General features: G+C 54.9%; 112 protein-coding genes, 2 tRNA genes and 1 pseudogene (2 of these 115 cut by a window edge). 85 read left to right on the top strand and 30 right to left on the bottom strand.

Going from position 1 to position 113,780, the window contains the following annotated elements; all coding sequences use genetic code 11:
- A protein-coding gene (locus tag V6N04_RS04320; RefSeq protein WP_371168902.1) for a hypothetical protein crosses the window boundary here: on the top strand, positions 1–787 show its 3' portion. 89 nt of this gene lie to the left of the window's left edge; the window shows 787 of its 876 coding nt (coding positions 90–876); its start codon lies off the left edge, out of view; its stop codon occupies positions 785–787.
- A 24-nt stretch (positions 788–811) separates the two neighbouring features.
- On the opposite strand, the gene V6N04_RS04315 is transcribed toward V6N04_RS04320, so the two are convergent.
- The 3 genes from V6N04_RS04315 to cobA all read right to left on the bottom strand — a co-directional run bounded on the left by V6N04_RS04315 (position 812) and on the right by cobA (position 4,274).
- The gene (locus V6N04_RS04315) at positions 812–2,044 is read right to left on the bottom strand and encodes an MFS transporter (RefSeq protein WP_371168901.1); all 1,233 of its coding nucleotides are present in this window, start codon (positions 2,042–2,044) and stop codon (positions 812–814) included.
- A 77-nt stretch (positions 2,045–2,121) separates the two neighbouring features.
- The gene (locus V6N04_RS04310; protein ID WP_371168900.1) at positions 2,122–3,405 is read right to left on the bottom strand and encodes a cobyrinic acid a,c-diamide synthase CobB; all 1,284 of its coding nucleotides are present in this window, start codon (positions 3,403–3,405) and stop codon (positions 2,122–2,124) included.
- Positions 3,405–4,274 (bottom strand): uroporphyrinogen-III C-methyltransferase, encoded by an 870-nt coding sequence (gene cobA, locus V6N04_RS04305; protein ID WP_371168899.1) that lies wholly within the window; start codon positions 4,272–4,274, stop codon positions 3,405–3,407. The genes V6N04_RS04310 and cobA overlap by 1 nt, the downstream gene beginning before the upstream one ends.
- 97 nt (positions 4,275–4,371) lie before the next feature.
- Here cobA and V6N04_RS04300 point away from each other — a divergent pair, with 97 nt between their 5' ends.
- The 9 genes from V6N04_RS04300 to pgi all read left to right on the top strand — a co-directional run bounded on the left by V6N04_RS04300 (position 4,372) and on the right by pgi (position 13,117).
- Positions 4,372–5,424 carry a cobalt-precorrin-5B (C(1))-methyltransferase gene (locus tag V6N04_RS04300; RefSeq protein WP_371169165.1) on the top strand — a complete coding sequence of 351 codons (1,053 nt, stop codon included), beginning with the start codon at positions 4,372–4,374 and terminating at the stop codon, positions 5,422–5,424.
- Positions 5,421–6,152 (top strand): precorrin-6A/cobalt-precorrin-6A reductase, encoded by a 732-nt coding sequence (locus tag V6N04_RS04295; protein WP_371168898.1) that lies wholly within the window; start codon positions 5,421–5,423, stop codon positions 6,150–6,152. The genes V6N04_RS04300 and V6N04_RS04295 overlap by 4 nt, the downstream gene beginning before the upstream one ends.
- A complete protein-coding gene (locus V6N04_RS04290) occupies positions 6,128–6,766 on the top strand; it encodes a DNA-3-methyladenine glycosylase family protein (protein WP_371168897.1) in 639 nt (212 codons plus the stop codon). The genes V6N04_RS04295 and V6N04_RS04290 overlap by 25 nt, the downstream gene beginning before the upstream one ends.
- Positions 6,766–7,449, top strand: a complete 684-nt coding sequence (locus tag V6N04_RS04285; protein WP_371168896.1) for an alpha/beta hydrolase — start codon at positions 6,766–6,768, stop codon at positions 7,447–7,449. The genes V6N04_RS04290 and V6N04_RS04285 overlap by 1 nt, the downstream gene beginning before the upstream one ends.
- Positions 7,450–7,617: 168 nt before the next feature.
- A complete protein-coding gene (locus tag V6N04_RS04280) occupies positions 7,618–8,202 on the top strand; it encodes an HNH endonuclease (RefSeq protein ID WP_371168895.1) in 585 nt (194 codons plus the stop codon).
- 59 nt (positions 8,203–8,261) lie between these two features.
- The gene (speB, locus tag V6N04_RS04275) at positions 8,262–9,212 is read left to right on the top strand and encodes an agmatinase (RefSeq protein ID WP_371168894.1); all 951 of its coding nucleotides are present in this window, start codon (positions 8,262–8,264) and stop codon (positions 9,210–9,212) included.
- 113 nt (positions 9,213–9,325) lie between these two features.
- Positions 9,326–10,780: a glucose-6-phosphate dehydrogenase gene (zwf, locus tag V6N04_RS04270; RefSeq protein ID WP_371168893.1), complete on the top strand. Its 1,455-nt coding sequence runs from the start codon at positions 9,326–9,328 to the stop codon at positions 10,778–10,780.
- The gene (gene pgl, locus V6N04_RS04265; RefSeq protein ID WP_371168892.1) at positions 10,777–11,451 is read left to right on the top strand and encodes a 6-phosphogluconolactonase; all 675 of its coding nucleotides are present in this window, start codon (positions 10,777–10,779) and stop codon (positions 11,449–11,451) included. Before zwf ends, pgl begins: the two co-directional genes overlap by 4 nt.
- A gap of 37 nt (positions 11,452–11,488) precedes the next feature.
- On the top strand, positions 11,489–13,117 hold the full coding sequence (gene pgi / locus V6N04_RS04260) for a glucose-6-phosphate isomerase (protein ID WP_371168891.1): 1,629 nt from the start codon (positions 11,489–11,491) through the stop codon (positions 13,115–13,117).
- Between the two features lie 15 nt (positions 13,118–13,132).
- On the opposite strand, the gene V6N04_RS04255 is transcribed toward pgi, so the two are convergent.
- Together V6N04_RS04255 and V6N04_RS04250 are read right to left on the bottom strand one after the other, a co-directional pair.
- On the bottom strand, positions 13,133–14,104 hold the full coding sequence (locus V6N04_RS04255; RefSeq protein ID WP_371168890.1) for an alpha/beta fold hydrolase: 972 nt from the start codon (positions 14,102–14,104) through the stop codon (positions 13,133–13,135).
- A 27-nt stretch (positions 14,105–14,131) separates the two neighbouring features.
- Positions 14,132–14,422 carry an SCP2 sterol-binding domain-containing protein gene (locus tag V6N04_RS04250; protein WP_371168889.1) on the bottom strand — a complete coding sequence of 97 codons (291 nt, stop codon included), beginning with the start codon at positions 14,420–14,422 and terminating at the stop codon, positions 14,132–14,134.
- Between the two features lie 186 nt (positions 14,423–14,608).
- Here V6N04_RS04250 and V6N04_RS04245 point away from each other — a divergent pair, with 186 nt between their 5' ends.
- From V6N04_RS04245 to V6N04_RS04225, 5 genes are all read left to right on the top strand, one after another.
- Positions 14,609–15,211 carry a tetratricopeptide repeat protein gene (locus V6N04_RS04245; RefSeq protein WP_371168888.1) on the top strand — a complete coding sequence of 201 codons (603 nt, stop codon included), beginning with the start codon at positions 14,609–14,611 and terminating at the stop codon, positions 15,209–15,211.
- Between the two features lie 53 nt (positions 15,212–15,264).
- Positions 15,265–18,102 carry a helicase-related protein gene (locus tag V6N04_RS04240; RefSeq protein ID WP_371168887.1) on the top strand — a complete coding sequence of 946 codons (2,838 nt, stop codon included), beginning with the start codon at positions 15,265–15,267 and terminating at the stop codon, positions 18,100–18,102.
- Between the two features lie 75 nt (positions 18,103–18,177).
- Entirely contained in the window at positions 18,178–18,552 is a 375-nt protein-coding gene (locus V6N04_RS04235; protein WP_371169164.1) for an RNA-binding S4 domain-containing protein, read from the top strand.
- Positions 18,553–18,601: 49 nt separating this feature from the next.
- Entirely contained in the window at positions 18,602–18,937 is a 336-nt protein-coding gene (gene fdxA / locus V6N04_RS04230; protein WP_371168886.1) for a ferredoxin FdxA, read from the top strand.
- A gap of 297 nt (positions 18,938–19,234) precedes the next feature.
- Positions 19,235–19,747, top strand: a complete 513-nt coding sequence (locus V6N04_RS04225) for a CarD family transcriptional regulator (protein WP_371168885.1) — start codon at positions 19,235–19,237, stop codon at positions 19,745–19,747.
- 56 nt (positions 19,748–19,803) lie between these two features.
- On the opposite strand, the gene cobS is transcribed toward V6N04_RS04225, so the two are convergent.
- Entirely contained in the window at positions 19,804–20,592 is a 789-nt protein-coding gene (gene cobS / locus V6N04_RS04220) for an adenosylcobinamide-GDP ribazoletransferase (RefSeq protein ID WP_371168884.1), read from the bottom strand.
- 80 nt (positions 20,593–20,672) lie between these two features.
- Between cobS and cobT the strand changes: the two genes are divergently transcribed.
- On the top strand, positions 20,673–21,692 hold the full coding sequence (gene cobT, locus V6N04_RS04215; RefSeq protein WP_371168883.1) for a nicotinate-nucleotide--dimethylbenzimidazole phosphoribosyltransferase: 1,020 nt from the start codon (positions 20,673–20,675) through the stop codon (positions 21,690–21,692).
- 6 nt (positions 21,693–21,698) lie between these two features.
- Here cobT and V6N04_RS04210 read toward each other — a convergent pair whose 3' ends face one another.
- Entirely contained in the window at positions 21,699–22,211 is a 513-nt protein-coding gene (locus V6N04_RS04210) for a class I SAM-dependent methyltransferase (protein WP_371168882.1), read from the bottom strand.
- Between the two features lie 70 nt (positions 22,212–22,281).
- Positions 22,282–22,743, bottom strand: a complete 462-nt coding sequence (locus V6N04_RS04205) for an Lrp/AsnC family transcriptional regulator (RefSeq protein WP_371168881.1) — start codon at positions 22,741–22,743, stop codon at positions 22,282–22,284.
- Between the two features lie 142 nt (positions 22,744–22,885).
- Between V6N04_RS04205 and hppD the strand changes: the two genes are divergently transcribed.
- Positions 22,886–23,983 (top strand): 4-hydroxyphenylpyruvate dioxygenase, encoded by a 1,098-nt coding sequence (gene hppD / locus V6N04_RS04200; protein WP_371168880.1) that lies wholly within the window; start codon positions 22,886–22,888, stop codon positions 23,981–23,983.
- A 54-nt stretch (positions 23,984–24,037) separates the two neighbouring features.
- Here hppD and V6N04_RS04195 read toward each other — a convergent pair whose 3' ends face one another.
- Positions 24,038–26,821, bottom strand: coding sequence for a hypothetical protein (locus V6N04_RS04195; protein ID WP_371168879.1), 2,784 nt, complete (start codon positions 26,819–26,821; stop codon positions 24,038–24,040).
- A gap of 188 nt (positions 26,822–27,009) precedes the next feature.
- Here V6N04_RS04195 and V6N04_RS04190 point away from each other — a divergent pair, with 188 nt between their 5' ends.
- Both V6N04_RS04190 and V6N04_RS04185 read left to right on the top strand, forming a co-directional pair.
- A complete protein-coding gene (locus tag V6N04_RS04190; RefSeq protein WP_371168878.1) occupies positions 27,010–27,708 on the top strand; it encodes an SIMPL domain-containing protein in 699 nt (232 codons plus the stop codon).
- 42 nt (positions 27,709–27,750) lie between these two features.
- Positions 27,751–28,320 carry a hypothetical protein gene (locus V6N04_RS04185; protein WP_371168877.1) on the top strand — a complete coding sequence of 190 codons (570 nt, stop codon included), beginning with the start codon at positions 27,751–27,753 and terminating at the stop codon, positions 28,318–28,320.
- Between the two features lie 48 nt (positions 28,321–28,368).
- On the opposite strand, the gene V6N04_RS04180 is transcribed toward V6N04_RS04185, so the two are convergent.
- Positions 28,369–29,661, bottom strand: coding sequence for an O-acetylhomoserine aminocarboxypropyltransferase/cysteine synthase family protein (locus tag V6N04_RS04180; protein ID WP_371168876.1), 1,293 nt, complete (start codon positions 29,659–29,661; stop codon positions 28,369–28,371).
- Positions 29,662–29,840: 179 nt separating this feature from the next.
- Here V6N04_RS04180 and V6N04_RS04175 point away from each other — a divergent pair, with 179 nt between their 5' ends.
- The 15 genes from V6N04_RS04175 to V6N04_RS04105 all read left to right on the top strand — a co-directional run bounded on the left by V6N04_RS04175 (position 29,841) and on the right by V6N04_RS04105 (position 44,535).
- Positions 29,841–30,254 carry a VOC family protein gene (locus V6N04_RS04175; protein ID WP_371168875.1) on the top strand — a complete coding sequence of 138 codons (414 nt, stop codon included), beginning with the start codon at positions 29,841–29,843 and terminating at the stop codon, positions 30,252–30,254.
- 80 nt (positions 30,255–30,334) lie between these two features.
- Positions 30,335–31,012 carry a response regulator gene (locus tag V6N04_RS04170; protein WP_371168874.1) on the top strand — a complete coding sequence of 226 codons (678 nt, stop codon included), beginning with the start codon at positions 30,335–30,337 and terminating at the stop codon, positions 31,010–31,012.
- Positions 30,999–32,360: a HAMP domain-containing sensor histidine kinase gene (locus tag V6N04_RS04165; RefSeq protein ID WP_371168873.1), complete on the top strand. Its 1,362-nt coding sequence runs from the start codon at positions 30,999–31,001 to the stop codon at positions 32,358–32,360. The genes V6N04_RS04170 and V6N04_RS04165 overlap by 14 nt, the downstream gene beginning before the upstream one ends.
- An 83-nt stretch (positions 32,361–32,443) precedes the next feature.
- Positions 32,444–33,097 (top strand): YfdX family protein, encoded by a 654-nt coding sequence (locus V6N04_RS04160; RefSeq protein ID WP_371168872.1) that lies wholly within the window; start codon positions 32,444–32,446, stop codon positions 33,095–33,097.
- Between the two features lie 116 nt (positions 33,098–33,213).
- Positions 33,214–34,200: an AAA family ATPase gene (locus V6N04_RS04155; RefSeq protein WP_371168871.1), complete on the top strand. Its 987-nt coding sequence runs from the start codon at positions 33,214–33,216 to the stop codon at positions 34,198–34,200.
- Between the two features lie 10 nt (positions 34,201–34,210).
- Positions 34,211–35,116, top strand: coding sequence for a DUF58 domain-containing protein (locus tag V6N04_RS04150; RefSeq protein ID WP_371168870.1), 906 nt, complete (start codon positions 34,211–34,213; stop codon positions 35,114–35,116).
- Entirely contained in the window at positions 35,113–35,571 is a 459-nt protein-coding gene (locus V6N04_RS04145) for a DUF4381 domain-containing protein (RefSeq protein ID WP_371168869.1), read from the top strand. Before V6N04_RS04150 ends, V6N04_RS04145 begins: the two co-directional genes overlap by 4 nt.
- Positions 35,568–36,569: a vWA domain-containing protein gene (locus V6N04_RS04140; RefSeq protein WP_371168868.1), complete on the top strand. Its 1,002-nt coding sequence runs from the start codon at positions 35,568–35,570 to the stop codon at positions 36,567–36,569. The genes V6N04_RS04145 and V6N04_RS04140 overlap by 4 nt, the downstream gene beginning before the upstream one ends.
- 1 nt (position 36,570) lies before the next feature.
- A complete protein-coding gene (locus V6N04_RS04135) occupies positions 36,571–38,640 on the top strand; it encodes a VWA domain-containing protein (RefSeq protein ID WP_371168867.1) in 2,070 nt (689 codons plus the stop codon).
- A gap of 14 nt (positions 38,641–38,654) precedes the next feature.
- Positions 38,655–40,385 carry a BatD family protein gene (locus V6N04_RS04130; RefSeq protein WP_371168866.1) on the top strand — a complete coding sequence of 577 codons (1,731 nt, stop codon included), beginning with the start codon at positions 38,655–38,657 and terminating at the stop codon, positions 40,383–40,385.
- Between the two features lie 23 nt (positions 40,386–40,408).
- Positions 40,409–40,915, top strand: coding sequence for an HdeD family acid-resistance protein (locus V6N04_RS04125; RefSeq protein WP_371168865.1), 507 nt, complete (start codon positions 40,409–40,411; stop codon positions 40,913–40,915).
- A 106-nt stretch (positions 40,916–41,021) separates the two neighbouring features.
- Positions 41,022–41,294 (top strand): YrhK family protein, encoded by a 273-nt coding sequence (locus V6N04_RS04120; RefSeq protein WP_371168864.1) that lies wholly within the window; start codon positions 41,022–41,024, stop codon positions 41,292–41,294.
- A gap of 135 nt (positions 41,295–41,429) precedes the next feature.
- Positions 41,430–42,860, top strand: a complete 1,431-nt coding sequence (gene cls, locus V6N04_RS04115; protein ID WP_371168863.1) for a cardiolipin synthase — start codon at positions 41,430–41,432, stop codon at positions 42,858–42,860.
- A 25-nt stretch (positions 42,861–42,885) separates the two neighbouring features.
- Positions 42,886–44,052: a mechanosensitive ion channel family protein gene (locus tag V6N04_RS04110; protein ID WP_371168862.1), complete on the top strand. Its 1,167-nt coding sequence runs from the start codon at positions 42,886–42,888 to the stop codon at positions 44,050–44,052.
- 129 nt (positions 44,053–44,181) lie between these two features.
- Complete coding sequence (locus V6N04_RS04105; RefSeq protein ID WP_371168861.1) at positions 44,182–44,535, top strand: hypothetical protein; 354 nt, start codon at positions 44,182–44,184, stop codon at positions 44,533–44,535.
- 34 nt (positions 44,536–44,569) lie between these two features.
- Here the strand turns inward: V6N04_RS04105 and V6N04_RS04100 are convergent, their stop codons facing one another.
- Positions 44,570–45,583: a hypothetical protein gene (locus V6N04_RS04100; protein ID WP_371168860.1), complete on the bottom strand. Its 1,014-nt coding sequence runs from the start codon at positions 45,581–45,583 to the stop codon at positions 44,570–44,572.
- Positions 45,584–45,725: 142 nt separating this feature from the next.
- On the opposite strand from V6N04_RS04100, the gene V6N04_RS04095 reads away from it, so the two are divergent.
- Positions 45,726–46,163, top strand: a complete 438-nt coding sequence (locus V6N04_RS04095) for a hypothetical protein (RefSeq protein WP_371168859.1) — start codon at positions 45,726–45,728, stop codon at positions 46,161–46,163.
- Between the two features lie 5 nt (positions 46,164–46,168).
- Here V6N04_RS04095 and V6N04_RS04090 read toward each other — a convergent pair whose 3' ends face one another.
- The 4 genes from V6N04_RS04090 to V6N04_RS04075 form a co-directional block, all read right to left on the bottom strand.
- Positions 46,169–46,663, bottom strand: a complete 495-nt coding sequence (locus V6N04_RS04090) for a flavin reductase family protein (protein ID WP_371168858.1) — start codon at positions 46,661–46,663, stop codon at positions 46,169–46,171.
- A gap of 115 nt (positions 46,664–46,778) precedes the next feature.
- Positions 46,779–47,837: a YeeE/YedE family protein gene (locus V6N04_RS04085; protein WP_371168857.1), complete on the bottom strand. Its 1,059-nt coding sequence runs from the start codon at positions 47,835–47,837 to the stop codon at positions 46,779–46,781.
- Between the two features lie 91 nt (positions 47,838–47,928).
- On the bottom strand, positions 47,929–48,294 hold the full coding sequence (locus V6N04_RS04080) for an ArsR/SmtB family transcription factor (RefSeq protein ID WP_371168856.1): 366 nt from the start codon (positions 48,292–48,294) through the stop codon (positions 47,929–47,931).
- A gap of 116 nt (positions 48,295–48,410) precedes the next feature.
- On the bottom strand, positions 48,411–48,821 hold the full coding sequence (locus V6N04_RS04075; protein WP_371168855.1) for a thioredoxin family protein: 411 nt from the start codon (positions 48,819–48,821) through the stop codon (positions 48,411–48,413).
- An 84-nt stretch (positions 48,822–48,905) separates the two neighbouring features.
- On the opposite strand from V6N04_RS04075, the gene V6N04_RS04070 reads away from it, so the two are divergent.
- From V6N04_RS04070 to V6N04_RS03995, 16 genes are all read left to right on the top strand, one after another.
- Positions 48,906–49,643, top strand: coding sequence for a cytochrome c biogenesis CcdA family protein (locus tag V6N04_RS04070; RefSeq protein WP_371168854.1), 738 nt, complete (start codon positions 48,906–48,908; stop codon positions 49,641–49,643).
- Between the two features lie 143 nt (positions 49,644–49,786).
- Positions 49,787–50,257 (top strand): sulfur oxidation c-type cytochrome SoxX, encoded by a 471-nt coding sequence (gene soxX / locus V6N04_RS04065; protein WP_371168853.1) that lies wholly within the window; start codon positions 49,787–49,789, stop codon positions 50,255–50,257.
- A gap of 53 nt (positions 50,258–50,310) precedes the next feature.
- Complete coding sequence (gene soxY, locus V6N04_RS04060; RefSeq protein ID WP_371168852.1) at positions 50,311–50,727, top strand: thiosulfate oxidation carrier protein SoxY; 417 nt, start codon at positions 50,311–50,313, stop codon at positions 50,725–50,727.
- 79 nt (positions 50,728–50,806) lie between these two features.
- Positions 50,807–51,136: a thiosulfate oxidation carrier complex protein SoxZ gene (gene soxZ / locus V6N04_RS04055; RefSeq protein ID WP_371168851.1), complete on the top strand. Its 330-nt coding sequence runs from the start codon at positions 50,807–50,809 to the stop codon at positions 51,134–51,136.
- A 26-nt stretch (positions 51,137–51,162) separates the two neighbouring features.
- Entirely contained in the window at positions 51,163–52,014 is an 852-nt protein-coding gene (gene soxA / locus V6N04_RS04050; protein ID WP_371168850.1) for a sulfur oxidation c-type cytochrome SoxA, read from the top strand.
- Between the two features lie 107 nt (positions 52,015–52,121).
- The gene (gene soxB, locus V6N04_RS04045; RefSeq protein ID WP_371168849.1) at positions 52,122–53,819 is read left to right on the top strand and encodes a thiosulfohydrolase SoxB; all 1,698 of its coding nucleotides are present in this window, start codon (positions 52,122–52,124) and stop codon (positions 53,817–53,819) included.
- A gap of 94 nt (positions 53,820–53,913) precedes the next feature.
- Positions 53,914–55,194 (top strand): sulfite dehydrogenase, encoded by a 1,281-nt coding sequence (gene soxC, locus V6N04_RS04040; protein WP_371168848.1) that lies wholly within the window; start codon positions 53,914–53,916, stop codon positions 55,192–55,194.
- A complete protein-coding gene (locus tag V6N04_RS04035; RefSeq protein ID WP_371168847.1) occupies positions 55,178–56,212 on the top strand; it encodes a c-type cytochrome in 1,035 nt (344 codons plus the stop codon). Before soxC ends, V6N04_RS04035 begins: the two co-directional genes overlap by 17 nt.
- A gap of 81 nt (positions 56,213–56,293) precedes the next feature.
- Complete coding sequence (locus tag V6N04_RS04030; protein ID WP_371168846.1) at positions 56,294–56,881, top strand: thioredoxin family protein; 588 nt, start codon at positions 56,294–56,296, stop codon at positions 56,879–56,881.
- Positions 56,882–57,061: 180 nt separating this feature from the next.
- The gene (locus V6N04_RS04025; protein WP_371168845.1) at positions 57,062–57,520 is read left to right on the top strand and encodes a DUF302 domain-containing protein; all 459 of its coding nucleotides are present in this window, start codon (positions 57,062–57,064) and stop codon (positions 57,518–57,520) included.
- Between the two features lie 42 nt (positions 57,521–57,562).
- Entirely contained in the window at positions 57,563–57,997 is a 435-nt protein-coding gene (locus V6N04_RS04020; RefSeq protein ID WP_371168844.1) for a YeeE/YedE family protein, read from the top strand.
- A gap of 12 nt (positions 57,998–58,009) precedes the next feature.
- Positions 58,010–58,453, top strand: coding sequence for a DUF6691 family protein (locus V6N04_RS04015; RefSeq protein ID WP_371168843.1), 444 nt, complete (start codon positions 58,010–58,012; stop codon positions 58,451–58,453).
- A 44-nt stretch (positions 58,454–58,497) separates the two neighbouring features.
- Positions 58,498–59,385, top strand: a complete 888-nt coding sequence (locus tag V6N04_RS04010; RefSeq protein WP_371168842.1) for an MBL fold metallo-hydrolase — start codon at positions 58,498–58,500, stop codon at positions 59,383–59,385.
- A gap of 12 nt (positions 59,386–59,397) precedes the next feature.
- Positions 59,398–59,724, top strand: coding sequence for a protein tyrosine phosphatase family protein (locus V6N04_RS04005; RefSeq protein ID WP_371168841.1), 327 nt, complete (start codon positions 59,398–59,400; stop codon positions 59,722–59,724).
- Positions 59,725–59,892: 168 nt separating this feature from the next.
- On the top strand, positions 59,893–60,660 hold the full coding sequence (locus tag V6N04_RS04000) for an SDR family NAD(P)-dependent oxidoreductase (protein WP_371168840.1): 768 nt from the start codon (positions 59,893–59,895) through the stop codon (positions 60,658–60,660).
- Positions 60,661–60,792: 132 nt separating this feature from the next.
- Positions 60,793–63,387, top strand: coding sequence for a DUF3857 domain-containing transglutaminase family protein (locus tag V6N04_RS03995; RefSeq protein WP_371168839.1), 2,595 nt, complete (start codon positions 60,793–60,795; stop codon positions 63,385–63,387).
- A gap of 143 nt (positions 63,388–63,530) precedes the next feature.
- Here the strand turns inward: V6N04_RS03995 and V6N04_RS03990 are convergent, their stop codons facing one another.
- Positions 63,531–64,559, bottom strand: a complete 1,029-nt coding sequence (locus tag V6N04_RS03990; RefSeq protein WP_371168838.1) for a LacI family DNA-binding transcriptional regulator — start codon at positions 64,557–64,559, stop codon at positions 63,531–63,533.
- A 100-nt stretch (positions 64,560–64,659) separates the two neighbouring features.
- Here V6N04_RS03990 and V6N04_RS03985 point away from each other — a divergent pair, with 100 nt between their 5' ends.
- From V6N04_RS03985 to V6N04_RS03945, 9 genes are all read left to right on the top strand, one after another.
- Positions 64,660–66,171, top strand: a complete 1,512-nt coding sequence (locus tag V6N04_RS03985) for a tripartite tricarboxylate transporter permease (protein WP_371168837.1) — start codon at positions 64,660–64,662, stop codon at positions 66,169–66,171.
- Positions 66,168–66,638: a tripartite tricarboxylate transporter TctB family protein gene (locus V6N04_RS03980; protein ID WP_371168836.1), complete on the top strand. Its 471-nt coding sequence runs from the start codon at positions 66,168–66,170 to the stop codon at positions 66,636–66,638. Before V6N04_RS03985 ends, V6N04_RS03980 begins: the two co-directional genes overlap by 4 nt.
- Before the next feature lie 39 nt (positions 66,639–66,677).
- Complete coding sequence (locus tag V6N04_RS03975) at positions 66,678–67,646, top strand: tripartite tricarboxylate transporter substrate binding protein (RefSeq protein WP_371168835.1); 969 nt, start codon at positions 66,678–66,680, stop codon at positions 67,644–67,646.
- 74 nt (positions 67,647–67,720) lie between these two features.
- Positions 67,721–69,124, top strand: a complete 1,404-nt coding sequence (gene sauS / locus V6N04_RS03970) for an acylating sulfoacetaldehyde dehydrogenase (protein WP_371168834.1) — start codon at positions 67,721–67,723, stop codon at positions 69,122–69,124.
- Positions 69,121–70,614 (top strand): AMP-binding protein, encoded by a 1,494-nt coding sequence (locus tag V6N04_RS03965; RefSeq protein ID WP_371168833.1) that lies wholly within the window; start codon positions 69,121–69,123, stop codon positions 70,612–70,614. Before sauS ends, V6N04_RS03965 begins: the two co-directional genes overlap by 4 nt.
- A 744-nt stretch (positions 70,615–71,358) precedes the next feature.
- On the top strand, positions 71,359–72,744 hold the full coding sequence (locus V6N04_RS03960; protein WP_371168832.1) for an IS1182 family transposase: 1,386 nt from the start codon (positions 71,359–71,361) through the stop codon (positions 72,742–72,744).
- 362 nt (positions 72,745–73,106) lie between these two features.
- A complete protein-coding gene (locus V6N04_RS03955; protein ID WP_371168831.1) occupies positions 73,107–73,763 on the top strand; it encodes an ABC transporter ATP-binding protein in 657 nt (218 codons plus the stop codon).
- Positions 73,760–76,147 carry an FtsX-like permease family protein gene (locus tag V6N04_RS03950; protein ID WP_371168830.1) on the top strand — a complete coding sequence of 796 codons (2,388 nt, stop codon included), beginning with the start codon at positions 73,760–73,762 and terminating at the stop codon, positions 76,145–76,147. The genes V6N04_RS03955 and V6N04_RS03950 overlap by 4 nt, the downstream gene beginning before the upstream one ends.
- Positions 76,137–77,177 (top strand): lipocalin-like domain-containing protein, encoded by a 1,041-nt coding sequence (locus tag V6N04_RS03945; protein ID WP_371168829.1) that lies wholly within the window; start codon positions 76,137–76,139, stop codon positions 77,175–77,177. Before V6N04_RS03950 ends, V6N04_RS03945 begins: the two co-directional genes overlap by 11 nt.
- A gap of 211 nt (positions 77,178–77,388) precedes the next feature.
- Here the strand turns inward: V6N04_RS03945 and V6N04_RS03940 are convergent, their stop codons facing one another.
- The 6 genes from V6N04_RS03940 to V6N04_RS03915 form a co-directional block, all read right to left on the bottom strand.
- Positions 77,389–77,985 (bottom strand): site-specific integrase, encoded by a 597-nt coding sequence (locus V6N04_RS03940; protein WP_371168828.1) that lies wholly within the window; start codon positions 77,983–77,985, stop codon positions 77,389–77,391.
- The gene (locus tag V6N04_RS03935; protein ID WP_371168827.1) at positions 77,982–78,470 is read right to left on the bottom strand and encodes a hypothetical protein; all 489 of its coding nucleotides are present in this window, start codon (positions 78,468–78,470) and stop codon (positions 77,982–77,984) included. Before V6N04_RS03935 ends, V6N04_RS03940 begins: the two co-directional genes overlap by 4 nt.
- A complete protein-coding gene (locus tag V6N04_RS03930) occupies positions 78,454–78,945 on the bottom strand; it encodes a hypothetical protein (RefSeq protein ID WP_371168826.1) in 492 nt (163 codons plus the stop codon). The genes V6N04_RS03935 and V6N04_RS03930 overlap by 17 nt, the downstream gene beginning before the upstream one ends.
- Before the next feature lie 24 nt (positions 78,946–78,969).
- Positions 78,970–79,212: a hypothetical protein gene (locus V6N04_RS03925; RefSeq protein WP_371168825.1), complete on the bottom strand. Its 243-nt coding sequence runs from the start codon at positions 79,210–79,212 to the stop codon at positions 78,970–78,972.
- A 320-nt stretch (positions 79,213–79,532) separates the two neighbouring features.
- Positions 79,533–79,607: transfer RNA gene (locus V6N04_RS03920), tRNA-Asn, on the bottom strand.
- 58 nt (positions 79,608–79,665) lie between these two features.
- Positions 79,666–80,589 carry an MBL fold metallo-hydrolase gene (locus tag V6N04_RS03915; RefSeq protein WP_371168824.1) on the bottom strand — a complete coding sequence of 308 codons (924 nt, stop codon included), beginning with the start codon at positions 80,587–80,589 and terminating at the stop codon, positions 79,666–79,668.
- 86 nt (positions 80,590–80,675) lie between these two features.
- Here V6N04_RS03915 and V6N04_RS03910 point away from each other — a divergent pair, with 86 nt between their 5' ends.
- Positions 80,676–82,019 (top strand): ATP-binding protein, encoded by a 1,344-nt coding sequence (locus V6N04_RS03910; RefSeq protein ID WP_371168823.1) that lies wholly within the window; start codon positions 80,676–80,678, stop codon positions 82,017–82,019.
- Between the two features lie 91 nt (positions 82,020–82,110).
- On the top strand, positions 82,111–82,866 hold the full coding sequence (locus V6N04_RS03905; RefSeq protein WP_371168822.1) for a class II aldolase and adducin N-terminal domain-containing protein: 756 nt from the start codon (positions 82,111–82,113) through the stop codon (positions 82,864–82,866).
- Positions 82,867–82,949: 83 nt separating this feature from the next.
- On the opposite strand, the gene V6N04_RS03900 is transcribed toward V6N04_RS03905, so the two are convergent.
- Complete coding sequence (locus V6N04_RS03900) at positions 82,950–83,483, bottom strand: cytochrome b (RefSeq protein ID WP_371168821.1); 534 nt, start codon at positions 83,481–83,483, stop codon at positions 82,950–82,952.
- 134 nt (positions 83,484–83,617) lie between these two features.
- Here V6N04_RS03900 and V6N04_RS03895 point away from each other — a divergent pair, with 134 nt between their 5' ends.
- Positions 83,618–84,499: a LysR family transcriptional regulator gene (locus V6N04_RS03895; RefSeq protein WP_371168820.1), complete on the top strand. Its 882-nt coding sequence runs from the start codon at positions 83,618–83,620 to the stop codon at positions 84,497–84,499.
- Between the two features lie 170 nt (positions 84,500–84,669).
- Here V6N04_RS03895 and V6N04_RS03890 read toward each other — a convergent pair whose 3' ends face one another.
- A complete protein-coding gene (locus V6N04_RS03890) occupies positions 84,670–85,710 on the bottom strand; it encodes a methyltransferase domain-containing protein (RefSeq protein WP_371168819.1) in 1,041 nt (346 codons plus the stop codon).
- Between the two features lie 298 nt (positions 85,711–86,008).
- On the opposite strand from V6N04_RS03890, the gene V6N04_RS03885 reads away from it, so the two are divergent.
- The 6 genes from V6N04_RS03885 to V6N04_RS03860 are packed head-to-tail and all read left to right on the top strand — an operon-like array spanning position 86,009 to position 92,815.
- A complete protein-coding gene (locus V6N04_RS03885; RefSeq protein WP_371168818.1) occupies positions 86,009–87,316 on the top strand; it encodes a hypothetical protein in 1,308 nt (435 codons plus the stop codon).
- Entirely contained in the window at positions 87,309–89,252 is a 1,944-nt protein-coding gene (locus V6N04_RS03880; protein ID WP_371168817.1) for a hypothetical protein, read from the top strand. Before V6N04_RS03885 ends, V6N04_RS03880 begins: the two co-directional genes overlap by 8 nt.
- Positions 89,245–91,482, top strand: a complete 2,238-nt coding sequence (locus tag V6N04_RS03875) for a hypothetical protein (RefSeq protein ID WP_371168816.1) — start codon at positions 89,245–89,247, stop codon at positions 91,480–91,482. The genes V6N04_RS03880 and V6N04_RS03875 overlap by 8 nt, the downstream gene beginning before the upstream one ends.
- Positions 91,457–91,942 (top strand): hypothetical protein, encoded by a 486-nt coding sequence (locus V6N04_RS03870; RefSeq protein ID WP_371168815.1) that lies wholly within the window; start codon positions 91,457–91,459, stop codon positions 91,940–91,942. The genes V6N04_RS03875 and V6N04_RS03870 overlap by 26 nt, the downstream gene beginning before the upstream one ends.
- Positions 91,935–92,357, top strand: a complete 423-nt coding sequence (locus V6N04_RS03865; protein WP_371168814.1) for a hypothetical protein — start codon at positions 91,935–91,937, stop codon at positions 92,355–92,357. Before V6N04_RS03870 ends, V6N04_RS03865 begins: the two co-directional genes overlap by 8 nt.
- The gene (locus V6N04_RS03860) at positions 92,342–92,815 is read left to right on the top strand and encodes a hypothetical protein (RefSeq protein WP_371168813.1); all 474 of its coding nucleotides are present in this window, start codon (positions 92,342–92,344) and stop codon (positions 92,813–92,815) included. Before V6N04_RS03865 ends, V6N04_RS03860 begins: the two co-directional genes overlap by 16 nt.
- 426 nt (positions 92,816–93,241) lie before the next feature.
- Here V6N04_RS03860 and V6N04_RS03855 read toward each other — a convergent pair whose 3' ends face one another.
- A complete protein-coding gene (locus V6N04_RS03855) occupies positions 93,242–94,198 on the bottom strand; it encodes a hypothetical protein (RefSeq protein ID WP_371168812.1) in 957 nt (318 codons plus the stop codon).
- On the bottom strand, positions 94,195–95,481 hold the full coding sequence (locus V6N04_RS03850; protein ID WP_371168811.1) for a hypothetical protein: 1,287 nt from the start codon (positions 95,479–95,481) through the stop codon (positions 94,195–94,197). The genes V6N04_RS03855 and V6N04_RS03850 overlap by 4 nt, the downstream gene beginning before the upstream one ends.
- 583 nt (positions 95,482–96,064) lie before the next feature.
- Between V6N04_RS03850 and V6N04_RS03845 the strand changes: the two genes are divergently transcribed.
- Positions 96,065–97,486: a pentapeptide repeat-containing protein gene (locus tag V6N04_RS03845; protein WP_371168810.1), complete on the top strand. Its 1,422-nt coding sequence runs from the start codon at positions 96,065–96,067 to the stop codon at positions 97,484–97,486.
- Positions 97,487–97,534: 48 nt separating this feature from the next.
- Positions 97,535–98,649, top strand: a protein-coding gene (locus tag V6N04_RS03840) for an IS3 family transposase (RefSeq protein WP_371168809.1) whose coding sequence is annotated in 2 segments (ribosomal slippage) — positions 97,535–97,784 and positions 97,784–98,649 — 1,116 coding nt in all. Because the reading frame shifts where the segments join, the coding sequence is not laid out codon by codon here.
- 283 nt (positions 98,650–98,932) lie between these two features.
- Here the strand turns inward: V6N04_RS03840 and V6N04_RS03835 are convergent.
- A complete protein-coding gene (locus V6N04_RS03835; protein WP_371168808.1) occupies positions 98,933–99,196 on the bottom strand; it encodes a helix-turn-helix domain-containing protein in 264 nt (87 codons plus the stop codon).
- 166 nt (positions 99,197–99,362) lie between these two features.
- On the opposite strand from V6N04_RS03835, the gene V6N04_RS03830 reads away from it, so the two are divergent.
- The 10 genes from V6N04_RS03830 to V6N04_RS03785 all read left to right on the top strand — a co-directional run bounded on the left by V6N04_RS03830 (position 99,363) and on the right by V6N04_RS03785 (position 106,193).
- Positions 99,363–100,082 carry an AAA family ATPase gene (locus V6N04_RS03830; RefSeq protein ID WP_371168807.1) on the top strand — a complete coding sequence of 240 codons (720 nt, stop codon included), beginning with the start codon at positions 99,363–99,365 and terminating at the stop codon, positions 100,080–100,082.
- Positions 100,079–100,660, top strand: a complete 582-nt coding sequence (locus V6N04_RS03825; RefSeq protein WP_371168806.1) for a hypothetical protein — start codon at positions 100,079–100,081, stop codon at positions 100,658–100,660. Before V6N04_RS03830 ends, V6N04_RS03825 begins: the two co-directional genes overlap by 4 nt.
- The gene (locus V6N04_RS03820) at positions 100,657–101,187 is read left to right on the top strand and encodes an RNA 2'-phosphotransferase (RefSeq protein ID WP_371168805.1); all 531 of its coding nucleotides are present in this window, start codon (positions 100,657–100,659) and stop codon (positions 101,185–101,187) included. The genes V6N04_RS03825 and V6N04_RS03820 overlap by 4 nt, the downstream gene beginning before the upstream one ends.
- The gene (locus V6N04_RS03815; protein WP_371168804.1) at positions 101,187–101,372 is read left to right on the top strand and encodes a hypothetical protein; all 186 of its coding nucleotides are present in this window, start codon (positions 101,187–101,189) and stop codon (positions 101,370–101,372) included. The genes V6N04_RS03820 and V6N04_RS03815 overlap by 1 nt, the downstream gene beginning before the upstream one ends.
- 72 nt (positions 101,373–101,444) lie before the next feature.
- On the top strand, positions 101,445–101,621 hold the full coding sequence (locus tag V6N04_RS03810) for a helix-turn-helix domain-containing protein (protein ID WP_371169163.1): 177 nt from the start codon (positions 101,445–101,447) through the stop codon (positions 101,619–101,621).
- Positions 101,622–101,817: 196 nt separating this feature from the next.
- The gene (locus V6N04_RS03805) at positions 101,818–102,042 is read left to right on the top strand and encodes a helix-turn-helix domain-containing protein (protein WP_371168803.1); all 225 of its coding nucleotides are present in this window, start codon (positions 101,818–101,820) and stop codon (positions 102,040–102,042) included.
- Between the two features lie 154 nt (positions 102,043–102,196).
- On the top strand, positions 102,197–103,786 hold the full coding sequence (istA, locus tag V6N04_RS03800) for an IS21 family transposase (protein ID WP_371168802.1): 1,590 nt from the start codon (positions 102,197–102,199) through the stop codon (positions 103,784–103,786).
- Positions 103,779–104,495 (top strand): IS21-like element helper ATPase IstB, encoded by a 717-nt coding sequence (gene istB / locus V6N04_RS03795; protein WP_371168801.1) that lies wholly within the window; start codon positions 103,779–103,781, stop codon positions 104,493–104,495. Before istA ends, istB begins: the two co-directional genes overlap by 8 nt.
- 73 nt (positions 104,496–104,568) lie before the next feature.
- The gene (locus tag V6N04_RS03790) at positions 104,569–106,050 is read left to right on the top strand and encodes an ATP-dependent DNA helicase (protein WP_371168800.1); all 1,482 of its coding nucleotides are present in this window, start codon (positions 104,569–104,571) and stop codon (positions 106,048–106,050) included.
- A gap of 66 nt (positions 106,051–106,116) precedes the next feature.
- Positions 106,117–106,193 (top strand) — tRNA-Ile (locus V6N04_RS03785).
- 258 nt (positions 106,194–106,451) lie between these two features.
- On the opposite strand, the pseudogene V6N04_RS03780 reads toward V6N04_RS03785, so the two are convergent.
- The 3 genes and pseudogenes from V6N04_RS03780 to V6N04_RS03770 form a co-directional block, all read right to left on the bottom strand.
- Positions 106,452–106,616, bottom strand: a pseudogene (locus tag V6N04_RS03780) (transposase domain-containing protein); the annotation flags it as partial.
- The gene (gene tnpA / locus V6N04_RS03775) at positions 106,577–106,936 is read right to left on the bottom strand and encodes an IS66-like element accessory protein TnpA (protein ID WP_371168799.1); all 360 of its coding nucleotides are present in this window, start codon (positions 106,934–106,936) and stop codon (positions 106,577–106,579) included. The pseudogene V6N04_RS03780 and the gene tnpA, both read right to left, overlap by 40 nt.
- 39 nt (positions 106,937–106,975) lie before the next feature.
- On the bottom strand, positions 106,976–107,323 hold the full coding sequence (locus V6N04_RS03770) for a hypothetical protein (RefSeq protein ID WP_371168798.1): 348 nt from the start codon (positions 107,321–107,323) through the stop codon (positions 106,976–106,978).
- 506 nt (positions 107,324–107,829) lie between these two features.
- Between V6N04_RS03770 and V6N04_RS03765 the strand changes: the two genes are divergently transcribed.
- The 4 genes in view from V6N04_RS03765 to pglX are tightly spaced (at most 5 nt apart) and all read left to right on the top strand, a layout consistent with a single transcriptional unit that may run on beyond the window.
- Positions 107,830–108,438, top strand: coding sequence for a DUF1819 family protein (locus V6N04_RS03765; protein ID WP_371168797.1), 609 nt, complete (start codon positions 107,830–107,832; stop codon positions 108,436–108,438).
- A gap of 2 nt (positions 108,439–108,440) precedes the next feature.
- On the top strand, positions 108,441–109,043 hold the full coding sequence (locus tag V6N04_RS03760) for a DUF1788 domain-containing protein (RefSeq protein ID WP_371168796.1): 603 nt from the start codon (positions 108,441–108,443) through the stop codon (positions 109,041–109,043).
- Between the two features lie 5 nt (positions 109,044–109,048).
- Positions 109,049–112,603: a BREX system P-loop protein BrxC gene (brxC, locus tag V6N04_RS03755; protein ID WP_371168795.1), complete on the top strand. Its 3,555-nt coding sequence runs from the start codon at positions 109,049–109,051 to the stop codon at positions 112,601–112,603.
- Positions 112,603–113,780, top strand: partial view of a BREX-1 system adenine-specific DNA-methyltransferase PglX gene (gene pglX / locus V6N04_RS03750; RefSeq protein WP_371168794.1) — the 5' end (the start) only. Its footprint extends 2,314 nt past the window's final position; only the first 1,178 of its 3,492 coding nucleotides appear in the window; the start codon lies at positions 112,603–112,605; the stop codon falls past the right edge of the window. Before brxC ends, pglX begins: the two co-directional genes overlap by 1 nt.

Here is a 113,780-nt window from a genome sequence, read left to right as displayed (position 1 = left end):
GTATGAAACGATGGCCCATGTTGCCCTTGTTTCCGCGCATCTCAGGCGCATAAATCGATCGAACGTCGGCAGCTCTGACGCCCTATTCCCGGTGATATCTGCACTGGACCGGGTAACGGGACGACCACAATTGGACAACGCAATGGTTGCTGCGAACCTTCGCCACAACCTGCCGGCCATATTAGGCGATCTGGACCGCATTGCGCCGCTGTTTGGCTGTCGTACGGATAAGCAGGCGATTGTTGGTGGAACGGCTAAGCCACTGGCCGTCTCAGATACCTTAACCGGACAAGCGGTGGATAGGTTAAAGCGTGCATCGCCGGTCGTAATCGGTGCATCAGTTGCGGTGGTATTGGCACTGATCATCGGTGCTGGGCTGGCCTTCCATTGGGGGCTGAGGGATCGGACAACTCGTCTGGTATGCCGCACACCTTTATTGATGTCGCGCGGCGCACAGTGCACGATCACCAACATTCTGGACATCAACCGTTCCGGCATGAAGGTTGAGGTCGCGCCTGAACACGCCGAACGGATGTGGTTTGACTTGTTTTTTTGTGGGCACAACACCAGGGGACAAGTGAAGTGGACAAATGCCTATTTCGCGGGCATCCAGTTTAAGTCGAAGATCTCGCCGCAAATGTTGAAGGACGTGATCGCAAAGAGCCGCACAACGCTAGAGGATAGCGGCTTGGCATCCAACGTGACCCCGTGCTTTTCGCACGGCTGCCATGAAACCTGTCCGCGACACCAAGCAACGGCGATCTCCGAAGGACAGCACAAGGATTGATCGCAGCAAGCTGGCTGGGGCGGGTTAGGCTTCTTCGGGACGCAAGGTCAGCCAAATCAGCGAAGCCCCTGCCAGAGCCAAAAACGGGACCATTGCCAAGTTGACGGCACTCCAGCCTTCAACGGCTGTACCGCCCGAGCAATTCATCAATCCGCCTGACGCAAGCGAAGCGACGGTGACGCAGCCAAAGACAATCATGTCGTTCATGCCCTGTACACGTCCACGCTCTTCGGGTGCGTGTGCGCCTGCCAACATGCTGGTGGCACCAATAAAACCAAAATTCCAACCAAGTCCCAGCAAGATCAGGGCGATGAAGAAGTTCTCCAGCTCGACGCCTTGCAATGCAACGACGCCCGCCATCCCAAGGATCAACAGACCCAGCGCGATGATCTTGCGGACCCCAAACCGGGCGATCAGGTGGCCCGTAAAAAAGCTGGGTACAAACATCGCCAAAACATGGGCCGTCACAACATTGCCCGCCATGTCCGTCTCGAACCCGCAGCCAACCACCGCCAACGGAGTTGAGGTCATAACCAAGTTCATCAGTGCGTAGGAGACCATTCCGCAAATGATTGCCACTACGATCACCGGATCACGCAACAGCTCTCGGCGGGTGCGCCCCCGGGGGGCGTCCTTGTGCAGGGGCACTGGCTTGGGGATATCCAAAGCCAAAAACAGGAACGATCCCAAGACGTTGATCGCAATGATTACAAGGTAAGCGCCCAGAAAGGGAACCACCATCATATCGTTGGTCAGGTTGAAAAGTTGTGGGCCAATCACGGCAGCTGCTAACCCGCCCGCCATAACATAAGAAATCGCTTTGGGACGGAACGCGTCGGACGCCGTGTCTGCCGCGGCAAACCGCAAGAACCCTTGCGCAGATTGGTAAAGTCCCAGCAAAAAAGACCCGAACAGGAAGATACCAAAATCTGCTTGCGCCAGTGCGTAGGCGCAAATAGCAGCGCCAACAGACCCGCCTGTCGTGCCCAGCCAGAAGCCAACGCGACGGCCATAAGTTTGCATCACCCAGCTGACCGGGTTGGCAAAGACCATTGACCCGGCGACCATCAACGAAATGGGCAATGTCGCCCAGCATAGGTTCGACGCCAGAGACTGCCCCGCAAGGCCCGCCATGGTGAAGATCATCGGCATTTGCGATCCCAAAATCGCCTGAGCCAATACTAAAACGGTCACATTGCGCTTTGCACGGGCATCATCAGCTTGGGCCGGTTCTATGGGGCGGGTCGCGTCACTCATGCGCATATGCGTATCTATGCCGCTTTGGTTTGACCAGTGCGAAATTGTACCGATACGAGAGGCATGTGGTCGCGATATCAGGCCCGGTCGATCAAATGCGTGAAACTGCCAGAAACATTGCTATTGATAAGGCCCATGGGCGCAAGCGGGTTGCCCTCGGCATCATGTGCCTGAAAAAGCGGCGTGCCTTCGGCCAGCAGAGTGGAGGCGTAGTGAAATTCATGCGCGCGCCACGCTCCGGGAAAGGGGCCATTGTCTGCATGCACCGACCGATACCCAAGGTGGAGTTTGCGTTTGGCGAAACTGGTTTCAAGCGCAAGTAGGCCGAGCATCTCGTGGCGTTTTCCGTCCTTATCGGTGATCGCGCGACCAAGCGTCATGTATCCGCCGCATTCCCCGTAAATGGGGCAGTTGGCGGCGCGCATCCCTGCTTTGAACGCGTCGGCAGCGGCCAGCTTTTCGGCATGCAGTTCGGGATACCCACCGGGCAGAAAGATGAAGTCCGCGCGCGGGTCGGGCGCTTCGTCGGCTAGGGGCGAGAAGGGCACGACCTCTGCCCCATCGTCTTGCCAATCTGCAAGGATGTGAGGATAGGCAAAGGCGAAAGCCTTGTCTGACGCCACGGCGATGCGTTGTCCAGGCGCTTTCAGACGCCGGGCTGGGCTGTCTGTCTGGGCGACCGGTCCGCTCAGCGCGATTAGAGCATCTAGGTCAATCGCTGCTTCCACCGCATCGGCCACGCGCTCCAAATAGGCCTGTAGATCGGGATGTTCGCCTGCCTGAACCAACCCCAAGTGGCGCGACGGATGCTCCATCCCTGTCTGCCGATACACAGCCCCCAACACCGGGATCAGGCTGTCTTGCAGCGCCGCACGTAGCATCGCTTCGTGACGAGGGCTGCCGACATTGTTCAGGATCACGCCGGCAACCTGCACATCGGGGTCGTGCATCGCAAACCCATTGACGATTGGGGCGATTGAATGTGCCAATCGTGCGCAATCCAGCACCAGAATAACGGGCAGACGCAGTATACGCGCAAGGTCCGCTGACGCGCCGCGCCCATCTGGCGGTGCACCGTCAAACAGCCCCATAGCGCCTTCGATCAGCAGCAGTTCAGCGCCATCATTGGCCAGCCTCTGAACTCGGTCCTGGGACATCGCCCAGGCATCTAGGTTGGGGCATTCGCGTCCGCAGGCCGCGGCGTGAAAGCGGGGGTCAATGTAGTCGGGGCCGGACTTGGCGCCGCTCACATCAACTCCTCTGCGCGCCAAGGCGCGCAAAAGCCCCAATATCAGGGTGGTTTTTCCGCTGCCCGAGGACGGGGCGGATAGGATCAGACCCGATTGTTTGGACGATGCCATTACCGATCCTCGGCAGGGCGACCCCGGCCAAGTGGATCGGTGTCGCGCGGCTCCATCCCGGCGGCTAACGCCTGCCAGTCCAACGCTTGACGCATCAAAACGGCACGACCGACGCAGATGATCGCCGGGGCACCAAGCCCCTCGCGCGCGGCATCCTCAACGCAAGTGCCAAGGGTGGTTTCCAGCACGCGTTGCTCGGGTGTGGTCGCGTTCGAGGTGATGGCGACAGGCTCGTCGGTTGGCCGCCCAGCCTCAATCAGAGACGTTCGAATGCGGTCCAGGTGCTTCATGCCCATATAGATCACGATAACCTGAGAGCCGCGCGCGATCGCCTGCCAATCAAGCGACCCCGTGGCGTTGCCCGACTGATCATGGCCGGTGACAAAGGTCACGGATTGGTTCACATCACGGTGTGTTACGGGAATGCCCGCATAGGCCAGCCCGCCAATCCCAGCCGAGATGCCAGGAATGATGCGGATCGGGACGCCATGTTGCACAAGCGTCTGGCCTTCTTCGCCACCACGCCCGAACACGAACGGATCTCCACCCTTCAGGCGCAGCACTTTCTTGCCCTCGCGCGCCAGATCGACCAGGCGAAGCGAGATGTCGCGCTGTTTGGCCGAAGGCTTGCCGCCGCGTTTGCCGGCATAGATCACCTCGGCCTCGGGACGTGACCACGATAGGATTTCGGGCGACACCAAGGCATCATGCACGATCACATCCGCCTGCGACAACGCGTTGACCGCGTGGATCGTCAAAAGACCCGGATCGCCGGGGCCTGCACCACACAGCCAGACCCAGCCGGGCTGCATCTCTGGCCAGTTGGTGCCGGGCAATTTGGGTGGCGTATATGTCTGCGAGTCGCTCATGCGCCCCTTATGCACCGCGCACGCGTCGGCGAAAAGCGCTCTTGCGACCTCAATCGGTGGATTGGCGGCGCGCGCGCCTCAGCCTATAGTCGGCGCGATGAACAGTGATTTGCCCCCCAAACTGCGCCGTGGCTGGACCACAGGCGCTTGCGCGACCGCCGCTGTGAAAGCCGCGTTGCACGGCCTATGGGGGCGGGGTGTACCGGGGGAGGTGACCATCACTTTGCCGAAGGGTGAGACGCCGATATTCGCTGTCGAGGAACAAGCCACAGGCGATAACTGGTCCGAAGCCGCAATCATCAAGGACGCCGGTGACGACCCGGATGTCACGCATGGCGCTTTGATCCGTGCACATGTCGCCGATGCGGCCAGCGGGCAGGGCATTCGCTTTCTTGCAGGCGAGGGCGTGGGCACCGTCACAAAGCCCGGCCTTCCAATCCCAGTCGGAGAACCTGCGATCAACCCCGTACCGCGTCAGATGATGAAGTGGGTGATCCATGAGACGGCGGAGGCTTTTGGACAAAGCACCGATGTCGACATCACCATTTCCGTACGGGACGGCGAGGCGCTGGCCCAAAAGACGTGGAACCCGCGTCTTGGCATCAAAGGGGGCCTGTCGATCCTTGGCACAACCGGCATCGTGCGTCCGTTTTCCTGTGCGGCGTGGATCGCCTCGATCCATCGTGGCATCGACGTGGCCCGGGCCGAGGGTTTGACCCATGTGGCGGGCTGCACAGGCGCCACGTCCGAGCGCACCGTACAGGCGCTTTATGGCCTATCGGATGGTGCAATGCTTGATATGGGGGATTTTGTTGGGGGAGTGTTGAAGTATCTGGCTCGCCATCCGGTAGAGCACGCGACGATTGGCGGTGGGATTGGGAAACTGACCAAACTGGCCCAAGGCGCGCGTGATCTGCACTCTGGCCGCAGTCAGGTGAATTTTGACACACTGGCCGATTGGTTGGGGGACCCTGACGTGAAATCTATGAACACCGCCCTGCAAGCATATGAAAAACATGGAAATACCATGGCTAAGCTTATCGCTTCGAAAGCTCGTGATGAGGCCGCCAAGATGCTAAGAGACGCCGATGTCACCTTGGACATCGTGATGATAGACCGAAAGGGCGCGGTCATCGCGCGCGCCGATTGAAGACGCTTTTGCTTGCGGGAACGTCCGACGCACAGGCATTGGCTGGTTTGATGGCCAACGAGGGTGTCGACGCTGTTGCGTCTTTGGCAGGTGTTACTGATGCGCCGCGAGGGTTGCCGATCAAGACCCGCCGTGGTGGCTTTGGCGGTGAGGATGCACAAGAACGTTTCCTGAAAGATGGGGAATTTGATGCCGTTGTCGATGCAACCCATCCGTTTGCAACACAGATTTCGAACCGCAGTCTAACCATCGCCGAGCGTCTGGGCCTTCCGTATCTGCGCCTGTTGCGCCCCGCATGGCAGCCGCAAGATGGTGACCTTTGGCGCAGCGGCGCAACCGAAAAAGACATCGTGAAGATGATCCCCAAGGGCGCGCGGGTATTTTTGGCAACCGGCGCGCAGTCCATCGGCCAATGGTCGGGCTTGGCGAAGGGGCGCACGCTGTTTTGTCGGCGGGTGGACCGAACAGACGACCCCTTTCCCTATGAAGGCGGGTGGATCATTGGCCAGCCGCCCTTTGTGTTGGCCTATGAGATGCGGCTTCTCAAGACCTACGCAATTGACTGGGTTGTGTCCAAGAACTCTGGCGGTCCGACGCGGGCCAAGCTTGATGCCGCCCGTGCATTGAATATCCCGGTGGCGTTGCAGGAGCGGCCCGAACGCCTTGATTGCGATCACGTTGAAACCCCAAAGGATGCGTTGGCTTGGCTGAAAAAACTGAGCGCCTGATCGAAGGTGCAGCGTGTCTGAACGAGGGTGCATACTGGTTGTGCGAAGCCGAACCGCGGTTCCAGCCTGTCGTAGATGCGATTGATGAAATCCCGTTGCGTCTTCGTGACGATGGGTTCGAAGCCTTGATTTTCGCCATTGTTGGCCAGCAGGTCTCGACCGCGTCGGCAGCGGCAATTTGGGCGCGGGTCGAAGGGGCAGGGATGGTTACGCCCAAGGCTGTGATGCAGGCCTCGCATCAAGATTTGGCTGATCTTGGCCTGTCGCGCCCGAAAATCCGCTATGCTTTTGCGCTGGCGGAGGCTGGGATCGACTACCCGGCGTTGCGTAATTTACCATCGGATGAGGTGATCAAAACCCTAACCGCTGTGCCCGGCATCGGACTATGGACAGCTGAGATATACGCGCTGTTTGCGCTCGCCCGTGCCGACATCTTTCCGGCGGGCGATCTTGCCCTGCAAGAGGCCGCGAAACTGCTGTTTGATCTACCAGAACGACCGAAGGACAAAGCTATGCGCGCGATGGCTGCTGACTGGTCCCCGTGGAGAGGCGTTGCGGCCCGGTTGCTCTGGGCCTATTACCGTCTGGAAAAGCAACGGGAAGGGATCCGCTGATGGACCGGATATTGGATGTGAAACGGCGCGAGGCCGCTTCGGGCGAAACAAACTCGGTGGTGGTGTTCCTGCATGGCTACGGCGCCAATGGCGATGACCTGTTGGGGCTCTCCGACCCCTTGTCCGAACACTTGCCAGACACCACATTCATCGCGCCCGATGCACCCGAGAAATGCGCGGGCAATCCCGGCGGGTTCCAGTGGTTCCCGATCCCATGGCTTGATGGATCATCCGAAGAAGACAGCATGATTGGCGCCAACCAGGCCGCCAGCGACATCGATGCTTTCTTGGATCAAGTGCTTGAGGACGAAGGCATAAACCCGGAGCAGCTTATCGTGTTCGGGTTCTCGCAAGGGACCATGATGGCACTGCGTGTGCTGCCGCGCCGCGACGATCCGATTGCCGGTATCGTTGCATTTTCTGGCCGCATGCTGGAGCCGGATCAGTTTGCGGATCACATCAAATCAAAACCGCCGGTTCTTTTGGTGCATGGCGATCAGGACGACATGGTGCCGCCCGGGCACTTCTCGGAAAGTGGTGAAATCCTTCAGGCCAATGGGTTTGAAACCTACGGCTTCATAATGAAGGGCACAGGCCATGGTATCGCGATGGATGGTCTGTCTGTCGCGCTCAGCTTTATTCAGGACCGGTTGGGCATTGAGCCCAAAGAACAGCCCAAATAAGCATCTGTCACACCGCTGATACATCCAAACGTTACCCGTTTCCCGACCCCAGATCATGGGGCTTGTCAGGTTGGCTCACCTATATATAGTCGACCTTGAAGCATGGGGCGGGCGTCCCCGCCCCGATAAGCCGCAAAGCGGCGTATACGGGCGAGGATTGTTTGGGCCATGGACGGAGACTTTAGAACGGATTTTGTGCGCGAAACGGGCGGGGTGAAGAACCACTCGGCCTTGGTGCTGAACGCGGACTACAGGCCGTTATCCTATTACCCCTTGTCACTTTGGCCGTGGCAGGAGGCGGTGAAGGCTGCGGTGTTGGACCGGGTCAATATCTTAGCCGAATATGACGAGGTTGTCCGAAGCCCATCGCTTGAAATTCGCATCCCGTCGGTCGTCGTTCTGAAAGACTATGTGAAACCCCAAAAGCGCGTGGCCTTTACGCGGTTCAACTTGTTCTTAAGGGACGAGTTTTGCTGTCAGTACTGCGGTGCAAAGGGCGATCTGACCTTTGACCATGTGGTCCCTCGTGCTGCTGGCGGGGTCACAAGCTGGGAGAATGTCGTCGCGGCCTGTCAGCGCTGCAATCTCAGAAAAGGCTCAAAGCCCTTGCGGTTTTCCGGCCTGTCGTTGCGCCGCCCACCTCGCCAGCCTGCCGCAGAAGAGCTGCGCAACACTGGGCGTAAATTCCCACCGGGGCACTTGCATGAAAGCTGGATGGACTTCCTTTATTGGGACGCCGAACTCGACGCATGACTGGACGTGACTGGGCAAGGATTGCACGCTAGCCCGCGGTGACACAGCAGGAGCCCAAAATGCCCGATCCTTTTTTTACGCCGATTTCAGGTTTTGACCTGCCGCGCTTCGCCGGTGTGCCAACGTTCATGCGCCTGCCATTTGTGGATTTTGACCACCCTCGATTTTCTGAAGTCCAGATCGGTCTGATTGGCGCCCCATGGGATGGCGGCACGACCAACCGGCCGGGGCCGCGCCACGGACCAAGACAGCTTCGCGATATGTCCACTATGATCCGCGCACAGAATGGGGCAACCGGCGTGCGCCCGTTCGAGGCCACAAATTGCGCAGACCTGGGGGATGTCGCGCCGAACCCGGCCGATGTGATGGACAGTTTGAAGCGGATGGAGGCTTTCTATGGCAAAGTTAAAACCGCAGGTGTCCGCCCGCTGACCGGTGGCGGTGATCATCTGTGTACCTTGCCAATCCTACGCGCGATGGCCAACGACGGCCCGCTGGGCATGATCCATTTCGATAGCCACACCGATCTGTTTCACTCGTATTTCGATGGCACGATGTACACGCACGGCACCCCATTCCGGCGCGCGGTTGAAGAGGGGCTGTTGGACCCCAAACGCGTCGTCATGATTGGCATTCGGGGCACCGCTTATGACAGTGAGGACCGGGATTTTGCCGAAAGCGTCGGCATTCGGGTGATTGCCATTGAAGAATTTCATAAGCGCGGCGTGTCAGATGTTATGGCTGAAGCGCGCGACATTGCCGGGGAAGGCGACACCTATGTCAGCTATGACATTGATTTCGTTGATCCTGCCTTCGCCCCGGGTACGGGCACGCCAGAGGTGGGCGGCCCGAATTCCTTTCAAGCCCTTGAGGTTGTGAGGGAATTGAAGGGCGTGAACATTGTTGGCGCCGATCTGGTCGAGGTATCGCCGCCCTTTGATGCAAGCGGTGCAACCGCCTATCTTGGCGCTTCGATCATGTTTGAGCTGTTGTGCGTGATGACGACATAATTCGCTGCGCCACTTTCGCTTGTGGTTGGGTCCATGAATGCTAGACTTTTGACGCGTGGGCGGATAGACACCGTGTCAGAACCCGTTAGCGCTAACAAGAGTTGGAGTAGCCCATGGTCTCGCGCGTCATTCCTGTTGATCCCTTCGATCTGGTGATTTTCGGAGGCACGGGCGATCTGGCCCGTCGTAAAATCCTGCCCGGCCTCTATCGCCGTTTTTTAGATGGGCAGATGCCCGAAGATGCCCGCATCATTGGCGCTGCGCGTGGCGAGATGGATACCGACGGATATCGTAAGTTCGTTGATGCCGCCGTGCGGGAGTTTGTTTCCGAAAAGAAATGTGATTCCAAGGTTTTGAAGGCGTTTCTTAAACGCCTTCACTTCGTTCAGCTGGACGCATTGGGGGATCAGGGTTGGCCTGATCTCAAGGCGCTATCTGATCATGAACGGGTACAGGCGTTCTATTTCTCAGTCGGGCCAAGCTTGTTTGGTGCGATTGCAGAACGGCTCCACAAATACGAAATCGCAGGCGCGGATGCGCGGATTGTGGTGGAAAAACCCTTCGGCCATGACGAGGCAACGGCGCGCGCGCTGAATGAAAGCTTGGCCAAGCATTTCGCGGAACATCAGATTTACCGGATCGACCACTATCTGGGAAAAGAGACCGTGCAGAACCTGATGGCTCTGCGTTTCGGAAACATGTTGTTCGAACCACTTTGGAATGCGCAGTACGTTGACCACATTCAAATCACGGTCGCTGAAACCGTCGGGGTCGAAGGGCGCGGCAGTTACTATGACAAGTCCGGCGCGATGCGCGACATGGTGCAAAACCACTTGATGCAGCTTTTGTGCCTGACTGCGATGGAACCACCGTCGAAGTTTGAACCCAACGCCGTGCGCGACGAAAAGCTCAAGATTATCCGTGCATTAGACCCGGTCTCGCCCGAAGATATCGTTCGCGGACAGTATCGTGGAAATGATGATGTTGTGTCCTACCTCGAAGATGCGGATGCAGATGCCAGCACGACCGAGAGCTTCGTGGCGATGAAGCTGCAGATCTCAAACTGGCGTTGGAATGGAACACCTTTCTACCTGCGCACAGGAAAACGTCTGCGTGATCGGATGTCCGAAATTGTAGTGCGTTTCAAAGAGCCACCGCATTCGATTTTCGAGGAAGACACCGGCCAAACTGCGAACGAGCTTTCGATCCGACTTCAGCCGAACGAAGGAATGGATCTGAAGGTTACGATTAAAGAGCCTGGCTTGGGTGGGATGCGTCTGATCGACGTGCCGCTTGATATGACCTTTGCCGATGCGTTGGGGGAAGAGGCAGCCGATAGTCCTGATGCCTATGAACGGCTAATTATGGACGTGATCCGTGGCAACCAGACGTTGTTCATGCGCGGAGACGAGGTCGAAGCGGCTTGGGCATGGACCGATCCCATTATCGAAGGATGGAAAGAGCGCCGCGATAAACCCGCGCTTTATGATCCTTTCTCGTCTGGGCCGGAAGAGGCGCTTATGCTTCTGCACAAAGATGGACGCCGCTGGAGGGAGATTCGCGAATGAAACTGGTCGAATATGCCGATCGTGACATGATGATGTTGGATTTGGCGGATAAGATTGCGTCGGAACTGTCATCTATGCTGGACCACGAAGATCGCGCATCTATCGCAGTGCCCGGTGGGACCACGCCGGGGCCTGTGTTTGACGCGCTGTCAGCGGTTGATCTGGATTGGGCGCGGGTGGATGTCATGTTGACGGATGAACGTTGGGTGCCCGAGGATAACCCTCGCTCAAACACGGCGCTTTTGAAAAACCGCCTGTTGGTGGACAAGGCCTCTGCTGCCAGTCTGGTCCCGCTCTATGGCGGTACGGACAGGCCTGAAGAAAGTCTTGATGCGCTCTCGGCCGGGGTAATGCAGGCGACGCCATTGTCGGTCGTGTTGCTTGGTATGGGCGAGGACATGCACACGGCCAGCCTGTTTCCGGGCGCCGACTTATTGACCGAAGGTCTGTCACATAGCGCCCCCGCGATTCTGCCGATGCGCGCACCGGGTGCGCCAGAGCCGCGCATCACGTTGACTGCGCCTGTGCTCAACGGGGCTATGTCAAAGCACCTTCTGATCATGGGGCAGGCCAAGCGTGCGGCCCTTGCGTCCGCGCTGGAGGCCGAAGATGCGTTCGACGCGCCGGTCAAGGCGGTTCTGGGTGACATGACCGTTCATTGGGCCGAGTAGATCCGTATTGGTCGACGTTGGGTTAGGGAATTTTGTTATGTTTCAAGAGCTAAAGGCGCATTGCGCGCAGACCAAAGATCGGCGCATTGCAGATCTGTTCAAAGATGAGACCCGAGCTGCACGGTATTCGACCCGCGCTGGTGAGGTGATCTTTGATTGGTCTAAGACCGGACTTGATGACGAAGCGGTTGAGCTTCTTTTTTCGGTAGCGCACGCTTCTGGGCTTGATAACAAGCGTGCGGCCATGTTCTCGGGTGAGAAAATCAATCTGACCGAGGATCGCGCGGTGTTGCATGTCGCTCTGCGCGCGGGCGGTGAGGCTGAGATTTTTGTAGACGGTGAGGACATCGTTCCCGGCGTTCACCATACACTGGCGCGGATGCGCGATTTTGCCTCGCGCCTTCGGGCAGGCTTGATCCGTGCGCCCGGCGGGGGGCGGTTTCGCGATGTGGTCAATATCGGGATCGGAGGCTCCGATCTTGGCCCTGCGATGGCCACACAAGCGATGTCGCCCTATCACGACGGGCCGCGCGTTCATTTCGTGTCCAACGTGGATGGGGCGCAGATCGCGGATGTGTTGGCAGGCCTGAACCCGGCCGAGACCTTGGTGATCGTTGCCTCAAAAACCTTCACCACCATTGAAACTATGACAAACGCTGCCACGGCGCGCGACTGGTTGGCACGCGAGGTTGGTCAAGACGCCGTTGGCCTTCATTTCGCGGCGCTTTCGTCGAATACCGAAAAAACGGCCGAGTGGGGCATCGCCGGTGAACGTGTCTTTGGGTTCGAGGATTGGGTTGGTGGGCGCTATTCCATGTGGGGTCCAATTGGACTGTCGCTGATGATTGCGATTGGTCCGGATCGGTTCGACCAGATGCTAGAGGGTGCGCGGGCGATGGATGCCCATTTCCGCACCGCCGAAGGTCGCGACAACATGCCCCTTATGCTGGCGCTTGTGGGGATATGGCACCGCCAGATTTGCGGCTATCCGACCCGCGCCGTTCTGCCTTACGAACAACGGCTGGCCCGCCTGCCTGCCTATCTTCAGCAATTGGAGATGGAGAGCAACGGCAAGCGCGTGGCCCTGGATGGCAGCACGTTGGACGTGGTGTCTGGCCCCGTGGTTTGGGGCGAGCCGGGGACCAATGGGCAGCATGCATTCTATCAGTTGATCCATCAGGGCACCGACATTATTCCGTGCGAATTCATGGTGGGCGCGTCTGGTCATGAGCCTGAACTGGAGCATCAGCATCGGCTGTTGATGGCCAATTGTCTGGCGCAGTCCCAGGCGCTTATGGTCGGGCGTTCGATGGACGTGGCGCGCGAGATGATGGCGGCCAAGGACTACACGGGTGATGAGCTGGAGCGTCAGGCCGCGCATCGGGTTTTCCCCGGCAATCGACCGTCGACCACACTGGTCTATCCGTTTCTAACCCCTGAAATACTTGGAAAAATCATCGCGCTCTACGAGCACCGCGTCTTTGTCGAGGGGGTGATCCTTGGGATTAATTCCTTCGACCAGTGGGGGGTGGAGCTTGGCAAGGAGCTTGCCGTCGCGCTGGAACCGGTGGTGTCCGGGCGCGAGGCGGGCGATGGGTTGGACGGTTCGACCCGTGCGTTGGTGGCACAACTGCAAGCGATGCAGAAAAGCCGAAAAGTGACGTAGCCAAAGCGAAGAGCGTCAGGCCACCGACCCGGCCTGCGCGGGTTGAGACAATGCCTCGATCGAGGCATAGACCCGCTCTCGGATTTCTGGTGCTTCCATCAGAACTTCGTGTTCAAGCCCGTCCAGAACTTCCAACCGTCCGTTCGGCCACCGGTCCATCAGCGCATGTATCGGGTCCATTTCGACGATGCGTTCGTTTGACCCAAGCAAAGTCACGGCAGGTACAGACGGGGCTGGCATCTGAGCCAACTCACGCATTTCAGTCAACGCAGCATAAAGCCAACCCATTGTTGGCCCGCCCAGCGTAAGTTCGGGGTGTGCGACGGCCTGCATTTGCATCGCTTTCCACATATCAATTTGCGTGGTCAGCATGTTGTCCTTGAAGGGTTCCGCCAGCACATAGGTTTGCCGCTTTGTGCCGGGCGCCAATGTCATTTTCAGCGGGGTTTGGTGCATCGCCCACGAACTGCCCCATGCCACCGGGCGGATAGCGGGTGACATCACAATCCCCCACATCGGACCCGAGAAACAAGCACCTGACACGTCCAACCCGTTGTGTAATGCACGCAATCCGATACAGCCGCCCATCGAATGACCCAACAGCGTGAAAGGTCGCGGCAGAGAAAGTTCCTGCGCCAGCGCGATCATCTCGGCCAGATCAAGCTGGTACTCATCAAAGTGGCCGACATGGCCCAGAACCCGCTCTTCGTCCGGACGGTCCGACAATCCCTGACCACGCCAGTCAATGCACAAGACGTCGAAGCCGCGCGCGGTCAATTCAGATGCGTTCAGGCCGTATTTCTCGACGTATTCCGTTCGACCGGGAAACAGCAATACCGTGCCATTCCCGATGCCGTTTTCTGGCGTATCCGCTTTGCGGGGCCAGTGCGCCACCCGTATGCGCACCCCATCCGACGTTGAACGCCAAACGGCACGCCCGCCGGGTGGGCCGTTCGCGATGTCGTTGAAAAGGGGTGCGTCTTGCATCGGGGCCTCCCGCATGGTTGTGCGTGTTTAGCCGAGAGCCGAGCCCAACTGCATGGCTAAACCCATATTGCCATCCACCGACAGCTTACCGGTCATGAAGGCGGTTGTTGGGTTCAATTCGCCCGACAGCATGTCCTGAAATACGTCAGCATCTGCGGTCAGCGTTACATCTGCGTCGTCGTCGCCTGCGCGCGCGCCGTCACCATCCACGATGATTGAGCCTTCGCCGTTCAGCACAAATTTTGCTGTGCCGCCGTCAAAGCCGCCTTCAATTTTCTCGTTCAGAGCGGTCACCGCCGCATTGATCACGTCACTCACGTGTCGTCCTCCATTTGCTGCCCAACATAGGCGTCATTATCAAAGGGATGCTAACGCAGTGTTGATAAAGGCGTAAATCGCTTTTCTTACAAGTGACGCATGGGAATTTGTTCTGGGCCGTTAAGTCTGGGCGGGTTCGCACGCAAAAGTGTCTGTGAACCCGTCCCGTAAGAGGTATTATTGGGTATGTTACGAGCATTTCTTATCGTGGGTTTGATTCTTGGCTTAAGCGAAGGTCTGCCGGGACGCGTACTCGCGCAGTCCACCACAGCACCAACCGTGCCAGAGGGCGGGAATTACCTTAGCTCGCCCCATAGTGACGAACTCGATAACCTTTTTACGCTTCTGGCAAACGCGGACGAGACGAACTGGAAGGCTTTGGAGGAGGAGATTTGGGACCTCTGGTCCCGATCAGGGTCCGATACGTTCGATCTCCTGCTGGCGCGTGGTCGCGACGCAATGGACGAGGGGGATCTCGACGCTGCGATCGAACACCTGACGGCTTTGACCGATCATGCCCCCGAATTTGCTGAAGGGTGGAATGCGCGCGCAACGGCGTTTTATCTGTCAGGGCAGCTTGGATTGTCTTTGGATGACATCGCGCGCACCCTGACGCTGGAGCCGCGTCATTTTGGTGCGTTATCAGGACTGGGGTTGATCCTTGAACAGCTTGGCGATCCTGATCGAGCGCTTCAGGCGTTTCAGTATTCCCTTGCTATACATCCGCAAAGCCCGCGCGTAAAAGAAGCCGTTAAGCGGCTTGAAACCGCGAGCGGACAGGATATCTGATCGGATAGGACGCGGTGTAAGCGTTCCCGAATGCAGGCGTGAAAGGGTGTAGCATGGTCTCGGACAGCGCGCGGGGTGGCCCGCGGATCACTGCCGTGCTTGGGCCCACCAACACTGGCAAAACCCACTATGCTTTAGAACGGATGCTGGGCTATCGCACAGGCGTCATCGGCCTGCCTTTGCGCCTTTTGGCACGCGAGGTGTACGACAAGCTCGTCGCCTTACGTGGCCCCAATGCGGTGGCTTTGGTCACCGGCGAGGAACGCATCGTGCCGGAGCGCGCCCAATATTGGGTCGCCACTGTCGAAGCGATGCCGCCCGGCCTGGGTTGTGAGTTCGTCGCCATTGATGAAATCCAGCTTTGCGCCGACCCAGAACGTGGACATGTGTTCACCGATCGCTTGCTTCATATGCGCGGCACGCAGGAAACGCTGTTCATGGGCTCTGACACCATGCGCAGCGCCATCGCCGGTTTGGTGCCGGATGTGCAGTTTCTGTATCGCGAGCGATTCTCTGAGCTTGTGCATTCGGGCTCGAAAAAACTCAGCCGGATGCCGGGTCGCTCCGCGATCGTCGGTTTCTCGGTCGATAACCTCTATGCCATCGCCGAGCTGATGCGCCGCCAGAAAGGTGGCGTTGCCGTTGTCATGGGCGCGCTCAGCCCGCGCACGCGCAACGCTCAGGTCGAGATGTACCAAAACGGCGAGGTCGACTACCTGATTGCCACCGACGCCATCGGGATGGGGTTGAACCTTGATATCGACCATGTCGCATTCTCGGCCTTGTCCAAGTTCGACGGGCGCCGGATGCGGCAACTGGCCCCGAACGAACTGGCGCAGATCGCCGGGCGGGCAGGGCGGTACATGAAACATGGCTCGTTCGGTGTGACAGGCGATGTTGCCCCCATGTCCGACGAAATGGCCGAGGCGATTACATCCCATTCCTTCACGCCGATCCGGAAGCTGTGTTGGCGGAACGCTGATCATGCGTTCGGCAATATTCAGGCACTTATCCGCTCACTTGAAATGCCGACTTTGAACGATTGGCTGACACGGGCGCGGGATGCGGATGATATGGTGGCCCTGAAGATGCTGGCTGAAGACGCAGAGGTCGTTGCGCGCGCCACAGACGGGCGGTCCGTGGCCCTGTTGTGGGACACCTGCCGCATGCCTGATTTTCGCGGCATCAGCCATGCAGAACACGCCGGTCTGATCACCAGCATTTTCAGTGATATCCATGAACATGGCCGTGTTCGCGCGGACTGGTTTGCCCGGCAAGTGAAACGTATCGACAGGACCGAAGGCGATATTGATACCCTTTCCAAACGCTTGGCCTACATTCGCACTTGGACATATGTGGCGCAGCGTCGCGACTGGTTAGACGATGTTGCCCATTGGCGCGGAGAGACTCGTGCTGTAGAAGATCGCCTGTCGGATGCGTTACACAGCGCCCTGACCAAAAGATTTGTTGATCGCCGCACATCTGTATTGCTGCGGCGGTTGAAGCAGAAGGAGAGCCTCGTGGCTGACGTGAATGACAAAGGTGAAGTGACGGTTGAAGGCCAATTTGTTGGCCGACTGGAGGGATTCCAGTTCAGTCAGGACACTGCCCAAAGCCCGGAAGAAGCGAAAACGCTTCGTGCGGCCAGCCTGAAAGCGCTCGCGCCGGAATTCCATCTGCGTGCAGATCGCTTCTATAACGCACCTGACACCGAACTTGATTTCACCGAGCAGGGTGGCCTGATGTGGGGCGAACTTGCCGTCGGCAAGCTGGTGAAAGGTGACGAGCTTCAAAAGCCGCGCGCGCATGCGTTTGTAGATGAAGAAGCAGGCGATGATGTGACTGAGAAGGTGACACGCCGTCTGCAACACTTTATCGACCGCAAGGTGCAGGCTTTGTTCGAACCACTGTCGAACATCGAAAAAGACGAAACACTGACCGGTTTGGCCCGTGGCTTCGGCTTCCGTATGATCGAAGCACTGGGGATCATCCCGCGCGATCAAGTTGCTCAAGAAGTGAAAGAGCTGGACCAAGATGCGCGCGCCGCATTACGTAAGCACGGTGTTCGGTTTGGCCAGTTCACCATCTTTATGCCGCTTCTTCTGAAACCCGCGCCGACGCGGCTACGACTCGTTTTGGACAGTCTTTTCAAAGACCTGTCAGAGTTTCCTGAATCGCCTCCGCCCGGTCTGGTGACCATTCCGGTCATCGAAGGTGTCGATCACAGCGCCTATATGCTGTCGGGCTATCGCCCTGCCGGCACCCGCGCGATCCGTATTGATATGCTGGAGCGTTTGGCCGACCAACTGCGCGCTGAAGACAGCCGTGGCGGGTTTGAGGCGAAAGCCGACATGCTGTCGATCACTGGTATGACGCTGGAGCAGTTCGCGGATCTGATGTCTGGTCTTGGCTATAAAGCCGCTAAGGACGAACGCGTTAAGGTGAAACAGATTGATCCTGCTGCTGCGCCCGAAGGTGAGGTCAAGGCAGAGGAAACACCCGCAGATACCTCGGCTGAAGAAGCGTCTGAAGAAACACCCGCTCCGGTCGAGGCTGTTGCCGAAGCTGAACCCGCTGTCGAGGCATCCGAACCGGCTGCGGAAGAAGCACCCGAAATGGAGGTCTTCTATACCTTCACTTGGGGTGGGTTCGCCCGCGCACGTGGTGGCAAACCTCGCGGCGACCAGGCACAAGGTGATCGACCGCGCGGCAAACAGGGTGGAAAACCGGGTGGCAAGCAAGGCGGTAAGCCGGGCAAACGTGGTCAGGGACCCCGCAAAGGTCCACGCGACAACAAGCCTAAGAGCTATCAGTCCGGTCCGAGGAAAGAAAAAGCCATTGATCCCGACAATCCTTTCGCGGCCTTGTTGGCGCTTAAGGAAAAGGGCTGATTGGCTAAGAACGATCAAACAGGGGGCGGTGACGCCGCCCCTTTGCCCACCGTACCGGACCCTCATGGCCCCAAAATGCGTGCCGACAAATGGTTGTGGCACGCGCGGTTCTTCAAAACTCGTGGGATTGCGACCAAGCTGATTTCGGCAGGCCACTTGCGGGTGAATAGCAACAAAGTCTCGAAACCGTCCCACAGCATCGGGGCAGGGGATGTGTTGACATTCCCGCAAGGAAAGCAGGTGCGGGTGATCCGCATATTGGCGCTTTCCACCCGGCGCGGACCTGCGCCCGAGGCGCAAGCGCTCTACGATGACCTTGATCCACCCACCCCGCGCGAGAATTCTGTTCCACCCGATATTGCACCAGCGCCAAAAACGGGTCGCAAAGGCCGTCCAACTAAGAAAGATCGTCGCAACATGCTTCTTTCGCGCAGAGGAATGCTTGAATGATGCTGCTGCCTGCAATATTGGGGGCGGTGAGCCAAAGTGAGGTGCCAACATGACCTATGTCGTTCAAGACAATTGCATCGCCTGCAAATACACCGACTGTGTCGAAGTGTGCCCCGTAGATTGTTTCTACGAGGGTGAGAACATGCTGGTGATCCACCCCGATGAATGCATTGATTGCGGCGTGTGCGAACCCGAATGTCCGGCCGATGCGATCCGTGCAGACACCGAGCCGGGCACCGAAAGCTGGGTTGAATTCAACCGCAAATACTCGGAGCTTTGGCCGGTGATTATCGAGCGCAAAGACCCCCTGCCAGACGCGGAAGAGCGTGATGGCGAAGAAGGAAAGATGGAAAAGTACTTCTCGGAAGCGCCTGCGGATCAGTGATTCGTTTGGGTGCGAGATACCGTGTAATACCGGTGTTATTTGACCGTCAGTCAGTTTCCTAACTGTCAGAAACAGAACAAGAAACACCCCTTGCCGCACTGCGGCGCTTTTAGGGGGATGAAATTTATGCTATGATAGTGGCGATAATGTTGGGGCAAGCATCACCGAAACAGGTGGAACGTACCGAAAAATGATATCGCACCGATGGGTAAGTTTTACCCTGCGGTGCTTTTGTCGCCCGGTCGTTCAGCATATCTCTGACCATGAAATGTAACAGTCACGCGAAGGATGCGTTATATGAGCAAGAAAAAGCTGGATTTCCGCCCGAACGAGTTTGTGGTCTATCCCGCCCATGGCGTTGGCAAGATCGTCTCGGTCGAAGAGCAGGAAGTCGCTGGGATCAATCTTGAGCTTTTCGTCATTGCGTTCGAAAAAGACAAGATGACGCTGCGGGTGCCCACGCATAAGGCAACCGAAGTTGGCATGCGCAGTCTTGCCAGTGCGGATGAAATCGCCCACGCGATGAAAACGCTCAAAGGCAAAGCCCGTGTGAAACGCGCCATGTGGTCGCGCCGGGCGCAGGAATACGAACAAAAGATCAACTCTGGCGATCTGATTGCGATTGCCGAGGTTGTCCGTGACCTGCACCGCACAGACGATCAGCGCGAGCAAAGCTATTCCGAGCGTCAGCTTTACGAAGCTGCGTTGGAGCGTTTGACCCGCGAAGTCGCGGCTGTGGGTGGTGGTGATGAACTGGCCGCTCAGGATAAGATCGGCGACGTATTGCAGTCGCGCGCTGCTGCGGCCTAACGCCAAGAAACTTTTCGTTTTACCGCCGTTCGGGACGTCCGAGCGGCGGTTTTTTGTTAGGCCAACAGAGCTGCAAAAACAGCGAGAGAAGCAATTTCAGTGACTTGCTGGCTCGCGCCAAGGATGTCTCCGGTCTGCCCACCGATCTTTTGCTTCGCAATGAATGCCAGCAGGATGACAGCTAACCCGATCCAGAAAACCAAAGCCACGACTGCGTAGGGCGTCAGAAACAGAGCTGCGAGCGCTGAAATGCCAAGCGCCAGGAACGCTGTATTGTGCGGGACTTGTCCGACCGATTTCGACAAGCCGCCATCGCGTGCATTTTTCATGAATGCCATCATCCAGACCATCGGCACACGGCTGACCAGTCCGGTGACGACGATGGCCCAGAACGCGCCATACGTTGGTAAGACAGCGGCTAGAGCTGTGGCCCGTAGCAGCAACGACAGAACCAAAGCGATTACCCCATAAGCCCCAATTCGGCTGTCCTTCATGATCTCTAACCGGCGGGTTTTGGTTGCGCCCCCCCACAATCCGTCAGCCGTATCTGCCAGCCCATCTTCGTGCATGGCGCCCGTGACCATCACTTGCGCGACCAACGCTAGAGCCGCCGCCCAAAGGGCAGGGGTTCCGCAGGCCAGAGCTGCGAATCCAACCATCGCAGATAGTATCGCTGGAATGAGACCAACAAGCGGCCAAGCCCAGGCTGCACGCGCGCCTCGTTGCATCGCCATTTTTGTGTCCACCCGTATGGGGAGACGCGTCAAAAGCCCAATCGCCGCAGGAATGTCCTGAGCGGCGGCAAGTGGCCCTACGCTACGATGTCCTGTGTCGTCTTTGGTCATATTTGGTCTTTTGCAGTCTGGTTTGGTGCTTGTCCCATGGGTAAAGAGGGTGGGAACGGGAATCAATCGGGAACGACGCCATGACCTCCATGCCATTCAAATCGCTTGCGGACTTCAAAGCCCTTTTGGCGGACGCACCAAACACGGATGGCACCGCACGTGCAGCGGCCGAGGAACGCAATGGCCAACTGACGAAACCACCCGGCGCGTTAGGGCGGCTTGAGGATCTGGCCATCTGGTATGGCGGCTGGCGCGGCACGGGTCGCCCGTCGATCAACGCTCCGCAAGTGATTGTCTTTGCGGGCAACCACGGTGTGACCGCTCAGGGCGTCTCGGCCTTTCCGGCGGAGGTGACCGAGCAAATGGTCCTGAACTTCCAGCATGGTGGCGCAGCGATTAACCAGCTATCGAAGACGTTCGGTGCAAAAATGGACGTCCACGCGCTTTCACTGGACACCCCCACCGCAGATTTCACCCAAGGCCCGGCAATGAGTGAAGCCGAGGTTGTAGACGCGCTTCTGACCGGTTGGAATGCGGTTGATGCGGATACCGACCTGTTGGTCACCGGCGAGATGGGCATCGGCAACACGACCTCTGCCGCCGCCATCGCCTATGCACTTTTCGGCGGTGAGGCTGCTGACTGGGTCGGACGCGGCACCGGTGTCGACGACGCAGGCGTGGCGCTAAAAGCGCGCGTTGTGTCTGAAGGGTTGGTTGCCAATCCGACCGCAAAATCGGATGGCGCAGAAGCGCTGCGTTGTCTGGGTGGTCGCGAGGTTGCCGGCATGGCAGGCGCCATTGCACGCGCACGTGTGGACGGCATTCCGGTGATCATCGACGGGTTCATTTGCTCGGCCGCTGCGGCTTGCTTGAACGCGATGTCACCCTCCGCTCTGGATCATGCAGTTGCAGGTCATGCATCCGCCGAGGCTGCGCATGGCAAAGTTTTGGACGCATTGGGCAAAGAGCCACTGTTGTCCTTGGGTATGCGTCTTGGCGAAGGGTCGGGCGCGGCCTTGGCTATTGGCATCCTGCAAGGTGCGGTAGCCTGCCACTCGGGTATGGCGACGTTCGCAGAGGCAGGTGTGTCTGACGCGTAACCCGGATCAGTCGCGCTGCACGAACAAATAGCCACGCTCACCATACTTGGTTGTCCAAGTGGCGCTGTGGTCAGAAATGACCTGTTCGAAATCGACAATGTTCGATGCTTCATCCGCGATTAACACCCAGCCGTTAGGCTCGACGTGATCAAGCAGCCTTGCAAGTAAGTCCTGCCGGGCGGCACGCGTTAACATGTGCAGGGTTCGGTCGATCAGGATCACGTCATACGTGTCCCCTGGGGCATAGCCCGTCAGGTCGGCGACGATGCCAGTTATGTCCAGATTTTCCTTCTGAGCCGCTGCCTCCAAATCTTGAATGCCATGAGGGGACAGGTCAACGCCGACGACACGGTGTCCAAGCCTTGCGATGAACAAGGCATCCCGACCTTGCCCACAGCCGACATCCAAGATGCACGCGTTGTCACGGTCAAACTGATTGAAGAACCGGACAAAGACGTCCGTCGGCGCACCAAGGGCGTCTGGGGTTTCGCTGTAGAGTGCATCGTAATTGTAAGCCATGACCTAGGCGATAATACATGCGGCGCCGAAAGCCTAAGTGAAATATTTCGTGATCATGGGTTTGGCGCGATCACCCGTGATCAGTTGGCAATGGTGCGTCTTGTTTGACGTGGTCCAACACGATCTGGCTTTGAACCCGTGCAACAGAGGGATGCGGCAACAGCACCTCGTGAATCAACACGTTTAGCGCGGCCAAATCAGTGCAATAGACCCGCATCAGATAATCTGCGTTGCCGGTCAGGGTCCAAACCGATGTGACCTCGGGCCGCAAGTCGACCAGACGCAGGAACGCGCGCGCAGCTTCAGGCGATTGGCTTTCCATCTGCACCTGTACAAAGGCCTGCACCTGCAACCCCAATCGCGCGGGGTCAAGGCGCGCGGTGTAAGAACGGATAAAGCCTTGCTCCTCTAGACGTTGGCGCCGCCGACCGGCCTGACTGGCAGACAGGTTCAATTGTTCGCCGAGCTCCTGCGCCGTCAGCTGTGCATTCTGTTGTAGGGCTTTCAGTAATCGTCGGTCAGTTGTGTCCATGTGCGTGATACCTGCGTAAACCGGAATTTTGTGCGTATATCACGCATGATTTTGCATTCAATATGTAAAGAACGCGCAGAAAAGTCGCAAGTAATGCCCGATACTAGCTCCATAACACGTGAACGAACAGGAGTGAGCCAATATGGGTCCGTTTCCACATGATGCCCCGCGCGCTGAAATCAGCGAAAAGAACCCCGCCGGAACCGACGGGTTTGAATTTGTCGAGTTTGCCCATCCAGAGCCGCAAGAGCTGCGTGATCTGTTCACCAAGATGGGGTTCGCGCACACCGCCAATCACAAGACCCGCAACATCGAGCTGTGGCAACAGGGCGATGTGACCTATCTGATCAATATCGAACCGGGCAGCCACGCTGCGAAGTTCATCGCAGAACACGGCCCTTGTGCGCCGTCGATGGGATGGCGGGTTGTTGATGCTGATCACGCGTTTGACCATGCTGTGAAAATGGGGGCCAAACCCTATGATGGCGACGGCAAGGCGATGGACGTGCCCGCGATCTACGGCATCGGCGACTCGCTGATCTATTTCATTGACCAGTATTTTGACACCAGCGCGTATAATGACGAGTTTGATTGGATATCCAACGCTCACCCGAAAGGTGTTGGCTTCTATTACCTCGATCACCTGACCCACAATGTGTTCAAGGGCAACATGGATGTGTGGTTCAAATTTTATGGTAACCTGTTCAATTTCGAAGAAATCCGCTTCTTTGATATTCAGGGCAAGCATAGCGGGTTGTTCAGCCGCGCGCTAACGTCGCCCTGCGGCAAAATCCGCATTCCGATCAATGAAGACCGTGGCGAGAAAGGTCAGATCGTGGCCTATCTTGAGAAATACAAAGGCGAAGGCATTCAGCACATCGCCGTTGGGACCGAGAACATCTACGCCTCGGTCGACGAGATTGCCGGTCGGGGTCTGAAATTCATGCCCGGCCCGAACGAGGCCTACTACGACATGTCCTATGATCGCGTGAAAGATCACGACGAGCCAAAAGATGAGATGATGAAACACGGCATCCTGATCGACGGCGAAGGCGTGGTGGGCGGCGGTGAGACCCGTATTCTGCTTCAGATTTTCTCAAAGACGGTGATTGGACCGATCTTTTTCGAGTTCATTCAGCGCAAAGGTGATGACGGGTTTGGTGAAGGCAACTTCAAAGCCCTGTTCGAAAGTATCGAACGTGAGCAGATTGAAAACGGAGAGCTGGGCGACGTTGCTTAAACTCGTTTCGGTCGAAACAAGATGTCCGGCGGCTTGATCGTCGGGCATCTTAGTTCAGCCGAATGGCAGAACCTCCAACGTGATGGTGCGCGAGCCCTTCTTATAGGTCAGCTTGGTTGATGAGATCGACAAGACCTTGCCGCCATCCAGTCGACTGCCGGCGCCTACTTTCACGTAACGCCCATTGGGCATACGTACCAGGGCGCGGCGTGCAGATGACGAGCCATAAATACCGATCAGGCTAACCTTGCGCAGATTGATGGCGTTCTTGATCGTTGCCTGTTTGGCAACCGAAGTGCGGGTCGGGATTTTCGGAACAACGGTTTGACGCGGAGAGGCCGCTGCGACCACGACCGAGCCATCTGACGCATCGCCACGCTCCAACGCACGGGCCACGATTTTGCCGAATCCATTGGGGCGGTGACGTGGTCCTATGGATGTATCAATCGCCAGTTTAGTGGGCGATACGAGTGCTGCCGTTGATGGGTTTCCGGCCTCAGAATTGTCCGCTTGAAGGGCGGCGGTGATCGCCGCTGCCTGTGCGACCGCGCGGGGCGTCGTAGGACGGTATCGGGGGCGAAGTGCTGCAAGTTCGACACGGGTGCGACCACCCAGTTGCAGTCTTTCATTGCCTTCAATTAGACCCTCAGGGCGGGCGCGGGGCCGAATTGTTGGCTGGCCGGGGGTGGTGGCGTCGGCAGTGTCTGCTGCGGCATCGGTCTCGACATCGGTGGCCGGTGCGTCGCCCGCCCGAGGGGCCGGAACCAACGGTGGTCGCCCTGCGAAAACAATCGCCCCGCCCGGCGTTAACGCGCCCTCGGGCGTTGCCTGTACGAAGCCATTACCATCAAGCGCGAATGTGGTGCCCAACGGCGGAGGGGCGATGGTATTGATGTCTTGGGCGACGCTCGTTGTCTGCACTGGGGCCGGCAGCGCGATGGCGTCCTGCGCGCCGCTGAGCGGGTCAATCGACGCAATATAAAGGTCATCCAGCCGAGCTGTCTCTGGGTCGGGCATCGGCTCGGGCGCGCGCTGCCAAATTCCGGTGGCTGCATACCGCGCGCGGGCCGCTTCTGGGGTCAGCGGATCGCTTCCAGTAGTGGACGGCGTGTCGTCTGCGGGGGGGGGCGCCACCTCGGGTTCACCATACAGATCGCCAATCGCTGCCTCGTCCAAATCGCTTTCCGTCTGGGTCGAGATCGCGGCTTCAAACGGATCCTGCTCTGAAGACGAAAACCATGCAGTCACATCGCCAAGGAAAAACCGAGACCAGACTGCGACGACGGCCATCAGCAAAAGCAGGCCCAGCACAAGATATAGGCCTAGAAATTTGGGTTTCCCACCAACGGTTTGGGACTGACGTGCACCAAACACGGTCAGAGTTTCCGCCTCGCGCGCACGCCGAGAGGGGGGTGTCCGTTCGCCGCTTGTTTGCGAGGGGGGCGGTGGTGCGATCGCCGTCGTGACGGAGTCGCTTTTGACGCCGCGTTGCGTGCTGTCTAGTGCTTTTGAACTCAATCCAGCATGTGCCGGCAGAGCGGCATGGTGATCGCTCGGGCGGTCCCTTCGTTGTCCGCCGATCTTTTTGGCCGCCTTGCGCCCCAAAGCTCCCGCGACATCCGCAGCCTTCTCCAGCCCGGCCGCGCCCTTCCGGGCCGCAGTTTTCAGGGACGCCTTGGAACCGGCCTTGCGCGCTTTCAATGCAGGGTCGTCGCCGAAGGCCACCGGTGCTGTCACAGGAACATGCACGGGCGTGGGTTTCGGCTCTGCTGCGGGGCTTTCAGGCTGGGTATCAGTTGATGTTTCGTCAGTGCGATCCAAACCGAACGAGATCCGGGGCGTGACGCTTACCTCGTCAACCGACGCATCCGCGCTTGCAGGATCATCGCTCGTTACGTCGGCGGCGGGCTGCACGGATTCGTTGTCCGCCGCAGAAATATCAGCCCGGCGGGATGAAAATGCAGGCAATTCAGGTTCATCAACCGCCGCCTCAAGCGGTGGCGGTGGCGGAGGCACAATGCCTGACACCTGATCGGGCAAGTCTTGGTCAGGGGCTATGTCGGCCGGGGCAGATGGCTGCGCGAGGTCAGGGGCGGTCGCCTGTGGCGCGGGCTCGGGCACTTCAGCGGCGCGTGATGGCGGCTTGGGTTTGGCATTGGGAACGGGCGCGGCAGGCGGCGGTGTGGGATCATCCAGCGTCAGCGGGAACGGCGCAAGATCGGGGCGCTTTGGCTTAGTTTCTTCTACGGGCGGGGAGGGCGGTTCAACCACCTGCGCTGGGATTATTGGCGGCTCTCCGGCGGGCAGCCCCAAGACATCTGGAACTGGCTCGGCGTCGCGTTCAACCACTGCGCCATCAGCGATGGGACCAAAAAACGCCTCGCCCACGAAGCTCCCGCTTGGGCGGGCCGCAAAGCTTACGGGGTTGAGCTTGTGTTCCAGAGCGAACGCCTGCGCCTCGTCCAGGGTTTCGCGGGCGACAACGGCCACGTGAACCATCCCGTCCTCGGCCGGGTCCGCCTGCCAATCGAAGACCAGATCGTCAGTCGCGTATGGCGTCAGCCCTTCCAACCCTTCGCGGATACGTGCTTCACGGGTGACCTCATCGGGGCCGGGCGCGGTCATACTGGTGAACAGCAGTTGGGATGGCGGGACGATCAGTTTGCACGAAAAACCGCCGCTTTCCAGATCTGCCGCCTTGCGTCGCAACAGATCCAGTCCGCTGGACAACTGGGGATGTTCTAGCGACACTTGCCCGACCAGCGCCCAGCCGCCTTTACCCCGGTGAATAAGACCGATGCCGTCGTGACTGAGATCAAGCGCAAAATTGGGCTTCATATCGTCTGTCGTCCTGTCGTAACCCCACCCGGAAAATGCCGGGACCCTTGTTCCATGCGAAGACAGTCCATTGACTGGACGCACGCCATTGAAACTACAGCAGGTTTTTGCCCATGGGAAGAGGGCGCCCCAATCAGGGGTTGCGGCTGGCGAAGAACAGCGCAAACTGCGCAAAACAGGAGATTAACATGCGGAAAACGATAGCGATTTTTGGATTGATGATGGCCGTGGTAAACCCTGCTTGGGCAGGTGACGCGTCACAAGGGCGGATAAGTGTCACAGGTGAAGGCATCGCACAGGTGGAACCTGACATGGCGCGGATCAGCCTTGGCGTGACAAAACAGGCCAAGGAAGCGGGTACGGCACTGAATGACGTGGCGGGCGTGGCGCAAGCCATTTTTGCGCGATTGACGGACGTGGGCGTCGAGGCGCGTGATATGCAGAGCTCTCAGGTCAATCTGTCGCCGCAATATGACTACGGCAATTCGGGTGGCCCGGCCAAACTGGTGGGCTTCACCGCCAACACGATGGTGTCCGTCCGGGTGCGCGATCTTGATCGGCTGGGCGAAATCATGTCCGCCGTCACTGCTGATGGGGCGAACCAGTTGAACGGCTTGCAGTTTGACCTGCAAAACCGCCGCCCGGCCGAGGACGCCGCCCGCGCCGATGCCGTGAAGGACGCGATGGCGCGCGCCACGGTGCTGGCGGATGCGGCAGGTGTATCATTGGGGCCGATCCTCTCGATCCAGGAAGGCGGCGCATCCCATCCGGGCCCCATTATGGGGCGTATGGCAATGGAAAGCATGAAAGCGGATATGCCTGTCGCGGCGGGGGAACTTGAGATCGGATCAAGCGTTACGGTTGTGTTTGAGTTAAATGAAAACTAATTAGGGTTTAGCACATGGACGATTTTTTATGGGATTGGATGATTGTCGGAAAGAGTTGTTGTTGCTTCGCCCCGAACTCAGAAACTTGTTAAGGGCTTCCTTCTCCTAAATATCTTGTATGTAGTTCCACATTTCTTTGGGTTATCATTTCTCAGAGCATTTGAAGTGGTTCCTGCCGTCGTTTTGTCGAAGATAAATCAGGACCCTCAGGGTGCCATCGCAGCGCAATACTACAAATCAATGGCGGTTTATGAGCTTGCGTTGACAGTGATTTTGATTTCGTCATGCACTTTTTTCTTTTTGGCGCTCGGGTTCATGCGAGAGATGTTGACTGTTGTTCTCGGACTCACTTGGGAGCGTGGATTTGGATTCGTATTTATTATTGGTTTAGCGTTTTTTCCTTTGGTGTCATTTAGCACGGTAAGATCGGTGATATCGGTGGATTCCGCCACGATTTATAAACTGGGTGGGCTTTGGGGGTCTGTGTTGATTCCGTATGTTCTGACACTGGCGTGCTTAGTGCTTAGTGTTGGGAATCTATTAGCTCCTGCCTTCTCACATCGAACGGAAGAATACGCTCTTGCAATGCGGCGTACTAAATCATCGAAATAATAAAGGCCGCCAAGTTGGCGGCCTTTGGTGCTTCTTGATGCGGTTTAATCAGACTGTCGCCGCACTCAACGCCTGATCCAGATCTGCGATGATGTCATCGGCATCTTCTGTCCCGATCGAGATGCGCACGACATTCGGGGCCGCGCCTGCCGCTTCCTGTTGCTCTGGCGACAATTGGCGGTGCGTGGTCGAGGCAGAGTGGATGATCAGCGAGCGGGTGTCGCCCAGATTGGCCACATGGCTGAACAGGTTCAGGCTGTCGACCAGCTTGACGCACGCGTCATAGCCGCCTTTGACGGCCACGGTGAACAGGGCACCTGCGCCTTTCGGACACACGGTGGCCACGCGGTGTTTGTAGGGCGAGCTGTCCAGCCCCGCATATGTCACGGCGTCCACCCGGTCGTCAGCTTCCAGCCAGTTCGCCACCTTCTCGGCGTTGGCAACGTGTTTGTCCATGCGCAACGACAGCGTTTCAATCCCCATCAGCGTGTAGTGCGCGGCTTGCGGGTTCATGGTCATGCCCAGATCACGCAGGCCAACGGCAATGCCGTGGAAGGTAAAGGCCATGGGGCCAAGCGCCTCGGCAAAGGTCAGACCGTGATAGGCGGGCTCGGGCTGGCTGAGCGACGGGAACTTGTCGGACGCCATCCAGTCGAATTTGCCGCTATCGACCACCACACCGCCGGTCACTGTCCCGTTGCCGGTCAGGTATTTGGTGGTGGAGTGCACAACCAGCGTCGCACCCAGTGTGATTGGGTTGCAAAGGTAGGGTGTGGCCGATGTGTTGTCGACGATCAGGGGGACGCCCGCCTTGTCCGAAATGGCCGCGATGGCGGGGATGTCGGTGATGTAGCCGCCGGGGTTTGCGATGGATTCGCAGAAGACCGCGCGCGTGTCGTCATCAATGGCGGCAGCGACGGCTGCTTCGTCATCGAAATCGACGAATTTGGTCGACCAGCCGAAACGCTTGATGGTTTGGCTAAGCTGCGTGACCGAGCCGCCATAAAGCCGCGTCGAAGCGACGATGTTCTTACCAGGGCCCATCAGCGGGAACAGCGCCATGATCTGGGCTGCGTGACCGGACGAACAACAAACCGCTCCCGCGCCACCTTCAAGCGCTGCAATACGGTTTTGCAATGCGGCAACTGTCGGATTGGTCAGGCGGGAATAGATGTAGCCGACTTCTTCCAGATTGAAGAGCCGCGCGGCGTGCTCGGCATCCTTAAAGACATATGCGGTGGTTTGATAAATCGGCACCTGACGGGCACCGGTGGCGGGGTCGGGCTCGGTCCCGGCATGGATTTGCAGCGTTTCAAAGGCCTGTTGGCGTTCTTCGGACATGGAATTCTCCCTCGTTTGGTTTGGGGGCAGGCTAGGCGAAAGGACGCGGCGCATCAACGGGGCAAGCGCGCGTGCCTCTCATCTGCTTCCTTGGTGGGACCATGTTTCAGCCGTGTGTTTCAGGTGGTCCTTTGTTCGCGATCTGATAAGTTTTGCAGAACCCTATTCTGGAGACTGCCATGCCGACCCCATTCCACCTTGCTTTGAATGTCACTGATTTGGCCGAGACGCGCGCGTTTTATGGCGATCTACTTGGTTGCGAAGAGGGGCGGTCGACGGACAGTTGGGTGGACTATGATTTCTTTGGTCACCAGCTGAGCCTTCACCTTGGGCAGCCTTTTGACACCGCCAATACGGGAAAAGTTGGTGCGCATATGGTGGCAATGCCACATTTCGGTGTGGTGCTGGCCTTTGATGACTGGCGTGCGCTGGCTGACCGGCTTGAGGAGGTGGGGACCGATTGGGTGATCCCTCCGACCGCGCGGTTCGAAGGCCAACCGGGCGAGCAGTGGACAATGTTTTTCCGCGACCCGTCCGGCAATCCGATTGAAATGAAGGGCTTTCGGGATATGGAGCAGGTGTTCGCCAGCTGACAGTCTAGCCGGGTGTGATTGGATACAAGCGATCCTATTGACCGCTTTCCCGATGGTAAAAAATACAATATCAAACGCTTATGAAAGTATTGCTGGCAGAAGATGATCCCAAATCGGCGGAGTACATTCGCAATGGTTTGGTCGAAAACGGGTATGTGGTCGACTGGGTCACAGACGGGCGCGAGGCGTTGACCTATTGCCTGTACAACCAAGTCGATCTTGCAATCATTGACCGAATGATGCCGGGGATGGACGGTCTGTCAGTGGTCAAGGCGCTACGGGCTTCAAACAGCGAGTTGCCGGTAATATTTCTGACAGCATTGTCGGATGTCGAGGATCGGGTGGATGGCCTGATGGCCGGGGGCGATGACTATATGGTCAAACCGTTCCATTTCTCAGAGCTGTTGGCGCGGATCACGGCGCTTGCGCGTCGCCCCAAGCAAACGGCACAGGAAACCGCGCTTAAGGTCCACGACTTGACCTTGAACCTGCTCAGTCGGACGGCGACGCGGCAGGGGCAGACGATCGAACTGCTGAACAAGGAGTTTGCGCTGCTCCAGCTTTTGATGGAAAGCCCGGGGCGGATCATCAGCCGGACGATGATACTGGAAATGGTATGGGATTTTACCTTCGATCCCGGCACAACTGTGGTCGAGACACATATCAGCAAGCTGCGGCAGAAGATTGACAAGCCGTTTGACGTGGCGCTGATCCATACGGTGCGCAATATGGGATACACGATCCGTGCGCCTCGGTAACCTGACAACCGGCCAACCGTTCAAGGTGGCACTGCGGGCATTACTGGTTTTCTTGCTGATTTACACCGTTGCAAGCGTCCTGCTGGTTCGCGCGGTGAAAGACACACTCAGCGTCGAGCTCAAGACCCAGACTGAGGCCGAAATCTTGCTGTTGAGCGAGATTTTTGAGGCGGAAGGAAAGGCTGGTTTGATTGCAACGCTGAATGAAATGGAACGCGCGATCAAACCGCCAGAGCGGGTGGCTGGATTGATCGACCAAAGCGGGTTTAGCCTGACCGGTCCGATCTCGGTATTGCCGGACTTTGTTGGTGTAACCGAACGCCAGATCACCGCGATGACCGGCGGAGCGATCAGCGGAAGCTACTTTCTGAATGTGCGAAAGCTTGATCGGATGTCGCTGATCGTGGGTCGCAACGGGGCGCCCGTTGATCGCGCAACTCAGCGGTTGATCATTGGTCTGGCTGTGGTCGGCCTGACAATCGGGGCCATCATCCTTGGTCTGGGACTTTGGGCCAGTCGCACGTCGCTGGCGCGCCTTGATGCGATGGATGCAGCCTTGCGTCGGGTTGCGGAAGGCGAAACCGATGCAAGGTTGCCGATTTTGTCGCGAAACGATCAGTTCGATCGGGTGTCCGTTCGGATGAACCATAAGCTCGACCGGCTGTCGCGACTGATGGGGGGGATGAAAGCCACGGCCTCTGCTATCGCACACGACTTGAAAACACCGCTGTCCCACACGCAAATCGCGCTGAACGAAGCGGCCGATGCGGTCGAAAGTGGCGGAGACCCACTGCCCAAGATCGAAGCTGCTCTGGGCGAGGTCGAAAACCTGAACTCTGTCTTCGACAGTATGTTACGGATCACCCGCATTCAGGCCAATCCGGACAAAAGCCGGTTCACGTCCGTTGACCTGCGCAAACTGGCCGAGGACGTTGTCGAGTTCATGCGACCCTTCGCCGATGAACAGCAGCAGGGCATTGTGTTACAGGCTGCGGATGTGCAGGTGCCGGGCGACGCGCCGATGATCAAGCAGGCTCTGGTCAATCTGGTCAAAAACGCGTCCGTACACGCAGGAACAGGCGCTCGGATCACTGTGGGCCTTGAAGGTCAGGGCGATCACATCTGCCTGAGCGTCGAGGACAATGGTCCCGGTATTCCTGAAGGGGACCGCGAGAAAGTGTTGGAGCCTTTCACACGCCTTGATCGTGCGCGCACCACACCCGGCAGCGGCCTAGGGCTGGCTTTGGTTCAGGCCGTGTGTGAACACCATAACGCAGACCTGAGCCTCTCGGATGCCCAGCCCGGCCTACGCGTCGCGATGTTTTTTCCAAAGTTCAAGAATATTTAAAGTTCGCCTCAAGCGTAGTTAATCCCGACCCTCTATCTCCTTTTCACTGGCGCAACAGGCGCGCCGCGACAAGGAGAATAATCGTGAAGATCAACTCGAAATTCATCACCGCAGTTGTTGCAACATCAATCGGGCTTGGGGCCATTGGACAAGTCGCTTTGGCCGACACTGGCACAAGCACAAATGCCACAACAGAAGTCACAAAAATGACGGCAGGCGAACTTGCCGTGCCCGCCATTGGCGTCACCTTGATGACCGACGTCCACAAGGCGCGTGTTGCGATGTTTGACGGTCAGATTGATGCCGCAAGCGCGGTTTTAGCACAGGCCACCAGCTATCTGGGTGATGATGCCGCCAAATTTGCGATCAAATTGCCCGGTGACAGTGGCTATGGCTTACCTGTTGATGGTGGTCTGAGCTTCGCCGAAGGTTTCACGCCCACACAGGACCACGCTGGCACGATTAATGCCGCTGGCGAACTCATGCAAAAAGGCGATCAAAACGCCGCGATTAAGATGATGACTGACGCCGGTATCAAACTGGCGATGAACGTCGTGGTGGTTCCCTATAAGTCGACCGTTGATGGCCTTGAAAAGGCCGTGGTCGATCTGGATGGGGGCGAAATCCATTCCGCCAACATGACGCTGAAGTCAATCGAAACCTCGCCCGAGGTTGTCAGCTATGCACCCGATGCACTGCCAAAACAGGGATATGCGCTGGACGAGATTTTCCAGTAAGCCGCCACTCACGGCCCGTCCCCGCGGGCACTACTCCAGTCCGCGGGGCATCCAAACATTTTGGCATGAACATGTCCCAGCAGGTTTATCCCAAAACGCTTAAGAAAGGCCCAATCATGAACCAACATGCTACCACCACGACCGCCGGTTCCAATGAACTGGTCACCTATCTGAAATCACACATGAACGCGCGCATTGTCGGGCAGGAACGGTTTGTCGATCGTCTGCTTTTGGCATTCTTCGCGGACGGCCATGTGCTTTTGGAGGGCGCGCCCGGTCTGGCCAAGACCAAAGCCGTCAATGCGCTTGCCGAGACCATCGATTGTGATGCTCGCCGCATCCAATTCACGCCTGACCTGTTGCCCAGCGACTTGACCGGAACCGACGTGTTTCGCCCCGAGCAAGGCACGTTTGAGTTTCAATCTGGCCCGCTGTTCCACAACCTGATCCTCGCGGACGAGATCAACCGCGCGCCCGCCAAGGTGCAGTCCGCCTTGCTGGAAGCGATGGCCGAACGCCAAGTGACTGTCGGCGGAACGACCTACAAACTGCCTGACCTGTTCATGGTGATGGCGACGCAAAACCCGATCGAGCAGGAGGGCACGTATCCGCTGCCAGAAGCGCAGCTTGACCGGTTCCTGTTGCATGTAAATATCGACTACCCAGCCCCCGAGGCTGAGCGCGAAATCCTACGGATCGTCCGGGGCGAAGCGGTGGGCGAGGCGTTAGCGCCTGAACGTATGGTGGCCCCAGACGAAGTATTTGCCGCCCGCCGCGCTGCCCTTGAAACCCATGCGTCGGATGCGCTGATAGAATATATCGTTCAGTTGATCCAAGCCACACGCAAGCCGGAAAACTATGGTGACGATCTGGCCCAGATGATCGCCTATGGGGCGTCCCCGCGCGCCACGCTGGCGTTGGATCGCTGCACGCGTGTTCATGCCTGGATGCGCGGGTCCGAATTCGCGACACCCGCCGATGTGCAGGCGGTCCTTCACAATGTTCTGCGCCACCGCGTGATCCTGAGCTTCGAGGCCGAAGCCGATGGCAAAACCGCCGACGGGTTTATCGATGCTTTGATTGATCGCGTGCCAGTCAGCTGAGGGCAGCACAATGCAAGGTATCACCACAACCTTGAACGAATTGGTTCGCGCACGTCCCCCGCGCGGCCTCACCGGCTTCGCGCCCTCTGGTCGGGTATCTACCCACCAATGGGGCGCGAACCGGTCGATTTTCCGCGGTCGCGGGATGGAGTTTGCGGAAAGTCGGGCCTATCAGCCGGGCGATGATGTGAAATCCATCGACTGGCGCGTCACCGCGCGTACCGGCCTGCCACATACCAAACTGTTTCAAGAAGAACGTGAGCGCCCGGTTCACATTCTGCTTGATCTGCGGTCGATGATGCAATTTGGCACGCGCGTGCGTTTCAAATCTCATCTCGCGGCCGAGGTCGCTGCGATGCTGTCCTGGGTTGGCCATGATGGCGGTGACCGCGTTGGTGGGTTGATCCTGACGCGCCAAGGCGTTTTGGATTTCCGTGCGGCCCGGACGCGTAAGGCCGTGCTGAGGTTTTTGGAGTCCGTTGCAGAGCAAACCGCGACCGATCTTGAGGCCGGTGACGAGGTCTCGCTGGCCAATGGGCTGCGCCGGTTGCGCAAATCCTGTCGCCCCGGCACGTTGGCCTTTGTCATTAGTGATTTCAATGATCTAGACGACAATGCTGCGAAAGAACTTCGGCGACTCTCAGGCACCGCCCATGTGACCAACATTCAAATCAGCGACCCGTTGGACGCGGCCTTGCCGTCGCAGGCGGGCCGGATCAGCGATGGTGATCTTGCGCTATCTCTGGGCTCGGTCACGAAGGCAGAGCTGCAAAACTACGCCGCCCAATTTGTGGCGCGGCGCTCGCGGCTCGACCGGATTTCACGTCAGAACGCAATGGCGATCCATCATCTGCAAACAAGCGATGATCCTGCGACGATCTTGCATCCCAAAGAACGTAAAAGGAGCGCCGCATGACCCTCGAACTTTCGCCGGAAATGCTCGCGCAGCTTGAAAAATTGCGCGACATCCATCTGCCCGAGCAGATTGGCTGGTGGCCACTGGCCCCCGGTTGGTGGATCTTGCTGGCTTCGACCTGTGCAGCGGTTCTTGCCGCTTTGGCGTGGAATATCCTGCGCAAACACACGACGCGCTATTTGGCCCTGCGTGAATTGGATCAGATCACGGATCAGGACCCAATCGCGTTCGCTACAAATCTGTCGGTGCTTTTGCGCCGTGTGGCGATCAGCAAGGATGCCTCGAATGGTCAGCTGAAAGACCAAAATTGGGTCTCGTTCCTGACAGAAACCGGCCTGTCCCCAGATTTGGCCACCCATCTGGCCGAGGCACCTTACGCACCTCTTGCCGAAAACGCCCCGCCAGCGTCCGCGCTGCGTGATGCCGCTGCCCAATGGATCAGGAGGCAAGCATGATTACGTTTCTTTGGCCTATTGCCTTCGTTCTGCTTCCGCTGCCATTTCTCGCCCGACCTATTCTGAAACCTGTCGATCCGGGTCTGGGTGGAGCCGTGAAAGTACCGTTCTTTGCCGCCCTGCGCGACCGTGTGGGGCAGGGTGCGACCCAACAGAAATCTCCGTTGTGGAAACTTCTGCTGGCCAGCCTGATCTGGGCGCTTCTGGTCACAGCCATCGCGCGCCCGGCCTATGTTGGGGACGAGGTGCCGTTGCCTGCTGAAGGGCGCGACATCATGATGGCCATCGACCTATCCGGCTCAATGGATGAACGTGACTTTGCCGTGAATGGCCGCGCTACCACGCGTCTCGGCGTGGTTAAAGACGCTGCTGATGCGTTTATCGAACGCCGCGACGGCGACCGGGTCGGTCTGGTCCTGTTCTCGGACCGCGCGTATCTACAAGCCCCTCTGACCTTCGACCGCGAGGTCGTGCGCGACCTGCTGGATCAAGCTCAGGTTGGTTTGACTGGTCAGAAAACCGCCATTGGCGATGCGATTGCTGTGTCGATGAAGCGCTTGAAAGACCGTCCTGAAGAAGGTCGCGTGCTGGTCTTGTTGACGGACGGAGCCAACAACGAAGGCGTCATGGATCCGATAAAGGCTGCCGAACTGGCCGAAGATCTTGGCATCCGTATCTACACAATTGGTGTCGGATCGGGCTACTCGCGCGACCTTGATGAGGGCACGTTACGTCAGATCGCCAGTACAACGGGTGGCGAGTATTTCCGCGCCACGGATGTTCAGGGCTTAGCCCAAATTTACCGCGCCATTGACCAGCTGGAACCCGTGTCAGGTGATCCGTTGCATGTGCGGCCCGAGGTGGCTCTTTACTACTGGCCCGCTGGGTTGGCGTTGGTATTGGCCGGGATCTTCGCACTCTTCACTGTGCTGCCCGGTTTGATGCACTACCTTCGCGCGGTATCCGCCGAAAAAGACAATCGCTCATTGGAGGTCTGATATGAACTTCGCTGATTTCCACTTTCTTCGGCCTGAATGGCTTTGGGCATTTGCCCCCGCGATCCTGTTGGGGTGGCTGGTGATGCGCAACCGAAATACAGGCGCGTCCGAGGGCTGGGCCAAGCTGATTGACAGTCACCTGCTGGCCCATCTTGCCATCAGCGGGACCGAGGCGAAACGATCTCGCGTTACTCCTGTTGTCGCCAGTTTGATGGTTGTGGCAACCGTTCTGGCGATGGCCGGTCCGACTTGGGAAGAAAACGAAGTGCCGTCTTTTGAAAGCGGTGAACCCGTTGTTGCGGTTCTAAGCCTTGCACAATCAATGAATTCTGACGACCTGACGCCCACGCGGCTGAAACGCTCGGTCCACAAGCTGCGCGATGTGTTGGGGCGCACCCAAGGCGATGAACGTGGATTGGTGATCTATTCGGACGCGCCATTTGTGGCTGCCCCGCTGACCAGTGATCCCAAAGTGATCGAACAGATGTTGCCCGAGCTTTCGACCAATTTGATGCCTGTTTTGGGCAACCGATTGGACCTAGCGATCACCGAGGCGCAAGACATGCTTGCGCGTGCGGGCGCGACACGTGGCGAGATCATCGTCATGGCCGACAATGCAGGAGACGACGCCGACGCCAGCATCGCGGCCGCCAGGGCAGCATATCGCGCCGGATACTCGGTCTCTGTGTTGGGTGCAGGCACCGAAGAGGGCGCGACGCTGCAAACCTCGGACGGGCGGGCCATTGCTTCACACAGTGGCGAGACTTTAGTGACGAAACTGTCCAAATCCGAATTGCAGGATATCGCGCAGGCCGGTGGTGGGGTGTTTTCCATGGTGACGCCGGGCAATGCCGATTTGGATCGCATTTTGCCCGACACCGGATTGGATCAAGTGTCAGCGGGCGATCAGCAGGATTTCAACGCGGATACGTGGGTCGACATGGGGTATTGGCTGTTGCTGATCCCCGCGCTGTTTGCACCGTTTGCCTTTCGTCGCGGACTGGTCTTTGCACTGGCTTTGATGGCGTCGGGCTTTGCCATGCAACCGAAGGCGGCGCAGGCCGGGATTTGGGACGATCTGTGGGCCACACCGAACCAACAAGGGCAGGCCGCGTTTGAGGCGGGCGCCTATCTAGATGCCGCAACCTTGTTTGAGGCACCAAACTGGCAGGCCACGGCGGCGTATCGGGCAGGCGATTATGCAACCGCGACCGAGGGGTTTGCGAATGACGATTATAACCTTGGCAACGCGCTGGCCAAATCTGGTCAGTTCGAAGCGGCGCTTGCTGCCTATGACAAGGCCCTGGTCGTTGATCCGGGCAATGAGGATGCGCAATTCAACCGTGATCTGATTGCAGATTTGCTGGAGCAACAAGAGCAGCAGGAGCAAGACCAACAGCAGGAACAACAGCAACAAGACCAACAGCAACAAGGTGGTGGTCAGGACCAAGAGCAGAATCAATCCTCGGGTGGTGATCAATCTCAGGACCAGCAGTCTGGAGGTGAGCAATCACAAGACCAGCAAAGTGGTGGAGAGCAGTCGCAGGACCAACAGTCCGAAGGCGAGCAATCGCAAGACCAGCAATCAGGCGATGATCCCTCTGATGCGCAGCAAGCGAGCGACGGTCAGCAGGGCGCGGAAGGTCAGCAAGACCAGCAGCAAGCTGGGCAACAAGACCAAGACGCTCAATCTGAAGCGGACCAAGCCGAAGCTGATGACACCGGCACGCAGGATGAGCAATCAGCAAGCGAACAAGCCAATGGCGAAGACGAAGCGCCACAGCCGGGTGTCGACGCATCTCAGGATGCGAATGGCGCTGAGGCTGGCCAGAACGACCCAAGCGCCGCAGAAGAGGGGGAAGAAGAAGGCTTGGCCGAAATGTTGTCTGACGCCCTGAGTGGCGGGTCCGATGATGAAGCGGGAGAAATGGTCGAGGGCTCAAGCCCCGGCGCAGAACCGCTGAACCAAGCGGTCGAGCAGCAACTGCGCCGCGTGCCGGATGACCCTTCAGGCCTTTTGCGCGCCCGTATTCGCCAACATTATGCCCGCCAAGTGGGTTCAGGCAGTTAAGCGAGGAGTTCGAAATGATACGTTTTGTGAAATCAACAATCGCGGCCACCACGCTAGCCGCCATCCTGACATCCGCCGTTTGGGCCGATGGGCTGACCGCACGCGTGAACACCAATCAGGTGGCAGAAGGCGATAGCTTTCAGTTGATCTTGTCGACAGAAGGGCAGGGCGCAGCCGCCCCCAATCTTGCGCCGCTTGATCAGGATTTCAACGTGCTTGGCACCTCACAATCCTCGCAAACCCAGATCATCAATGGGCAGATGTCCCAAAGCCTAAGCTGGATCGTGACATTGTCACCAAAAGCGCAAGGCACCGTGACGATCCCAAGCTTAAGTGCGGGAACTTTGACCAGCGATCCAGTTACGGTTCAGGTTGTCGATGCGGCGAGCTTGCCGAAACTGCAAGGGGCAAGCGGCATCAGCGTCAGCGCCAGTATCGAAGACGGCACGCATTACATGTTTCAGGAAGTGCCATTGACGGTACGGATCGAAACGTCGACACCCTTACAGCGCGCCGAGTTGATCGCGCCTAGCGGAGATTTCGAACTGAGCCAGACCGGGCAGGACCGGTCCTCTCAGATCAACCGAAATGGGCGCCCAGTGTCGGTGATCGAACGTGACTATCTGTTGCGCCCGCAAAGCGCCGGCCCGCTGACGATTGCGCCATTCACACTGCGCGGGACGCTTCCAGACCCGAGTGGGCAACGTGATCCGTTTGCAAACATGGGTTTTGGGTCATCGCGCATGCAGCAGATGATGGAGCAGATGGGGTTCGGACAGTCCCCGTTCGGTGACATGTTCAACCGCGGCAAGCCCTTTGCCGCGCGCAGTGATGCGATCCCGCTCGATGTTTTGGCCGGCCAGGCTGGCGGGGGCACGGACTGGTTTCTGCCCGCCAAAGCGGTCGAATTCCAAAGCCAGTGGGAGCCTGCCAACCCTACGTTTCGCGAAGGCGAGGCTGTGACCCGTCGCGTAAGCCTTTTGGCGCTTGGAGCGCGGCCCGAGCAGTTGCCCGACATCAGTTTTACCGAACCCGACGGCGCCCGCATTTACCTGGATGACACGTCGACCGACATGGTCGAAACCGCCGATGGCACCGTCGCCCGGCGCGATTTTCTTCTGTCCGTCGTGCCGACGCGCGGCGGAGAGATCACTTTGCCCGAGATTTCGGTCCAATGGCTGGACACACAAAGCGATCAATCGAAAACGGCGACCTTACCGGCTGTGACAATTCAGGCCGAAGGGACAATCCCACCTGCCGCTCCGGTGGTTCAGGATACACCGGAGCCTGACCCGGCCCCAGCGGCCGCAGAAACGTCAACAGATAACTCGAACTACGTGCTGATCGGGGGCGTAGGGCTTGCCCTGTTGGCGCTTTTGTTCGGCGGTGGTTTTTGGTACCGCAATCGAACCCGTGTGCGGGCGACAGAGACGGCTATATCTGCGCGGCCGGCCCAGAAAGAGCTGATGGCAGCGCTGCAAGATTGTGCCCGGAATGGCGATGCGATGGGCTTTTACAATCACCTTCTGGCGCTGCGTCAGATGTCTCATGACTGTGATGCCAAAGCGCTTGATGGGGCTATTCGAGAGATCGAGCAATTCGCTTTCTCTTCGAGTAATATTGGCACAGCACCCGATTTGATACAGCTGCTAAACAGCTTGACAAAAAGTAGAAAACGCGGTCCTCACAAGGGGCTAGGCGTGCGCGGACGCTCGGCCCTTCCGTCGCTTTACCCAACGCAATAGGGCCATCTGAAAAGGGGACAAAAATGAAAAGCTCTACTGGACTAGTACTCATCGGCGTGTTGGCCTTGGCTGGGGGCATACTGGCGCTGGTAAACCCATTTGCGGCCTCAATCTCGGTCGAAATATTCCTGGGTTGGCTGTTCTTGATCAGCGGCGCGTTCGGTCTTGCATCGGCCTTTCGTATGTCAGGTGATCGACTGTGGCCGTTCTTGTCGGCACTGGCGATGTTCGTCATCGGTGTGTTCATGATTGCCAACCCGTTGGCAGGGCTGATGGCCCTGACCGTGCTGATTGCGGTGGCCTTTCTGTTCTCGGGCGTTGTACGGCTTTTCATGGCGCGCGTCTTGCGAGACACCAGCGCGTTTTGGATGATCCTGTTTTCCGGCGCAGTTTCGATCTTGCTGGCAGGGATGATCTTTGCGGGCTACCCAAGCTCGTCTGAAAGCATTTTGGGCCTGTTCTTGGGGATCGAGCTGATCATGGCCGGTATCCCGATGATCCTGCTGGGCTTGAACCTGCGCAACGGCTGATCGCCCAGGCACCTTTTGCCCAAATACGACACTGAACCAACCAAAACCAAAACCTCTCCGCCATCGGGTCACGTGAACCGGTGGCGGTTTTTTAAAGGCAGAGACAATGAAACTGTTCAATCCCGACAATCACACCCGATCCGCCCAACATAAGAAGATTTATGCCCTATGCGAGCTGGCTTACACGATCGTCGACTTCTCGGCTGCTGCTTTGTTCGTTGTTGGCAGCATCCTGTTTTTCAGCGCGGCGACCACCTATGCCGGTACATGGTTGTTCCTTGTGGGGTCCGTGCTGTTCGGCTTGCGCCCCTCGATTAAGCTCTATCGAGAGTTCGCATATCTGCGGGTCGCCGACTACGACGATCTGGCCAAGGACTAGAGCGCGACTTGTCATAGAGTGGGCCGAAGGCCATCTGGCCTAGTTGTATTCGTCCGGGTCTTGCCTCGCGAGGGAAAACAGCGTTGTCTGGCGGCACAGACTTTCTAGGGATCCTCACTGACAGGAGTGTCGTGCATGACCATCATTCTTGCTTTCCACATCCTGTTGGTGCTGTCGTTCACAGTCCGCATTCTGTTGCGCGATGACCTGTCACCACCTGCTCGGCTTGCGTGGTTCGTGGTTCTGAATATCTTGCCGTATTTTGGCGCCGCCATCTATTTCTTGTTTGGCGAGGTTGATCTGGGCAATCGTGCGAACAAGCTGCACGATAGGATTTTCAGTGAAATCCGCACGCGGGCGGTGGCGTTCATGGGACGGCGTGGTGATGTTGCGCGATTGATCGACCCGCTCTATCAACCACCGTTCAACTATGCTGGATCAATCAACGGGTTTTATCCGGTTGACGGCAACCGGGCCGAGCTAATGGCCGACGCAGCCGAGACGCGCCAACGTCTTGTTGCGGATATTGATGCGGCTCGGGATCATGTCCACGTTCTTTATTACATCTGGCTTGACGACAACACAGGTACCGATGTGGCCGAGGCATTGATCCGGGCCGCAAGGCGCGGTGTGACGTGCCGTGCGATGGCGGATGGGTTGGGGTCGCGGGCGTTGGTGAAATCCGAGCTTTGGCAGCGGATGAAGGATGCAGGGGTTCAGATGGCAGTCGCCATGTCGTTGGACAACCCGATCCGCACCATTCTGACCAGCCGGCTTGATCTTCGCAATCACCGCAAAATCACCGTGATTGATGGACGTATCACTTACTGCGGCAGCCGCAACTCGGCGGATCCGGAGTTTCTGGTCAAGGCCAAATACGCGCCTTGGGTGGACATCATGTTGCGCTTCGAAGGTCCGGTGGTATCGCAAAACCAGCTGTTGTTCGCCAGCGATTGGATGCAGGCAACCGGCGAGATGCTGAATGATATCGATTTGGTCGCAGAGCCGGTCGAGGATGGATTTCCGGCATTGGTCATGGGCGATGGTCCGACCGAGCGGCGGGGGGCGACGCCTCAGCTTTTTGCAAATCTGATTGCATGTGCGCAATCTAAGTTGTGCCTCTCTACCCCGTATTTTGTACCTGACAGCACCGTGTTCGAAGCGCTCTGCGCAGCGGCCCATCGCGGCGTCGAAGTGTCTTTGATCTTTCCTGCGGTGAACGACAGTTGGGTCGTGGCTGCAGTCAGCCGGAGCTACTATCGCAAACTGCTTGAGGCAGGCTGCGTGATCCACGAGTTCAACGGCGGGCTTTTACACGCAAAGACGCTAACGATTGATGGCAAGATTAGCTTAATTGGTTCGTCAAACCTTGATCTGCGCAGTTTTGATCTGAACTATGAAAACAACATTCTGTTACAGGACAAAAGCACGACCGAGGCGATCTGTAAGCGGCAACAGGACTATGTCGCGCGCACCTCGATTGTCACGCTGACCGAGGTGTTGGCTTGGCCGTGGTACATGCGCATTTGGCACAACGTCATGGCGACCATTGGACCGGTTCTGTGATTGCGATATTGAACACGAGGGATAAATGAACGAACTCAGCAGTTTGGAGAAGACCCTGTCGGGTACGTTGGGCCATGCGCCGTTTGGTATCAGTTGGTCCGCTTATTTGTCAGCGGCGTCAATCATGCTGGTCGCTCTTGTGCTGGTCTGGATGATCCGGCCGGTGCTCGACCGGATTGCGAAACGACAGGCGCAAAAAACGGAGCGCCACCTGCGAAAGCGTTTGGTCGATGCGCTTGTGCCCCCGCTTAGGGTCATTCCGTTGATTGTTGGCGCCTATTTTGCACTGCACGTCCTAAACCTTAATGGATCAGGCTCGGTATTGGCTGGGTTGATTATGAAGACGGTGGTTGTTGCGGCTGTTTTCTGGGCAATTGCGCGTCTGTCGTCCAATACCGACCTTCTTTGGGATCGCATGAATCTCAATCTTGAGAAATCTGCGCAGCGCTGGCTGGGTTTTGCAGTTCAGTTCCTTGTGCTGGCCTGTGGCGCCGCGATTATTTTGCAAATGTGGAACATACCTGTGGCACCTTTGATTGGAAGCCTGGGTGTGTTTGGGATCGCCGTTGGACTTGCGGCCAAGGACTTGTTGTCGAACCTGATTTCCGGCGTGTTGATCATGACCGAAAAGCGGTTTGGCCCTGGTGAATGGATCAAGGTTGATGGGGTGGTTGAGGGCACGGTCGAACAGATCAATTTCCGATCGACCAAAATCAGGCGATTTGACCTTAGCCCGGTTTACGTCCCGAATTCGGCGCTGGCTGACAATGCAATGACCAACTTTTCACGCATGACGTATCGGCGGATCAATTGGATGGTGGGCTTGGAATATGGAACGCCCCCAGAGAAGTTGGAGCAAATTCGTGATGGTGTTGAACAATGGCTGCAAAACGACGACCGGATCTGCCAGCCCCCCGAGGCGTCGTTGTTCGTGCGCGTTGACAGTTTCGGTGAAAACTCAATCAATCTAATGATCTATTGCTTCACAAAAACAACAGTTTGGAGCGAATGGTTGAAGATCAAAGAAGAGTTTGCTTTGGCGATGATTCCGATTGTAAAGGGCGCAGGATCTGGATTTGCTTTCCCAACCCGCTCGGTCTTTTTGCATCAACTTGATCCACCCGAGATTATCAATCCGGGTGATGCTGGATCTGTCACAGCGAAAGCGGGTTCGGCATCCGAAAGCCGTTAAGTGTCTGCCAGATGACAGACATGGGCCCCGCGACGGGATAGGAATGGGGTGCTGAAAGTAAGACTAGCGCGCGAAGAACCCAACCTGTGCAGAGTGGCTGCACGGGTTTGACCTGAAGGGGCATTGCAAATGTTTCACAAATTGGACACAGACAACACGCGCGTACAGGCGTTTGAGGCCACCGGAACGATATTGGCGGGAGACGTCCATAAATTGTTTACCCATGGCGAAGCTGATTTGTCAGAGGGCACGCGGCTCAGCATCTTGATAGGTGCAGATTTTGACGGATACCTGTCTGAGCTGGCCAAGGGATTGGCAAAAGAACTCAAGCGCGCGGATCTCGCGGACGTAAAATGCGCGGTTATCTTGCCTGACGGCATGGTGCAAGAAGCCGCATTGGCGCATGTGACGACAGATGGGGAAGAGCTGCGAGCATTCGGTGTCTCGACCCGGCAAGCTGCGCAAGACTGGCTGGCGGACTGACCGCGGCACAGGTGCGGGACGCTTTGCCGGCGGCTTAACGCATCCAGAACCCTTCGCGCTTGATCCGGTTTCGGATCATCTGTTCGCGGCGGGGCAGGGCCGTCCGATCAAACATCGCGCGCACCTTCTGTCCACGTGACTGATAGATCATCCGTTTCATGGGATCATATTCTTTCAGGACCTTCTTGATCTTGTTAGGCGCGGCGGCGGTTTCGATCACTTCGATCACGCGATCATTTTCTCGGGCATAGGCCAGTGGAAGCACACGCCAGTGGCAGGTGACATCACCATCCAGCCCGTCCAATTCGGGACCAGGGCGCCCGCCGCCGAAACTTGAGACGACCAAAGGCAGCGCGATTTGGTCAAGCCATGGGAAAACCTCCTGACACACCAATGCGTCAGGCCGGTCGTCACGAATAGCAAGGGCGTATTCTTGGAACCGCTCACCGAAGGTTTTTGGGCAGGCGCCAAAAAACCAACCTGCATTGAAATACATATAGCGTTGCCAATATTCGTCGGGCTGGCTGAGATCGAGCGACGCGTCATAATCCAGCTCGAATTTGTCGTAGAGCGATTTCCAGGTCTCACCATAACCGGGGCCGTAAAGCTCTATCTTTGGCCACGTCCCTTCTCGTTTCATCGACGCAGAAGGGTGCTCAAAATCGAACGGCACCTCTGACAGCTTTCCGGCCACGACCGTGTCGGTGTCAAAGAATACGAAGGGTTCGCCATCGGGCATGGCCGCCAGGGCTTCGATCTTATTGCCATTGGGATAGCTATGCCCGAAATGTTGGTTCTCAAACGGTATGATTTCTGCGCCAAGCGCCTCTAGCGCGTCGCGGATATGGGGCTTGATCTGGGGATTATTGGGCCAATGTTCACTGGGCTGAGGTTCCGCGACCAGCAGACGCCCGGCAAATCCAGGATCGGAATGCCTGAGTGAGGCCGCAAAGAGAAGCGCCTCGTATGATAGCCGTCCCGCCTGCGCCACAATGACAATGTTGAAGGCAGGGCGTGATTTCGCCGATTTCGCGGGGGTCTTGGGCATCGGTGCTTTGCCTGTGCTGCTCGTTTCGGGCAGTATAGGCAGGAAGGGAGCGAGTCTGGAAGCATTTCGAACATCCTTTGGTCGCTTTGCGATCTGTGGTCGAATTCGACGGTTCTGCGCCCGAATGAAAAGGAACAGGTTTGTGCACCATTTGACAAGTTTTCGTGTGTCGAGGTTTTGCGCTTCAAGCGCCGTAGCCGCTTGCCTAGCATCGGGTGCGTTTGCTCAGAATTTCACCACCGCTGTCGAAGTACGTCCCATACTGGATGCCACCAAGGGAAATTGGGTGGCCGTGCGCGAATATGACGGCAAGGACCTTCTGTATTTCACCCATCTTCTGGCGTGGCGTTGCGGGCTTGATCAAATAAGCTATGCGCTGAATGGGGGCGATGAACGGGTGTTCGACGCTGAGCCATGCTACGAGAACGAACCTCAGCCCAACGCGATCAAGGTCGAAGACAAACTGCCCTATGTCTCGTTCGATCTAGGCTCCATTGATATGGTCACTGTGCGTGTGGTTTATGACGATGGGGCCCAAGCCACCAACAGCTATGAACGCGCTGACATCATGACGCCATAGAGGCGTTAACGTTCGGGACTGAAGCCGCCGAAATGCCCACCGTGAAAAGCCAACGGTGATCCTTCGTGCATAGTCACGCGCTGTACGCGGCCCAGAACGATTGAATGGTCTCCGCCATCGAATGTGTTCTCGGTCGTGCAATCAAATCGTGTCAGGCAAGGATTGATGTGGGGGACGCCGTGGCTGTCTATGGTTATGTCGATGCCGCTGAAATCTTCGCCTTGCCGGGCGAATTTGCGTGCCACCTCTAGCTGGTCGTCGCACAACAGATGGACCGCGAAGTTTTTGGCAGCAAGGAACCCATCGTGGCGGGCCGATACTTTGGCTGGGCACCAGAGGATCAACGGCGGATCCAGCGAAACCGAGGTAAAGCTGTTCACCGTCATCGCAAGCGGACCGCGATCCGTTGCTGTGGTCACGATGGCCACGCCAGTGGTGAACAATCCAAGAGCGGATCGGAATGCTCCGGCGTGATCGGGGCTAGGAGTGAAACTGTTCATGACCCGTCAGGCCCTCGTTGATCTGGTATGACCGATGGCACCTGTCCATGCTGTCTCGAGGGCGGACCCTATCGGGTTGGTCGGTGTGTGAAAAGGGGCAATGCGTTGCGTCAGATCATTCCGCGACGACAAAGCCAGAGATCAGTTGACGCAAACCTATGGCAGCCCCCGCGACGATCGCCAGAAAGGTGACCGGCGCGCCGTAGTAGAGGATCGCGAACGCTGACAGGCCTTGTCCGATCGAACAACCAAACGCGATCACAGCGCCGAATCCCATAATGGCAGCACCAGCCATTTGCCGTTTCAACTCGCGAGGGTCTTCGCAGGCTTCCCATCGGAAATGTCCTTTGAACAAGCTGCCGATAAATGCGCCAGCCAAAACGCCCACGACGCTGCCGACACCGAAGTTCAATTCTGTACCGGACGAGGTCATCAAATAGATCAGAGTGTCGCCAAGCGGGGCAGAGAAGGTGTGGCTTTCAACGGGGATTGCGGAAAATCCGTTGCCCAGAACCCATGCTGTGCCGCCCCAACCTATGACAATAGCAAGCCCCGCGACCGCGCCCCAAACGATGGTTGATGGGCTTTTGCGCAGGTCTTGGTTGAGCAGCATGGCCGTAACAAGGATGACGCCAATGATGACCCCAACAGCACCCGATGACAGCCCCACGATGTTTTCCAACGCAGCCGAGATCGAGGGCAGGGCGCTTGGGTCCGCGGGAGTTTCGGGAAACAGGGCGACCCTGAGCGCTGCCAACGGGCCCGAGATTGCCACATATGCGGCCAGCCCCATAACCATCACAATGACAAAGGCACGTAAATCGCCGCCGCCCAGACGCGCCAGTGCGCCGAAGCCGCAATTGCCGGACAAGGCCATTCCATAACCGAACAGTAGGCCACCAATGATTGAGGCGAGCGGGTTCCATTCGAGGCGAAGGTAAAGCGCGTCATCGGCGGGCAACAGGCCCGAACCGATCAGCATGTGCGTGCCGATCATGGCGACACCGATGGCGATGCCCCACATGCGAAGCCGCAACGACGAACCGGCATACAGCGTGTCTTCGATTGCGCCCAGCGTGCAAAAACGTCCCAGCCTCGCGGCCAGACCCAGCATCACGCCACCGACAAGCCCGATCAGCGCGGCAAGATTGGCGTCCGAGATCCAGTCATACATGAGTTATCCACCCCATATCATTGATAAACCGTAAAAAATCTTTTTTACGGATACCCCATCTGGCCCGGCCGACTGCTTGATCTAAGCGGTTCTACTCCGCCGCTTTTTGCGTATCCGCAGGTGTGTCGACCGAACAAAACAACTCGTAAATCACTTCAAGAATACGGCGCGGGCGGTCGTCCGTCAGCGAATAGTAGATCGTTTTACCATCGCGGCGCGGGGTCACGAGCCCTTCCAGTCGCAACCGCGCGAGCTGTTGGGACACCGCCGCTTGGCGGGCGTGCAGCAAATGCTCAAGCTCGGTGACCGACTTTTCGCCGGTGACGAGGTGACACAGGATCATCAGCCGCCCTTCGTGGCTGATCGCCTTCAAAAGGGTCGAGGCGTCGCAGGCGCTGGTCATCATCTTGTCCAGCTCGTCGCGTGTCATGTCCTCGCGGATGACCGGCAGTGCCATGGTGTCACTCTCTTTTCTTGGTCGCTACACCGACTGTTTATCGGTGCAGGTCTCGGTTTGCAATCTGAGCCCCGGGCCGCTCACGAACCTGTGCACCCTTGCCACACGGGCATAGATCAATTCACAGCGGTCTCGGGCAAGGTCGTCGCGGTCGGGCGTTCATAGCTTGTTTCTTCGATCAGCATTCTCTCCAGCAGGCCCCAGAAGAAGTCCTCGCCCGGGTAGCCTTGCAGCCGCGCCACTTCAGCGCCGTCCTCTATCAGCAGAAAGGTGGGGGTGTAGACCACAGGGTGCTTCACCGAAAACCCCAGTGCTCCGGCATCGCCCGCGCGCACATCATGCAATTGTACCTTGCGCATCGGGGCAAACTTCCCCTCGGGCGTTTTGGGGTAGATGGCGCCAAGCTCTTGGTCCCATTTCAAGCACCACGGACAGCCCGGTTCCTCGACCATGACCAATTCCGCGGCGGCCAAGGGTGTCGCGAATAGGCTTATGGTAAGGGCAGTGATTGCGGCAAGCAGGCGCATTATTCGGGGCCTTGGCTAAGAAAGGTTGACCTTTGTTTCAATACAACACTTAATTTGAATATGTCCTGAGTTCAAGGAGAGCCGATGCTCGACATCTCATTCGCTGGCGCGGCCCTTGCGGGGCTTTTGTCATTTTTCACGCCCTGCATTCTGCCGATGGTGCCGTTTTACCTGTGCTATATGGCCGGGATCTCGATGGGAGAGCTAACGGGCGAAGGCAAGATCAGCGCTGGTGCGCAGAAACGCTTGGTGGTTTCCGCCATCGCCTTCGCCTTGGGTGTCACAACGATATTTGTATTGCTGGGATTGGGCGCAACAGCGCTGGGTTCAACCTTTGCGCGCCATAAAGAGACGTTGAGCTATGTCGGCGCACTGATCTTGCTGGCCTTTGGCCTTCATTTCCTTGGCATCGTCAAGATCCCATTTCTCTATCGCGAGGCGCGGCTAGAAAGCTCGGCAGCGCCCAGCACGCTTGTTGGCGCATATCTGATGGGGCTGGCATTCGGCTTTGGTTGGACGCCCTGTGTGGGGCCAGCGCTGGCGTCAATTCTGATGATTGCGTCAGGTATGGGAGACCTCTGGCGGGGCGCGCTTTTGTTGGCGGTCTACGGCTTATCGATGACGTTGCCTTTTGTCATTGCGGCGCTGTTCGCCAGGCCGTTTCTGGCCTGGGCAGGACGCAACAGGAAATACCTGCCTTGGGTTGAGCGGGCGATGGGGGTGATGCTGATCTTGTTTGCGATCCTGATCGTCACCAACAGTGTAAATGCTATCGGGCAGTTCATGCTTGAGCAGATGCCGTGGCTTTCTAATTTCGGTTAAATTGAGCAAAGACAATTTCTTACTAGATGTAAGTGAAGTGAAGGTGGGGGTCGTGCATCCTCAATAATTCAAAAATTAGAATTTGTTGTTGCGGAATATACTTCGCGTGTTAGGTTATTCCCACAACGGTCAAGGGAGGTAACATGAAGCGGACAACGATCACGCTTACGGCGCTGCTTGCGGGGCTAGGAATGGCGAATGCCGAAACGGTAGCGCCTGCTAACGTCATGTATGAAGATGGGGCAGTTGCCCAGTCTTTGACAGGCGTTGCCGGCGATCCAGTGGAAGGCAAGAAAATTGCATCAACGAAGTCCATGGGTAACTGCATTGCCTGTCACGAAGTCACAGATTTGGCCGATGCGCCATTTCATGGCGAGGTCGGCCCGATCCTTGATGGCGCAGGCGACCGGTGGAGCGAAGCCGAGCTGCGCGGCATCGTGGCCAACGCCAAAATGACGTTCGAAGATTCGATGATGCCGTCTTTTTATAAGACGTCGGGTTTCATCCGGTTGGGCAAGGCCTATACCGGCAAGCCGCATGAGGGCGATGTCGCACCTCTGCTGTCAGCCCAGCAAATCGAAGATGTTGTCGCTTACCTGCAAACGCTGAAATAGACGCAGGTGGGTTGCAGGCCTTAATCTACAGGCCCAATTTACAGGAGACACAGATGAAATTCACACGACGTGAGGCTCTGGCACTCGGGCTCGGCGCAACCGCTGTGGCGATGTTGCCAATGCGCGCGGCAGCGGCTGCGGACGATGCGATTGCCGCCTTTACTGGCGGTGCTGAAGTTGGCGAGGGCGGGATCACCCTGAGCGCACCAGAGATCGCTGAAAACGGAAACACGGTGCCGATTTCGGTCGACGCGCCTGGCGCGATGTCAATCATGGTGATCGCGACGGGGAACCCGACACCGGGTGTTGCACAGTTCAACTTTGGCCCGGCTGCTGGCAGTCAAGCTGCTTCGACCCGGATGCGACTTGCGGGTACGCAGGACGTTGTGGCGATTGCCAAGCTGGCGGATGGCAGCTTTGTGCAAGACTCGTCCACCGTAAAGGTCACCATCGGCGGCTGCGGCGGCTAAGCGCGGAGCGATCCCAGCAAAAGTGGATACCAGTTTTGCGGTTCGGGATTGCGACCACAGGAAATAGGAGTTTGAAGACATGGCAAAAGGTGTAAAACCCCGCGTGAAAGTCCCCAAGACAGCCTCGGCTGGCGAAGTGGTGACGTTGAAAACCCTGATCAGCCACAAGATGGAATCAGGACAGCGCAAGGATAAAGAGGGCAACCTTATCCCTCGGTCGATTATCAATCGGTTCACATGCGAACTGAACGGTGTGTCGGTCTTGGACGTGGCGCTGGAACCTGCGATCTCGACCAACCCGTATTTTGAATTTGACGCGAAAGTCGAAGAAACCGGCGAGTTCAAGTTCACTTGGTACGACGATGATGGCTCGGTCTACGAGACGTCAAAGCCGATCACGGTCAGCTGAGATCAGCGTAAGGGAGGAAGAACATAATGAAGAAACTTCACGGCATTACAGCTATGATCGCGGTCTCGCTTTGCGGGGCAGGGATCGCCACGGCCGATGAAAACGCTGAGCTTATCATCAACGGCGAGACCGAGATTGTCACCCGCACCGAAGCCCCCGCGCATCTGTCCGATGTGATGGACGAGGTAATCTCGGGCTGGGTGTTCCGCTCGGATCTGACGCAAGAAATGCAGATGGATGATTTCGACAATCCGGGCATGCTGGGCGTAGAAAATGGCGCGGAAATCTGGGCCACAGTGGACGGGACCGAGGGAAAATCCTGCATGGATTGCCATGGCGAACCTGAAACAATGGCCGGTGTCAAAGCGACATACCCCAAATGGAACGAAGAGGCCGGTAAGGTCTTTACCATCCAGATGCAGGTCAATGATTGTCGCACCAAACGCATGGGCGCCGAAGCTTGGGGCTATGACAAGCCGCCCGCGATCGACGTGGAAGCCCTTTTGGCGTCTGTCTCGCGCGGAATGCCCGTCAATGTCGCAATTGACGGTCCCGGTCACGCAACGTGGGAGCAGGGTAAAGAGCTTTACTATTCGCGCACCGGTCAGTTGGAGCTGAGCTGTGCCAATTGTCATGAAGACAATTATGGCAACATGATCCGCGCCGATCATCTGAGCCAAGGCCAGATCAACGGGTTTCCGGTGTATCGTCTGAAAAACACCAAACTAAACGGTGCGCATTCGCGCTTTAAGGGCTGCGTGCGTGATACGCGTGCACATACCTACAAGCCGGGTTCGGATGAATTTGTCGCTCTGGAAATGTATGTTGCTTCACGCGGCAACGGTCTGTCTGTCGAAGGGCCTTCAGTCCGTAACTAAGTTAATGCCCCGTCCGGTTTGTGCCGGGCGGGGCTTTCTGCACCAAAACATATTCAATCAGACGCATGGGATAGATCATGCGCTGGGTTGAAAGCAAGGAAAAGCACATGATCTCTCGCCGCGAGTTTCTTCAGGTCTCTATGGCTGCTTCGGCTCTTTATGGGGCGTCTGGGTTTGGCAATTGGTCCAAATTGGCGGCACAACAGGCGCTGACGCAGGACGATCTGTTGAAGTTCGATACGTTCGGCAATGTGTCTTTGATCCACATCACGGATATTCATGCGCAGCTAATGCCGGTCTATTTCCGCGAACCCGAAATCAATATCGGTGTGGGCGCCGCGCGCGGGCAAGTGCCACATATCACCGGTGATGCCTTTCTCAAGACGTTCGGGATCGAACCGGGGTCTCCGGCGGCCTACGCAATGACGTATGAAGATTTTGCCGCCTTGGGTCAGGCCTATGGCCGGATGGGTGGCATGGATCGGGTGGCGACGGTGATCAATGCAATCCGATCTGAACGCCCAGATGCGCTGCTGCTGGACGGGGGCGACACGTGGCAAGGGTCTTACACCTGTCACCACACCGCTGGGCAAGATGTGATCAATGTCATGAATGCGTTGAAACCCGACGCGATGACCTTCCATTGGGAGTTCACGCTGGGCTCTGACCGGGTAAACGAAATTGTCGAGGGGCTGCCCTTCGCCGCCCTTGGCCAGAATATTTTCGATGCGGAATGGGACGAACCGGCTGAGCTGTTCAAACCCTATAAGTTCTTCGAGCGCGGCGGAGTGAAGATCGCTGTCATCGGTCAGGCCTTCCCTTACCTGCCCATCGCAAATCCACATTGGATGTTCCCCGAATACTCGTTTGGTCTACGCGAAGCGAATATGCAGTTGATGGTCGACGAGGTGCGCGCGAACGGGGCGGAGTTGGTCGTGCTTCTAAGCCATAACGGATTTGACGTGGACAAGAAGATGGCCGGGCAGGTGCAGGGGATTGATGTGATTTTGTCGGGCCACACCCATGATGCGGTGCCGGATCCCGTGCAGGTGGGCAATACGTTCATCATTGCCTCTGGTTCGAACGGAAAGTTCATCAGCCGTGTTGATCTGGACGTGCGAGACGGGCGGATGATGGGAATTCGGTCGAAACTGATCCCAATCTTTTCGGACGTGATTGCACCGGATGCCGAGGTTACAAAACTGATCGAAGAGCAACGCGCACCATTCAAATCTGAACTGGAAACCGTCGTTGGGAACACCGATACGCTGCTTTACCGTCGAGGCAATTTCAACGGATCTTGGGATGACCTGATCTGCGATGCGCTTTTGTCAGAACGCGACGCGCAAATTGCTATGTCGCCGGGCGTGCGTTGGGGGCCGTCAATCCTGCCGGGCCAGGACATCACGCGTGAAGACATCTGGAACGTGACCTCGATGTCATATGGTCAAGCCTACCGTACTGAAATGACGGGTGAATTCATCCACACGGTGCTGGAAGATGTGGCCGATAATCTGTTCAACCCTGACCCGTATTACCAACAAGGCGGAGACATGGTGCGTGTGGCCGGTATGGGTTACCGGATTGATATCAACAAGCCGCAAGGCAGCCGGATCACCGAGATGACCGACCTAAGCACAGGCGAGCTGATCGACCCAGCGCAGACCTATGTGGTGGCGGGATGGGCCTCTGTGAACGAAGGCACCGAAGGGCCGATGATCTGGGACGTGGTGGAAAGCCATATTGGCAAGCAGGACACCATTTCGCTTGAACCGAACGTGTTGGTCGATGTGATCGACAGCTAAATAAGCATTGCCGGACGTCGTAAGGGGTCCGGTTAAAAATTGCGCAAATACATGCACATAGACGAATATTGAGATGCAAGAGGAGAGAAGCCAGATGAGTGACCGCTCAGCAAAACATGGCACATCCCGGCGGGCCTTTTTGAAAGGCGCCGCAGCAACCGGAGCGGCCCTTGGAACCGCAGGTGCGGCGCGGGCGAATGGCGATCCGCTGATCACCGAAGTGCAGGATTGGGCCGCGGGTTTGGGCGAAGGTGTGGATGCCTCGCCTTATGGCATGCCCATTGAATACGAAAGCGACGTGGTCCGGCGCACGGTGGAGTGGTTGACGGCAGACCAAATCAGCTCGATCAACTTTACGCCAATTCATGCACTGGACGGGACGATCACGCCGCAAGGCGTCGCGTTTGAGCGTCACCACTCCGGAGCGATCTCCTTGCGGAAAGAGGATTATCGTTTGATGATCAATGGGTTGGTCGACACACCCTTGGTGTTTACCTATGCTGATCTGGAACGCTTTCCGCGCGAAACACGCACCTTTTTCCTGGAATGTGCCGCCAATTCCGGCATGGAATGGGCCGGTGCGCAACTGAATGGGTCGCAATACACCCACGGCATGATCCACAACATGGAATATACAGGTGTGTCGCTGCGAACCTTGCTGGAAGAGGCCGGGTTGGATGTCGCCGGTGATTTGAAGGACAAGTGGATTTATGTCGAGGGGGCGGACGCGTCTTCGAACGGACGCTCAATTCCGATGTCAAAGGCGCTGGACGATTGCATGGTCGCGTTCAAAGCCAACGGCGAGGCGCTTAGGATGGAGCATGGATACCCGGCGCGTCTGGTTGTCCCTGGATGGGAAGGCAATCTTTGGATCAAATGGCTTAGACGGATCGAGGTCATGGACCGCCCGGTGGAAAGCCGTGAAGAGACCTCGAAATACACCGATACGCTGGAAGATGGCACAAGCCGCAAATGGACATGGGTGATGGACGCGAAGTCCGTGGTCACCGCGCCAAGCCCACAGATGCCGATCACACATGGTCCGGGGCCTCTGGTGATCACTGGGCTGGCGTGGTCCGGTCGCGGGGCAATCACGGCTGTGGACGTGTCACTGGATGGTGGCGTCAGCTGGCAAGAGGCGCGTCTTGCGTTGCCTGTGCAGCCTATGGCGCTGACCCGGTTCTATCTGGATATTGATTGGGATGGCGAACCGATGTTCCTTCAATCCCGCGCCGTCGATAGCACCGGATATGTGCAGCCTACCAAGACGCAATTGCGTGCGGTCAGGGGGCTGAATTCGATCTATCACAACAACGCCATTCAAACCTGGCACGTGTCCGCAGGCGGAGAGGTTAACAATGTCGAAGTTTCCTAAACTGTTGATTGCCTCGGTCCTTGTGGCCTCGACCACGATGCCGGCGATGGCTGGAAAGCTTGGCTTGGGGCGCGCCGCCACCGCTGATGAGGTCGCGGCTTGGGATTTGGATGTGTTTCCCGACGGATCGAACCTGCCAGACGGGTCTGGCGATGTCATGACGGGCGAAGAGGTGTTTTCAGAGAACTGCGCCTCGTGCCATGGCGAGTTTGCGGAAGGTTCGGGAAACTGGCCCAAGCTGGCGGGTGGTGAAGACAGTCTGGCCGATGAAGACCCGTTGAAAACCGTGGGATCGTATTGGCCTTACGTGTCGACCACGTTCGACTATGTGCGCCGCTCGATGCCGTTTGGTGACGCGCAAAGCCTGTCGGATGACGATGTTTACGCGATCGTTGCCTATATCCTGTATTCCAACGACCTTGTGGACGATGATTTTATCCTGTCGAAAGAGACTTTCGCTGATGTCGCAATGCCCAATGCCGATGGATTTATCATCGATGATCGGGCGGCCACAGAATATGGCGTTTTCACCGACCGATGCATGACCGATTGCAAGCCCGGTGTGGTCGAAATCACGCGCGAGGTGGTGTTCAAGGGCGACCCGAACGCAGGAGCCAGCGCGGATGAGACCGCCAGCGCGGGGAACGGTGATGCGGTAGAGGCGCCAGAAGAGGTGGTCGCGGAGGTCGTCTTTGACGCAGAACTCGTCACCAAAGGCGAGAAAGTCTTTAAGAAATGCAAGGCCTGCCACAAGGTTGGCGATGGTGCAAAAAACGGAACGGGCCCGATGTTGACTGGTGTGTTCGGTCGCCAAGCGGGCATGGTCGAGGGGTTCAAATACTCCAAACCGATGAAGGTTGCCGCAGAAGGTGGGCTGGTCTGGGACACGGACAATCTGTCCGCCTATCTGGCCAACCCACGCAAGTATATGAAAGGCACCAAGATGTCGTTCTCGGGTTTGAAGAAAGACAAGGATGTTGCTGCGATTTTGGAATTCCTGAAATCGCACAGCCAATAAGCTGGCAGTGGAAGTTTGGTGCCAAACGGCGGATGTGGTAGGCTGACCCTGACCCGTTTACCGCAGTTATGGGAGGCGCAGATGCGTGTCTTTACTTTCCTTGTCGGGATGATGATTCTGCTTGCGACGTCCGTTGCCTCAGCTGGCGAGGTTGGCGATGACGGTCTGCATATACAGCCTTGGTTTACCGACAGCTTTCTGGAACTTCCCGATGATTTGGCCGAGGCCGGGGCCGAAGGCAAAGACCTGCTGGTCTTAATCGAACAAAAGGGGTGTCCATATTGTCGTGAGTTGCACGAGGTCAATTTCGCCCGCGATCAGATCGTAGATTATCTGCAAGAGCACTATCTGGTGATTCAGCTGAACTTGTTTGGCGCGCGCGAGGTGGTGGATTTCGACGGCGAAGCATTGGAAGAACGCGACCTTGCCGTCAAATGGGGCGTGAACTTCACCCCAACCGTGGTCATTTTTCCGTCCGATGCGCCAGACACAAGCACATCACGCGCAGCCGAGGCGTTTCGGATGCCCGGATATTTCAAGCCGTTTCACTTCCTGAAATCGCTGGAGTACGTGTCCTCTGACGCGTATCAAGAGCAGGTCTTCCAGCGCTATCTGCAAGACGTGTTCCACGAGATGGAAGCCAAGGGTGAAGAGCCCGACGTGTGGTAGGACTGGCGGCGTTATCGTGGTTAACGTAGGCGCAGGGCGGCACTCCGGGTGGTTGTAAAAATTCCAAAAAGCGAATATATGGATTGAAGCGTTTCAGATGCGTAAAAGACCTATGAAACGCTTTGCCTGAACCCTTGATGCTCGGGTGCAAATTGCCTGCGTTTGAATAAAGGACACGATATGCGCGCCTTTCTGAATACAACCTTGTTGGCGGCGCTATGCGCTGTGCCTGCGACGGCTGATACTCCGATAATGCACGAAAGCCCCCAAGCCATCACATACAGCTTTGATGGTGATTTTGACGATGCAACCTTTGCCGTCGAAACGGCCATTGTCGGACGGGGGTTGGTGATCGACTATGTCAGCCATGCAGGCGAGATGTTAGAGCGGACCCGCGCCGATATGGGGTCCGATGTGGTGCTGTTTGACGCAGCCGATATCTTCATGTTCTGCTCGGCGAAAACCAGCCGTGACATGATGGAGGCTGACCTGATGAACATCGCCTTCTGCCCATACGGTATTTTTGTTTACGACAAAGCAGGCGACGTGCAGATTGGGTATCGCAAATACCCTGAGGGGGCGATGCAGACTGTGCAGAAACTGCTTGATGACATCGTCAATGAAGCTGTGTCCGAGTGACATGGCGCCAGTAAGCGCCGATCCTAGATTAAAGAGGTCCCTATGATCGAAACAGAATTCACACCGATAGCCTCCGCCGCCGGAGGCGCGTTGATCGGCCTTGCCTCGGTCTTATTGATGTGGGTGCGCGGGAACGTGTTTGGCGCAACCGGGATACTTGCTGGATTCCTGCAACCCGGAAGTTCGACGGACTGGGCGTGGCGCGCCGCTGTGATCGCAGGCATGATGACAGGCCCGCTGGTCTATTTGGTGGCCACCGGAGGATTTCCTGCGATCGAAGTGCCTGTCTCGACCCTGTCGATGATCGTGGGCGGGATCATTGTGGGGGTCGGCGTGACCTATGGTTCGGGGTGCACCTCGGGACATGGGGTGTGCGGCATGGCGCGCTTTTCACCACGCTCGATAGTGGCAACGCTGACGTTCATGGCGGGGACGACGATTGTTGTCTTTCTGACCCGCCACGTCATTGGCTTGTAAGGGGTTGAGTGGATGAAACTTCTTTTGACATATCTTGCGGGTCTGATCTTTGGTCTTGGCATCTCGATCTCTGGGATGGCCAACCCGGCCAAAGTGCTGAATTTCTTCGACTTTGCGGGGCAGTGGGATCCAAGTCTTGCCTTCGTGATGGGGGCCGCCCTTTTGGTGACGGCGCCGGGATATCTGTTGGTGTTCAAGCGCGAAAAACCTATGTTTGCGGAACGTTTCATGCTTCCGGGCAAACATCTGATCGACCGCAAGCTTGTGCTGGGATCGTTCACCTTTGGCATCGGCTGGGGTCTGGCCGGGTTCTGCCCCGGCGCGTCTTTGCCTGTGCTAAGCACGCTTAACCCATCGGTCCTGATCTTCACGGCGTCGCTGATCACAGGTATGCTTCTGGCCCGCTGGATGATCGCCCAAACGGCGCGCAGGCACCAGATTGAACCGGCCAGCTGACACATAACGCGGGGAATTCCCGTTTCGACGAAAGAGGACATCTGATGACAAATCCGCCCCTCAATCTTGCCGTCAAACCCGTGGTGAAGGCCTTTTTTGACGCAGATTCCAACACGATCTCATATGTGGTGAAGGATCCCGCTTCGATCGCCTGCGCGGTGATCGACAGCGTTATGGACATCGACTATGCGGCCGGTCGGATCACCCATGATCATGCGGACCAGATGATCGCCTATATTCGCGATGAGGGTCTGGTTTTGGAGTGGCTGATCGAAACCCATGTCCATGCCGACCACTTGTCCGGCGCACCTTATATTCAGGGTAAGCTGGGCGGTCAGATCGGGATCGGCAGCAAAATCACCGAGGTTCAGGACGTTTTTGGTAAGGTCTTCAACGAGGGCACTGAGTTTCAGCGCGATGGCAGCCAGTTTGATCGCCTCTTTGAGGACGGAGATCGCTACAAGATCGGCACGATGGACGCGTTTGTGATGCATACGCCGGGTCACACGCCCGCCTGCATGGTTCATGTCATAGGCGACGCTGCCTTTGTCGGGGATACGCTCTTTATGCCCGATGGAGGCTCGGCGCGGGCAGATTTTCCCGGCGGCGATGCGGGCGAGCTTTATGACTCGATCCAAAAGGTGCTGGCACTCCCTGATGAAACCCGTCTATTCATGTGCCACGACTACGGCCCCAACGGGCGCGACATTCAGTGGGAAACCACGGTGAAGGATGAAAAGGCCCATAATATCCATGTGGGCGGGGGAAAGACGAAAGAGGAATTCGTGAAGTTTCGTACCGAACGCGATGCTCAGCTGGATATGCCGCGCCTGATCATTCCATCGCTTCAGGTGAACATGCGTGCGGGCGATATGCCGCCAGCGGATGAAGATGGAAAAACTTTCCTGAAAGTGCCCGTTAATACGCTCTGAAAGGCAGATGAAATGCAGATGAAGAAACTCGACGAACGGGTCACGGTTGCCCCTCAGATTACGGTGGCTGATATCCCGGCAATCAAGGCCGCTGGGTTCGCCGTGGTGATGTGCAATCGTCCTGATGGTGAGGAGCCGGGGCAGCCGAACTGGGCCGAGATCGAGGCCGCGGCACAAGCCGCCGGTTTGCAAACCTCGTTTCTGCCTATGGCCACGCGCGAAGATGCGTTGGCAGTCATCCCGGCCTGTCGACAGGTTGTGGAGGAGGCTCCGGGTCCGGTATTTGCGTATTGCCGGACCGGGACACGCTGCGAAATATTGTGGATGAACGCACAATAAGCGCTATCAGCTTGGCGTAAGTGGCTGCTCTCAAATGAGAATGAATGTTTGACTGTCTGGGTAAAGGCCTGCCTGTCGGGCGACGTAGCGTCACTTGACCAGCAACTCCAGATTTATTGAACGCTTGTACAATTCTTGCTACAGCACGCCCATAAAGGGAGGTCTGTCATGAAAATCACCAAAGATACCGTCGCAATTGTATCGGGCGGCGCGTCGGGGTTGGGCGGCGCTGTCGCGCGGGCTCTGGCCGATGCAGGGGCTCGGGTTGGTATTTTAGATCTGAGCGAAGAGGCCGGGCAGGCGATGGCCGATAAGATTGGCGGGGCGTTCGCCAAAGTCGATGTTTCCAACCCAAGTTCGGTGGCTGATGGCTTTGCGTCGATCCGCGAACAGCTTGGTCAGGAACGCATTCTGGTGAACTGCGCCGGGATCGCACCGGCCGCGAAAACCCAGTCGAAGGGCGTGGCGCATGACCCTGATATTTATATCAAAACCATTCATGTGAACCTGATCGGTACATTCAATTGTGCCACGCAATCCGCCGCGGGCATGGCGATGACTGCGCCCGTGACTGAGGATGGTGAACGTGGCGTGATTATCAACACAGCCTCGGTCGCGGCTTTTGACGGGCAGGTCGGACAACTGGCCTATGCGGCGTCTAAAGGCGGCGTTGTTGGGATGACCCTTCCTATGGCGCGCGACCTGATGCGCTATGGCATCCGTGTTATGACCATCGCCCCCGGCATCTTCCGCACCCCCATGCTGGAAGGATTGCCGCAAGAGGTGCAAGACAGCCTTGGCGCACAGGTCCCGTTCCCCTCGCGCTTGGGGGATCCGACGGAATTTGCGGCCATCGCCCGCCATATCGTCGAAAACAGTATGTTGAATGGCGAAGTGATCCGGCTGGACGGCGCGATCCGTATGGCGCCTCGGTAAGGGTTGCTCATAAGGTAGAAGCCGTCTGAAACCGGGGTTGTGCCGCCTGTATTGGCGGTAAGAACGCTGATCTCACTTGCAACCACAAGATGTCTTGGATAGTCGTTTGAAGACTATTGGAGCACTGTGTTGATGATCAGACTACTTTTATGTGTTTTTCTGTTGTGCCAAGCGGTTAGCACTCCGATTTTCGCACAGAATGTTGAAGACTATGTCTCGGTAAGTCCCGAAAGCGACTGGATCGAGGTTCATCAATCCGGGATGGAAAATTTTGAGCTGGCGGCGGATGACGACCGTGTCTACCGGCTGATCGACCAGCAGCGAAAGGTCACGGCGACTGAAGACGAGTATTATTACCGAGACGTAACTACGTTGTTAAGCAGCGACGCTGTGGATGACTATGGTTCCATCACGACGTCATTCAACCCCGCTTACGAAACTGTTGTTCTACACCATGTCCGAATTATTCGTCCATCCGGCGAAATTGTCGATGTGACTCAGCAGGGGGAGATGCAGCTATATCGTGTGGAAACCGACCGAGAGCAGTTGATCTATGATGGCCGGTTGGAGCTCGCCTTTCTGGTGCCGCAGCTAAAGCAGGGCGACACGTTAGACTATGCTTACACTAGCATCGGGCGCAATCCTGCGTTGGGGCCGCATTGGCAGCATTTTACGCGTCACGGATACGGTAGGCCCACTCAAAAACTGCATAAAAGGCTACTGGTCGGCGAAGGCACACCGATATTTATTGAAACACACAATGACGCACCAGAACCAGTCGTTAGGCAATTGGGCGAATTCATTGAATACAGCTGGGAGCAGCAGAATGTTCCCAGCCAAGTTCGCGAGGAGAATGTCCCAGATGGCTTCCGGTCGCTGAAACGTACCACGGCCACGAGCATCGAAAGCTGGAGCGAGGTTGGTGAGTTCTTTGCGCCTCTATATGATCCAACAGAGTTTCAAACACCGCAGATTGAAGCGATCGCGGACGACATCCGCGACGCAAATGTTGGGAACAAAAAGGCACAGCTCCGTGCCGCGTTAAACTATGTCCAAATGGAAGTGCGCTATACGGGGGTTCAGCTCGGAACCGGTGGATATGTTCCACGAAACCCATCACGGGTGCTGTTACGCGGGTTCGGTGATTGCAAAGATATGACTGTTTTGCTGACGTCGATCCTCTATGCGCTGGACATCGAGGCGACTCCGTTTCTAGTCGACATTGATATGCGCGGTGGCATTACCGACGACCGGCCCAGAATAGCGGCATTCGATCATGTGGTTGTGCGTGCTACGGTCGATGGCAAAAGCTATATTCTTGATCCGACCCGTGGCGAGCAGCTGGGCGACCTCGACCACGTCCAGCAAGGCAATTTCGAGAAGGGTGTCATCATTGCCCCCAACAGCCCTGGTATGATCGATGCCGTAATCAAACGACCTAAGTTTTTTGACGATATCGTCGATACGTTTGATTTCACCACGGATTCGAATGTGATCATGTTTACTTCCCAGTCGACCTATTCTGGGAACGCGGCGGACAATGTCTTTGGCTGGGTGAAACAGGATGGTGAATCTGCGGTCGAGAAAAGTTATTTCGACTACTTCAAGAAACTTTACCCGAGCATCGAAATTGTTAGCCCGCTCGAATTTGCCGTCGACAAAGAGAAAGCCATCGTCACTGTCACGACGCACTACAAATTGACAGACCCCTGGGTGCGGGATGAAGATGTTGGGGGGCGTGTCTTCTGGACAAGTCCGGACGACCTTTTGTCTAAGCTCCCAGACCTGAATGACGAGGAACGCGCATCTCCGCTGGCGATAACCCACCCTGTCAGATTTCGTCATCAGATACGTCTCATTACAGATAAATCTTGGGGATATGAGCGCAGGACCGTGACAAAACGGTCGCCGGCGTTCATCGTCAAGATGGTGGCGCGCGGAGTGCCCGGAACGGCCACCAAAACCTATACGTACGTAACCAAGTCTGACCGCATCATGCCGGGTGATTTGCCGCAGGCGCGTAAGGCACTGGAAGAGTTTGACGCCTTCGAATGGACGAGGGTTGAGGTCCCGGACACCAACCCGTTCTGGGCGACCCTTGGCATAGACAGCATGTCAGAACAGGACATTGAAACAGCCATTTCAGTGTATGTTGTGGCGTTGATTTTGGTGCAGCTTCTGGTCGTCAGCTACCGCCCGCAACAACCAAACCAAACCGAGATGAAGCATCAGATTCTCTACCCGGTTTCAACGAGCAAGTTCCTGATTATGTCGCTGGGAACTATGGGGATCTACACCGTCTACTGGTTTTGGCAAAACTGGAGGTGGTTGCGGGATGTTGGCGAACATGACGTTCGACCGTTTTGGCGTGGTTTTGTGTTTTCCAGTCTTTGGAACTTTAGTCTGTTTTCACGCATTGCCAAACAAGACCCTGCTGGAAGTGGGTCCATAGAAAGGCTTGCAATACCGTTGGCCGCTGCGGTCTTGCTCCTTGAGGCGGCTGACCAAGTGTTTCAAAGATCCGAGGATCTGCTTGGATTGTCATTTGTTGTCATGATTTTGTCTGTTCTGGCAGTCGTTCCCATTCAACGCGAGGTGTTGCGGAAGAACGAGGCAAACAGCAAGTGGATCGCGCGTAACTCGAGATTCGGGTGGAAGGCGATCACGGCGCTGATTTTCTGGCTGCCGACTACGGTTCTTGCAGTCATTGGTTCAGTCGCAACCTAGGTGCAGGTGTAGCTGAGATAGCGTGCGGGATATGCCTTGAGTTTGGTTGAAGCTTCTATTGGCCCTTTGCGATTTATTGTAGCAATTGCCAATTGAACATCGACGGGACGCTTGCACTTGCCCTTGTTGGGACCCAATTCGAGCTACCGGGTGTTGCGCCTACATGTATCGCGAACAATCAACTCGATATCACAGGTAACTCGTCGTTGCCCCGATAGCTCACCCGTAATTGAACGACTAAGATGCTCACCGGCGAGGCGGCCGATCTTGCGAGCGGGCAAACGAACGGTGGTTAAGCCGGGTTCCATTTCTTTGGAGCCTTTGAAATCTCCGATTCCAATTATGGATAGGTCTTCGGGAACTCGTAGATTGCAGCGTCTCGCGGCATATAGCACGCCCAAGGCCAAAACATCGTTTCCCCCCAATATGGCCGTTGGACGGTGCGCGCAGTCTAGCATTCTGAACGCCGCATCCTTTGCCTCTGCAATGCTGTACGGACTTTCGATATCCCATTGGGGCGCGATGGAAACGCCCGCTTTTGTCAAAACAGACTGAACACCTGCGCGCCTGTTGCGTGCGCGGTCGTTGTCGCTGGTTCGGGGAAATACGAGGCCAATTTCGCGGTGTCCGAGATCAACAAGATGCTCGGCGGCGAGCACACCCGCCATTGTGTTATCTGCACCTACACAGGAAAGGCGAGAGGCGTCGTTATAGCTCCAGATAGAAATCGCAGGGATGTTCTGACGCTCGATCAGGCTGTAAGTTTCTTCCGAGTGATCATGACCGATGAGAGCAAGCCCATCCACCCGATGCTCCAGAAACTTTCGTAATACTGCGTATTCCTGTTCCAGATCGTACCCGTGTGATGCGATGAGAATGGTAAACCCGTGCTCGCCCACGCTATCGGAAAAAGCTTGGATCACTTCGGCGAAAATGGCGTGGTCGATTGTCGGCACGACCAATCCAATCGTCCCACTTCGAATACCATGCATGGTTTGTGCCGCGCGATTGCGAATATAGCCGAGGTTGCGAACCGCTGCATCGATCCTCTTACGAGTCGCTGGATTGACCTGTTCGGGGTGATTGAAGCTTCGTGAGACGGTCGAGATGGATACCTTGGCACGTCTTGCCACTGCAAAAATATCAACTTTATTCTTAATTTTATCAACCATTTAGGCGCTATTTTCTGCCAGTTTATGAAAACATTTGCATTACTATTTTCATCACCTAACCTGAATAGTCAACTTAGGTCATGGGCATGGATAACCGATAATGGAATTCATCTACTACTTTGGTGACGTATTCACTCCGATCAACTTTGGCCTGCTATTGTTGGGCACTATCGGTGGACTAATCCTGGGTGCAACACCCGGGCTTTCACCGACCATGGCCGTAGCCCTGTTGATCCCATTCACGTTCCAACTTGAGGCAGCACAAGGCCTTATTTTGCTTGGTGCGGCTTACACGTCGACGGTCGCCGGGGGGGCGGTATCTGCGATTTTGCTCAAGATCCCGGGGGCTCCTGCCAACATCGCTACGACGCTTGACGGTCACACAATGGCTTTAAAAGGGGAGGGGGCGAAGGCGTTGCAACTGTCCTTCCTTTCGTCTGCGGTGGGCGGTGTGGTTGGCGTCCTGTTACTGATCTTCCTGACACCGGTATTGGCGCAATGGGCGTTGGCATTTGGACCGAGCCACCTGTTCTGGTTGGCGATCCTGGGTGTCACCGTCATTGGGTCGCTCGATTCAAATTCTGTGGTCAAGGGATTGCTGTCTGGCTGTATCGGGCTTTGGTTGGCCACGATCGGGTTTGACGACATTATGGGCGCGCAGCGGTTTATTTTTCACCCGTCTTTAGGGGGTGGGATTAACATCATTGCGGCGCTCATCGGTCTGTTCGCGATCCCCCAAGTCATCACAATGTTTGCCAAAGGTCGGAAAAACGATGGAGCCGAGGCGATCCAAGTGCAAAAGCACCCGATCAAGAAAGCGATATCTGACTTGCTGCGTTTCAAACGCGCAATGGGCATCGGTACGATTACTGGGTCTATCATTGGATTGATCCCGGGGGTTGGTGGCCAAATCGCTGGTCTGGTCGCCTATGACCAAACAAAAAAATTCAGTGCGGATCGTGATAAGTTTGGCACGGGGCATCCCGAAGGGCTGATCGCGGCAGAATCCGCAAACAACGCTATGGTTGGCCCATCTTTGGTACCGCTTCTTACCCTGTCTATCCCCGGATCCCCTACGGCGGCGGTGCTGTTGGGCGGCTTGCTGATCCACGGGATTTTTCCGGGAACCGACCTTTTTGACAATCACCCTGATGTGGCGTGGACCTTTATCAACTCGATGCTGATCGGGCAAATTCTGATGTGCATCTTTGGGCTTTATGTGGCGGGACTGGCCGCAAGAGTAGCACAGGTACCGCAATCCATGATGGCCGCAATTGTTCTTGGGTTGGCCGTCTTCGGAAGCTATTCCGTACAGTCCAGTATGGGCGATGTCTATGTCATGGCCTCGCTCGGGGTCATGATGTATTTTCTCGAACGGTTTGGGTTCTCAGCTGCGCCACTGGTCCTTGGCCTGATCCTAGGACCCATCGCAGAATCCAACTTTATCCAAGGCAGCATGATCGCAAATGCGACAGATGGCATGGGGCCCTATTTCCTGACCGGCACGCTGAACCTGTTTCTGATCGCGGTGGTGATCGCTTCGATCCTTTACTCTGGATACATGGAACTTAGAACGCGGCGCTATACCTCTAAAGAGGAGATTATGGGATGAGCACAGTTTCCTTACCACGGCTTCAACACATCATCGGCTCAGGCATTGTTGCAGCGGTCGGCGTATACGTCTGCTATATCAGCTACACCCAACAGCCGTCCGAGGCGTTTTTGTTCCCTCGCCTGATCGCTAGCGTTTTTGTGGTTCTGGCACTTTGGACATTTATCAAAGCCTGCTTGGGATGGACAAAAGTAGGCAACGGTATCTCGGCGACCCAGTTTAGGAACCTCGCGCCGGGCCTTGTCGTGACCCTGATCTACATATTCTGGGCCGCCAAAGGTCTGGGATTTTACACAGCGACCACAATCGCATTTTTCATCCTGCTTAGCCTCTATGATCCAGCTCCGCACACGGCGTTGAAATCATGGGTTAAGCGCATCATCACGACGGCCTGCTTCATGGCCGTAATGTACGGTCTCTTCGCAATACTGCTGAAAGTGTACACACCGCGAGAGATATTTTTCTGAACCGCAGCAGCGGCAGAACTCACCTTGGGAGGAACCAAAATGAAGAAACTACTAGCAGGGGCAGCGATTGCCCTGATGAGCCTGACAACAACGGCGTTCGCTGATGGGCACGCCAACTATCCTGAACGGCCGATTATGATGATGGTCAGTTACGGAGCAGGCGGCGCGACCGATTTCCAAGCCCGGATCGTGACCATGACCGCCGGCAATGAAGATGCGTTGGGCATGCCCATCGCAATCTTGAATAAACCCGGCGCTGGTGGCCGCGTTGGGTGGAACTGGCTCGCGGGTCAAGCAGAAGCTGATGGCTATACCCTTGGCGCTTACAACGTCCCTCATTTCATAGCGCAATCCATCAAGGGTGGTGTTGACTATAGCGCGGATTCTTTTGAACCCATCGCAAACTGGGGTGCAGACCCAGCGGTTCTAGTGGTTGGTAAAGACAGCGAATTTAACACGCTTCAAGATGTTATCGACTTTACCAAGGCCAATCCCGGCAAGCTGACAACGTCTGGCGCGGGTCTTTTTGTGGGCCACCACATTGCTGCACTACAGATGGAAAAAGCAGGCGATATGAAGATGGCCTATATCCCCACCAAAGGTGGTGGAGCTGCCGCGATGAAGGCCGTGATTGCAGGTGACGTTATGGCAGGCATCAACAACCTGTCTGACGCTTATCGCGCGGCCCAAGCCGGCAACGTCAAGATCCTTGCCGTCGCAGACTTGGAGCGTAACGAGTTTCTTCCAGACGTGCCGACCATGATGGAAAGCGGATTAGATGTAGACAATGCATCCGTGAATTTCCGCGGAGTGATGGTGCCAAAAGGTACGCCTCAGGGTGTCATCGATAAATTGGCCGCAACAGTGCCAGTGATGTTCGAGAACTCACGCGTTGTTGGCAAAATGAAAGCTGGCGGTTCACCAATGCACATCATGACCCGCGATGAAGTATTGGCCATGTGGGCCGCCCGTGAAGAGACGCTGAAAGAGCTGCTGGCCGGCCTTTAAAACACTCCCATTCAATCCGACCCTCTCCCGATTGGGGGAGGGGGTCACACCCTCGATACCAGGACATATCTCAAATGACACTCCATGATGATCTTGCAGAAGTCGAAGCCGTTGTCGCCAGCGCACGCGGCGCACAGGTTCGTTTCGAGGCGCAAGGCTCTCAGGCCCGTTATGATCGCGCCGCCCAAGCGGCCGCATGGGCGATCATGGAACCGACGCGCAACAGACAACTTGCTGAACTGGCGGTTGAGACAACCGGCCTTGGCAATGTTGCGGATAAGATCACCAAAAATCACCGCAAGACGTTGGGTCTGATGCGCGACATTGCGATTGCCAAAACATACGGCGTGATCAGCGACGATGCAGAAACCGGCATAACCGAAATTGCCCGTCCGATCGGGGTGATAGGCGCCGTTGTGCCGTCGACCAATCCGGCAGCAACCCCCGCCAACAACATCATCAACGCCCTGAAATGCGGTAATGCGATTGTGCTTTCTCCCTCACCAAAAGGTGTGGCCGCCTGCGAGGTTTTGCTGGGCTATATCCATGCCGAATTCGATAAGATCGGTGAAGACCGCGATTTGGTACAGATGGTGCCGGGGAAGGGAAGCAAAGAGAAAACTCAACGATTGCTTGAGATCAGCGATCTGATCGTCGTGACTGGGTCACAAAACAACGTCAAGCGGGCCTACACCTCAGGAACGCCCGCGCTTGCCGTGGGGGCTGGAAATGTCTCGGTGATCGTTGACGAGACATGCGACCTGACCGCAGCTGCCGAAAAAATCACGGCTTCAAAAACCTTTGACAACGCCACATCTTGCTCGTCTGAAAACTCGATTGTCGTTGTGGACGCGATCTATGATGACTTCGTTGCAGCGCTTGCAAAAGCAGGCGGCGCATTGATCAAAGACGAAGCCACAATCGTAAGTAAGCTTTGGCCTGACGGACATCTGAACAGATCCGTTATCGCGCAAGATGCCGACAAGATGTTACACGCATTGGGCATGGAAAATGAGGTGCCAGCGGATACCAAATTCCTTGCCGTCGAAACCAGCGGCATCGGCGAGAGCCATCCATTGTCTGGTGAAAAACTGTCCCGCGTTGCCGCGCTTTACCGCGTGCGTGATTTTAACGATGCCCTTAATATCGTCGGCGATATCATGGCGTTCCAAGGGGCGGGGCATTCCGTCGGCCTGCACTCTGCCGATCCTGATCGCGCTTTGCGCCTCGGCCTGACCCTCCCAACCTGCCGCGTCATCGTCAACCAAGCGCATACCTTTGCCACCGGAGGCTCCTTTACCAACGGAATGCCGTTCTCGCTGTCGATGGGCTGCGGCTCTTGGGGCGGGAACTCGATCGATGACAATGTGCATTGGAAGCATTTCATGCAAACAACCAAGATCATCCGAGAAATACCACCGCGCGAGCCAAAAGTTGAAGACATCTTTGCCGACTATTGGAAAGTCGCCGGTCGATGAAGTTAATTCCCAACACCCCACCGCAAGGTACTGTCCGCGACTGGCTCGATTTGCGCGCGCAAAGCGACTGTGTTGCCTTTGTTTTCACGGATGGCAGCCCGAATTTGACCTGGGCTCAATTGCGCAGCGACGCCCGACAGATTGCACGAACGCTTACAGCTCAAGGGATCGCCAAAGGTGAAAGCATCGCCATTTTACAGCCCAACAGTCGCGAAGGCGTATTGGCGTTTTATGGCGCGGTTTATGGCGGCTTTAGGGCCACGATGATCAACCTCGCCGCTGGCCGCGAGGCGATGGCCTATGCGCTTGATCATTGCGAGGCGCGTGTCGCGATGGTGCACGATAGTGTCGATGAGATATACGAAACGGTCCGACCGCAGCACATGATGCGTCTAACGTCGATTCGTGATGATGAGGGCATTGCGCTGCACGATGTAACGCCGTCTGATCACGCGCTGCTCATGTATACATCTGGCACCACAGGACGGCCCAAAGGCGTGGCTCACACGCAATCCAGCCTGCTGGCTGGGGGGTGGACCACAGCGATCGCCCACAAGCTTACGGATCAGGACCGCGCATTTTGCGTCCTGCCCATCTGCCACATCAACGGGCTTTGCGTGACGGTGATGGGGGCTTTGGTTTCCGGTGGTTCGGTCGCCATGGTCACAAAGTTTTCTGCAAGCCAGTTTTGGCCTCAAATCGGGGACACCAAAGCCACGTGGTTCTCGGTCGTGCCAACCATCATCTCGCACTTACTGCATGGCGATGGCAATCCAGACGCGAAAAGTAAGTCCCGGTTGCGCTTTGGTCGCTCCGCGTCCTCTGCCCTGGCACCTGACGTGCAAACGGCATTTGAAACACGTTTCGGAGTTCCCATTATCGAGACGATGGGACTAACAGAAACCGCCGCGCAAATCCTGTCCAACCCTCTGCCACCCGGCATCCGAAAAATCGGATCCCCCGGCATTGCCTACGGCAACGAGGTCACGATCTTGTCCCCCGAACTCAGCGAATGTGGCCCGGATGTCGAAGGTGAGATTGCCGTCCGGGGACCAAACGTGATGTTGGAATACCTCAAGAACCCCGAGGCGACAGTTGCCACATTCCACGAAGATTGGCTGCGCACCGGTGATCTGGGACGCAAAGATACCGACGGCTATTTGTTTGTTACTGGACGCCTGAAAGAGTTGATTATCAAAGGCGGCGAGAACATCGCACCACGCGAAATCGACGAGGCTTTGTACACCCACAGCGACGTCGTCGAAGCCGCCGCTTTCGCGCGCCCGTGTGCGACCTACGGCGAGCGGGTCGAAGCCGCCGTGCGGGTCTGCGAAGGATCTGCACTAACTGCACAGGATCTACAGGCTATTTGCATCGAAAAGTTGGGCAAGTTCAAAGCCCCTGATCACATTCATTTCCTGTCTGAATTGCCCAAGGGACCGTCTGGAAAGATACAGCGGTTAAAGCTTGCCGAGGTATTGAGCGTATAGTTTTTCCTACGTTGTGCCCTACCTTTTGACTGAGGAAACGATGTCCGCGCCGTCCAGTTTTCCTGGACGATGGTCGGTGGAATTGCTGCACGCAAGCTGACTCGGCAAATTTCTACCGGCTGTTCAGTTCGTAGTATTTGTTGAATTGGCCTTGTTGGTGATGCGTAGCCGATTTGCTCCGTATTCCAGTAGATGATAACAGCGGTGAGCAGATTTATGTGCCTAAGTGCGATCTGTCGTCACCAGCGAGAGCTCGATGTCTACAGATTTTGCGATCCCTGTGGAAAACTGCCACGTCTTACGCCGCCATTGATAAGCTGCGCCACGTTTGGACAGGTAAGGTTACGCGTTCGTAATCGTTCCGATCATCAATAAACGGATGGAACACCTTGTCTGAGGTGGTGGAACACTGCGATGCCGCAGTTAAAGACCAACTTCCTCATAAGATCTCGCATTTCAAATGCTTATGAGGAAGATTGGCTCCGGCGGTGAGGGCGGAGTTAACATATCTTAAGGTGCTGATATTGCTTTGATATTTTTGACGCCTTCGGCGAATGAACAGCGAATGTATGACTATTAAGTCATGACAGTTGGAAGATGATTTGCAAGGTGAAACCTGGAGTTTGATCCTGCTCAGTACGGATTTCCTCTGACCAACTCGAAGGGCGAATTCTGTTGAAAAACTCCTGTTGATTTGAGGTGTCGTCGCTGATTCAATTCCTTTGTTGGTTGGAGGATTTTGCGATGATGGGGCCGAGGCAGGAAGCACAGGCGGCGCTGTTTTATGAGTTCTCGCTGGATGATCACGTTCCGCAAGATCATCTGCTGCGGTCGATTGATCGGTTCGTCGACCTAGATGACATCCGCCAATATCTAGCCGACTTCTACAGCCATACAGGCCGTCCGTCGATTGATCCCGAACTGCTGATCCGCATGCTGTTAGTGAGCTATTGCTTCGGCATCCGGTCTGACCGGCGGTTATGTGAAGAGGTCCATTTGAACCTTGCCTATCGTTGGTTCTGTCGCCTTGATCTGCCCGCCCCTGTGCCCAATCACTCGACATTTTCCAAAAACCGTCACGGCCGCTTTCGGGAGAGCAAACTACTGAGGTATCTGTTCGAGAAGACTGTCGCACGATGCATCACAGATGGCTTGGTGAGCGGCCAACGGCTTGCCGCAGACGCCAGCTTGATTGAAGCCGACGCCAACAAACAAAACTCCACGCCAAAGGAAGATTGGGATCACAATACAATTGATCCAGAGGATGCACCGCGTGCGGTAAAGGAATATCTTGCCGTCTTGGATGACGCTGCTTTTGGCGCAGCGTCCACGGTAGAACCTAAGTTCACATCTCATTCTGACCCATCCAGCCAATGGACGGCTGCGCGCAAAGGGCCAGCATTCTTTAGCTATTCTACCAATTACCTGATCGACACCGACCACAGCGTCATCGTGGGCGTCGAAGGTACCAGATCAATCCGGCAGGCCGAAGTTGGCTCCGTGCGCACCATGTTGGATCGTATCAAAGAACAGCACGATATTGACCCAGAGCGCCTCATCGCAGACAGCGCTTACGGATCAGGGCCAATGCTGGGATGGCTCGTTGGCCGCAACATCAATCCCCATATTCCTGTATTGGACAAAGCGGGTCGGACAGACGGCACATGGAGCCGCACCGACTTCGAATGGGACCCCGAGAACAACCAATATATTTGCCCTGAAGGTGAGCCGCTCAAACAGTTCCGCCGAAACGATTCTGATCCTAATCGTGGCCCCAGCGGCAAGGGTGTCGCCAAGTATCAAGCGCTGAAACACACCTGCCAAGACTGCCCATCAAAGATGAAGTGCTGCCCCAAGGCCGACGCCCGTAAGATCACCCGTGAAGAACATGAAGACGCCCGTCAAGTTGCCCGCGAAATTGCCAAGACCAAACAATACAAAATCTCAATGCGACTGCGGAAGAAGGTAGAGATGCTCTTCGCTCACCTCAAACGCATTCTTGGGCTGGGAGGATTGCGGTTACGCGGACCATGCGGCACAAATGACGAATTCCTACTCGCCGCCACAGCCCAAAACCTCCGCAAATTAGCCAAGATCTTTCCTGCACCGCAGCAAACGTGCAAAGCCTGACAAGAAAGGCGCTCACACCGCCCTCAGAGCCCGACTTTCTGCATTCGCAACACGTTGTTTTTCCACAGAATCGGCGGAAAGGAGACGTTCGCTGCACGATTAGTCAATGTCGGCATTAAGGTTTAACAACGATCAATGTGACGGGATGCCAAGCCCCCGGGGTCGTTTCCACCCAGCCGAATTAAACTGCCGAGTTGGCATGAGCGCATTTCACCCTCGTAGGCGAACGTCGCAGGTGGAAGATCAAGGCTGATTATCCCTGAAAGGCTCATTCGCACATCACCCAAACGCCCCTGAGTTGATCGCAGTCTGTTCTTTTCCTTAGCGCTAGACCTGCTAAGTCTTAGCCAAGGGAGTAGGTCATGTTGTTGCAGGCGTCCAACGTCCAAAAATCGTTCTTATCAGCTGACGGCCCTGTTCGGATATTGCGGGGGGTTGATCTGTCGTTGGCTGGCGGACAGAGCCTCGCGCTTACAGGGGAATCCGGCAGTGGTAAGAGCACCTTGTTGCATATTATTGGCGGCTTGGACGTGCCAGATGATGGTGAAATCCTGATCAATGGCGCAGATATATCGGGGTTGAGTGATACAGGTCGCGCGGCCCTCAGGCGGGGTACCGTCGGGGTCGTATTCCAACAATTCAACCTGATCCCGAGTTTAAATGTCGCGGATAACATTTCCTTTCAGGCGCGGCTTGCAGGGCAGTTTGATGCGAGCTGGGTCGCAGATCTGACGGCGCGGCTGGGATTGAACGAACAATTGGCAAATTACCCAGAGCAACTTTCGGGCGGGCAACAGCAAAGGGTAGCGATTGCCCGCACACTTGCCCCAAGGCCGCAGCTTGTGCTGGCGGATGAGCCAACGGGAAATCTGGATGAGGACACGGCAGCGCAGGTCCTTGATTTGTTGCTGGAATTGGTCTCGGAAACCAAAGCTGGGTTGCTGATGGTGACCCATTCCAGCGCAATGGCCGAGCGGTTGGGGTCACGCATGCATCTGCGCAAAGGCGTGGTCGGGTGATCCGCCCTATTCTATCTGCTTTGATTGGGCACTGGAGACGCAATCCCGTGCAGTTGTTTACTCTCGTTGCGGGGCTGGCGCTGGCGACGGCGCTGTGGTCGGGGGTGCAAGCGATCAACGCCGAGGCACGTGCAAGTTATGACACAGCCGCAACGACTTTGGGTGAGGGGCAGTTCGCACGACTTGTCCCACGTAACGGGCAGCCATTCGGCCAGCAAATATTTGTTGATCTGCGCCGTGCCGGTTGGCGCGTCAGCCCGGTGATCGAGGGGCGTATTAAGGGGGTGCGTGTCATTGGCTTGGACCCTCTCACCGCCCCGGGTGCGATGCTTCCGGTGGAGAGTGCAGATAGTGCCGAGATCAGCGCTTTCCTATCTGATGGCGGGTTGATACGTGCGGCCCCTGATGCCGCAGTTTTGCTGGATGGGTACGGAAACATCCAAGCCGACCCAACCCTCGCACCGATGACGGCGGTGGCAGATGTTGGTCTGGTGCAGACGCTGTTGGCCCGCCCCGAACAGCTTGATGCGCTGATTGTTGATCCGGTGCAGGCTCTACGCCAGCGCCCCCTGGATGATGTGGCTCCGCTGCTTGTTTTGCAATCGGGTCAGGGTGGATCGGACGTGAGCCGGCTGACCGATAGCTTTCACTTGAATTTGACGGCATTCGGCTTGCTGTCCTTCGCCGTCGGTATTTTCATCGTGCACGGCGCAATCGGTCTGGCGTTTGAGCAACGACGGGCGATGGTGCGAACGTTACGTGCTTTGGGTGCGCCCTTGCGGTTATTGATCCTTGTGATGGCAGCCGAACTGTTAGGCTTGGCCGTTATCGCGGGGGTGATTGGCGTGGTGATGGGGTATTTCATTGCCGCTGCATTACTACCGGATGTCGCGGCCACATTGCGTGGTCTTTATGGGGCTGAAGTGGGTGATACATTGCAACTTCGTCCGGTTTGGTGGCTCTCAGGACTGGCAGTTTCATTGGGGGGTACTACGATTGCAGCGGCTGGATCACTTTGGCGGTTGGGCAAAATGCCGTTGCTGGCGGGTGCACAACCGCGTGCATTGGCCATGGCTGCCAGTGGACGGGCCAATGCTCAAGGGCTTATCGCCGCGGCGCTGTTGGCCTTGGCGGCCATCCTTGCCGGAACAGCAAACGGGTTGATGGCCGGTTTCGTTCTATTGGCCGCACTGCTGATCGGAGCCGCGCTGGCCTTGCCCATCGTATTGAGTGTGATCCTGAGCCTGCTGCAACGTCAGGCGCGTGGGGTCATTGCGCAGTGGTTCTGGTCCGACACGCGTCAGCAATTACCGGCAATCTCACTTGCGCTCATGGCGCTGTTGCTCGCGATGGCGGCCAATGTTGGTGTCTCAACGATGGTCAGCAGTTTTCGGCTGACGTTTCAGGGGTTTCTCGATCAGCGGCTCGCGTCTGAACTTTATGTTGCGGTGGACACACCTGCGCAGGCGGCGGCCTTACTCAGGGCAGTCGAGGGTCACGTTGATGCGGTGCTGCCAATCCAATCCGCTGATGTCCGGATCGCGGACCAGCGAACGGAGGTGTACGGCGGTCGAGATCATAGCACCTACCGCGACAACTGGGTGTTCCTGCAAGCGATTGAGACCCCGTGGGATGCGGTCGCCGACGGAGGTGGGATATTGATCAACGAGCAACTGGCGCGCCGTACTGAGCTTTGGGTCGGCGATACTGCTGCGGTCGCTGGCAAGGATTTCCGCGTGGTCGGCGTTTTCGGTGATTATGGCAACCCCATCGGTCAGGCCGTCATAAACGAGGGCGAGTTTGCAGCGCTGTTTCCGCAGGTGAACCCACGTCGGTTTGGGTTGCGAGCGGCGCCGGAGAGTGTCTCTGACATCAGGGCGATAATCCTCGCGGATACGGGTATTTCGGACGCAAATATTATCAATCAGTCGGGGATTAAGGCGTTCTCGCTCGGTATTTTTGACAGGACATTCACCGTCACCGCTGCCCTGAACATATTGACGCTGTCGGTTGCCGGGTTTGCGATTTTGATGAGCTTGCTTACGCTCTCAGCAATGCGTGTGCCGCAACTGGCGCCTGCATGGGCGATGGGACTGACCCGTGCGCAGTTGGGACGGTTGGAGTTGTGGCGCACCTGCCTGTTGGCTGCACTGACGGGGTTGATGGCCTTGCCATTGGGTCTTGGTCTGGCATGGGTGTTGCTTGCTGTGGTTAATGTGGCGGCCTTCGGTTGGCGGCTGCCGATGTTTCTGTTTCCAGCGGACTACGCGCAGTTGGGGGGCTTGGCGCTTTTGGCGGCTGTTTTAGCCGCTTTGTTGCCAGCGATCCGCCTCGCGCGAACACCACCGTCGGCTTTGCTAAAGGTGTTTTCAAATGAGCGCTAGGTGGGGCTTGATAGTCTGGTTGCTGTTGATGCCATTCTGGGCGAACGCGCAGGGCTTTGCCGGATTGGGAACAAGTGACGACGGGTTTGCAGCACCGGTGCGAGGTTACCAGTTTGAATTCCCAAAGGATCACGGCGCACATCCCGATTTTCGGATTGAGTGGTGGTATGTAACAGCGAACCTGACGGGTGCTGATGGAACGCCCTATGGCGTGCAATGGACCCTGTTTCGAACGGCCCTTGCACCTAAGGGTGGAGATGGTTGGTCAACACCTCAGGTCTGGATGGGGCATGCCGCGGTGACAACACCCGATGCACATTTTTCCGAAGAGCGATTGGCGCGGGGTGGGATCGGCCAAGCCGGGGCAGAAGCCGCGCCCTATTCCATCTGGATCGACGAATGGGAAATGGCGGGGCATTTTGATGCCCCAACGTTGACCGCAAGCGGTCCAGAATTTGCCTATGACCTAGCGCTTACGGCAACAGGTCCGATCGTTCTTCATGGAGAGGATGGCTATTCGTTGAAATCCGGTGCCGGTCAGGCCTCGCACTACTATTCTCAACCGTTTTACGAGGTTCAGGGCAGTTTGACATTACCTGAAGGTGACGTGCAGGTGACCGGACATGCCTGGCTGGATCGAGAGTGGTCGTCGCAGCCGCTTGCCGCAGATCAGACAGGCTGGGATTGGGTGTCTTTGTCATTTGATGACGGCTCCAAGCTGATGGGGTTTCAGCTGCGCGGGGATGATGTCTATACATCGGCCACTTGGATCGGCGCAGATGGCGAGGCCACAGCGCTGCCTGCAGGGGCGCTATCCATGGAGCCATTAAGCACGGCAAAAATCGCAGATCGCGATGTGCCGGTTGGTTGGTCCGTCCGCTTACCTGTCTACGGTATCGACGTGCAAATTGATGCGCTGAATCCCGAAGCATGGATGGATGCATCTATCCCCTACTGGGAGGGTCCGGTTCAGGTATCTGGGAGCCATACCGGCGTGGGCTATCTTGAGATGACGGGTTACGCCCCCTGACGCCATGCACGACCAGGTTTGGTAGCGCGGTAATGATGGGATAGAGGTGGGTATGAAGCGTATTGCTGTACGGGCCGGGTTTTTGCGTTCATTGTTGCCAACTTCGGAGACTTCATCCAAACCGCACTTTCGCCGCACCTTGGGTGCGGAGTAGCACTCTTGAAGCGTGAGACAAAGCGGGGGCGCCTCAGGGGGAAACTTAAGGCACGAGTTAAATTGCGCACGGTAGGGACGCGATGGCCGCGTATTTTTCGGCTACACCGGTTTCGTCGCGATTTGTGCTTTTGTTGATCGACCGGTCAGCGTCACTGCTTTCGACGTGTCCCAAAATATCAAAGCGGGTGACCTCGTGAATGTCTCTGTTGTGGATGACGCTGTGATTCACATAGTGGCGCAGGCTGTGAATGCAAAATTTGCGCGGATTGCCGTTTAGTGACAGCCGTAGAGACTTGTGCCAGAAATCATCCAGGGGTTCTCCGATTTTTGCCACTTGTCCCTGTCGTCCATCCCTTGTGCGTTTCTTAGGAAGGATGTTCGGGCACAACAATCTGGTTGGGGAGGCCATGTGGGATGATGCATGGTCGAGCAGCCCAAGTTCAAGCATGTGTGGATGAATAGGGATGATCCGGCTTTTTTCAATTTCTCCACCTTCGCCTTTGATGCTGCGATATGTGTCGGCGCAGATGTGGAAGCAGGGGGTGCCATCAACTGTCGCCACATTTTCTGCCAGGAGCCCTGCAATTTCTGCACGGCGCGCACCGGTATAGGCCAGAATTAGGGGCACCCAGAATTTGGCATTCTTGATCACAGCTTGTCCGGAAACATGGTGACCGCCGGGACTTTGGCACCTTGCCATGCGGAATGGGAAAACACGTGTTTCACTTCTTCAAAGCGGAATACGGAACGACGTTTATGGGCAGGGGTGCTGGCTTTGGTTTTGGGTTTCAGAGGCGGCACGTCTAAATCCGGTATCAAAGAATGCCCCTCAGATTTGGCGCGTTTCAACAGCAATTCCAGGGACTTAAAGTGGCGGGACGTTGTGCTCGCAGTCAGGCCATTCTCAGCGGGTTTGTTGAGGTTTGCACGCGCCATAACCGCTTCAATTGTGAGGTCTGCATCCTTAGCCGAGCGAAGAAAGTTCTTTTGGATCTTGCCTAATGCGTTGCGATAAAGGCTCAGATGGAACTGCTTGATATTGGTAACATCAACCACACCAGTCGCCAGGGAAAACAAGCGCAAATCAGACGCCCGTTGTTTGGCGACATCCTCGCTGAGATCATCGGCCTTTGCCATGCGCCAATACACTTCGGCAATACGCAGATGAATAGCTGGCGCGGCTGGTTGCTTTCGTTTTCTGAGCGATGTCGTGCACATCGCGTAGCATGTGCGTGGTTAGGTTCTCGGCTGACACAGGGGGAGAGATAGCAGGTGATTTGATTGGTTTTGGCTCTGGTTTGTTGGGAATACTGACCGTGGTATGGGAATGGAGAGCTGCAGCTGGTTTGGGGTGTGGCTCTTCTGGCGGCTGGTAGTCCAGCAAATCTTTTGCCTGTTCGTAGCAAACATCCAGCAAGTGCTTCTGAGGAGATCGAACCGCTTCAAACGCGGCGAGTTTTGCCGTGATATGTGCTTCGCGGACCTGGCATTCATGTTCGAGATTATTGAGTAAAGACGTGTCAGATCCGGTCGCCTCGGCGTAATCGACTTCCAGTGATGCGCGACCTCTGGGTGACATGATTGCGTTGCGCCCAAATTCGTAAATGTGCATGGCCGTTTTCAAGTGTGCTTTGGACTAAGTTGGATCGATGGCACGTGTGGGAAATGTCTTTTGAAGGCCGTGTTCCAGCATAGCGTTCAGAACCACCGGATGAAACTCAGCCCGGATTTGATTATCATCACCAATCCGGCCCATCATACGCGCAGAACGAAGATTGCGCTGCATGCTGTGGACTTGGTTGCGCAGCGCAGAGGTCAGATATGTACGCACCAATTCCTCGGGCGAAGGGGGCTGGATGAAAATAAAGCCGTTCGACATCTTTTGGTATTCCGCTCGGATTTGTTGAAGCAGAAAAGGGCTTGGGATTTGTCTTTGCTACTCAACGACACCATTAGCGGGCGTGTTTTATGTGGATAATCTGCAATGCGGCGCCAAAAATAATAGGTACCATTCTTATGGAAAAGACATTGAGCCATGTTTGCCCCGTGCGGTTGGGGGCTGACGGACAGGAGATATAAACGTCACAAGAGATGTATCACTATCTGTGTGTCCTGTTGTGTAACCAAATTCTCATGCACATTTGATTCTGATCGAACCAATTTTATAATTGTGCTTTATATCAAGCCTTAAGAAGAATTTGGCTCCGGCGGTAGGGATCGAACCTACGACCAATTGATTAACAGTCAACTGCTCTACCGCTGAGCTACGCCGGAACACGAGGGGCGATATAGCAAGTGCGATTCAGGGTCGCAAGTGCAATTCGTGTTTTTTTCAGCCGATCCTATGAAAAACTGCGTCGGCGCGGAGCTCGGGTGATGCGGTCACGATTTTGCGGCTGGAAAGGTCGATCAGATGGGCGAAAACATTGCGTTCAGCGGCGGGGATCAGGGCAGGGGGTGTATCTTTGTAAATTGTGCGGGTCAGCGCCAACACGGTCGTGGGACGGTCGTTCGATAAGGTTCCTAAAATCTCAGCCTCTCTGGATTTGCGGCGAGAAATCAGCCAGTTGATACGGGGAGCCGGATCCGAAATTGCTGCACCATGTGCCGGATAGTAAATGCGGTCCGTCCGATCCGCGAGTTTGACACAAGACGCCATAAAGGCTGTCAGGTCGCCGTCCGGAGGGGAGACGAGTGAACTGGCCCAGCCCATGACATGGTCGCCGGTCAGGACAAACCCCTGAGAGGCAAAACTGACGTGGTTTGCGAAATGGCCGGGGGTCCAGATCGTCTCGACCGGTAGGCCGCCTGCGTCGAAGGTTTCGCCGTCTGCGACGCAAATATCTGGCGCGAAACCCGCATCGACGCCTTCGCCGCCTGAGGTTAGCCCCCGAGCGACGAGGTCTTGCATGATGTCACTCCGCCCCGCGGTTGCGTCTCCGAAGGCAATGATTGGTGCGCCCGTCGCCTCGGCTAAGGCGGGGGCGAGCTCTGAGTGGTCAAGGTGGGCATGGGTTACAAGGATGTGCTTCACACGCTCGCCCTTGTGAAGCCCCGCCAGAATTGCATCCAGATGAGATCGGATCGCGGGACCGGGATCGACCACGGCCACATCGCCTTCGCCAAGGATGAAGGTGTTGGTGCCCCAATAGGTCATTGGCGAGGGGTTGGGCGCGATGATCCTGCGCAATCCCGGTTCCAACTCGAGCATTTGTCCCACGGGTGGTCGGTCGGGTGTCGGGTTTTTCTGGGTCATGGTGTGTGGGCTCCTGCGGGTCGTACCTCAGCTATGCTGGTCGGAGGCGGCTTGGCAAGCGTTGCGCTGCGTCTTAGGGTCTGGCCATGTTCCAATCGCTCAAATCCCGCGTGCTCGATTTTGAATGGCTTAAACGGTTTATGCCGCGCAGTCTTTACGGGCGAGCGGCCCTTATCTTGATTGTGCCGGTGGTCACGCTGCAACTGGTGGTCTCGGTCGTTTTTATTCAGCGCCATTTCAATCGTATGACCGTGCAAATGACGTCGGCAGTCGTGTTGGAGCTGGACTATCTGCTGTCTCAGATTAACGCCGCACCGACCACGGGTGCTGCGCAAGAAGCGGTGACCCCCATAGTCGCCCCGCTGGCAATGTGGATCGAACTGCCCGGCGCAGGGGTGCCAGATGCCATGAGGTGGACAGATTTTACAGGATCACGGGTCGAAGATACGCTGCGTGCTGGCCTGCCCAGTTTGACCGGTGTTGACCTTAAGACCGCGCCACAGGGCGTGATTTTGGGGTTTGAAACCGACCACGGTCCAATGCGTGTCGGGTTTTCACGCCAGCGCGTGTCCGCACCCAACCCACACCAGCTTTTGGTGCTAATGGTTGTCACCGGCATTTTAATGACTTTGATTGCCTACATGTTTCTGCGCAACCAACTTCGGCCCATCCGCAGGCTGGCGCGTGCGGCCAACGCGTTTGGCAAGGGGCAGGTTGTGCCTTATCGATTGGCCGGCGCAAGCGAGGTCCGGGCAGCAGGTAAGGCGTTCCTTGACATGCGCTCACGCATAGAGCGCCAGATCGAGCAACGTACGTTGATGCTGTCCGGCGTCAGTCATGATCTGCGAACTCCGCTTACCCGGCTGCGGCTAGGGTTGTCGATGATTGACGATGAAGGTCGCGAGGATCTGGAACGCGACGTAGAGGATATGGAGCGTTTGGTTGATCGCTTCTTGAGTTTTGCGCGATCTGACGCGTTAGAAGACGAACCTGAACCCGTTGACCCGGCAGAGTTGGCGCGCCACGTCGCCGAGAATGCGGCGCGCGGCGGGCAGAAGGTCATTCTAACCGAAATTGCCGAGGTCGGCGAGCGACCGTTGCGACGCGCAGCCCTTGAGCGCGCGCTTGAGAATTTGTTGGGAAACGCTACCCGCTATGGTTCGCGCGCCCAATTATCACTGGTGCTGGGCCGCGGTGATTTGCGCTTTGTGATCGAGGATGACGGGCCGGGCATCGCCCCGGAACTGCGAGAAGAAGCGCTGAAACCATTTGCCCGCCTTGATCAGTCCCGCAATCAGGACAAAGGGTCCGGGGTCGGTTTGGGGTTGGCCATCGCCAGCGACATTGCGCGCGGTCACGGTGGGCATTTGCGTCTTGGCGAAAGTGACCGGCTTGGTGGGTTGAAGGTCGAACTGGTGCTGCCGCAGTAGCGTGACTCGGAAACTGAAAACAATGTCGCAATTGTGCCAGACCGGGTGTGGACAAAACGATCTACTGGGCTTGAACACATTGGAGCAGCAGATGAGTCAAACCGAGAACATCCCCAATATTGACCACTGGCAAGAGCGTGTGGACATGGCCGCAGCGTTTCGGTGGACCGAACGTTTGAACATGCACGAAGGTGTCGCCAACCATTTCAGTCTGGCCGTCAACGATGCGGGGACTCAGTTCCTGATGAACCCCAATCAAAAGCACTTTGCGCGCATTCGTGCCTCTGATCTGCTTTTGCTGGATGCTGATGACCCCAAGACGATGGAGCGACCGGACGCACCCGATCCCACGGCATGGGGCCTGCATGGCGGCGTGCACCGTCATTGCCCACACGCGCGCTGCGTGATGCATGTCCACTCGATCCACGCCACGGTTCTGGCATCTCTGGCGGACAGCAACCTGCCACCCATCGACCAAAACTGCGCCACCTTCTTCAATCGCTATGTGATTGATGATGGCTACGGCGGGTTGGCCTTCGAAGATGAGGGCGCGCGGTGTGCCGGGCTGCTGACCGATCCCAAGGTGAAGGTCATGATCATGGGCAACCACGGCGTGCTTGTGATCGGTGACAGCGTCGCGGACACGTTCAATCGGCTTTATTACTTTGAACGCGCTGCCGAGACTTACGTCCGCGCACTTCAAACTGGTCAACCGCTCCGCGTATTGCCCGACAAGATTGCCGAGAAGACAGCGCAGGAACTTGAGAACTATCCAGATCAGGCCGAACGCCACCTGGACGAGTTGAAGGCAATTCTTGATGAGGGCGGTAGCAACTACGCGACTTAAGATGCGCCGCTAATACTTTGAAGTTATGACGTAAAAGCGCGCGCCGATGTAGTCGACGCGCGCTTGTGATGGTTATGCGGTGACTACTTCGCGCGCTTGCCAAACCACATCCGACTGATCAGGTGATCTTTACGGATGAACTGGTGATAGGCCCATCCTGCCAGATGAAGTGCAATCAAAAGCAGAAGTAGATTTGCAATCAAACCATGTGCTGTGCGCGCGGTGAATGCGTCGAAATTGGCAGGCAAGGGGGTGCCTGATCCACCAAAGGCGATCGGGAACAGCCCAGCTGACATGGCGATGCCAAGACCACTTCCCACCATCGCGAACACCAACAGGTACAATCCCCAATGAGCCGCTTTTGCACCCGAGTTCAACGCAGCGTTCCCTGCGTCTGCATGGGGTGGGGTTTCTTTTGTTAGTCGTGTCACAAGTCGAACGACCATCAGGGTTCCAATCACAATCCCCCAAATCATATGCCCCTTAAGACCAAACATTTTGTCGGGGTCCGAGTTTTCCATGTCGGCAAGTGAAGGCCCTCCGATCAGCAATGCGACAAGGACCATAAAGGCGACGATCCAGTGAATGGACACAAGGAGCGGGTGATAGCGTTTCATGACTTTTCTTTCCGACTTGGCGTGCAGGAAGCTACTGCCGTTGTTCAATATCAAGCAAAATAGTCCAGAATGGCGCGATAATAAACATAACAATCCGGAACATATTGTTATATCAATGTAACATGAACTTTGATGTGAAAAGATCCGATTGGGAACTGCTCCCTTTTTTTCTGGCGCTTTCGCGCGCGGGGAGTCTTAGAGCCGCTGCGGATTTGACCAACACCAGCTACGGGACCGTAAACAGGAACATACGAGCGCTGGAGGCCAGCTATGGTGTACGGTTGTTTCAGCGATCTCAGCGCGGGTTTGTGCTTACTGAATTCGGAGAACAGTTGCTTCCGATCGTTGAAGAGATCGAGTTGGGAGTTGATGCCGCGCGCAGGCGCGTAGAGGGAATGGACAACAGTGAATCCGGCACTGTGCGCTTTTCGGTCACTCCCACACTAGCTTATGATTTGATTGCGCCAATCATCGGAAAATTTCACGCGCTCTACCCGGGGATCGATGTCGACCTGAGCTTAAGCCAGCGGATCGAATCTATCCCGAACAACGAAACTGATGTTTCTCTGCGGGCCGCTGAAACTGTCCAAGACGATGTAATCGCCCGAAAGCTCTTCCGTATGACCCTGGCCGTCTATGCCAGTAAAAAATATGTAGATGAACATGTGGCGCAATCGAGCGGTGGCGGCGAAGGTCTGAATTGGATCGGGTTTGGCAGTCGACAACCTGCACCATTGATGTCCGAGCAATTTCCACAGGCCAGACATCGCCACAACGTTGATGATGGGTATATGCGTGCCTGTTTGTTGAACCAGCATTGTGGCATGTCACCGTTGCCGGTTCTGTTCGAACGAACTTTTCCTAACTTACGTCGAGTACCCGGTACCGGTCTGACCGACGGACCATGGCTTTGGATACTACTGCACTCGGACTTGCAAAAGACGGTACGGGTTCGACGATTTGTCGATTTTCTTGCACAAGAACTTCTGGTGTTAAAACGCATATCGCACGCATGACAGCCGTTTCTGGGTGTGGGAGCGGAAAGTGGTAGGCCGTAGGGGGGGGGCCAAACCAAAGCGTTGTGAGCAATTCACACCATCAACTGATAGAAATCGCCAACCTCAAATGCGTCCAGAATCCAACTGCTTAAATAGCGTATAGAATGCCGATTATCCCGCGTTCACAATCAGTTGGGAATCATGCGATTTCTCACAGCTTTAAGCTTTTCGTACAAACCATCACCTATGATTGTCCGCACAATTTTCCGTAGTGAAAATGAGCCCGATTGGTTGAAATCTTCCGTAACAGGTACGGGCTTCGGCATCGCGTCGCCGAGCCGTTTTAATCCGGCACTACCAAGAGAGGCGTTCACCTCTCTAAGTAATCCAAGGCGCCGACGATTAAAATCCTCGTCTGTGTCTTGATCTTCGACGTCACCGTCAGCTTTTCTTAAGTGGATGAAAAACTCCAGCCCCTGCGGGGGCAAAACTTCGATGATATCAAGATCAATTAAACCAATGTGCCTCAGATCACGTATCATCAATTCAAGACTTGCGCCGAAGACAACGTTGCAATGTACATCTCTATAGGGAGATGGACTGGCGACGTCTGCAACATAAGTGGCGTAAATTGATTTGAGATCTCCTTTAGGCCAAAAGCCATCAGGATTCTCGCGCGGATCAGACATCCCGACGAGGCGTTTTTCTCCAATGTAGTAATTTCCGATGTTGGCGTCGTAGTCGAATATTGTTTCGGGTGTTGGCTGAGTGTGACGATTGTGAAAAGCAGCCAGCCAATCACTTAGTTTTGTCGGGGTTCTGAAGTGGTCAAAACACATTCGGTGGTCGGGAATGGCCATCGAAATTGTGCCGCCTGGTCGCAGCGCTTTTGAACAAGCTTGCAGGAATTTTATTGGGTCGGGCAAATGCTCGAAGTTGTGAGATGATAAAATGTAATCGACTTGCCCTTCAAGGTTTTGAGCGGCAACGGCATCTCCCAAATCCGTCGCGTTAGAGACAATGTCGACGTCCTCGATTAGGTGAAGATCGCACTCAGCTACATTGTGTCGTTCCACCGCGATTTTCTTAAGTTCATCTGTATCGAATATATCCAATACCAGAATGTTATACCCGTCTGACTTGCGAACGATTGGACGATAGAAGGGCGCAATCTCTATGCCCAGGCGGCCTTTGTCTGTGAAGCGCTTCAATTCATCAATGCGAGACATACGGTTCTTTCTTACTGGAGTGGAATCCACTTTGCGTTGAGGTTGGGACGTCAATACCAATCAATAGTTCAGTTTACTATCCGATTAAATGTTCGCTCTGATTTTCGCAAACAATGTGTGGCTCACAACGCGGTGAACGCTCGCATTCTCTTTGCTTGACTGCCAGTGTGGTAGGCCCGGAGGGATTTGAACCCCCAACCATTACTCAATGTAAAAAATTGGTCAAAAATCTAAAATAACTTTATGTTTTCAATTGCTGTAAGTAGTGTCTTCCGTGAAGTAGCCGAGGACCGAAGTGGTGCACAAAGAATTCACAATAGAAAATTACGTCCGCACTTTTCCAGGCTCACTGATCGTGCCCCAGTTTTCGCTTGTGCGGACTGGTAGGCTTCTGAGAGAACCGGAAGTTTTTTTACTGCAAATGCGCGATGGCAAGCTCATGGATTGGTTGCTTCTCTGTGAACGAACACGGGAATATGTGACGCCAAAGTTGACCAAGAAAAGTTCAAAAGACCCTATTGCCGGAATGGGTCGCAGTTTTAGTGATCAGACGATCAAGACGTACGGTAAGCATCTCAAGAAATTTTTGGCGTGGTCTGAGTGGAAGGGATGTGAAGCTGGCGACTATGAGAAATTCAACCCAATGAACCTCGCATCAACTCACGATCCATTGGGACAACGAGGTAGTCTTGAAAGCTTCTTGAAAGACATGTTGTCGCGTGAAGAGTTTACATCACAGAATGCACGGATTATCTCTACGATTGGAGCTGTGGTAAACAGCTACTTACTCTTTCTTGTCGCCTATGGCGTTCGCACGCGTGACTTTGTTCCGTACCATTTTTCTGTTCCGAAAACTTGGGCGGCTCAGACAAAGAAACCCAAACCCACCCAAGACTATCCATATCCTACCGAATTGAAAAAATGGGTGATGTCATCTGATGACGTTCGAATCCAAGCGATACGAGGTCTCGCATGTTTTGGCGGACTTCGTCGATCGGAAATTCTGTCTCAAACACGTGAGACAATACCTTCGCAGTCGAAAGTCAGAATGGTCTCCACTGGTTTCCGAATGGAATTGTGCGTTTTTGGAAAAGGAAGCAAGTGGCGCACAACTACGATACCTTTCTTTTTTTACAAAACCCTTTGGGCGCTAAAGACCAACGAGCGCCAACGTCTTCATTCGTCAATGCTTCACCGAACCGGAAAGGGGCTTCGCCGTCCCAAATCAGACGAGCCACTATTTTTATCAACAAATGCGAGAAATTTTGGGAAAGCACTTTCTGAAATAATTGTCCAAAAGGCCTTCGATGATGTGCCATTCAGCAATTGGAAGCCTCACAGTGCCCGACACGCTTTCGCAGTAAACAGACTTACAGAACTCACGCTGGCGCAGATGAATGGTATCGGGACCGGCCATCTTTCAAAAAAGGAGTTCTTTGAAAGAGCGATCTTAATGGGAACACCGCTGGATACGTTACGTCGTGAACTTGGACACGTTAACCAGGAAACAACAAGCGTATATCTCATGGGGATGCGTGAACGTGTGTTTGATGGCGATGCCATCGAGCTCTTGCGCCGTGATTTACAGGAGTTTTATCGTGGGTGAAGGGGCTCAAGTACACGACTATCTTGTTTACGGCCGCGAAAATCAAAGATCATTAGATTTACGACCGTTCTATTTGGGTAAGCAAGTTGCGACTTCATTGAACGATATGTATTGTCCATTTGTGGGCCAACCCCGACTCTTACGTTCCATCCGTTTTGCTGTTGAAAAATATGCCGATCAATTGGCTCAACCAGACAAAATTGGTATGTACCTGTCCAGCTTTCTCACATTTCTGACTGAGATTGACGCCCATGACGTCGACCTTCACTACATCGATCGAGACGTGCTAAATGCGCACGCCCATTGGCTTACTCGCCGTGGCCTTGGTCAAGGTGGCCGCCAGCAACAACATTCTACGGGTAATCAAATATTCCGTATATTGTATTCGTCTCTCACTGAACATGCACCTGGGCAATTTCCCAATTTAGGAAATTTTGGAACGAAAACAGCAATAGCATACCCAAAAGTTCAGGGGACGAGAGCAGCCCAAACAATCGACAGTTCGAAACATCTGTCTCCCAAAATGCTGGAAAAAGTTGGAGCGTATTGTCTCTCAGTTCTTGATGAGATCGATAATGAAAACACGTTTGTCAATGTCGTTCCCGAATGGGGGGTAGATAAATGCGATAAGCGCCATGTCCTATTCGACTATCTCCAGTACCGATCGGAAAGCTATTTAGACGAAAAAACAGGTGGCAAATGGTTGGAGAAGCGGGCAAATCAATTTCCCTGGAAAACAAAGCCTTACGCATTTGGTAGATCTTCTGGACCACTTGCCTGTGGAGGGAATGCTTCTGAGATGCACATAGCACTCTTTCCGAGCATGGAAGAAATGCTGGCATCACTATGCTTGGTTGCGATTGAAACGGGATTCACTGAAGGAGCAAAACAGATCGGATTGAACTCAATCATACCGAGTGCGAAACGTCCTGGATGCCCGGCTTCTTCTGAATTGGTTCAAATTTTGCCCGGCCAATTTGGTGCGCGACCAAAAACAGGTAGGAGTTACAAGTCACGTGCTGTCACTACATGCAAAGGTGGCGCGTATTGGGCTTTGCGACGTTATCTGAAACGTTCAAAGCGGTTACGCGATATGGGAGAGCAGCGCCTGAAAATTATGAAGCGAGACTTGGCGACACGCAAAGGCTCTAAGACGATATCAGCCAAATCTCTGGAAAGCGACATAGCTACGCTGAATGTCTCACTACACCAAGTTCTAATCTACATGACCGCTCAAAGAGGCAGGCTCATTTCCGCGCAGGATGTCGGCCGATCAAACGTCGCTGAATTCATGGCCAAGGCCCTGCCAGAGACAAACAATAGTTTCTACGACCTTCGACATGCTTATGCACAAAAAATCTTGCAAGAAACCGGAAGTGTTTTCGAAGTTCAAGCTGCGCTTGGCCATGTCAATACCATGACGACGATGGAGTATTTACGCAGTAGAAATATGCGGGAAGATGCATTTGAGGCTGTTACACGAGTTGCCGGAATCGTGTATGATGAAATCGCAAAAGCTTATGAAATCAACATAGATATTGTACGCGCGCGGTTCAAACTTGGGGGGCGCGACCTAACCGACAAGGAACGCGCAATTTTCCCAGTTACTAAGGTAGGCGCGCGCTGTACTGACAGTAAAAACCCTCCAGACCTCATGGACCCAAAAAACACTGCCAAAGGCCCAACTGGATGCACCTCAGGCAACTGTATCCTCTGCCCTTCGAGCCTATGGAACAATAAGGAGATTGGTTTTGATTTCTTGGCTGCCGATGAGATCGCGCGCCTAAGGAGGGACATTAGAATTCAACGCCATGCAGAGAAGCGCATCTGGTTAGAGTATCAATTGGAGGCTTGGTCAGCGCTACTGGGACAGATGCCTGAAGACCAGCAAACAAGGATTGATGAATTGGCTAATCTGGACGCACACAATGGGTGATACGGGTCAGAAATCCATCGGGTCTCTCGAACCTGTCAACGCTCAAAGTTATGCCGCGAGCCAAATTCAATGGGGAGCGACTTGGGAAGAAATAGAAAACGCTCGATCTCTAAGTTATGGATTTCGGATAGCTGATGACTTTTGGGAATTCCCTGCGTCTGAAAATGCGAATGTTCGTTTGTCTTTTAGATCCATTGACTTTGGAAAGCTAACCAAATGGCCAGCGGTAAGCCTCGATTTTGAGGGGTTCAAGCGGCGGGTCAAGCGGATGGTGTGGACATACGTCCACCAAGACCCAACGAAGTCACAGAGGACCATTGTCAATAACTCCAAAACGTTTGTTTCAATGATGAACGCACTTTCAAGTGATACGCGCTTTGCACCGAATGTTGACGATGTTTGCCCCGATTTTTTTCCATTTTTTTCGGGGATTTCACCATCCCAATTCGATCTTTTAGTGCCGGCTGAGAGGTATTTGAGAAATGGTGTTTATCTCATTCGCGCAATTGGTGAGATCACTCAGGATCGGTTCTCGTTCCATCCTGAGAGCTATCAAGAGGTTAGGGGGCGCAAGAGAAAATTGCGAAACCGAGACACGTATAAAGCGATGAATTCAAATAGCCTTGAGGCGTTGAGCGATAAGGCGCTTTCGAAACTCCTCTATGTGTGCCAAGTGTTTGCCGGTTACGTAGATATCGTGGAGCAAGCATGGTGCTGGCACGCCCATCGCGGGGCAGTGTTTGGTGCTACTGAGGTTTCGAACGGAGCCTACTGCGCCAAGGATCATGAAGGTGGTGGGTATCTTGATATCGAACCTGAGAACATTGAAAGCGTAAATCACGCATTTGAAAATGATGTTATTCAGTCAAACTTGGAACGCTGGGTTAGAGGTGGGATAGTTGAGCCCAGTGGGAAGCTATGTGTTCCTATCTTCAATGCAACTGATACCCCTTATACGCACCTATCGGAGCTACAAAATGTCAGGGTTTTGCAAACCACTCTGACACAAATCCGAACCGCTTGTCTTTTCTACTTTACTTTCCTGACAATGATGCGGGCGCAAGAAGTGTATAACCTTAAAGATGATCTTTATGTGCCGACTGACGCCGAATTTGATCTCATCGTGGGAAAGGTTTTCAAGGAGCAAGACGGGATTTACGGGCAGACACGCGATTGGCCTTATCCTCGTATCGCTGCGCCAATTGTTCGATCAGCGCAACGTGCAAAAACTCTCGCGGAGACAATCAACCCGAAAAAGTCTCAACTATTTTTGTTTAGGGCGGAAGAGCCAGGGCGGTTACGCCTTAGGCGTCTTTTGTCTGAGGTCTTTGGTGTTTCCGAGGATATGAATAATCTTCCTCAAAGAATGCGGCCCTCTGCTATAGCGATGGTAGGTCGTGCTTCTCGCGATCTGGAGGCTGCTCGGATCACAGCTGGTCACGATTTAATCGAACAAACTTCCGCCTACTTGAAGTCGAACCTTAACCTTCGTGACCCAAAAGAAGCAGAAATAATCGCTGAGGAAGCCGGAAACGAACATCTGAAAATGGATCGCAGATTTGGCTCTCGGATGCTTAAATCCCTGCCTGAATTGAGCCCAGATAGCGATAAGAACAAGATATTGATGCGCAGCACGTCAATGTTTATCAGGCAGATGGGCTCTATTTCGAACGAAAATCTGGAACTTAGAGAACGGCTGCAGAAATCTATCGACGAGGCTGACTCAGATAATTTTTTAACGGTTCTAAACGCGCTTGGCGAAGATTTTGATACAGTTGCCGAGTTTATTGGTGAGGGAGTGCGCCGAAACGGACCTGGTCGTTATTGCATGGCAAAGCGCGGGGGTGCCAACTTTAAAGGCGCGTGCAGTGAAAGCGAGGGTGAGGTAAATGATACCGGCTGCGTTCCATGGTGTCAGTATAATTTCGAGGAGGTGTTTGGTTTGGAGCAACGCGCGGTTGATGCCGAGCGCCTAATTAGGTTCTTCTATGACCATCTTGACGGGCAGGTGGCTTTCTTCGCGCAGAAAGCAGTCGGCACGCTCAATGAAATTCTCAAAGCGACTTGGAGCTTTGATGGTCCATTGAATCTGTTCAAGACCGACCTTCGCATCAGAACGATAATTCAACAAATCCAAAATGTAGAACCCGATTTTGCTGAAGTGTTGGATCCTTACGCGAGACGGACAATGAAGGAGTATCTTGATGCACAATCTGTTGAGCGCGTATGAGCGAAAGCGAGAGTCGGTTAAGTGCGTACTCGTGAAGTACGAAGGGATAAAGTGTGATGCACAACGCTCGGGTTTGAACTTTAAGGCACCTTCAAAACTGGCTTTCCAACGTGAGGCGGATGTAGGAAAAACTTACATAAATCGCCTTGAGAAGGATGATCCACTATACCTTCGTTTTGAAGCTTTGCGAGAAAAACCCGAGGAGCGTGTGATACGGAAGAACATCGAACAGGAACGGTTGGATGAAATTCGGCGCGTAAAGGCGGATCTCGAGGTTACGACATTAGAGAAACAAAAGCTCTCATCCGAGATATCTTCTCTACAACTGGAACTAAAACGCGTTCGATCACAACTTGAGAAGTATGAGGCTGCTTGGCACGCTAAAGGTCAAGTTGCTCCAAAACTAACGGTTTTTGATGGTGATGACTGTCGAGTTGTTGAGTTGCCAATAAATGACTGAAGTAACAAACAGATTTGCGAAGGAATTTGTGTCTTGGGCGCAGTCTGTCAAGGGCCGGGAAAGTAGTTTTGTTCGCAACGGTTCGCTTTATGTTGCTGGCTTCATGAAAGATGCAAATTGGCCTGCCAGTACGGGTCGGCAGCGATTTAAAGACAATAAGCAATTGCAAAAAGTGCGTGCAAAATGGGAGGAAATGCACTGTGACCTTGACGAAAAACCGATCAAGATGCTCCCTGACGTTGTTCCATCTCGTGAGCTGAAAGAAGCGCAAAAGCGCATTGCTTTTCTTGAGCGAGTTCTCGCTCTGAAAAATGCGCGGATCAAGCAACTTGAACAACACAATGAGCAACATTCCGAAGTTAGAGAATTGATTGCTCTCGGCGGACGGTATCAACTTAAATGGGCTTTGTTGTAGCCTATATCGTCCAAGAGAAGGGATTTGTGGGCCTGGGTCCATCAAGGTCGCGCCAACTCTATGAAGAGTTTGGTTGTGGGCTTGTAGACGCTCTTCTGGAAGGATCGGAGCTAATAGCGAAACTTGTTGGCCGCAAGCGCACCTTTGACATAACGCAAATCGCTGCAGAACACCTTGGGGCTTTGCGCTTTGCCCGAGAACTGGATGAGCTTTGTATCAGCCACTTCTTAACCGTTTCTGAAGCAATGCCAGTCATCCGGGCTCATAAGGCGGTTGTCTCAGGTTCCTTGCGGGAAGATCCATTTGTATTGGGTGCGGTGTTGCCTTGGTCGAAGCTTAAAAAGATCGCACTTCATCTGGGTATCGATTCAAGCGATGTCCGGTTTGTTATGGCGGCTATCGACGAGGAATTTCGACAAATGCGTATTTCCGGTTCGTTGCCACAGCATTCTCAATAACATTGCCGTACATTCTTGCTAACATTACACGGCAAAGCTTCTGATCTCGGTAGAAACAGGCGCAACGGAGCATTGGCCAGAAGCGCGTAGACCTCAAATATCGGAGCGTTTCTGGCCAATGCGGCATATTCCAATTGCTTTGCAATTTTTGCAAGGTTCGCTCCTGTGCTTTTCACACCGAGGGGTGAACTTATTTTCTGGCGCCATCTCAGCCAACACAAGCGGTCCGCAATGTTTGCTTTTGGACCTCAATGCTGCGGTTGTAGTCTGAATTCCCGTCATTCGCTGCAACCGCTAAATCCGTGCCCAGTCTAACTCACGGTCTGCGGACAAAGCACCAATTTGCTGCGGCTGCGCCAATGGCCGCTTTCGGATTTGATCAAAAACGCATAGGCTAAATTATGTAATTAGTAGTTTGGGTACGAACTATTCCAAACGCCACGGCACAGTGACCCCGTCATCCTCAAAATATTCTGGTGCTCTCCAACGAAAAATCGTTTCCGAGTGAGCGTCTAACTCTTTCATCAACGGCGGAATAGCGTTCCTTGAAAAAATAGTCCCATCGCCCACTGGCTGCGACGTAAAGGTCAAATCTAGGAAAAACCCGACGGGATTGATCTTTTTAGGATCCAGCAAAGCGTCCGCCAAATCTGTGTTCTCGAAATTGAAATTTTCAAAAACCTGGTCGGCTTCGGACGCATCCCAACCCGAGATGATGGCATAGGCCTTCGTCAAAAGGATTTCTTGTTCGGTCGCAAAGGCATACTCATTATCCTCGCTAGGTACGCCAATCTCATCAAGCCTATCTAGGATAGCGCGAACAGCTTGATATCTACTCGCTGAGTTAGCGGCGACAAGCATTTGAACCCTTGCCTCACTTGCTTCGCTCAATTCCAACCCAGCATTTAGCTTCCCAAAAGGAGTCGTGCTGCCATCTACAGCCTTGTTGTCACTAGAGAGGCCCATTGCTTTGGGGGTTTCTTCTTGGAAATACTTGTTAACTTGATCGGCGATTGAGGCGGCAGCTGCGACAAACTTAAGAAATTTTACTACGTTGTCGATACGTCCTCCTTTGTTTGCCTTATCAATAATTGCGTCAACTTGTTCTTTTGATGTGCGAAGCCGTGAGTTCACTCTCTTCCACTCCTCATCATGCGATGAGATAAGCCTATCTAGCTCTTCTGAATCAACGATGCTTTGTAATACATAAAATTGATTTGCTCTGCGGAAGCCCAGCATTATGTCCAGCTCAGGCTGACCGGCGAGAATAGCTTTCGCACGGCAGTAATCCGGGAACCTTGCACATTCAGCACTTTCGGCGTTGGCTGTCCCCGTAGGAGCAAGTGTGACTGTAAAACAAGCTAAAGACAGCAAACCCCTCATGATGGCACACCTATCTCACCAAAGTATCGGTCAAGCTCATTGTACGCCTTGGAAACTTCAGTTTGATATTGAAGTAGTACGCCATACGCTTCAGCCAATCTGTTATGCTTTTCGGCGGAATCGTGCGCTGATTTAACATGTTCAACATATTTTCTTTCGTTGACGTTGGGTCTCCCAATTACTTTAGTTGAGCAGGCTGAACCTGATGCATCGTTCCCGCCCGCGGTGAAAACCACTTCGGGTCTGGCCGGCACTCTCAACCAGTTCAGATTCTTCTCTCCAGCTTCAAATGTATCAACAAAAATTTGCACTCGCGAGTTCATGGTTCCAGTTGGAACAAAGTTTTTTCGATCATGATCTAAGTGCTTTTTCTTCTTTGACTCGTTTTCATGTATGGAAAACAAATTGTTTAAGTTAAGTGCGGTATGCCCTGGGCTGATTTCGCTGGAGGCAGCACCTGCCTTTCCCCACACACGAGCTGGATAGCCGAAGCTGATGCATCTGTTGAGATAGTAATTGCCGTCAGCAAGCGTTGCTGTAGAACCGGCTTTTATCGGAAACTCTGCAAGGTGAGTGGCTACATTTGCCTGCTCCTTCAAGTAGCGGGAGCCTTCGGTCGCAATCAGGGCAGCCAGACTATTTGCTTGGTCACCTTTTTTATGGAATTCAAGAAGGTCGCTGTAAAACGTTCTTAGGTGGCCAAGCTGTTCGGGCTTTCCTCCCAAGATCACATGCATTGCGACCTCTGTGATCGCCGAGCCAGCAAGAGCAATAAGGGAAAACCCAGAATAGAACCTCAGTTCATTGCGAAGCCCTTGCAACTTAGCTTGGTGCAGTAGAGTCTTATCCTTTAGAAGACTATACGCTCCTGCTTCGTCGTCACCATCCAGCGCAGACTCAAACACCTTTAAGTCTTCGGCGAAAGCATTGACAATTGATATCAGCTCCCGGTTGAGGCGCCGTTCATTTCCCTCTTCTATCTCTTTTCGAACTTGTGCTGGTAACGCGCTAACACGCTCCAATGTTTCTAAAATCAACATTTCAAGTTGATCCAGTTTTTGATGCACTTCCAAAATTGCTTGATATGACTGGTATGCAAGGCCAGCGGCGGAACTGGAACTGCTAGAAAACATGCTCAAAGCTGAAGCTGCAATAGTGGCGACTTTTGCAACAGCTGCGAGCGTTATAACAAATGCGTTAGCTGGTGTAGAGGATGCTAACACAAGGGTGGAAGCTGCTAAGACGCTAGCGCTGGCCGAGCCTAAGAAATCTCTTCTGTTCATAGTATCGAAATCCTTTTTATAACCAACGACAGCTTGATACTCCGAAATGCGACTTTGTATCTTCTAACCCCATCTTACATTCATGAAGCATATTCTCGCTAGGGGTGAAATATTGGCCAAAAATCATCTCCCTTTGCGATGCTCAGCGCAAAGTGTAACAAGTAAACGACCGTTAACTTGATACACCGCGTGGCTGCTACAGCAGACATTCGCGCATTGTGCAGCATCCGGTACACTGGGCTCACTGCGGACCTCGGATGCGCCGCAGCATCAACCCAATATGGCGTGCGAGGCGAAGCATGGACGGCCCATTGCTGATGCCCAAGAAGCTTCGTATCGCTGCGGCGCAGCTTTCGGATAGCGGACCTTGAGATTTGGGTTAGTGTCATCGGTTTTGGCTTGAGAACCCTTCCGGATTGTGAAGTGACAATGTCTTTGGTGGGGAGCGCAAACGATCTTTACTTGCCAGTTGATTTCTCGTCCGGCAGACTTGCTCAGCGTCAATTCAGGATTCATTGCGGTTTTTGCAAGGCTGCTTTCTTGACTCTTATAATGACCTGAATTTCCACTCGGAGAGATGACTTTGACAAAAACAGCTGTCCTGCTCCTATGCGCAACGTTCTTAGTAATTGGACTGACAATCGGTTCTAGCATCCATAGCGGCGAAATAAGTGAATTTTATGTAGAGTATGGCGGTTTAGTTTTAGTCACTGTGATCACAATTCTCTTGATCGTTGCGGTGATTTTATATGTTGGCGTATCAATTGCCCGTTCCAGGCTACAGTTTTTCTCCGGAGAAGACGACGAACTGTCTGAAGATCAGACAGCAGCAAGCCTGGTCGACTTGTTTAACCCCAAAAGCACTTTTGCAGAAAAAACTAGATTAGAGGTTTTGCGGAAGGTCTCCGTGAGCTTGATCGGCTGGCTGCTGAAGAAGGAAGCAGCGCGCTTATACTTTGGTTTTTCCGCTGCGGTGTTGGGCGGGATGATCGGCGTGGCTACTGTAATGCTGCTAGCTGAACAGAATAGAAAACTTGAGCGTCAAAACGAGAGAATACTATTGCAAACAGACGCCAATATTGCGCAAACAATTTTGCTTGAAGGGGTGCGAAGAGCTTCCGCCAACGAGGAATTCTTAGAGCTACTAAGCGAAATCAATTCAGCGGCAAGCAGCGAACTTGAAGAATGCACAAGTCACCGTAACGCATACGACGACGCTGCTAGAGATCAACCTTGCTGGATGAATGACGGCATTAGAGGTGATCAGCGAAGATATGTCTTCTTAACTCCCGAACTAAACGCACGCATAGATCAGTTCGCGAGGCGGAGTGAGCCCTACATGGTTGCGTTGCCTCAATCTCGAACAATAGACTTTGATCTACCGCTTCGAGGACAATTTCGCTTTGTTTTTTTAAGCCCAGAACGAGGTCAATTGTTTGAAGCACTTATCCAGAACGACGTGCGTATTCGTAGTGGTGACTATTCCTTCGCTCAATTGGATGGAAGTGATCTAAGTGGTGCCTACGTAACAGGAGCCAACTTATCGAGTGCGAGCCTTATCGAGGCGCAGTTGCATCGAGCGATATTCGCAAGCGTTGACTTTTCTTTGGCTGACCTCACTGGTGCTTATGTAGGCGAGGCTTACGTGCACGACTCGAGTTTCGCCGGTGGTCTTCTTACGGAGGCCAACTTTCATGGCTCAACTATTGGTCTAGGGCGCTTCAAAGGTGCCGATATGCGCAGGGTCAATTTCTCCTATTCTGATATTGGCGAAAGTGACTTTGCTGAAGCTCAGCTAGATGATGCAAGCTTTAGCGGAGTGCATTTTCTTTTGACTGACTTTTCTGATGCCTCGGTTGAGGCCACTGACTGGTCTGATGCGTGGGCGTGGTCAGACGAAGCTCCAATCGGCCTTCAGTCTCCGCCGCCGCTTTATCTATGCAACCCAGAAGTAAGGCTGAATACCGAGACCCCCGATTTGAAAGATTGTGACCTGCTCCCCTGAAACGTCCGGTGTTTTTGGTTAGCCTGTTCTTCAAGAGGGAGACAGAAGATGAAGAGAAGCCGTTTCAGCGAAGAACAGATCATTGGGATTTTGAAAGAGCATCAAGCGGGACTTGGCGCGAAGAAACTGTGTCGCAAGCACGGCGTTAGCGATGCGACGTTTTACAAATGGCGGTCCAAGTATGGCGGGATGGAGGTTTCCGACGCGAAGAAGCTAAAGGCGCTTGAAGCCGAGAACGCTAAGCTGAAGAAGCTTTTGGCTGAACAGATGATGGACGTATCGACGCTCAAGGAGATGTTGGGAAAAAACTTTTGAGGCCCGGTGCGCGACGCAGAGCTGCGAACTGGGCCATGACAGAGAAACGGTACAACCAGAAGCGCGCCTGTGCGTTAGCTGGGATTGATCCGCGTGTTTATCGCCGAACATCCAAGCGACCAACAGATACCGATTTACGCGGTCGGCTAAAGGAGCTGTCTTCAGAACGGCGGCGCTTTGGATATCGTAGATTGCACATCCTGCTGAAACGCGAGGGATGGCAAGTGAATTGGAAGAAGCTGTACCGGATCTACCGCGAGGAAGGGTTAACCGTTCGTAAACGGGGCGGTCGCAAGCGCGCAGTGGGCACAAGGACACCGATGGCGATCCCGCAGGGGTCCAACCAACGCTGGTCGCTCGACTTCGTGTCGGACAGTCTGTCTTGTGGTCGTCGTTTCCGCATTCTCAACGTGATCGACGACTTCAGTCGAGAGTGTCTGGCGGCTGTGGTCGATACGTCTTTGTCAGGCGAGAGGGTTGCCCGTGAGCTGGACCGGATCGCCGAAATGCGTGGATACCCCTGCATGGTGGTCAGCGACAATGGAACTGAACTGACCTCAAATGCGATCCTGAAGTGGCAGGAAGACCGCAAGGTTGACTGGCATTACATTGCACCCGGCAAGCCCATGCAAAATGGATTTGTCGAAAGCTTCAACGGGCGCATGCGGGATGAATGTTTGAATGAGCATCTGTTCGACAGCCTCCGCCATGCCCATGATCTAATTGCGGCATGGCGCATCGACTTTAACCAACACCGCCCACATTCCAGCCTCGCTGGCATGACACCAACCGAATATGCTAACCAGTCGATCAAGGACCAAAACCTGAACAGAGCTAACCTAAATTAGCGGACTCAATGGGGAGCAGGTCACACTTGTTGTGCCAAATCGGATTCCATGCAGTCGTGAAAATGGACGACATGCAGTGCGTCATTGGAATACGCACCTTATGTGCCACATTCGCTCTCAAGTCAGACCTTAGTGCAATTAAGGATGCCTTCGATGTTCTTTTCAGGTTGCCAACGACCGCTTTAGAGAAAGATCTCCAACGACTTCGCGCCAGCAGCGATTGACGGCTTCCCGCCCGCCTAACAGCACCGTGTCACTTCCCAATAGCGGGACGATTGGTGTCTCAATCACCTGACTTTGAAGACCTATCTGAAGCCGCTCGCTCGACTTCCCCGACAAACTCTGTGAGTGAAATGCCCAGTTCACGGCAGATTGCATCCATCACGGTCAGGGTGGGCTGTCTCCGACAGGTTTCCAAGAACGAGATGTAGCTTGTGGATAGATCCGTGCGGAACGCGAGTTCCTCCTGCGACAGGTTTGCCGCTTTCCGTTTTTCGCGAAGTGTCCGTGCATAGGCTGCCATCAAGGCTTGGTTTTTCCGTTCCATCCTAACTCTGCCAGGGAACGGCGCGAATAACTCTAATGTCTATAGTAACAGTTTACTATAGTCACAAAACTGAAACTGGAATTTTGAAGCGAAAGTGCGATCCGGGACCGCTGGCGCGACCCTCATTCATCCGAGAGAGCACAAACTGACAAAGGAATTTTGTTTGGTGGATGCAAAGCTGCACATAATTACACTGCTTGGATTCAAGGGGGGTGCCGGACGGACCACGAGTGCTGCGGCACTGGCATATGGGCTAGCATCACTCGGATATCATGTCGCCCTGATCGACGCCGGACACGCGGTTCCTTTGCAAGAACGCGTTTTATCTGAAAGCCGTGGGCGTGGGGCACCGCCGGAAGAAAGCTTGCTTTTCAAGTGGGCCGACTGCTTGCCACCAGATGCCATTTTAGACGGTCACAATCAGTACATCCGTGCGACGACGACAGCATACCTTGGGGCAGTAATTGACCAACTTAGGTTGGAGGGTTGGGATTACGCCATTATCGACACGCCAGCCCATCAAACTGCTGCTGTATTTGAGGCTGCCGGACAATCTTCGCTTTTGATTGTCCCGGCCCGGACATCCTCCGACGCCATTGTCGTTCGAGAAGCGTTGCCTGCCGAATTCATGGATAGGCACCACACTCTGAGATGTCTTGTGGCAGGGACAGATCGACCGAGTGACGTTCGTAATGCATTCGCGCCGCTGACGGTACTGCGGACGGAATTGCCCCATGATACCGCATCCACCAGTGTCGTTCCCATATCGGCCTCAAGCGGTGAATGGCAAATATGTTGCTCGCGCCTCGCCCGCGAAGTCGCCGAGTTGGCGGCACCGCGCGAGCAGATAAATTTCCCCACGCAAGTAGGGCTTTTTGCAACATGAACGTAGAGCGTGGTCAGTTGAAGGTGGTTCGCGGCGTCGTAACCGCTTGGAAAGAGCAATTGCATTCAGTCCACGTAGACCGATCCTCTGGGTATGGAAAAATCAACAAGACTCCTGAGCTGTGGTTGCGCGATGCAACGGGGCGAGAGCGTCAGTTTCAGGGGGATTTGTCTGACGCCGCGCAGCCGGGGCATGATGTCGCCGTCGTTATCCGTCGAAGTAACGCAAAACCAATTGCCTTTGCCAACATGACGACCGGGATTGTTCATGAGGGCCGTGACCTGACCGTTCAAACATCTGTTCAGGCGCGTTTGTTGGATACATTCGCGTTCAGTCTGCTCTGTGCTTTACCGGGGCTTTTCCCGTGGTTCGCAATCCTCGACGCGATAGGGCTTGGTGACAGCGCGTTCTCGGCTCCAGCACTACAAATCTACGTCGTGGTCTTGGTCGCAGGTGTCTATGCCGGGCTAACGATCTGGTCTAAAGGTTATGCAGAGCGCACAGAAAAGCTTCGATCCGAGATGGACCGTTTGATTGCGCGGACTGAACCGGCCATAGATGACAGACCAATCCAATGAGCAAAGAAAGCAAATTCCTCTCGCGTATCTTGCGCCACGAGCCAGAACTGGTCGGGTTAAGTCTTGGCCTCGGCGGGTGGGTGCTAGTGGACGACCTCCTGCGGGGCATAAAACGAACTGGCCGCACCCTCAAACGCGAAGAACTGGACCGCATTGTTGCTGAAAGTGACAAGCGCCGGTTCACCCTATCCGAAGACGGCCGCCGCATCCGCGCAGCCCAAGGGCATTCTGTTGATATTGATCTTGAGTTGCCGGAAGCTGTGCCGCCGAAGATGCTTTATCACGGTACGGCAAGCGCCAATCTTGATGCAATCTGGGCGGAGGGCTTGCTTCCCGGTCGACGTCGTCACGTACACCTGTCACCGGACGTGGAAACCGCCATCAAAGTCGGTACACGCCACGGTCGCCCTGTTGTTCTGACCGTCGCAACCGGCCGTATGCAGTCAGATGGCAAGGCATTCTGGCAAGCTGACAACGGTGTCTGGCTTACCAATGCCGTGGCTCCTGAATACCTCGGATTTGCCTGATGGTTTGGCAGCTTATCCAAAACGGCAAAGTGATTTGTCAGCATGACTTGAAACGCATGTGTGTGATCGAAGCCTTCGAACGCGGGTTTGTTCAGCGACCTAGCCGTCGCGATTTTGTAGATGATGAACCGATGCCAGACCTAATGTTCGAACCTGGGGTTACAATTGAGCGTCGGTCCGGTTAGCTGACTGGTAAACGCAATGCGCGATTCAAATATTGATCTCAACCTTAATTTCTTTCTTGGACAGAATCAGGGCTGTCACAGGCCGACCTAGCGGCGAGAATCGGTAAGCCGCCCACCTTCGTGGGCAAGTATGAGCTAGGTGAAAAGCGGCTGGAAACGATTGAGCTGATAATAATTTTGCGTGAGCTAAATTCAGAATTCAACACCTTGTGGATTTGTACAAACGCTCATCTGCCAAAAGAGCTTTAGGTAAAACATGACAGGTATATGTGGTTAAACAGTCTTTTTCGTCACATTAAGTAGCTTCCAAAACCGCGCCGAACATTGGTTTAAGCCCAGATATGTATTTTACTACAATAGCTTAGGTGTTTTCAAACACACTTGCTTTTTTGCCTAAAACCAGCCCATCAATAGTTTACTAGGGGTAATTGGGCCGGCAAATCTGATGATTGCATCAAGTCATGTAAACAAGCGCGAGCTAATTAAGGCGCAGCTTCGAACACGTGGAATTTCATTGAGCCAAATTGGAAGAGAGCTCGGCTTGAAGCCGTCAACGGTCTCATCTGTCTTGGCCGGAGCCCGTTCGCTCAAAGTCGAGCAAGCAATCGCTTCCGCGCTGAATACCAAGCCCGAACTTATATGGCCTGAGAGGTATCCAAAAATGAGGTAGAAAAAAGAAAAACCGCCTTAAGCACAGCAATGCTTCGGCGGCTTCCTTTGTTAGTTATCGATGTGGCGTCGACAGCTAACTGTCTTCAATAACCCGAGCAATGTCAAGGCGGCTGTGTCCGTCAACGATTGCGCTCGTCCTTAAAGGAGTTGGCATGCTTACAAGTATACAGCGACGGGCCCGTCTGATCTTACAGGGCCGCCTAAACAACACCGAAATTTCAGAGCTTACAAACAGTTCGCGCAACACCGTCCGAGAATGGCGAAAGAGAATAGGGGAACTGCAGATAACTTTAGAGGATATTGTAGACCTCGACGACCTAGACATCCGTAAGATAGTCACACCCGGAGCCTTCAAGAGAGCGCATAAGTTTGAGAGTCCTGATTGGGAACAGGTCCTATTTGAACGAAGCGAGCGTGGCGTAAAGGGTAAAACACTTTATCGCGAATATATCGCAAAGGTGCCAGAACACTCCCGTGCTATGTCGCGGACAACATTCTATCGCACTATTCGCAAACACGCTGCGGACAAAAAAGTCACGATAGCGTTCGATTACGAGCCCGGCGAAATGTTACAAGTCGACTTCGTGGGGCGGAAAAAAGCCAAGCAACCTATCCTAGTCGATGAAAAAGGTATGGAGCGGGACTACGAAATCTTCTGCGCGGTCAGTGCAAAAAGTCGCAGAATGTATGTTGTTGCCATTGAGAGCCAAGCAAAGCTACCTGTATTGGCCGCTTTCGTTTCAATGCTTGAATTTTTTGATGGTGTTCCAGTGTTGGTCACAATCGACAACTTCAAGGCGGCAGTTGCCATACCGCGATCTTCAAAATGCGACGCAAGGTTGACGCCTGAATTCCAAGAATTGGCTGATCACTACAGGTTTGGACTTAAAGCAGTGCGGGTCAGAAAACCAAAATACAAAGCAATCGTAGAAAACGGCGTTGGCATCACACAGGACGATATTTTGGCCCCACTCCGAAATAGGCGGTTTCTTTCTCTGGCGGAACTAAACCAAGCAATTACCGAGTTGCTAGCGGAGGTAAATAGTCGCCCATTGTCAGTTCAGCCCTATAAAAGTCGAGATGAATTATTTAGCACTGAGGACTGGCTCGGCTTTCAGCCAATGCCTTCACATCCGTTTGAACCGGGTCGATGGATTCTGAAGGTTAGAGCTGGCTTAGACTATCATGTGTTGGCTGAGGGAACACGATACTCACTGCCCTTTCGTCTAGCAAACGAGCTCACAAATATAAAACTCACACCGACGACAGTTCACATTTCCCACGGTGGTCGCACAGTTGCGACACACCTTCGGCAGGATAATGCGCGGCGCAAGATAACAAACCCAAAGCATATGCCCGTTGCGCATCGACATGCAGCAATGACGCGCCTCACCGGTATGAAGAATTGTGTCCGTGAGATAGGTTCTTCAGCTGAAAAGCTGATTGATATGCACTTTCGAACAGGAAGGAGCCCAGCGAAGACGGCAAAAAACGCAATTAGACTCAGTGCCCTGACAGATCAATATCCAACCGAACGAGTTGCGGCAGCCTGCGACAGAGCCATTACGGTAGGAAAACCTTCCGCTAAGACTGTCGAAAACATTCTGGCATCCGGTTTAGACACCATGAGTGATGAGTCTTTAGATCCTCCCGAGCTGCCGGAACCGCAAGAGAATGTTCGCGGTGCGTCGTACTACGCATCGCTGCTGCAATTCCAGCTGGGAGGTAAAGGGGATGTCTAATGCCCAGATTTTTGAAATATTGCATGCCTTGCGTCTACCCGGTTTCCGCGAGGAGCTAGAGCATCAATTGCAGCATCCAAAGTATTCGGAGATGCCAATACAGGACAGGATCCTGCGTATGTTGCAGGCAGAGACTGAAAGGCGATACAACAATAAAATTGACCGCCTGATGAAGGCAGCGCGCTTCAAGTACCAAGCAGAGCCGGAGGAAGTAAACTACCGAAACGACCGTAATCTTGACAAGTCTGAGATGCTCGCACTGTTGAAATGTGACTGGATCAGAAGGCGCCAAAATATCCTTCTTTCCGGCGCTTCAGGCACTGGTAAGACATGGCTCGCTTGCGCACTGGGTGTCTCGGCCGTGAGGAACGAGATGGGTGTACGATATGTTCGTGCCAGCCGCCTCGTGGAAGAGGTTATGTATGCGCGCCTCGACGGTAGCATCGCAAAATTCAGAGCCAAAATATCTCGATTGGAACTGCTGATTATTGATGATTTCGCTCTGAGCCCGATGAAAAAACAGGAGCTAAATGATCTCTTTGAGATTATTGAAGACCGCGCAGTGCAAAGCTCTACGATTGTGATCGCACAGCGATCTCCACAGGAATGGTATGATTACATCGGTGACCCATTGCTGGCGGATGCGTTCATGGACCGTGTTCGAAGCAACGCCCATGTTCTTTTGTTGGAAGGCAAATCCATGCGATGACATTAGAGCGCGCGTTCCTATTAAGATCGCGCGCTCAATCAGTTGAGGCTGCACAGCTCAATCTGATGGGGTTTTGCAACAAAACCTTTCTCGTGGTCACACCCTTGCTGAACCTGATGATATTCTCGAAAACACGCGCAAACGGCTTGGGCTTGTCGAGGATTTACCTGCGTCGATTATGGATGATGCCGTCAAGCTGGGAATTGCGGTCCGCCTTGGCCCTTTTGTACAACCTGCGGGGGCGGCATGGATGGAAGCTGAAACAACCCTGAAATTGCGAAAGATGGCTGGATCGGAACCGTGCTCAAACCTGGAGTTTGTTGCTCCTGATCTGTCGTCGATTGTAGCAGTCGTCGAAGAATATTTGAGTGAACTGCGTTTTGGATTGACAAGGATGCAGATAGAGGCGGTGTATGCCGCACACAAGCATCGATTTATGTGTTTAGGAGGATATGCCGGATCCGGCAAAACTACTGTCCTTGAGGCTGTTTGCGCCACCATGGAGACGCTTGGCCGAAACCCCATTATCATTACACTTAGTGGTCGTGCAGCACAGCGGGCTACTGAGGCTACTGGACGAAAAGCTATTACGATTGCACGATTTCTTATGGATGGAATGCCATTGGGTGCCCGAGATTTGCTCGTCATAGATGAAGCCTCAATGGTTGCTCTCCCCGATATTTGGCGTATTTTGCAAAAAATCGGGGATTCGAGCCTAATTATGTGTGGTGATCCAGCTCAACTTCCACCGATAAGCTTTGGACTCGTCTTCTCTGTTCTGATTGACTTGGACGATATTCCTTCAGTCTTGCTTGATCGCGTAATGCGCCAAGATGAGACAACAGGTATCCCTGCAATTGCCGAAGGAATTCGTCATGGTACTATTTCTATGCTCCCAGCTTATAAGGGTGTGCAGGCTGGTGTCAGCTTTATCCAAAGCGATCCCTCTGACGTGATCGCGATTTTGGAAAACATCAGAACCGATGCGGACGTAGCAGGCCTTGGACGCGGAGATCTCCAAATAATCGGCGCAGTAAAGGCCGGTGCTGCTGGCGTGAATACAATAAATCGCCATTTCCACGAAGGCGCACTTTCCCACGGCTGCAAAGCATGGCCGCACCATCGACATGTTTGCGTAGGCGAGCCATTCATTTTCAAAAAAAATGACACTAATCGTGGTTTAACGAATGGCTCAATGGGGTACTTTGAGGGCGTCGAGGGGAACTCGATCTTGGTCGAGGTCGATGGCCGCGCAGATAAATTGCGTATAAGTGATTGGAGTAATGTCGATCTGGCGCACGCCATAACAGTGCACAAGAGCCAAGGATCCCAATGGGACGTGGTTGTTATTCCGATTTTCGATAGCTTTGTCCTTGACCGATCGCTCGTTTACACGGCACTCACGAGGTCAAGAACCCAAACTATTTTCGTAGGGAAGTGGAGTGCACTTCAAACGGCGGTTGAAGCAGAATCAAAGGCGAGGGATCGCAAAATCGGATTCCCGCTTTGGTTGAATCTTGCCGGGAAAAGTGATTTTTTTGAACTCCTTAGATGAAAGGGAAACCTCATATCTTGCCAAGCCTTGCCAATATTCTTGTGTAGTACTAAGTACGCCAAGCGTGGGAGTGTAGCTCAGTTGGTTAGAGCTGTCCGCTCATAACGGATCGGTCGGGGGTTCAAGTCCCTCCTCTCCCACCACAAAGAACTGGCGTATGGTAGTCTTTACATAGTAAGTTGAGTTTTTGTTTGCATTTAGGGATCGCATTCGACCTGGACTCCAAATGACGCAATCCAAGGCCCCCACGTCTCTCTCGTGGATCCAAGAATGTTGAGGGAGTTTGGATCCCTGCGCAGCCATTCCTCCAAGAGCGCCAATCGCAAATTCTCATATGCGTCATTCCAAAATTCTTGTTGTGTTTCAAATGGATGGGAATTGGGTGTTTCGTATCCGTCCGGTCAGCCTGCGTCGTGATCGTTTTGTGCCTTCCAGACCCACGGCATGAGTTCATCGATGCGGTTGATCTTGTGATCCGGCAGCCGCTGCAGCACCCATGTGAGCCAGGCTTCGGGATCGACGTTGTTCATCTTGGCTGTTTCGATGACGGTGTAAGCGATGGCGGCATCCGCCGCCCATCGGATAGCGTGATGTCGACGCGTTGCGCTGAAACCCGGACATCCGGCGCAGGCGGCGCAAGCGGAGACAATGCCTCAGCCTCAATCTCAACCGGCAGAAATGCCGCCTCTGTCTCTGCGCAACCATCATCGGTGGCAGCCGGTGTAAACCGGGGATCGCGAAGCCATTTGTGGATCAGATTGGTGTTCATCGAATACCGGCGTGCCACCTGCGCGACCGATACGCCCGGTGCCCGTGCCTGAGTACAGATCGAACGCTTCTCCTCATCCGACCAAAACCGCTTCTTCTGACCCTTCTTCCCAGCCATAGAGTGCCCCATGATGTCCACTATCGATGGTGGACACTATCAGAACTCTCGATCAGCCGGCAGAGCAGGCACACCGGACGGATACGGTGTTTCGAATTTGCCTGAGCAGCCTTCGGGAAATTCTTTTTGGGCGAGTTCGAGACGCCACCCACCGAACGCGTCTTCTCTAAGAAACAAGGCTTTGAGATTGCTTGGTTGAATGACATTGAACGCCTCAGTGCCTGTGCTCGCCACATGTAGAAAAAGTATCTGAAGCAACTCAAGGCCGCTCGGTGGGTTTTCAGCGGCTTTCTTAAGCATTGCAGGGAGATGGTTTTTGAGGCGGGTTGATTGCTCAATGGCATCGGAATACTCATTTGTTTTTTCTACTTTGTTTTGTGCATGCATAGTTTTTTCCAATTCCTTTTGGATCGCCGAATCCAGATTTGATACCCCGCCATTTGCAGCGGATAATCAGGAACTGGGGTCACTTAAAAATTTCGGAAATAGAAAAATGGAGATTTCAAGTATTCTACCGTTTATACTCCTTCTATGGTCGAAAATTGCACCAAGAACGGATGCCATTAGTTGCCTCTGGTCGTGTTTCCGGAATACCAAGTATCCAAGTAGACGCATTTCTATTTCAGGGTTTGCCAAAGCTGTCCGGCCAAAATGCTGCACCGAAACGTTCTAAACCGATCTTTGAGGCACCCACTCACGCCGCAACTGGCCTCCCGATGCATGAAATGAGAACCGCAATCCGCGAGCGCAAAAGAAGAATTGCGCATGGGTTGTTCACTCTATCACCACAATTCAACTTTACCGCGTTGAATCATAGACTTGATCCGTGCCATGAATGCTTAGCTGTATTAGGCTGCATCTTTCGAAGAAATGCCGTGTTTGCTGGAGGAACTATGATCAAGCCGCAAGGCTACAGAATGTCATTCTCAACGGGCGGCCTGTTTCTCAACGAAAGCGTAGAGTTGGCGCGTTTACACCTGCCGGGGGAGCCTTGGGTGGAAACGCAAGCACGTGCCTTCGATGAGGGAACCACGCATCTACCCAAGGATGCATCCAATACTCGAACAATTCGCGAGATCAAAAACAGGATTGAGACGTTTTCTGAGGATGAACTGGCGTACTTTGTGGGGGCTGCTGATCGAGCTGATCAACAGGCTTTGCTGTGGATCGCTTGTTGTCGAGCTTATCGGTTCGTTCGCGAATTTGCGGTCGAGGTCATCCAAGATAGGTTTCTCTCTTACCAGTTAGACCTGCCGCTGGAGAGTTTTGATGTGTTTTTCGACGCTAAAGCGGAATGGAATGACGATTTGGCTGGTTTGAGCATGTCCACCAGACTTAAACTCCGTCAGATCCTGTTTCGCATGATGCGTGAGGCAGACATTTTGACTGCTGACAACCAAATCCAAACATCTCTTCTTTCTACTAAGCTGACGGCCATGATTGAGGCCACCAACATAGCCGAGTTAGCGTATTTTCCCGGCCTCTCGCCGGAAGAGGTTTGACTATGAATAAGTCAATCAGCCGCAAAGAGCGGCTTGAACATGTCCTACAAGTTGTCACGAGCGAACGCTTCCTAAAGAAGCAGGGCCTTGGCAACGAGGTGCCGTTTTTCGTCTGCGACTATGCACCCACTGACGGGTTAACGATTAACGAAGACCGCGAGGACATCGTTAAGAGAGCAAGCCACTCAGGCGTGACCATCCTTGATTTGAACCTCTATGATCTGTGCCTCGCTCTCCTGAAGGAACGCGGGATCCTTGAGCGGGTTTTTGAGATGGAAGCAGACGGAGATAAATCCGAGCTAAAAGAGTTGCTTCAAAACGTTCTGGATCCTTCCGAGCATCTCATTCCCAAGATTGCGGACGCATTGCGCTCAAACGAACACGACGTGATTTTCCTGTCGGGCGTCGGGGAGATTTACCCTTACATCCGGTCCCACAATGTCCTGAACAACCTTCAAAGCACGGCCAAGCAGGCCCCAACTGTGATGTTCTTTCCCGGCACGTATACGCACGCGCTGACAACCGGCGCGTCGCTGGACCTATTTGGCCTCCTGCATGACGACAAGTACTACCGTGCTTTCAACCTTATGAGCTACGAGGTCTAAACCCGATGACCACTTTGATGCGAGATATTTTCCTAAAGCCAGTCGACCGCCCGATTGATGGGGTGATCAAAGCCGATGACGAAGCCAGCCTTCGCATTGAGCTCGATGAATATGTGATCACGACCGAGATAGGTGCGCGCCTCGAACGCTTTCTGGATGCCTACAACAACTATCAGACAGCCAATGGTGTTTGGATTTCCGGATTTTTTGGCTCGGGTAAATCACACCTTTTGAAGATGCTCGCGCTCTTGCTGGAAAACGATCCCGTTGACGGAAAAGCACCTCTCACCATTTTTGAGGAAAAACTGGTCGGTGAACCAATGCTTGCAGGAGCCCTGCGCAAAGCGGTCGCGATCCCATCAAAATCCATCCTCTTCAACATCGACCAAAAGGCCGACGTTATCTCCAAGAGCGATGTTGATGCGCTACTTTCGGTGTTCCAGAAGGTCTTTGATGAAGCATGCGGCTATTTTGGCAAGCAACCTTACATCGCACAGTTTGAACGCGATCTCGATGAGCGCGGACAATTGGAAGCCTTCAGAACCGCCTATGAAGCCGAGGCGAACATTCCGTGGGAACGCGGCCGCGAGCAGGCAGCTCTCGAGGGGCGTAACATTGCATCCGCTTTTGCCTCGGTCACAGGCAGCAATGCCGAAGATGCTAAAGATATTCTGAAAAATTACCGCACGGACACGCGTGTTTCTATTGAAGACTTCGCCAAAAAGGTGAAGGAGTGGATCGACCGCCAGGGACCGAAGTTTCGCCTGAATTTTTTTGTTGACGAAGTGGGTCAGTACATTGCCGACAACGTCAAACTTATGACCAATCTTCAAACCATTGCTGAAAGCCTTAACACCAAGTGTAAGGGCCAGGCATGGGTGATTGTGACCTCCCAACAGGACATGGAAGCCATAATCGGAGACAACCAAACGTTTCAGAGCCAAGATTTCTCCAAAATCATGGCGCGGTTCAATATCCGCATGCCTCTTAACTCAGCAGATGTTGCTGAGGTTATCCAGCGACGCCTCCTTGCCAAAACCGATGCCGGCTCAATCACTCTGGGGAATCTTCATGACCGTGAAGAGAACAATCTCAAGACTTTGTTTGATTTCACCGACGGTTCCATCAAGCTAAAAAACTTTCAGGACAAAGACCACTTCATCGCCAGTTATCCGTTCCCTGGTTATCAGTATGATCTGTTTCAAATGGCGATACGTGGCTTGTCGCAACACAATGCCTTTGAAGGCAAACATAGCTCGGTCGGTGAGCGCTCCATGCTCGGCGTTTTTCAGGAAGTGTCAAAAACACTCATTGATCAGCCTGTTCGTGGATTAGCAACGTTTGAAATGATGTTTGAGGGCATTCGTACAGCCCTAACGTCGGCAGCACAAAGCTCCATCTTGATAGCTGAAAGCAATCTGGGTGACCCATTTGCGGTGCGTGTATTGAAGGCGCTATTCCTTGTTAAATACGTCAAGGAATTCAAACCAACTGTGCGCAATATCAGTATTTTGATGCTGTCAGATTTCAACGCAGATCAAACTGTGTTGCGGCGCGACATTGAGGCCGCGCTTTCAGAACTTGAGCGCAACACCTACATCCAGCGCAACGGTGAAGTTTACGAGTTCCTGACCAACGAAGAAAAAGACGTCGAAGACGAGATTAAGTCGGTGGACATTGATCCGGCAGAGCTGTCAGCAGAACTCGAGGCGCTGGTCTTTGACTCCACCCTGCGCCATCGAAAGATCAAGCACGGCGCGATAGGGCATGAGTATGCCTTCAGCCGCATGCTTGATGGTCATATCCTCGGGCGCACGTACGAGCTGGCAATCAATGTGATTAGCCCGTTTAACGATGAAGTTGATAGCCCCGAAGCCATCCGCATGCGCAGTATGGGCAGCGACGAACTTGTCGTGCACATGCCCTCCGATGTGCGCTTCATTCGAGATCTGACTCTCTTCAAGCAAACAGATAAGTTTGTGCGCCAGGCGCGTACTGGATCACCACAGCCAGGTCGAGATCGTATTGTCGCCGAAAAGGGCGATCAAAACCGTCGCCGACGCAAAGATATTGAAATGCGTTTGGGCAAGCTGATGAGCGAAGCGCGCATGTTTGTCCGTGGGGATGAGTTGGAAATTCGCGGGGAAGACCCTCAGGAGAGAATTACCAAAGCGTTCCAAACCCTGGTCGACAAAATCTATGTGAACCTGGGCATGCTGCGCGGTGTTGTCTATTCCGAAGTGGATCTAAAAAAAGCTGCCCGATCTGAAAACAGTCTGTTTGGTCAGGAAGGCTCAGGCCTTGGCGAAGCTGAGCAGGAAATCTTGAACTTTGTGCAGTCCCAAGCGCGCAATGGCGTGAAGGTTTCTGCCAAGTATCTCAAGGACCGGTTTTCTTCCAAACCCTATGGCTGGCCAGAGATTGCAGTGTTTTGCGTTGCTGCAAGTTTGGTTGGCAAAGGCAAAGTGGAAGTGCGCTCTGACGGCGCGGTCAAAGAAGGAGACGCTTTGGTCAGTGGATTGCAAAACAACCGCCTGATCGAGAACCTTCTCTTTACCCCTCAGACAGAGTTCACTTCAGCACAATTGCGCAAAGCCAAAGATCTTTACAAAGAGCTCTTTGATGCGCCCGCTGATGGCTCTGATGCACGCTCCTTGGGCGCAGAATGGTCAACCAGTGTGGCGGCGATGGTTGATGATATCAAAAACCTCACACAGCGTGAAGCCCAGTATCCGTTCACCAAGTCCCTGAAGCCTCTCCAGGCAAAACTGCAAGCAATGGCTGACAAGCCGGCAGGTTGGTTCATCACGGAAGTGGTGGCGCAGGAAGATGAACTTCTAAATGACAAAGAAGATCTGCTGGATAAAATCCGCAGTTTCATGGGTGGAAGCCAACGTGCCATTTTCGATGACGTACAACAGTTCCTGGCATCTCAGCTTTCCAACATCGAGTATGTTGATGCGGATGCGGCCAAACAGCTTCGCGATGTCATTGAGGATCCAAGCTGTTTTAAAGGATCGATGGTTCAAAACCTGAAGTCTGACTTCTACGCGCTGAAGGACAAGGTTGAGTTGCAACTGCTGAAAGAGCGTAAAGCTGTTCAAAATGCCGTTGCCGATATCGAGGCCAAAGTCCTGGGGCTTTCTGAATACGCGGACTTGCCCGATGAGGCCAAAGCTCAGTTGAGCGGTGCCATTGCTTCTCGCAAGGCTGGCCTCGACAACATCACCTTGATCCCGGCCTTGCGTGATCGCAAGAACAGCATTCAGAGTGACCTTTTTACCGACATGCTGATGTTGATCGAGCGCCTCAAACCGGCGCCTGTCGAACCAGTACCGCAGGACAAACCGGATGACCGCGACGATACGACACCTCCAGAGGAGACACCTCCAGAAACGCCCCCTAAGGAGGCTCCCCCAAAAATCGTCAAGGCCAGCGAGGTTCATGTTGATTTCAATGAGCCGTACCTGGCTGATGAAACGGACGTAGATCGCTATATAGAAGAGCTCAAAAAATCCCTCATCGCTGAGATCCGCGATGGCAAGAAGGTGGTCGTCTAATGGATACCAATGCGCTTAAGAAGTTCGCTCAGGCGGCACGAAACCTTCTGATCGATCAGGTGTCCTCGCGTCTTGATCGCGTAATTGCCGACAGCAGCATGGAGCGGCGTGAACACCCTCAGGCGATCAAATACCTTGAAAACGCCATTCGCAAGGATGGGCAGCAGCAAGTCATCGAGCAGGTCGCTTATACTTGGTTCAACCGGTTTACGGCCCTGCGGTTCATGGATGCCAATGACTACACTCAGGTGCGTGTTGTCTCCCCCGCAGATGGTGCCACACGGCCAGAGCTTCTGGCGGAAGCGGCGGCGGGCAACCTGCCGGATGGTGCGCCAGATCGCATTTTGGAGCTGCTCGATGGGCGTATTCCATCCAATGATGGCCAGTCCGAGGCCTATCGCATGTTGCTGGTGCATGAGTGCAATCGCCTCCACACTCCCTTGCCGTTTATGTTCGAGGCGATTGACGACCATTCCGAACTGCTGATGCCGGATGATCTGCTGTCCAGCAGTTCCATCCTGACTGAAACCCGCGCCGTGATGACCACAGAGGCATGTCAGGACGTCGAGATCATCGGCTGGCTCTATCAGTTCTATATCTCGGAGAAGAAGGATCAGGTCTTTGCGGGCCTCAAGAAGAACCAGAAGATCACGGCCGAGAACATCCCCGCCGCGACGCAGCTGTTCACCCCGCACTGGATCGTGCGCTATCTGGTGGAGAACTCTCTGGGGCGGCTTTGGCTGCTGAACAATCCGCAGAGCGGGCTGGCGACCAAGATGGATTATTACATCGCGCCCGAAGAGCCCGAGACGGACTTCCTGAAAATCACCAAGCCGGAAGAGATCCGCATCTGCGATCCCGCCGCAGGCTCGGGGCACATGCTGACCTATGCCTTTGACCTGCTCTACGCCATCTACGAGGAAGAGGGATATGACCAGACAGAGATCCCCGCGCTGATCCTGACGCACAACCTGACCGGGTTGGAGATTGACGACCGAGCAGGCGCGCTGGCCGCCTTTGCGTTGGCGATGAAGGCCGCGAGCAAGCTGGGTAGGCGGCGGTTTTTGCGGATGGAGGCAAAGCCCGACATCTGCGTGTTGCAGAACGTGGTCTTTACCGAGGCCGAGATGCAGGATGTGGCCGCCGTTGTGGGCAAGGATCTGTTCACCGATGAGTT

Origin of the sequence: Aliiroseovarius conchicola, from assembly GCF_041403445.1 — a bacterium.
Classification (GTDB): domain Bacteria; phylum Pseudomonadota; class Alphaproteobacteria; order Rhodobacterales; family Rhodobacteraceae; genus Aliiroseovarius; species Aliiroseovarius conchicola.
This window is presented reverse-complemented; position numbering and strand designations above follow the sequence as displayed.

Excerpts from the sequence above, each read along its gene's own strand:
- soxA (WP_371168850.1), top strand. The coding sequence starts at position 51,163 with ATGAAGAAACTTCACGGCATTACAGCTATGATCGCGGTCTCGCTTTGC.
- V6N04_RS04190 (WP_371168878.1), top strand. The coding sequence starts at position 27,010 with ATGCGGAAAACGATAGCGATTTTTGGATTGATGATGGCCGTGGTAAAC.
- soxC (WP_371168848.1), top strand. The coding sequence starts at position 53,914 with ATGAGTGACCGCTCAGCAAAACATGGCACATCCCGGCGGGCCTTTTTG.
- V6N04_RS04105 (WP_371168861.1), top strand. The coding sequence starts at position 44,182 with ATGTTTCACAAATTGGACACAGACAACACGCGCGTACAGGCGTTTGAG.
- V6N04_RS04225 (WP_371168885.1), top strand. The coding sequence starts at position 19,235 with ATGAGCAAGAAAAAGCTGGATTTCCGCCCGAACGAGTTTGTGGTCTAT.
- V6N04_RS04235 (WP_371169164.1), top strand. The coding sequence starts at position 18,178 with ATGCGTGCCGACAAATGGTTGTGGCACGCGCGGTTCTTCAAAACTCGT.
- V6N04_RS04135 (WP_371168867.1), top strand. The coding sequence starts at position 36,571 with ATGAACTTCGCTGATTTCCACTTTCTTCGGCCTGAATGGCTTTGGGCA.
- V6N04_RS03930 (WP_371168826.1), bottom strand. The coding sequence starts at position 78,945 with ATGCACATTTACGAATTTGGGCGCAACGCAATCATGTCACCCAGAGGT.
- V6N04_RS04175 (WP_371168875.1), top strand. The coding sequence starts at position 29,841 with ATGCCGACCCCATTCCACCTTGCTTTGAATGTCACTGATTTGGCCGAG.
- V6N04_RS03935 (WP_371168827.1), bottom strand. The coding sequence starts at position 78,470 with ATGGCAAAGGCCGATGATCTCAGCGAGGATGTCGCCAAACAACGGGCG.
- V6N04_RS03900 (WP_371168821.1), bottom strand. The coding sequence starts at position 83,483 with ATGAAACGCTATCACCCGCTCCTTGTGTCCATTCACTGGATCGTCGCC.
- V6N04_RS03995 (WP_371168839.1), top strand. The coding sequence starts at position 60,793 with ATGATCAGACTACTTTTATGTGTTTTTCTGTTGTGCCAAGCGGTTAGC.
- V6N04_RS04255 (WP_371168890.1), bottom strand. The coding sequence starts at position 14,104 with ATGCAAGACGCACCCCTTTTCAACGACATCGCGAACGGCCCACCCGGC.
- V6N04_RS04030 (WP_371168846.1), top strand. The coding sequence starts at position 56,294 with ATGCGTGTCTTTACTTTCCTTGTCGGGATGATGATTCTGCTTGCGACG.
- V6N04_RS03955 (WP_371168831.1), top strand. The coding sequence starts at position 73,107 with ATGTTGTTGCAGGCGTCCAACGTCCAAAAATCGTTCTTATCAGCTGAC.
- pgl (WP_371168892.1), top strand. The coding sequence starts at position 10,777 with ATGAAACTGGTCGAATATGCCGATCGTGACATGATGATGTTGGATTTG.
- V6N04_RS03960 (WP_371168832.1), top strand. The coding sequence starts at position 71,359 with ATGATGGGGCCGAGGCAGGAAGCACAGGCGGCGCTGTTTTATGAGTTC.
- V6N04_RS04090 (WP_371168858.1), bottom strand. The coding sequence starts at position 46,663 with ATGAACAGTTTCACTCCTAGCCCCGATCACGCCGGAGCATTCCGATCC.
- V6N04_RS04205 (WP_371168881.1), bottom strand. The coding sequence starts at position 22,743 with ATGGACACAACTGACCGACGATTACTGAAAGCCCTACAACAGAATGCA.
- brxC (WP_371168795.1), top strand. The coding sequence starts at position 109,049 with ATGACCACTTTGATGCGAGATATTTTCCTAAAGCCAGTCGACCGCCCG.
- V6N04_RS03870 (WP_371168815.1), top strand. The coding sequence starts at position 91,457 with ATGCACAATCTGTTGAGCGCGTATGAGCGAAAGCGAGAGTCGGTTAAG.
- V6N04_RS03875 (WP_371168816.1), top strand. The coding sequence starts at position 89,245 with ATGGGTGATACGGGTCAGAAATCCATCGGGTCTCTCGAACCTGTCAAC.
- V6N04_RS04070 (WP_371168854.1), top strand. The coding sequence starts at position 48,906 with ATGCTCGACATCTCATTCGCTGGCGCGGCCCTTGCGGGGCTTTTGTCA.
- V6N04_RS04015 (WP_371168843.1), top strand. The coding sequence starts at position 58,010 with ATGAAACTTCTTTTGACATATCTTGCGGGTCTGATCTTTGGTCTTGGC.
- hppD (WP_371168880.1), top strand. The coding sequence starts at position 22,886 with ATGGGTCCGTTTCCACATGATGCCCCGCGCGCTGAAATCAGCGAAAAG.
- V6N04_RS03765 (WP_371168797.1), top strand. The coding sequence starts at position 107,830 with ATGATCAAGCCGCAAGGCTACAGAATGTCATTCTCAACGGGCGGCCTG.
- V6N04_RS04120 (WP_371168864.1), top strand. The coding sequence starts at position 41,022 with ATGAAACTGTTCAATCCCGACAATCACACCCGATCCGCCCAACATAAG.
- V6N04_RS04125 (WP_371168865.1), top strand. The coding sequence starts at position 40,409 with ATGAAAAGCTCTACTGGACTAGTACTCATCGGCGTGTTGGCCTTGGCT.
- cobT (WP_371168883.1), top strand. The coding sequence starts at position 20,673 with ATGACCTCCATGCCATTCAAATCGCTTGCGGACTTCAAAGCCCTTTTG.
- cobS (WP_371168884.1), bottom strand. The coding sequence starts at position 20,592 with ATGACCAAAGACGACACAGGACATCGTAGCGTAGGGCCACTTGCCGCC.
- V6N04_RS04025 (WP_371168845.1), top strand. The coding sequence starts at position 57,062 with ATGCGCGCCTTTCTGAATACAACCTTGTTGGCGGCGCTATGCGCTGTG.
- V6N04_RS04075 (WP_371168855.1), bottom strand. The coding sequence starts at position 48,821 with ATGCGCCTGCTTGCCGCAATCACTGCCCTTACCATAAGCCTATTCGCG.
- sauS (WP_371168834.1), top strand. The coding sequence starts at position 67,721 with ATGACACTCCATGATGATCTTGCAGAAGTCGAAGCCGTTGTCGCCAGC.
- V6N04_RS03990 (WP_371168838.1), bottom strand. The coding sequence starts at position 64,559 with ATGGTTGATAAAATTAAGAATAAAGTTGATATTTTTGCAGTGGCAAGA.
- V6N04_RS03760 (WP_371168796.1), top strand. The coding sequence starts at position 108,441 with ATGAATAAGTCAATCAGCCGCAAAGAGCGGCTTGAACATGTCCTACAA.
- V6N04_RS04155 (WP_371168871.1), top strand. The coding sequence starts at position 33,214 with ATGAACCAACATGCTACCACCACGACCGCCGGTTCCAATGAACTGGTC.
- V6N04_RS03770 (WP_371168798.1), bottom strand. The coding sequence starts at position 107,323 with ATGCATGCACAAAACAAAGTAGAAAAAACAAATGAGTATTCCGATGCC.
- V6N04_RS04245 (WP_371168888.1), top strand. The coding sequence starts at position 14,609 with ATGTTACGAGCATTTCTTATCGTGGGTTTGATTCTTGGCTTAAGCGAA.
- V6N04_RS03965 (WP_371168833.1), top strand. The coding sequence starts at position 69,121 with ATGAAGTTAATTCCCAACACCCCACCGCAAGGTACTGTCCGCGACTGG.
- V6N04_RS03860 (WP_371168813.1), top strand. The coding sequence starts at position 92,342 with ATGGGCTTTGTTGTAGCCTATATCGTCCAAGAGAAGGGATTTGTGGGC.
- V6N04_RS04210 (WP_371168882.1), bottom strand. The coding sequence starts at position 22,211 with ATGGCTTACAATTACGATGCACTCTACAGCGAAACCCCAGACGCCCTT.
- V6N04_RS03975 (WP_371168835.1), top strand. The coding sequence starts at position 66,678 with ATGAAGAAACTACTAGCAGGGGCAGCGATTGCCCTGATGAGCCTGACA.
- V6N04_RS03815 (WP_371168804.1), top strand. The coding sequence starts at position 101,187 with ATGGTTTGGCAGCTTATCCAAAACGGCAAAGTGATTTGTCAGCATGAC.
- V6N04_RS04240 (WP_371168887.1), top strand. The coding sequence starts at position 15,265 with ATGGTCTCGGACAGCGCGCGGGGTGGCCCGCGGATCACTGCCGTGCTT.
- V6N04_RS04280 (WP_371168895.1), top strand. The coding sequence starts at position 7,618 with ATGGACGGAGACTTTAGAACGGATTTTGTGCGCGAAACGGGCGGGGTG.
- V6N04_RS03980 (WP_371168836.1), top strand. The coding sequence starts at position 66,168 with ATGAGCACAGTTTCCTTACCACGGCTTCAACACATCATCGGCTCAGGC.
- soxB (WP_371168849.1), top strand. The coding sequence starts at position 52,122 with ATGATCTCTCGCCGCGAGTTTCTTCAGGTCTCTATGGCTGCTTCGGCT.
- V6N04_RS03855 (WP_371168812.1), bottom strand. The coding sequence starts at position 94,198 with ATGAGGGGTTTGCTGTCTTTAGCTTGTTTTACAGTCACACTTGCTCCT.
- V6N04_RS03985 (WP_371168837.1), top strand. The coding sequence starts at position 64,660 with ATGGAATTCATCTACTACTTTGGTGACGTATTCACTCCGATCAACTTT.
- V6N04_RS04080 (WP_371168856.1), bottom strand. The coding sequence starts at position 48,294 with ATGGCACTGCCGGTCATCCGCGAGGACATGACACGCGACGAGCTGGAC.
- tnpA (WP_371168799.1), bottom strand. The coding sequence starts at position 106,936 with ATGGCTGGGAAGAAGGGTCAGAAGAAGCGGTTTTGGTCGGATGAGGAG.
- V6N04_RS03805 (WP_371168803.1), top strand. The coding sequence starts at position 101,818 with ATGATTGCATCAAGTCATGTAAACAAGCGCGAGCTAATTAAGGCGCAG.
- V6N04_RS04130 (WP_371168866.1), top strand. The coding sequence starts at position 38,655 with ATGATACGTTTTGTGAAATCAACAATCGCGGCCACCACGCTAGCCGCC.
- V6N04_RS04195 (WP_371168879.1), bottom strand. The coding sequence starts at position 26,821 with ATGAAGCCCAATTTTGCGCTTGATCTCAGTCACGACGGCATCGGTCTT.
- soxX (WP_371168853.1), top strand. The coding sequence starts at position 49,787 with ATGAAGCGGACAACGATCACGCTTACGGCGCTGCTTGCGGGGCTAGGA.
- zwf (WP_371168893.1), top strand. The coding sequence starts at position 9,326 with ATGGTCTCGCGCGTCATTCCTGTTGATCCCTTCGATCTGGTGATTTTC.
- cls (WP_371168863.1), top strand. The coding sequence starts at position 41,430 with ATGACCATCATTCTTGCTTTCCACATCCTGTTGGTGCTGTCGTTCACA.
- V6N04_RS04010 (WP_371168842.1), top strand. The coding sequence starts at position 58,498 with ATGACAAATCCGCCCCTCAATCTTGCCGTCAAACCCGTGGTGAAGGCC.
- V6N04_RS04140 (WP_371168868.1), top strand. The coding sequence starts at position 35,568 with ATGATTACGTTTCTTTGGCCTATTGCCTTCGTTCTGCTTCCGCTGCCA.
- V6N04_RS03915 (WP_371168824.1), bottom strand. The coding sequence starts at position 80,589 with ATGACCCAGAAAAACCCGACACCCGACCGACCACCCGTGGGACAAATG.
- cobA (WP_371168899.1), bottom strand. The coding sequence starts at position 4,274 with ATGAGCGACTCGCAGACATATACGCCACCCAAATTGCCCGGCACCAAC.
- pgi (WP_371168891.1), top strand. The coding sequence starts at position 11,489 with ATGTTTCAAGAGCTAAAGGCGCATTGCGCGCAGACCAAAGATCGGCGC.
- istA (WP_371168802.1), top strand. The coding sequence starts at position 102,197 with ATGCTTACAAGTATACAGCGACGGGCCCGTCTGATCTTACAGGGCCGC.
- V6N04_RS04285 (WP_371168896.1), top strand. The coding sequence starts at position 6,766 with ATGGACCGGATATTGGATGTGAAACGGCGCGAGGCCGCTTCGGGCGAA.
- soxZ (WP_371168851.1), top strand. The coding sequence starts at position 50,807 with ATGGCAAAAGGTGTAAAACCCCGCGTGAAAGTCCCCAAGACAGCCTCG.
- V6N04_RS03825 (WP_371168806.1), top strand. The coding sequence starts at position 100,079 with ATGAACGTAGAGCGTGGTCAGTTGAAGGTGGTTCGCGGCGTCGTAACC.
- V6N04_RS03945 (WP_371168829.1), top strand. The coding sequence starts at position 76,137 with ATGAGCGCTAGGTGGGGCTTGATAGTCTGGTTGCTGTTGATGCCATTC.
- V6N04_RS04020 (WP_371168844.1), top strand. The coding sequence starts at position 57,563 with ATGATCGAAACAGAATTCACACCGATAGCCTCCGCCGCCGGAGGCGCG.
- V6N04_RS04145 (WP_371168869.1), top strand. The coding sequence starts at position 35,113 with ATGACCCTCGAACTTTCGCCGGAAATGCTCGCGCAGCTTGAAAAATTG.
- V6N04_RS03910 (WP_371168823.1), top strand. The coding sequence starts at position 80,676 with ATGTTCCAATCGCTCAAATCCCGCGTGCTCGATTTTGAATGGCTTAAA.
- V6N04_RS03905 (WP_371168822.1), top strand. The coding sequence starts at position 82,111 with ATGAGTCAAACCGAGAACATCCCCAATATTGACCACTGGCAAGAGCGT.
- soxY (WP_371168852.1), top strand. The coding sequence starts at position 50,311 with ATGAAATTCACACGACGTGAGGCTCTGGCACTCGGGCTCGGCGCAACC.
- speB (WP_371168894.1), top strand. The coding sequence starts at position 8,262 with ATGCCCGATCCTTTTTTTACGCCGATTTCAGGTTTTGACCTGCCGCGC.
- V6N04_RS04005 (WP_371168841.1), top strand. The coding sequence starts at position 59,398 with ATGCAGATGAAGAAACTCGACGAACGGGTCACGGTTGCCCCTCAGATT.
- V6N04_RS03820 (WP_371168805.1), top strand. The coding sequence starts at position 100,657 with ATGAGCAAAGAAAGCAAATTCCTCTCGCGTATCTTGCGCCACGAGCCA.
- V6N04_RS03850 (WP_371168811.1), bottom strand. The coding sequence starts at position 95,481 with ATGAACAGAAGAGATTTCTTAGGCTCGGCCAGCGCTAGCGTCTTAGCA.
- V6N04_RS04300 (WP_371169165.1), top strand. The coding sequence starts at position 4,372 with ATGAACAGTGATTTGCCCCCCAAACTGCGCCGTGGCTGGACCACAGGC.
- V6N04_RS04310 (WP_371168900.1), bottom strand. The coding sequence starts at position 3,405 with ATGGCATCGTCCAAACAATCGGGTCTGATCCTATCCGCCCCGTCCTCG.
- V6N04_RS04035 (WP_371168847.1), top strand. The coding sequence starts at position 55,178 with ATGTCGAAGTTTCCTAAACTGTTGATTGCCTCGGTCCTTGTGGCCTCG.
- V6N04_RS04085 (WP_371168857.1), bottom strand. The coding sequence starts at position 47,837 with ATGTATGACTGGATCTCGGACGCCAATCTTGCCGCGCTGATCGGGCTT.
- V6N04_RS04110 (WP_371168862.1), top strand. The coding sequence starts at position 42,886 with ATGAACGAACTCAGCAGTTTGGAGAAGACCCTGTCGGGTACGTTGGGC.
- V6N04_RS03865 (WP_371168814.1), top strand. The coding sequence starts at position 91,935 with ATGACTGAAGTAACAAACAGATTTGCGAAGGAATTTGTGTCTTGGGCG.
- V6N04_RS03835 (WP_371168808.1), bottom strand. The coding sequence starts at position 99,196 with ATGGAACGGAAAAACCAAGCCTTGATGGCAGCCTATGCACGGACACTT.
- V6N04_RS04150 (WP_371168870.1), top strand. The coding sequence starts at position 34,211 with ATGCAAGGTATCACCACAACCTTGAACGAATTGGTTCGCGCACGTCCC.
- V6N04_RS03925 (WP_371168825.1), bottom strand. The coding sequence starts at position 79,212 with ATGTCGAACGGCTTTATTTTCATCCAGCCCCCTTCGCCCGAGGAATTG.
- V6N04_RS04100 (WP_371168860.1), bottom strand. The coding sequence starts at position 45,583 with ATGCCCAAGACCCCCGCGAAATCGGCGAAATCACGCCCTGCCTTCAAC.
- V6N04_RS04315 (WP_371168901.1), bottom strand. The coding sequence starts at position 2,044 with ATGAGTGACGCGACCCGCCCCATAGAACCGGCCCAAGCTGATGATGCC.
- V6N04_RS04170 (WP_371168874.1), top strand. The coding sequence starts at position 30,335 with ATGAAAGTATTGCTGGCAGAAGATGATCCCAAATCGGCGGAGTACATT.
- V6N04_RS03890 (WP_371168819.1), bottom strand. The coding sequence starts at position 85,710 with ATGTCTCGCATTGATGAATTGAAGCGCTTCACAGACAAAGGCCGCCTG.
- V6N04_RS04000 (WP_371168840.1), top strand. The coding sequence starts at position 59,893 with ATGAAAATCACCAAAGATACCGTCGCAATTGTATCGGGCGGCGCGTCG.
- V6N04_RS04180 (WP_371168876.1), bottom strand. The coding sequence starts at position 29,661 with ATGTCCGAAGAACGCCAACAGGCCTTTGAAACGCTGCAAATCCATGCC.
- fdxA (WP_371168886.1), top strand. The coding sequence starts at position 18,602 with ATGACCTATGTCGTTCAAGACAATTGCATCGCCTGCAAATACACCGAC.
- istB (WP_371168801.1), top strand. The coding sequence starts at position 103,779 with ATGTCTAATGCCCAGATTTTTGAAATATTGCATGCCTTGCGTCTACCC.